The following is a 115,343-nucleotide window of genomic DNA, read 5'->3' on the forward strand; positions in this document are numbered from 1 at the left end:
GCTGCCTGGAGAGCCGCATAATAATACACTATGACCTCCTGCTGCGGCGATGAACATGGCTTGTTTGGCATGTTCCTGTCCCTTGATATCCGACCAGTCCATGGCAGGGCTGATAGCCGTAGGGCGGGGTGGCGGCAGATTTTGAAGCGGGGTATCCAGGCTTAAATAACTGCAGATTTCTCTCAGGCTGTTAGATGCCAATACGCCCTCATAACTAATTAGTGACGCCTCTTCTGCATTATCCGCCGGTATAATAATCAATCGATTATCACGACGGCTGGATAAAATAACAGGAATGATAGCATTAATGCCCCGTAAGCCTCCATCCAGTGCCAGTTCACCGATAAACTCATGATTGGACAGTTTGGCGGGTGGAATTTGCCCTGAAGCCGCCAGAATACCTATGGCAATGGGTAAGTCAAAACCACTGCCTGATTTCGGAAGTTCTGCAGGGGCCAGATTCACTGTGATTTTACGACATGGGAATTCAAATTGACTATTTACGATGGCGCTTCTTACCCGATCTTTACTCTCCTTCACTGCAGTTTCTGGCAGGCCTACTATAGTAAAATTGGGCAGGCCATAGGCCAGATGGACTTCGACAGAAACAGGCTTGGCATAAATACCAATAGCACTGCGTGTTTTGCTAAGTGCGAGATTCATTTTTATTCCTTTAGGTAGACTTGTAGCAAATCAAAAAACAGTTTAGACGTTATCCTGGTCTTTTTTGTCTGTTGATTGAAGTTTAATCATTAAATTAACCTGAGCTTCCAGCGCTTCCAGTTTTTCCCTGGTGCGGCCTAAAACTTTGGCTTGTACATCGAATTCTTCACGGGTGATTAGATCCATACGATTGAATGCAATCTGCAAAATTTCCTTAAATTTGTCTTCAACATCTTTTTCAATGTTCTGGATGCTGGAGGGGAGGCTGGCAAATAATTTTTTGGCCAGGTCATCGAAATATTTGGGGTCAAACATTATGAAACTCCTTATCAGGTAGGTATTAAATCTGAAACTATTTAACGGCCTCAGTATAACTCAATGCGGAAAGTCTGATAACTGATTTATATTATTAGCTATTAAAAACAGGTCTGTGGTAAAAAACTTTTTCCTGATTATAGAAATGATCAGCTAGAATATTATTTTTAATTGAAAGCTTCTCCAGGAATAAAAAATGAAAATGGTCACGGCAATTATTAAACCTTTTAAACTGGATGATGTGCATGAAGCATTAATGGAGATTAATGTTCCTGGCATAACTATCTCTGAAATGCGGGGTTTTGGCCGTCAGAAAGGGCATACCGAATTATATCGCGGTGCGGAATATGTAGTGGATTTCCTGCCGAAAATAAAAATTGAACTGCTGCTTCCTGATAATATGGTTGAACCTGCTATCGATGCAATCTGCAAATCAGCCTACACCGGTAAAATAGGTGACGGTAAAATTTTCGTCTATGATTTGCAGCAGGTAATTCGCATCCGCACCGGGGAAATGGGTGAGGACGCAATTTAAGACCGCTCACTTTAATTCCTGGATAAAATGCCATTCACCGGCGCTTACAGGCATCACTGACAAACGATTTCCTTTTCTTAATAAGGGCATGCTGCCCAGCTCAGGATAGTTTTTTAGTTCCTCAAGCGAAATCAAACGTTTGAATTTCTCTTTAAACCGCACATCGACCATAAACCAGCGTGGGTTTTCAGGTGTGCTTTTAGGATCAGGATGTTCGCTGTCTGGATCAAATGCGGTGAAATCGGGATAGGCTTTACTGGTTATTTCGGCAATGCCAATAATACCAGGCGGAGTGCAATTGGAATGGTAAAACAATATCTGATCACCCGTTGACATTTCTTTTATAAAATTCCTGGCCTGATAATTTCTGACACCGTCCCAATGGGTTGTCTGATTCGGTGCTTTTTGTAAATCATCAATACTGAAACAGGAAGGTTCTGACTTCATTAACCAATAGTTCATTTTTTTATTTAATCCAGTAAGTTTTCTCTTCGGTCACCACAATAGACATTTTCACATCCCAGTCATCGGGTTTGATAAAGCTGGTGTGTTGTAATTCATAGGCGACGCCAATCGTGAGGGGGCGATCAATTGTGTCCAGGCATTTGTCATAATAGCCTCCCCCCATGCCTAAACGAGTACCATAATCGTCAAAGGCAACCAGAGGCAAAAGGATAAGATCCAATTGGTGGATACTAATCTCTTTGCCGGATTCAACTTGCGGCTCGTGAATGTTATGTTTATTTCTTTCAAATAAAGTGGCAGGCGTCGCCGGCATAAAATGCATGTTTCTATCGGGCCGAATAACAGGAAAATAGCAATATTTTCCTTGTAAGGGAACAGAACGCCATATATCGTGTAAATCCACTTCACCGTTTGCTGCATGATAAAGCGCAATATGTCTGGCGTTGCGAAACACGGCCAGCTGTTTAATCCGATTGCAGATTCGTCTGGAGTTTGTCCGGCGATATTCCAGGGGAAGCCGTTCTCTTATGCCCCTGTAAACTTCTTTCATGCTTCGTTTTAGACGATCGGCCATGATAATTCCACAAAAAAAAGAAACATTTATCAGTTATTTTGGAACAAAAATCACTGAAAATCCATGCTAAATCGAATCCAGTGTTTAAAGACAGGAAATCCTGTCGAATATTAAAGTGATTATGTCAGAAAATTTTGTCAAAAGATCCTAGGCATAATTTAAAAAATAAGGTATATAGCAATTTTTTTATTGTCGTATTCAATAAAATTTGCAAGAGGTGAGTATATGACCGATCTGTTTGATGAGGATGAAATACTGGACGAAGATGGATTTGTCAATCCTGAGGATGATGATGTGGATATGGATGCCGGCGAATCTGCCGTTTTAGATGCACGTCGTCGTTTGGAGAATATGCTGGAGGAAAAGCGCTTGCGTGAGGAGCTTGATGATTTTATGGATTATTAGCAGGTGATTCGCATTCATTTCCATCCGCCTGGCGCTAGCTTGTGCCTTTCCTCGGCAGATAGGTTATTTCTTGGTGAAGCAGTATTTGAAACGCTCAAAGTTAGAAGGGGCAAAGCATTATATAGCAGCCTTCACTGGAAGCGTTTAAGTAATACCGCCGCATTATTGGGTATTCCTTTTACTTTGGCTTTAGAAGAATGGCAACGAGTGATCGGGCAATATCTGGCAGAGCAGAATTTCACTGAGGGTGGATTGAAAATCATATTAACACCTGGCACAGCCGCTCGTGGTTTGACGCAAAGCGGCAATAGCCCGCATCTTGTTCTGGAGTGCTTTGATTATCAGCCCCTTGAGTCTCCCCTTAAATTAATCAGCTGCCCCTGGCAAAGGGATCGCATGAATCCTGTTTACCAGTATAAATCTGTCAGCTATTTTGAAGAGATTCTGGCACGCCGTTGGGCCGCTAATCAGAATGCAGACGATGTTTTGTTTTTTAATACAGAAAACAGGGCGATCGAAACCAGCATAGCCAACTTTTATATAATCCATCAAAACAGGATAGAAACCCCTCCGCCTGCTGAGGGCTTAATATCCGGCATATTGCGTGAGCGTATATTCTCTATTTGCCAGGATAATCAGATAGACTGCCGGGAAAGTCCTGTTACCAGAGCAATGATTCAGGACGCCGAGGCATTATTTACCAGCAATGTGCTGCAGGGAATTAAAGCGGTTTCACGGATAGACCATCTTGACAAGGATAGCGCCCATCCCCTGTTTACCCGATTATCCGCATTGCTGGCAAAAGAAATGGATAAATTTGCTTTTTCATTATGAAGACACCTGCAACCTGAGTTTCAGGCAAACATTTTCTGTGCAGGGACAGGAGGCTGGTCCGCCTGTTTACACAGGGTTGCCTCTTTAAGTACTGTCACTTCCAGAACGAGTGGTTTACTTAATTGTTTGCTCAATTTCATCATCCACAACTTATATTGCTCCTCGCAAAGATAAGGTTTTAAGCCAGTCAATACTTCTTTGGCGGCTGCCTTGTCCTGGTATTCGGATTGCTTCATATAGATAGAAAAATGATAAACGGCCATTCGTGATTCAGTATATTGCCTGGCAAAATCTTTGCGAACTTCAGACTGGATACAGCTATTTGCATTATCCAAATGCTCAAGACTGCGATGCAATGGCATACTTACAGACGCTTCTTCAATTAGCTGAAAATCTTTAAGTGATTGTTCATCCCATCGAAGCAGCCTGGCTTGTCTCTCTTTTAATTCGTTTTTCAGGACTGTTGTTAATGTGTGAGTGATGTAAAAATGCAGTTTATCCAGTTGATAATTGTATATTTCCTCCAGTTGCTCTGAGGTGACAGAATCACTTCCCAGTAATTGTAAGAGCAGACTCAGTGCTTTACTCACCGCATTATTCTCGTTTTCATAATGAATGTTCTCTCTTGCGCGTCTGGAAAGCGCGAGTTGTTCTTTGAGCGACTCCATTAGTAATTCCGTAGGCTGCTGTGTTCCTTTCATTTGTTTTTTCATAATCAGCCAATCATCGACATCATAAAATTGCGTATGAACCAGACGGTGTTCGACCGCTTGAGTAAGGGCAGGGGAAATCTGCTGAACACGTGAAATAATCCATTCGCATGAAATTTGCGAGACAGTCTTTCTGCGTTCGCTTCGAGTTTCATTAATGCTGTCCAGCAAGCGGGTTTCTGAATAGCCGCTATTTAAAACAAACCTTATAGCATCGGCCTCTGCTTCCCTGAAGGCATCAGGAATAATCGAGGGATAATTATAAGGACTCAATATAGCCTCTTGCTCAGCAGGCCTATAAAATGTACTGACAGGCTGTACAGTATTGATAAATGCAATTTGCAGCAGTTTTATCATTTCAGAACCTATTTCATGTTCTTTCCATAGTCCGTCTGCGTTATTTTTGCGGTAATCAATAAAAAGCTTTTCGCATAAGGATTTAGCCACTAAATAGAGCAGAGGATTTTGAGGCGGTGTATGCGTTTTATGATGCAAAGTGAAGATATCCTGAAGCATTTGCAGATGATTACAATGATTGAGAGCCTGGCCTGACAACATTGCTCGAGCCTGTCGACTTGCCTTCCCCTGAGCGTCAAGTGCTTCATAAAGTTTGTCTGCCATTTCATCTCTCATTACTCGACGCAGGCTATTTTCAGGAAAAATCTGAGAGTCCGTCTTGCATATATCAGCAATTAACTCTGCCAGTGGATCAGACAATTTAACCCTGTTTTGTTGAGTAATCGCTTCCAGAATTTTGCGCTGATATATGCCGAGATGAATCGGTGCTTCAGTTTCCAGCGATTCAAATAAAGTATTTATTGCTCGAGGGGAAAGTGTGGCGGCTAAAAACTCTCTGCTTAGAGTTCCTGTGAGAAGACCATCTCCAGAGTCATAATGAAGCTGGCCATTGCTGCGCAATTCAAGATAAATGGTGTGAGGATTTAGCTGCGGATTTTCGGTTTTTAAAGCAAGACCATAGCGAGAAATTCCAGTGATGTTAAGCTTTCGGCGATATTTGTCATCTGAAAGACAAAGCAAAATCAGCAGCTCAAATCCTGAGTTGAGATGGCTGGCAGCTTGCCTGAATCCTGTTACAAAATGGGAAAGCAAGGTGTTTGCCAGCAAATTGATTTCAATATATTCATGGGTGCTGGGATATTCAAACGCTTCCTGGCTTAATTTATAAAGTCTGGAGCAGGCTATTCGGGGGGAGGCCTTACAAATTTTTTGCAGCATCAGATGATAGAGATTGCTTTCCAGTTCGTTTTTTATAGCGTCCAGTCGATTTAATATGACTTCAATATCAGTTGGGGATGTATCTGCTGATAATTGTTCAATACGATTTTTCAGATCATCCAGAGCTGACTTGGGATCGATAAAAAGAGCCAGCTCAAATTCATTGTCTTTAAGATCAACTAAACAGAGGGATTGGTGATAATCTTTTAACGCCAGCCTGGTTTCAGAAATTTCGATGTCATCCAGAAGTGCCTTTCTCAGAGAAGAGCCTTGAGGATAGTTGATCGGATAGAAAAAAGAGAGGAATCTCCAAAACCAGGTAAAATGAGGAGTCCAGGTCCAGCCTTGTCCGTGATTGTCGCTTATGAGCTGTTTTCGATATTCTTCAAATCGATTTTTTCTAATCGATAATGCCTCGTCTGAATCGAGTATCTCTAATAATTTACGTTTTACTCCCTGATATTTTTGCGTTTTGTTCTGGTGCAGTTTTTCTTTCCAAAGAAACAATTTTTTTTCATCGAGGCTGTACTGGCGCATGATAATCTTCTTAAGATTAAATATTATTCAATTATCATAACTTGATTTAAAAAATTGTACTGTTAAGTTATTGTAAGGCTTTGCATCATTGTGTTAACTTAAATTTAAGGCTATATAATTAATATGTACTTGATCTGGATACCGCGAACAAGCCGCGTTACAGAGCGAGTTAAAATGAAGATAAGGAGATTACGGAGCTGAAAAAAAATTAAAAAAATTGAATATTAATGTTTCTTAAGAAAACCTTAATCTTCAATTGATATTATTGGTATAGGTTTAGTGCGGGAGTTTTTTATGGCCATTGACGAAAAATCAAATAGTACAGCAGCAATATTGAAAAAGCTGGGAGTAGGCAATAACACTCTTTCAGCATCAATTCAACCTGTTTCGACCAAGGCACAAGGTCTTGCACAATCTGAAGCTGATATACTAAAAGATATTCTGACAAGAAAAGAAGGACCTCAGAATACTCCTGGTTGGAGCTGATATTCGGTTTCTTTTTAAACTCACTGTTAAAACCAGACTGTTTTTGCACATCCACAGTTTCATTCTCAAAATTCTCACTTCAATAGTTGACAATAAATCTCGCGCAATTAAATATGTTATATATAATTGATAATAATTAACGATTCCGGGGTTTGTGATGGCTGGTACATTTTCCGAGAGTACCCACTGGAGGGATTCGGCCAGGAGTGCTCGCTTTTTTATGGTGGATGCGCGAGCTGCGTTTCCCATATTTCTCTTTCTTATGCACATACGAATATGGACAGGCGTACTGGTCCTCGTCTCTGCTTTCTTTTTCGGCATCATTGAACACTATGGGTTCACCGTGCCCGTTTTTTTACGCTGGCTCAGGAGTTTTCTGGCTGGGCGAGTCCGATCCTCTCAACCCTGGTGGCGCTAATGGAAGTAGATATAAAAAAAAGTATGGCCTTAATTGCGGCGAGCATGAATGCCAAGTTTTATTTGAATGATCGTTTTGTAAGTTTTGACGAAGTGTTTTCCGATACCGGTCTTCTTCCAGCTATTGCCAGAAGAGCAGATCAGCTATGTTCTCTCTGTCTGGGTTACGGCTTGGGGGCAACTTTTGATGAAGCAGAAGGGTCTTTGTTAGGAATTCGCGTGGTTTTTGATGAAGTGACTCCCAACGCTCTGCGTTTATTATGTATGACTGATGTCATTAACGAGCTCATTCAGGGAGGACCCAGTCGTGATTATACTCCTTTGGACGAACTGATGTATGATTAATCACATTTATTTAATATAAACTCTTGATTAGTTGGGCACTTCAGGTTTAAATGAATAAGAAAGCATGTTGTTTGGCTAGATTTCAGGATGTGCTATTTGTTTACTTCCTGTTATAAAAATAATAGTAAGCCTTAAGTTTAGCTTAAGGATAAACTGCTAAACTTATAGTTGTAATTGACCGAGTTGGGGTGTAAGGAATGGCAGAAGAATTAAAATCCGATAGTACTCAAATAATGCAAAGCTCATTAAGGCCTGGCTCGTCTCCAAGAAGTGAAAAGCCTGTCTCTGATGTAGCAAATTATTCGTCCCCATTGGCGCAAGCACAAGTTAGTCAGGCCAGTAAAGTATTAACTGCTGAAGAAGCATACAAAGAGTTTCAGAAAAATTTTTCCACCCTGAAGCGATTGAATAGCTTTAAACCTGATCCAGCCAATGCAAGAGGTGTGGAAGTATTGGGCAAGTGTGACAATGATTTCAAGGCTGCACTTTCTACTCATAAACCAGTTAAGTCCATTGAGACAGAGGTTGTTAAGGAAGAAGTTGAAACCCGACGAGATTACGGATTGTTCTAGTTTAAGGGTAGTACTTTAAAAGTTATTGTCCTGAAAAACTTTAAAAACAAGCCCTAATAATTTATCTTGATACTCTGCATAGATTACATAATACTGTTATACTCCACTTATCCCTGAATGATAGAGCTATCAAGCTCTTTCATTTTAATTTTCAAGAATTTTCTCACGCATGAAAGACAGTGTAGACGATCAACAATCTGCAGATATTTTAAAGGCTCTTGATGAGGCTATTGAAACAGGCCCCTGGGAAGAGTCTAATTTTTTGCGTGTTATCGGAAAAAATCTGCGTGAGATTAGAGACAGTTATAATCGCTCACTGGAAAATGGAAAACCTAAAAATAATTCCAATGCTACCTTACTTAATCGGGTAGCCTTGCGCAGTGGACAGCAGGAAGTTTTCATAGCGCTTTATTCTTCAGAGGGAAATAGCATGCAAAGCTGGGAGAGGATTCTCGCCAATTTGCCTCGTCAGGTTATTTCGCGTCCTATTTATGCCGATGAAGAGAATGTAAAATTTATAATTAAATCGAAAGAAAATAAAATGAATGAGTCTTACATTAGCATTTTCATCAATCAAAGTGATATTTTGCCGCTATCTTCCGACAAAATTCCGCAAGATAAGTTTGGCAAGCCTTTATTAACTTTAAAGGACCGTTCAATTAACCTTGAAAATATTAATCGCTTTGTTCATTATTCGGGCACTTATAAATATGTAAAAGGCCGCTTGATAAAAAACCAACCCAATGATAGTCAATAATTTTTCCCGTCCTTTTTGTTTTTCCTGGCTTTATTTAAAAAATAAACGAACTAATCTCGCAAAATCCTTAGGGGCAGGTATATACTTGCTGTTATGTAAATCTCTTTGATTTGATGGGATGGCTCAACAACCACAACAGCAGGGCGGCGGCGATAATTCAATGGCCCCAGTATGGATTATGGTACTGGTGTTTTTGATCGGCTGGATTATCTGGTATGCCGGGCATCAGTATATCGTTGCTTTTGTTTTTAAAATCAATGTGATGCAGGCAAAGCTGGTAAGTCTTTTTATAAGCAGTTCCAAGTTAGAGAACGATGTTTATCTAATGCAGACCATTGATCCTGCTACGATCAGTTGGACCCAGTTTCTTGACCTGACTCGTACAGTAGGTGATTACGTTCGTTATCCTGTCATAGTGATCCTGGTCGGATTAGCCTTTTATCTTTATCAGTCTAATGTCGTCTTAAAATTTAAGCGTGCGCATGATATGAAAAGCTTAAGAGCACAGGAGCAATACAATTGGCCCGCTATCATGCCTGTCGTCAAGGAAGATCTGGTGAGTCAGGATATCAATAAGGGCCCCTGGGCAATGGCGATGACGCCGCTTGAATTTGCTCGCAAATATCATCTGCTGCGAAAAGATGATGCAATTTTGGACAATCCGCTGCCTGGTATGGAAATGACTGCCGGTATTCGGCGGGGAGATGCTAAGCGTGTGTTTACTTTGCAACTGGGACCTTACTGGGATAGCTTCGAGCGATGTCCGCCCCATGCCAGGGCTTTGGCGGCAATATTCATGGCGCGGATGAACAGAGACAGAGGCTCTGCTAATCTGATCATGGAAACAATCGACAAAACGTTCAGTGAAGGCAAGCCGGATTATTCGGTGGCCTTACCGATTATCAAGAAATACCAGAATGCAGAGAATGTTCAGGAAATTCTGGTACAGCATGCCTATTTACTGACAGTAATGGCTTCCCTGTTACAGGCGTCCAGAGATGATGGTGTGGTGGCCAGCTCGGAATTTCTCTGGTTAAAACCCACAGACAGGCGATTATGGTATATGCTTAATTGTGTAGGCAGGCAAACCCCCTTTGCGGAAGTTGCAGGGCCGTTTGCCCACTGGAAAGCAGAAAGAGCTATGAAAAGACGTTCGCTGGTGCCGATGATCGATGAAGCTATTAAAGCCCTGGAAGCGGCTATTAAAGAAGTGAAATTATCTCCACGCGAACTTCAGGAGTTGCAGCCATGATGCGCGGTATTGATTCACGTCATGAAATAGATCCAAGCCAGTTACTTAGAGATACTCGAACGGTTGGTCAGCGTTTAGCGGATTTCTTTTCCGATCCCACCAATGTATCGATTATTCTGGTTTCACTGGCCGGTATTGCTTATTACGTTTCTGAAATAGCGACTTTGCTATTAATTCTGGGATTTTTCTTTTTTATATATACTTATACCCGCAAACAGGTCTTACCCTTTCGTTTACCTAAAATCGCCCGTGTAAAAGATTATAATGATTTGAAACCCGGTATTAAAACACCCTACACCGCTCGCGGTATCGCGTTTTTTGGGAATGACCGCAAAAGCAATGAAGAATTATGGTTCGCCAATGAAGATTTAAGAACCCATGCCTTAATTTTCGGCTCTACCGGTAGTGGTAAAACCGAAGCGCTGGTCTCGCTGGCATTTAATGCCCTGGTACAGGGAAGCGGCTTCATTTATGTTGATGGGAAAGGGGATAACTCCCTCTATGCAAAAGTTTTCTCAATGGTCAGAAGCATGGGGCGAGAAGATGACTTACTGCTCATTAACTTCATGACTGGCGCCCGCGATATTGTGGGTCCCCAGGAAAAACGTCTCTCCAATACACTAAACCCTTTTTGTCAGGGTTCTTCCAGTATGCTAACCCAGTTGGTAGTTAGTCTGATGGGATCCTCAGGGCAATCCTCGGACGGTGATATGTGGAAGGGAAGGGCAATCAGCTTCGTGGAAGCATTGATGAAACTGCTTGTGTATATGCGCGATGATGGTGCTATTTTGCTGGATGCCAACTCCATTCGTAATTATTTCGACTTAACCCGTCTGGAAGCAATTGTTATTGATAAAGTATTTCCGCGGGATGAGCAGGAAAGTATAAATATAGAATCTGTTCCAAAGCTTGTGACTGACCCATTAAGAAACTATGTGTTTAACCTTCCGGGATATAATAAAGAGAAGAAGGGCAAACAGGTTTCCCAGGTCCTGGAACAGCACGGGTTTATTACTATGCAGTTGGTGCGGGTATTTTCATCCCTGGCTGATACCTATGGGCACATTATCAGAACCAACCTGGCCGAGGTGGATTTTAAAGACGTAGTGCTTAACCGCCGCATTCTGGTTGTCTTATTACCTGCTCTTGAGAAATCTCCGGATGAGTTATCCAATCTGGGAAAAGTTATTGTATCTTCACTAAAAGCAATGATGGCAGCGGGCTTAGGTGAAGAGGTTGAGGGTGATTATCGGGATGTGATCGAGCGAAAGCCTACAAATTCACCTACACCCTACATGTGTATTCTGGATGAATATGGTTATTATGCCGTTCAAGGTTTTGCGGTAGTGCCTGCACAGGCCAGGTCTTTAGGATTCTCTGCTATTTTTGCTGGTCAGGATTTACCAGCGTTCCAAAAAGCATCCAAGGAGGAAGCTGCGTCAATCGGTGCGAATACCAACATAAAAATCTGTATGAAGCTGGAAGACCCCATCGAAACCTGGGATTTCTTTACCAAAACTGCAGGTGAAGCCTATGTAACCAAGGTCGATTCTTTCCAGACGAAAGATAGCAGTATGACTAACAGTTACCTTGATACTAAAAGTTCTTCCTTTGAAAAAAGAGCCCGGATTGACCTGCTGGATTTAAAGGAACAAACAGAAGGCGAGGCGCACATTTTCTTCAAGTCAAAAATTGTCCGTGCGCGTATGTTTTACGCCAATCCCAAACCGGTTAAACAATTAAAGCTCAATCAGTTCCTGAAGGTTGAAGCTCCACCGGATGAGTATCTGGCAAAACTGCAAAAACAACTGTCGGGTTTCCAGAAGGTTCTCGAAAGCGGTGATCTGAGTATCGATAAAGTTCCTGAGAGCGAAGAAATAAGCCTCATTACCAAGGTATTGCGTGAATCAACAGTGGTTGAGCCTATCGAACGCGGCGTGGCTGCTTTGCTGGCTTACCACGGCCATAACGAGCCAGAACCGGTTGAAGAAATTATCGAAGAGGAAGAAGAGGGCGTTCTTACCATCTTCAGCAAACTGCGAACGTCTCATAATACCCTTCCCTTACTGGTTAAAGATACTGAGCAGTTTTCCATGCCTATTCTCGCAATTAACGAAACCAGAAATTACCTGGCTTCGATTGAAAGGAATAGTGGGGCAAAGGATAAATATTCAGGTTCTGTTGCTAATGAATTGATAAAAGACTTCCAGATGGCGACCACCTATCCGCCACAGGAGAGGGACGTCATTGAATCTTATGAGTTAACAGAAATTGTAAGAACCCTGACTGGAAGGATTGTCGAAGAGCGGCATAAGGCTAATGAGAAAGCTTCAGAAGAAACCTGATGTTTTTATTCTCTTACCTGCCTCGCCTTGTGTAAACCTATGTCCCTCGGCTCGCCCGAGGAATTAAGAAGACTCATAGAGAAACACTGGACTCTGCTCACAAGCCATAGGGGTGATGTGTGTCGCAGTGTGTAGGCCAACGTCAGTTCAAAATCTTCAAAAAGCAGCTATTTTATGGAAAACACAACGGTCTCGAAGGCTGCTCATTCTCCCATTGTAAAATTTTGGAAAATATTTTCTCAGCTCAACTTGTTTCCAGTGGTGATGATTTAAAATCTATTTTGCTTAATACTTAGTCATTCACTGTCTTTTATGAATTGAATTTTCATGAACTGCTTGTAACGTAATGATTTGTATGTTTTTATTTGATAATGAAATTACCGAAGGTCACGCCAGCGTTTATCATCGCGATAAGCTGTGAATAATTTTGACAAGAGGGTATAAGTGAGACGAACGTTTTTTGACCTGCTTAAATCAATAGTTCTGCCTGTCAGCTTGCTGGCAACCTCTGTTTTGCCTGGATGTAGCAGTAAGGGCGGTTCCTATCCTATTGATGAGGGGATTAAATTACCTGGAAAGGTCCAAAACAGCTCTGATTCAGCAGTGATGTCCATGCAGAGCAAATTCAAAAATATGGGTGTCAAAGTAATCACCATCGGGTCAGATTATCTGATAAGTATTCCATCTGCTGCACTATTTGCTGATCAGTCCCCTCGACTGACCTGGCAATCCTACGCGATATTAAATGATGTAGCGCAATTTATGAAAATGTTTAGAAAAGTGTCGGTAACTGTTACTGCGTATAGCAATAAATATTTGTCTTGCAAGCGCGAGCAGGCCCTTACATTAACTCGTGCACGCTCCGTTGCAGATTATTTATGGTCCCAGTGTATAGATAGCCGTTTTATATTTGTAGAGGGCGCAGGAAGTGATAAGCCTATTGTAGGAATAATGCAGGGTGGTGATCAGTCACCTAATTCCAGAATTGAAATAACATTTAGAGACGCTATTGTATAGCAGAGGTTAAAATGAGTCGGGTGGCTTGGAATTTAATTAAAGAATCCAAATCATTTTATGTTTCAACCTATCGCAGGATTGGGACTTGGATATTAATCATGCTTGGCATCAATGTATTGCTGTTTATTGCAATTGCATATAGCCGGTTTCATCAGCCACAGCCGGATTTTTATGCAACCAATGGAATTACGCCGCCAGTCGTATTAACTCCAATGGATACACCTAACTATTCAAACGAAGCTTTATTGCCACCGGATCCGGTAAATGATGACAATGAGAAACCCATTCCAGAATAAAAGAGGAAAAAATGGTTGATGATGCTTTAGCAGTGGTAACACTCCGTAATGAGTTTTACCGCGATGGACAAAGAAAATTAATGGTTGCATTGATCCTGTCATTCATTGTTAATTTTATGATGGCAGGATTGCTCGTATATGTTCTAACCCATCCACCGGCACCTAAATATTTCGCAACCAGTATTAGCGGGCGAATAACGCCATTGTTTCCTTTAAACGAGCCTAACCAATCCGACTCATCGGTGTTGCAATGGGCGAATCAGGCTGCAATTGCTGCGTTTACCTATAACTTCGTAAACTATCGAGATGAGTTGCAGGCATCATCCGGATTCTTTACTGCCGAAGGCTGGCAGCAGTTTCTCACGGCTTTACAACAATCCAATAACCTGGATGCTGTGAAGGCCAAGAAGTTAATTGTTTCCGCTGTGGCAACACGCGCTCCGATTATTTTGCAGAAAGGATTACTGAACGGTCGATATTCCTGGCGAATCCAAATGCCGATTCTGGTTACTTATCAGAGTGCCAGTGAGTTTTCACAGCAAAATAACATTGTTACAATGTTGATTACTCGGGTGTCTACTTTGAATTCGCCTCGAGGAATAGGAATTTCCCAATTTGTCGTGGGACCAGCTAGTGGTGGAGTAACCTGATGCAAAAAACCGGATCGCATAAATTATTAAAATATGGTTTGACTGCTGTCTTCGCATTTAACTCGGTCATTACTGCTTCCTATGCAGCCGAGCAATCCGACTCGGCGCAGCAGGCTTTACAGCAGTTACGTATGCTGCAGCAAAAATTGTCTGCTCAGCAGGGGGGGAATTCCAGCCCCAGTCCGCAGTTGAATCTTCCGCTGGGAAATACTGCAGGAACTACGGCTCAGAGCACTACACAAACACAGCAAACGACTACGGTAGTGAATGCAACAACCGGGCAGCAAATTTCAGGTCCGCCTAAAACTCCCGGCGCTCCTGATCAACAGGTCTTGACTGCAAATGATAATGATGTCATCGACAAACAGGCATTTGATGGCGTCTTAAAGCAAAAGTTTCCTTTAACTCCTGAACAAATCATACGCCTGAGGCATGCTTACCAGGCTAATGACTTTGCTGAAACCTCCACAGCGGGAACACCACCCAAACCGACAGCGACCTCTCAGTTTGTAAATTTGTCGCCTGGATCTACGCCGCCTGTTATCCGTTTATCACAAGGCTTTGTTTCTTCACTTGTATTCCTGGATTCAACCGGAGCACCCTGGCCTATAAGCGCCTACGATCTGGGTGATCCTGCCTCGTTCAACATACAGTGGGATAAAACCAGTAATACACTAATGATCCAGGCCTTAAGACTTTATAATTACGGCAACCTGGCTGTGAGATTAAGAGGTTTGAATACGCCGGTGATGCTGACGTTGATTCCCGGACAAAAAGCAGTCGACTATCGAGTCGATTTAAGAATTCAGGGTTATGGTCCAAACGCTAAAAGTATGCCAATGGAAGAAGGTATTCCTCCGGCAGTCAGTGATATTTTATTGCATGTTCTGGATGGGGTTCCGCCGGATGGCAGCACGAGATTAGTAGTAAGTGGCGGCGATGCAAGAGCATGGTTACTCAACGATAAAATGTACGTTCGGACCAATCTGACCATTCTGTCGCCTGGATGGATTGGCAGTATGACCAGCGCGGATGGTATGCATGCATATGAAATGCAGAGATCGCCTGTTTTATTGGTTTCCTGGCATGGTAAAGTCATGCAGCTCAAGGTAGAAGGGTTATAAGCAAATGGCAGGCAGAAAAGAAAACCTTAAGGCACTTTTTACAAATACTCGCTCGCGGGTCATTATTGTTTTCACAACGATACTGCTGGGCATTGCCGTAGTGATTGGTGTTATCAAGTTTATGGGTGCGGGTTCTGGTGGTCCAGGAGCTTCTGCAGATGTTCCAGGAACACCGGCGATACAATCCATCCCCGGGGCGTTAAATCCTACTGCCCAATATGCAAAGCTGCAGGAATCTCAGAATGTCACTCAGGCCCAGAATGCTTTAAAGACTGGTGGAAGTGCTATTCCAACCTTGATACGCTCACAGCAAATTGGCAGTGGTGTAGGGGGAGTGGGTCTGGCTGGTAATGGGCAAGGCGGCGTTGGATTTTCAACTCTGGCGATGGAAGATGAAGCCGGAGCTCAGCGCGACTTATGGCTTGATGAGCTAAAGAAAGGAAACTGTAATAAGTCCATAGTACAGAAAGTTGTCAGTGAAGGGGCCAATATTTCTGTACTCAAGCAGGCATGCTCCTGTATTCAGTTAAAGGCGGATGGATACCAGTTAGCTGATTTACAACAATCTTGCTCCTGTAAGGAATTGAAAGCGGCAGGGTTTAATGCCCGCCAGTTAAAAGATAGCGGCTATACCGCAGGCCAGCTGCGCATTTGTGGCTTTGATGCCTGCGAATTGCGCAATGCAGGTTTTACTGCCCAGCAAATGAAAGATGGCGGGTTTACAGATGGTGAGCTAAAAGGCGCTGGTTTTTCTGATGCCGACATTAATAAAGCCAGCGGTTTGCCAGACGGTGTGACGGAGTCGGATATACGCAAAGCGGGTTGTGATGTGAATGCTCTGGAGCGTCTGAGGGCAGCAGGAGTCTCGGCATCGGCTATTCGTCGAACTAATGGTTGTAGTGCCTCACAATTAAAAGCGGCTGGATTCACCGCCCAGGATTTGAGAAATGCAGGTTTTTCTGCCGCTGATTTGAGAAATGCCGGCTTTACCCCCCAGCAGTTAAGACAAGCAGGCTACAGCGCCCGCGATCTCTTAAATGCAGGATATACTCCTGATCAATTGCTTAAAGCAGGATATACCCCGGCTGAAATCGTAGCGGCTGAATCAGAACTTCCTCCAGGAATTACTCCAGAAGATATCAAGACTGCAGGCTGTAATAGTTCTGCCTTGACGAAGGAGCGTTTGGCTGGTGTGAGTGCCAAATTAATCAGGCAATATGCCAACTGCAGTGCGCAGGCTCTGAAAGCTGCAGGCTTTACCAATGATGATTTGGCGAATGCAGGATTTACACCGGATCAGATTCGGGCAGCTGGTGCTTTATCAGATGATGCAATCAAAGCGGCAGGATGTGATCCTGATAAGTTAAAGTCTCTCTATGCTGCGGGAGTTTCAGCTCGTAAAATAAAAGAACTCAACGGCTGTTCCGCCTCCGCTCTAAAAGCGGCTGGTTATGGCGCACAGGCCTTATTGGACGCAGGTTATACTCCACAAGAGCTCACTGCCGCCGGATTTTCACCCGATGAAATCCGGGCTGCACAACAAGCATCTGATGCAGCAATTAAAGCTGCAGGGTGTGATCCTGAAAAATTGAAAGCACTTTATGCAGCAGGCGTTTCAGCCAAACGTATTCATGACTTGAATGGATGCTCTGCGGCAGCGCTCAAAGCGGCAGGTTATGATGCCAAATCACTTCTCGAAGCAGGATTCACTCCACAGGACTTGCTTGCCGCTGGATTCACTCCGGAAGAAATAAGACAAGCCCAATTAGCAACTGATGCTGCAATCAGAGCGGCTGGCTGTGATATTAATAAGTTGAGTGAGCTTCGCCAGGCAGGTGTTACAGCGAAACGTATTCACGATCTGAATGGCTGTAGTGCGGCGGTTTTAAAAGATGCAGGATTTGATGCCCGATCACTTTTAGATGCTGGATTTACACCTCAGGATTTGAAAAATGCCGGATTCACAGCAAAACAATTACTGGATGCAGGTCTGACACCACAGCAGTTATTACAAGCAGGCTTTACACCGGATCAATTAAGACAAGCGGGCGTGAGTGCAGCCGATATTATTGCTGCAGGACGAGTGGCCGATTGCAGTCTTGCATCCCTGCAGGCAGCCCATGCCTCAGGTGTTTCGGCGACTGTAATTAAACAGACGCTTGGATGCAGTGCATCCGCTTTAAAGGCTGCCGGTTACAGCGCGGCTGACCTTCGGGCAGCAGGTTTTACTGCTGCTGAGCTCAAAAATGCAGGGTTTAGTGCTGCAGAGTTGAAAGCCGCCGGTTTTACCGCAAAAGAACTTCGAGATGCGGGTTTCTCAGCTGAGGAATTAAAGGCTGCCGGATTTACTGCGGGTCAACTGAAAGAGGCTGGCTACTCAGCTGCCGAGCTAAAGGCCGCTGGCTTTACAGCGAAACAATTGAAAGACGCTGGGTATAGTGCCAAACAATTGAAAGATGCTGGTTTCAGCGCTTCTGAACTTAAGGCCGCTGGATTTAGTGCCAAAGAGTTAAAAGATGCAGGGTTTAGTGCCAGTGCATTACGAGCAGCAGGCTTCTCTGCCAAAGATCTGAAAGACGCTGGTTTCACTGCCGAAGAACTTAGAAATGCTGGTTATTCCGCTGCTGCACTTAAAGATGCCGGTTTCTCGGCGGATGATTTAAGAAAAGCAGGATTTAGCGACGCTGAACTTCAGGTAGCCGGAATACAACCTGGGTCTGCGGTTGCAGGTCTTGGCGATAATCAAATTCCTGGGGCTACTTCGGGCGTGCCTGGAGTGCCGGGATTGACCGGTAGTACCAATGCTGCCACAGCAGAAGCAGCAAACTCCAAACAGTTACAGGAAATATTGAATCGACAAAACCAGCAAATGGCAGATCAACGTTATCAGCAACGTATACAGCAAAGAACGTCTGATATGATGAGTGCTGCTACAACCTCCATTCAGAGTTGGTCAAGAGTGTCGGTACAGGCTTATACAGCCAGCAGCATTCCTGAAGAAGAACCTAAACCGGGTACGGCTCTTATACCTGGCACTCAGACAATTGCCGTAAGCAGTTCCGAGACAACAACTACAGTAGTCCAGACAGCACAAAGACCTGTAATCAAAACAGGAGATATTATATTTGCTGTATTAGACACTGCGGTTAATAGCGATGAGCCTGGTCCAATTCTGGCAACGGTTGTATCTGGAAAACTGAAAGGATCCAAGCTGATTGGAAGTTTTACCCTGCCCAGCAATTCCGATAAAATGGTAATTAGCTTCAATACCTTATCAATGCCAGGGGTGTCACATACTATTTCAATCAATGCCTTTGCGATTGATCCGAATACTGCACGTACGGCTCTTTCAAGCCGAACTAACCATCATTATCTGCAACGATATGGTTCGCTGTTTGCCTCATCTTTCCTTGAAGGCTTTGGTAATGCGTTCCAGTCAGCAAATACAACTGTAACAGTGGGCGGTACCGGTGGTGGCGATAATATTACTGTACAGAATGGTATTGGACGATCAGCACTGGAGAATGCGGTGATTGGTCTGGCAACAGTAGGAAAATCCTGGGGGCAGGTTGCCCAGCAGCAGTTTAATCGTCCGACAACCGTTGAGGTATGTTCAGGCACTGCAGTGGGTATACTCTTTACTCAAGATGTCACTTTAACAAGCTAAGCAGGGTAGGAAATGGCCGATAATTATCAAGGTAATGATGAGTATGAATTCACTGATCTGGATGCTCTGGAGCCAGAGACTATTGACAGTGATGAATCACAGCAATCGTCAACTGCAACGAAGAAGAAACCTTCTGATATCGGGCAGGCCAATGTGAAGCGAAATGCGCTGATTGCTATTGCCGTGATTGTCGTTGCTATGCTGGGCTATAAATTTTTGGGTTCTTTTTTTACCAGTAAGCCCAAAGCTGTAGACAGTGGCGAACCTCAGGTAAGCACGGCACCAGCCGTAAATACGAATACTACGCCCGTGCAACAGCAGCCAGTGGTGGTTGATCAGGAGCCATCAATTCCAACAACTACGACGACAACACCGGATACGACGACAACCACTACGACCAGCACGACAGAGGTGACCCCCGCCTCCAGTGACACCTCTTCTGCGACTGATCCGCAGGTCAATCAGAAGCTTTCTGCTCTTGAATTAAGCCAGCAGAATCTTCGCAGCGAAGTGAATTCTTTAAGTGAGCAGTTAGGTGGTGTTAATACCAGTATTACTGAATTAACGAATAAAATTAACTCCTTAAATCAGATGATCACCTCAATGGCTCAGAAAGTTGAAGATCAATCGAATCAAATTACAGTATTAACCGTGCGTACTCAACCAAAGAAGGTTGTTAAGCAGGTTGTAAGGCAAGTCGTTCCAAGAAATATTTATTATATACAGGCTGTAATTCCTGGACGAGCTTGGTTAATTGGTACAAATGGGTCTACACTTACCGTTAGAGAAGGGACAAATATCGCAGGATATGGGGTTGTCAGGTTAATCGACCCGCATCAGGGACGCATCGTTACAAGTTCAGGTCAGGTTATAAGGTTTAGTCCCCAAGACAGTTGAGGCAGATATGGGTGATGATGGCAGTGGTGGTTTAGTCTCTTGGATAACAAGTAACGCAAGTATTTTAAATAATCTCGCAGCAAATCTGCTCCCGGTTGAGCGGTTGGTGACTGGGGCGGCCTATCTTATAGGCATCGCCTTTGCGTTTAAAGCAATTTACAGTTTAAAGATTTATGGCGAAGCAAGAACGATGATGTCTAGCAATACGAGTATCAAGGAACCAGCTGTTTATATAATGGTTGCTGCCATTTTGATCTATTTTCCAACTGGTTTGGACATAATGCTCAATACGACATTTGGTTCATCCAATATTTTGCAATATGCCCCTATGGATAGTCAGAACCAGGCGTTGGATTCATTATTTGGTACAGGTAGTGCCGTAGGACAATCACTTTCCCTGCTGATTCAGGTGATTGGGGTTATTGCATTTGTCAGAGGCTGGGTGTTGATTGCCCGATCTGCCTCGCAGGGGCAACCTCCAGGAGGAACGGGAAAGGGATTAATGCATGTTTTTGGTGGAATCTTAGCCATGAACATTGTAGCAACGCTGGAAATGATTAATAATACATTATATGGTACGAGTTAAACTTAATTGAAATTAAAGGAGAATCACTGTGAAAACGCTGGCTGAAAAAAATACTCTAAATAAGCGGCTATTCGTTTGGTTTGCTTGTTTAGGGTTAATGGTTATGGCGGGGGAAGCCTTTGCATCATCCTCTCTTACTTTAGGGGGAATGGCTTCAAGTATCACAGGCTCCTTTGCCAGCCTGACACGTTTAATAACTGCAGGATCGTATCTTGCGGGTTTGGGATTTTCTATTGGCGCTATCATGAAGTTCAAGCAGCACAAAGATAATCCAACCCAAATCCCTATTGGTACACCGATTGCGCTAGTTCTGATTGCGGCTGCTTTGCTATTCCTGCCAACAATATTGGGAATTGCCGGAGCGACTATGTTTGGCGGCAGCGGTGGACAGACTGCAGGCCCAGGTGGATCTGTGTTCACCAGTGGTTCAGGCTCATAAGAAGACGAAGGGTATTATTTTCAGCGGTTAATCACTGAAAGTAATACCCGCTGTTCATAGTAATTGAAGGTAATAAAAACTTTATGGCTGCCAATCAGGAACGCAATAAATTAAGGCTTGTAGCGAGCCCTGGTGCATGGCGTTTATATTCTGCCAGAAAGGCGGATGAACGCTTTAAAGCGTATGAACAAAAAGTGCTTCTTCGCGATCGCTATACCTGCCAGTTCTGCGGATTTCAGGCCAAACTTTTTCAAGAAGTCATCAATATTGATGGCAATTATACGAACAACAAAATTTCCAACATGGTCACTGCCTGCTGTTTTTGTGCTCAGTGCTTTTTCATTGAGTCAGTGGGTGTCGGCGGCTATGGTGGTGGTACGCTTATTTATCTTCCAGAACTTCAGCAATCCGAGTTAAATAGTTTGTGTCATGTCCTTTTTTGCGCGATTACCAACGATACTGGCTATAAAGGCAGCGCACAGAACATATATAGAAGTTTCAAATTCAGATCCCAGGCCGTTGAGGAAAAATTTGGCGAGGGAACCAGTGACCCCTCCATTTTGGGGCAACTGATTATTGATTCTGGTGCCACTTCTCCAGAAATCTCAAACAAGTTATTTAATAACATACGATTACTTCCATCAAGGGCTAAATTTAGAAGGCAAATAGAACAATGGGCAGCCAGCGCCTTGGAGGAAATGGCTGAAAATACTTAGCCAGTCTTGATTTATCACATCAGCATAAGCATTATTTAACAGGCAGGTTACTAGGAAAAGCTATGGCGAATTGGGCAGATTCATTTTTTGAAGGGGTTGATACTTTTTTTGCTTGGCTAAGCACTTCCCTTAAACAGACTACCGAATCGTATCTGGAATTAGAAACCGCAGATAGTCCTACGGTTTTGGTTAATCATGACGGTACGCTGTTATCGATTTTAAAGATCGAGGGCGTTACCGCTTTGGCTGGCGCAGAAGAGTTTGAGCACCTGGTAGAAGGTTTGAGTAATGCGTTTCAGGGTGCTATGGGACGCCCAGGACATGCCCTTCAGGTTTTGTTTAGCCATGATAAGCAAAATATTCGTAAGGTTATCAAAGATATTTATGGTCCTGCAGAGGGAACAGCTCAACGCTTAAAATTAAATCTCGATGATTTATTTAAAGAAAGAATTGATTACCTGTCGCTTTATTGCGCAGAGGAACGCGTCTATTTCGTGTTGCTCACCCGACCATTCAATCTTCCTTCAGATCAATTGAAAACGGCAAATAAAACCAAACTGAAAATGCTTAGGGATTCCAAAGCGCCGCCTTTCAAGAATTCTCAAACAGTTTATGCCGCTATTCCGGAGTTACGTGATACACATGACGCTTACGTGCGTTCGGTCATGAATGATCTGGACAGCTTACACGTTTTTGCCACATTGCTTAAAGCGCATGATGCGGTGCATGCTATCCGCATGACAGGTGATCCTGATTTTACCAGCGATGACTGGCGTGCAACCCTGCCAGGCGATAAGATTTTTCCTAAGGAAATCAATGATTTCGAGGGCGACGCTTCGGATTTGCTATGGCCGCCATTGTCCAAGCAGGTTCTACCCCGAGATGCGGAAATTCTGGATTTACGTACTGTACAAGTTGGCGATAAAATTTATTCTTCTGTGTTTATTGATCTGTTCCCCAAAGAAATTCGGCCATTTATTACTTTATTTGCCCGAATATTACCTGCTCATATTCCCTGGCGAATCTCTTTTTTAATCGAAAGTGAGGGCCTGGATACTATAAAATTAAAGGGTTTGCTGGCATCGATCCTAAGCTTTTCATCTGCACAGAACCGATTGATCAGTGACTCGGTAAACCTGTTGAAATATTTGCAGTTGAACACCGATGATGCCATCGTCAGATTAAGGGTAGTTGCAACGACCTGGGCAAAAGAAAACGAGATGGCTCTTCTTAGACGCCGGAGTTCTGAATTGGTCAAAGCGATTCAGGGTTGGGGTTCTACAGAGGTTTCGGAGGTTTGCGGCGATGCTTTTGCTGGTTTTGTTTCCAGTATGCTGGCAGCGACCACGCGAAGCACCGCCGTTCCTTCAGTGGCGCCATTGACTGATGTCATTAGCATGCTGCCGATAACTCGGCCTGCATCACCCTGGAGCACCGGGGCATTATTGTTTCGTTCACCTGATGGCAAGCCTTGGCCATTTCAACCGGGTTCAACCCAGCAAACGACCTGGATTGACCTCGTCTATGCACGTCCTGGTTCAGGTAAGTCAGTTTTATCGAATGCGCTAAACCTTGCCCTTTGTCTTTCAGGTGGATTAACCCGTCTGCCACGAATTGCGATTATTGATATTGGGCCATCCAGCAGCGGTCTGATTTCTCTTTTGAGAGAGGCACTGCCTGCCTCGCAGAGACATTTGGTAGCTTATCATCGCCTTCGTATGACTCCTGAGTATTCGATTAATCCCTTTGATACTCAATTAGGCTGTCGTTATCCCACAGCTCTGGAGCGCTCGTTCCTGGTTAACTTTTTAACCTTATTGACTACTCCTTTGGGAGCAACTAAACCTTATGATGCCATGCCAGATTTGGCGGGTATGGTTGTTGACGAGCTTTATAAAAGCTTTGCAGATGAGTTCAATCCAACTCCTTATGCGCCTGGAGTTGAAGAATTTATTGATTCCATTTTAGAGGAAATCGGCTTTGTCCGGGATTCCAAATCAACCTGGTGGGAGGTCACGGATGCCCTGTATTCGGCAGGCTTCGTCCATGAAGCGATGCTGGCGCAGCGGTACGCGATGCCCCTCCTTGCTGATGCCGCTTCAATTTGTCGCACTCCCTCAATTGAAGATTTGTATGAGCGGGTTGTCGCACCTACCGGGGAATCATTAATTAGTGCATTTTCCCGTATGATCTCAGCCTCTGTACGTGAATATTCTATTCTGTCGCGAGTTACCAGTTTCGATATCGGTGATGCCCGCGTGGTTTCCCTCGACCTCGATGAAGTGGCGAAAAGCGGGGGAGATGCTGCCGATCGACAAACATCGGTTATGTATATGCTGGCTCGTTATGTGTTGGCCCGGCACTATTATCTGACAGAAGAAAGCATGGGAACAGTGCCTGATCAATACAAGGAATATCATAAAGAGCGTGTATTGGAAATTCGCGAAGATCCCAAGCGTATTGTATATGACGAGTTCCATCGTACCGCGAAATCTTCTGCCGTACGTGATCAGGTGATTGTCGATATGCGGGAAGGAAGAAAATGGAAGGTTCAGATTTCGTTACTTTCTCAATCCGTTGATGACTTTGACCCAGTGATGATTGATTTCGCTACTGCAATTTATATTATGGATGCAGGACCATCGCAAGCTGTTGAAAAAACCAGCCAGATTTTCGGTTTAACTAATACGGCCAAAATTGCCTTGCGTACCCGAGTTCATGGACCCAGACAGGGTGGGGCTACTTTTCTGGTGCAATATGCGACTAAAACCGGGGTGAACGTTCAATTGTTAACACTGACTCTCGGTCCGATAGAGCTTTGGGCATTTAGTACTACTGCCGAAGATGCGGCAGTCCGTAATCAATTGTATCGCCATATAGGCCCTTCGGAAGCCAGGCGTTTTCTTGCTGCCTTGTTCCCTAATGGCTCTGTTGCAAAAGAAGTAGAAAATCGCCTGATCCTGATGAAATCTGAGGTAGGTCTCATTGAAGAAGATGCGAAAGAGAGTGTCATCGAGCAGTTGGTTAATGATTTGCTGAACGCCTATGCTAAAGATCCGAATATGAAGAGTCTTCCAGGGAAAATCGCATAAACGGTAATTTTGTCATTCCCCGAATGCGGGAATCCATTCCGCAGTTGGCATTATAGCCGGCTCAAAGATGAATTCCCGCCTTTAAAGCAGTTCTCGCAATATTTATCCCTTTGCAATATCCTTTTTCAGACTAAATCCAGTTAAAATCCCTGGGCTGAAGGGGTTTATCTGATTTTGAGTTTTTAACAGGTAACGCCCTGAATTGCCATTGACTTCAAAAAGAATCTGCAGGCTGCTGCTGTCATTACTGTCAACGAGCACATTCACCTTTTGCAACATTTTAAAAAAGGCCCAGGTGCCAGATTCTTCCAATTCGTAATGATTCCCTTCAATAGAGTTCAAGCTAAGCTTGGCGCCGCGTTGAGGCCAGGTAAACTCGGTATCTGATTCACTGTTCTGGTTGTCAGATAAAGAGGTTTCACCAATGGTTAGCTGGAAATTGGATACTACGGGATCAAGATTTATTTTTTGCAGGGAAAAATCAATTCGACTGGTTTCTGAATCGTCCGGAAAGAACATGTTGCTAATAACGTTTGCCCTGATTAATTCATTAATCAGATCCGTTGAAACAGGCATCATATAACCATTTAATTCTTTGGGTTGCCATTGGGCATGGCTGGTATCAAGAAATGGCTTCAAATAATGGGTGACGAAACTATTTAAAGTGCCATGCGGTGAAAAGAAGTGGTCAAAATCTTCCAGCCCAATTTCTTCCTTCTCAGCTGGATCCAGGGGATAGCGTTTGGCAATAGAGTTTTTATAGACGTTATAAACTCGCTTGTTCCATTGTTTGTTCAGGAAGTCTCGACTTTCGTTAATAAAAATGAACCAGGTATCGTCTGCAATTTGTTTAGCCCAGCTGGCAATCGGTTCTGGCAGCTGACGTGAACGGTTATACAGCGAACTGAGCGGATCAGTCAGTGTATCTCCCCGAAAACGAGCTTGGGTGAGATCGAAAACGGTTTGTCCCTGATCATTGACTAATGACAGCGTGGTCAGAAATTTTTCCAGTTCGCTGACATTTACGGTTAATTCTTGCGCTGCAGAGCTGGTCATCAGGTTTAAGCCAGTAAATTGGCTTGCGATCTTCTGATTGAAGAGGCTGGAATTTTCCGCAGCTTCCGGACTGGTTTGTTGCTGAATTAATTGAACCAGACGTCGAATGGAATCAGACTGTTGCAGGGTCTGCGTCAATTGTCTGGCTTGCTGATAGCCTTGATAATGCTGTGGACGAGTACGCCTTGTAAAGTTTAGCCACCAATTGCTGTAGTCAAAGCAGTAAGCCTGTTCAAGCTGAGCTTGCAGATTATCCAGATCCTGACGTGCAAGTACCCAGTTTTCTTTTTGCAGGGTCGCAGTAATCTGCGGCAGCAAATTGCTTACTTCGCCAAACCCGGTTTTGGTGAAGTAATCGGGTACTTCTTTGGCCGCCAAATCAAAGCCTTCCACGTTAATTGATGTTTTTCCCTGTGGAAACTGGGCCTTGGCTAAAGAGTAATAAAGATAGGCCGCGGGCAGGGCGTTGAGATAATTGCGCGCATCGCTGACAATCTGCTGATTGATTGCAAGAGCCTGTCTGGGCTGTTTTAATGCATTATGCAGCAAGAGAAGCTGCTTATCATTATAAAAAGCGGCATTGGTAGCTTTCCAATAATTACTAAACCAGTCTGTTACTTCGGCTTCGGAGAAATGCTCCGGCTCACCCAGCATTAAATAAATTTTCAAGGCCTGATAACGTGCCAGTTGCGTTTGAGATGGATTGGATATCACATCTTCCAGAGCGGCTAGCACATCGGGTAAAAAGTTGTTATGCAGCTTGCTAAGTGTACTGCTATGCAATTGAACTTTAAGCTGCTCGAGAACAGGATGAGAAACAAAGCTTGAGGGAATCAGGTTCAGTTTGGTTTCCGCTTGCGATAAATGATATAAGGCTGTAGCCAGATCTTTATTTTGACTGCTTAGTGTTTCATAGGCCAGAAGCTCTTTACTGGCATCATCAAGCAGCTGGGATGTTTGGCTGTATTGATACCATAGACCTGTCAGGAATACGGTTACCAGTGCAGTAGTTCCAAGGGCTGCAATTTTATGACTTCTGGTTAAGCTTGGGTTCAGCTTTTTCGTTTGATCCTGGAATGCCCTGATTGGACCTTCAATAAAGTAAGCTCGATAATTGGTGGATTGCGGATATTTATCAGGAATAGTCAGGGCATATTCATGCTGAATTCGCTGGTTTAAGCGATCGACAGACAGGCCTCCTTGTTCAGCACTGGTAAAATAGACGGCCTGGACTCGAAATTCTTTTGCTATCAATTGCTGAATCAAGGTTTGCACTGGAATACGCAAACTGGCTAACTGCAAGGGAAATTCGCGGATTAAAGTTCGTTTGACACTTGAGCGGGCAGGATGCAGTTTGTTAATGGTTTCCTGACTTAAAACCTCAATCATGCGATCGAACTGAAGGCGGTATTGTTCAATAAGCTTTTTCGACTGCATGCTGTGATCGAGAGAAAAGCCCAGGGGTTTATTTAAATCCTGAACGTGTTCTGATTGGAAGAACTCACAAAAACCGGCTAGTGTATCTAATTTGGTAAAAATGACGGCCAGTTCAGTCTGATAGCCCAATGCTTTGCTAAAGCGTTCAAGAAGATCGGCATGCGATTTACATTGATTGGCAATTTGAACCGGTTCAGCCATCAGCAAATCACGGCTATCTACACACAATAGAATGCCGCTGATACGGAGGCCGCGATGGCAGCGGTTGAGTTGTTTTAAGTTGTGGTGGAGAAGATTGTCTGTCTCATGAAGCCAGGTTTCACCCAACTCTAAAATAATGCCGTTATTATTGTAGAAAAAATTGGCACCGTTTAACTCATCCACAGGGTAATGATTTAGTTGAGCCTGCTTGAGCAAGGTGGTTTTACCCTGATGGCTTTTTCCAATAACCAGTAAAAAGGATAGAGGAGTGGATTGAGGTTTTAAGAGGTTAATAATTTTTTTAAGTGCGTCACATAACGCTTGCAAAGATCTGTCCATTAGTTTTCCAGTTTCGCCGTAGCGGTATGACCAAATTGAACCATTTTGGCTTTATTTTCGACTAGTAGATAACTGAGTCCATAACCAGCTACTAAAATACATAAGGAGATAATGGCAACGACTATAAATGGTTTATTATTATTTACGCTGCGTTCCGGCTTTTTATGTTCTTTAAACAAACGGTAAGGCTTATTGACCCGGTATTGTTTAATGAGTTGGAATAATTCCTCAATCAGATTATCCAGGACTTGCCGACCATCGGTACGGCAGTGTTGTTTTCCTTCAAATCCGGTTATCAGGCAGTAATAGGCCAGTTCAATCAGATCCAGGTATTGATTGGGCCTTTCCTTAATATGATTAACAATGTCGAAAAAGCGCTCCTCTGGCCCAATTCCGTTATGAGAAAGCGGAGTGAACGCCTGAAACTCAGCAGGAACTCCATATAATCTGAGATAACTTTTTCCCAGGATTTCATCGATGGTTGCACAAAGTAAATAATGAGCAATGGCATTTAATTCATCAGAGTAGGCTTTCCCATGCAGACGGCTATCAAAAGCAAGCAGTTCATGCTCAACATTTTCACGAAGATCAGCAATAGGAGGAAGTGATGGGCTTATACATAATCGCTCTAATAAAGACAATACTGGTCCTGCCGCAGCCACTAAAGGGTTAGTAGTGAAGGGGGCAATAAATAATTTGGAGCGATAATAGCCATGAGCAGGTAAAGGTTTGCCCATAATCGATAAATTGCTGACAAGTGAGGCCGAAATTGACTCAGCTGTCATATTCTGACTCCAACTTACTTCTCAAGTTAATGAGGATAAAATTAATCAAGCAGCGTGATATACCTGAGCTATCTGCTTAATACAGAAAGTGTATCGATAATACGTGATCTCGGGTACCTTGTCGATAATACATAAAAGATTAATTTTCTTCTGTAAACAGATGATGAAAATATCTGTCAATCCAGTCTTCACCGAGAAATTCAATAGCATCTTCAAGAAAATCAGCCAGCTCGTCTGCTGTAAGCTGGTGCGCTTCATGAGGAGTCTCCATGTCATGATGAAAATATTCCCCCCAATAGCGTTCACAAAATTCGCAATAATCTCGCGTATTCAGGATAAAAAAATGCCAGAGATCGTCCAATGGTAATAATGGGCCAAAGAGATAAGTCGGTTTACCCTGGCCTTTGCGATACTGGGTAAGCCACATCCAGCCGAGTAAATCCTTCCATAATTGCTGACATTGCTGGAATGATAAGCTGGGATTGTTTGAAGCATAATGCCTGAGAATGCGCTCATTGCAAGCGCCAAGCACTGTGCGTAACGGTAAAAGGGAACTCATCGAAAACGACAGCAGCTTTTTCGCCAATCCTTATTGTTAGTGATCGCGGTGACAATCCGGCAGATTTTTTCTTGTTTTGTCATCATTTATCTCCTATCTCTTAATGAGGTGGCTTTAGATAAAACTCGTGTCAGATAATTTGAACATCAAATTAGCCATAAATCAACCAGTCTAATCGATTGATTTTATCTATCGAAGCAATAAAAACGTTTTATTTTACTAATCGATTGAACTCAACTACATTTAGGATAGACAACAGAAGGAGAGAAAAATGATTACTGTAGGCAACCGATTTCCCCCATTCCAGTTAAAAGCGACTGTCAGTAATGAAATTAAAGAGGCGTTTACCACCATTAATAATGAAAGTTTTGGCGGTAAATGGCTGGTAGTTTTCTTTTGGCCTAAAGATTTTACCTTTGTATGCCCCACGGAAATTTCCGCATTTGGAAAACTGCAAGCTGAATTTGCAGATCGCGATGCGCAAATTCTGGGTGTAAGTATTGACAGTGAATTTGTTCATCTGGCCTGGAGAAAACAGCACCCGGATTTACATGACTTGCCTTTTCCAATGCTTGCAGATATCAAACGCGAATTAAGCGGCAGCCTCGGCATACTTGACGAGCAGGAAGGTGTTGCGCAGCGAGCCACTTTCATTGTGGACCCACAGGGGATAACCCGCTTTGTAATGGTTACTGATTTAAATGTTGGACGTAATCCTCAGGAAGTATTACGTGTTCTTGATGCCTTGCAGACAGATGAACTTTGTCCTTGTAACTGGAAGAAAGGCGAAGAAACTATCCATATTCAGGAGTGATATCATGCTGACAGCTATAACTGAACGTTTACCGGAAGTTGCAAAAGATGTCAGACTCAATTTGGGTAAGGTATTGGATTTGGATCAAACCGATGGCTTGACCGCGCCGCAGGTGGCTGGTTGTGCATTGGCTGTTGCCTATCACTTAGGCGATCAGTTACTGATTGAAGAGTTTGAAACATTAAACAATGAACCCGCATTGGTCAATGCGGCAAAGCTCGCTGCCAGCCTAATGGCGATAAGTAATATTTATTATCGTTTTACTCATTTAAGTGAACAGCCGGAATTAACACAGATTCCTGCCGGTTTACGAATGCAGGGCATGGCCAATCCTGGAGTGGACAAGCTAAGTTTTGAAATGATGTGTCTTGCCGTTTCAATATTAAATGGCTGCGGCGCTTGTATGAGTGCGCATAGCCGTCAGTTAGTACAGCATGGAGTGTCGGCAACGGTTCTGGCAAGAATAGGGCGTATTGCCGCAGTCACTCATGCTGCTCATGTAAGTCTTAGACTATAGCTGTCAGCGGCTATTTAATAACGCCGCATCCCAGGCGTGAACCGCCTCCACCCAGAGGCGGATTATCGCTGTAGTTATCACCGCCGGCATGAATCATCAAAGCGAGATTTTTAAGATCGCTGGTTTTTAAACGGGGAGCTAATAAAGGAGTACTTGCCTTTCCATCTTCCAACACAAATAAGACTGGTAGATCACCCAGATGCCCATTTCCATAAGGCCCTTTATGCTGGTTGGTCTTCTGCGGATCAAAATGGCCGCCCGCTGCCATGCCCGCCTCACTGCAGTCGGCGTTTTGATGTAAATGAAAACCGTGTGCTCCAGCGGGAAGGTTGTTTAACTGGGGAATAATCAGTAAACCATATTCAGTATCTTTAAAGCTAACCTGACCTAATGGTTTATTTTGATCCGTGGTATACACGGTGGTAGTAATTTCCTGAGCCCACAGAGCCGGGTTTATAAAAAAGCAGAGAGAGAGGGAAGCTAATGCTTTCTTCATTCATGTTCTCCAGTGCAGTAATCAATCTAGTTATTGTTTAACCAGTTCAACTGTAAATAATGGTGTATCTACGACCATATAGCAATTGTTATACTCATCACATTTCAAATGGACCGTTTTATCTTCCTGATTTTTAAAATGAAATTCGTTTGCAGCACAAATGAAGGAAAACGACTGGACGGTGATGTTGTTTCCATCATTACTGAAATAAAGCGTTGCGGTATAATCATCCTTGCTTGTTTGTTGAAAGGTGACCAGGTCAAAATGCTCGCAGCCATTGAAGGGATCACAGCTGCTGTGATCTTTGATATGTGTTGCTGCATGCCATTTGCCAGGTAATTTATTGCAATAATCATAGGGAGCCTGACTCGCCTGACCGGCGAAGCTTGTGAAGGCAAGTAGTGAAAAGGTTGCTAGAAGTGTCTTCATATTATCTCCTTATACATGGAAAAATCCGGTTAGCGGCCGATTCTAAACTAATGAAGAAAAAATAGCGAGGCGGGGGGGATGCCCGCTTATTAATTCAAGCGTTGAAAAAGCAATGGTCTTGATAAATGTTGAACAACGGTCCCTCGTATCATACCTGTATTAAACCATAGGCTTTGCTAACCTAAGCAGAGTGACTTTAATTCAATCGAATTGTCTCAACGTCATCCTGAACGGAGTGAAGGATCTCATGAGCCTGGCTCAGCTCTAAGCAGTTGGATCCTTCGCTATGCTCAGGATGACGTACCTGGGAAGTTACAAAATATTGCACTTTTCCTATTTCGTTTCAACGTCATCCTGAACGGAGTGAAGGATCTCCTGAGTCTGGCTCAGCTCTATGTCAGTTGGAGATCCTTTGCTACGCTCAGGATGACATGCCCGGTGAGTTACAAAAATAGTTTTCATTGGAAAGATCATAAGCCAATTTTCACTGGTCTGATAAATATTTTAATCAGTGTCGTATACTTATATAAAACACTAATAATGGATTGTGTAATTGACCCAGCCATCACTTCGCACATTACTGGCGCGTCAGGGAATTTATGATAAAACCAGTTCTGTGTTTGCTTACGAACTGCTATATCGTAATAGTGAGATACAGAATCAGACGTTTGCATTGAGTGCCGCCCCGGGTGAATTGGCGACTTATTCCGTTTTATTGGATTTATTTACCAATCTCAATGTGGAGGCCATTGTCGGCAGTAAACGGGCATTTATTAACTTTACTCATTTACATCTTGTTCAACAAATTCCTGCTCTGCTCCCTAAAAATAAAATAGTCATTGAAGTGCTTGAAACAGTAGCTATTAATCAGGAGTTAATATTAAGTTTAATCAGCTTAAAAAAGCAGGGATATCAAATCGCTCTGGATGATTTTATCTTCAGGGAGGAGCTTATTCCTCTGATTCAAATCGCCGACATTATTAAAATTGACGTTCTTAATCTCAATCGCGAGCAAATAGTAGCCCAGCTTTCCTGTCTTCATTCATTTAATGGCCAATTACTTGCGGAGAAAATTGAAACAAAGAATCAATTTGATATTTGCCTTAGTCTCGGGTTTGAGCTTTTCCAAGGTTTTTTTCTCGATAAACCTCAATCCCTAAAAGGGCAGGCGATCAGCGAAAATAAAATGCAGATTCTGCGATTATTAGCTGAAATAAATGATGAGGATGTAGCAGTTGAAAGGGTTGAAGAAATTATTCTGCAAATTCCAAAATTAAGTTATCGGATTCTTCGTTTAGCGAACTCGGCGTCGATTTATAGCAGCCGGAAAATCGAGTCGCTAATGGATGCTATCACTAAACTGGGTTTAAAACAGATTAGTCACTGGCTTAGTTTGTTATTACTGGCAAGTCATGACGAAATGGCGACAGATTTATTGGAAAGAACCTTAATTCGCGCCAAAATGTGTGAATTATTATCGCGGGCAATGAATTATCAAAATCCCCATCAAGCCTATACAGTGGGACTGCTCTCAACCCTGGATGGAATATTAAATGAACCGATGACTTCGCTTCTTGAAAAAATGGGACTAAGTGAATCCCTAAATGAAGCGTTGTTAAATTATGAAGGAATGTTGGGGAAAATTCTTAAATTTACAATGGATTATGAGCAAGCTCATTTTGAGGAACTGGAAAGCATCCCTGTCGCGAATGACGTCCTTGTCAAGTCCTATATGGATGGGATAGAGTATGCGAATTATATAATGTCCATAATTTATCATCCTGAACGATAGCGCTAGCGAGGATGGATAAAGGGGTTTGGCTGAAATGAAGCGGCTGCAGTTCGCATATACTCCTTTACAGTTTCACCTAAAACACTATCTTTTGCTGCTTCAATCTCTGGTTTGCTCATCCCGGTAAATATATCCCGGCCATTGTCAATATTCTCTAAAATTTTCTCGACACTGGCTTTTTTGACCGATGGGAGAATGCCGAATCTGAAGAAGAAAAGCGTACTGTGTTTTTTGTCGCCGGAAGCGGTGCGATCACTATAAATATCATGCAGTTTTTTTAATTTTTCATAGGCGATTGAATGCTCAAAATCGGCTACCTGCAAGTGATTTCTTAGAGAAGTTTGGTTAATGGGCTGGTTGTTTCTAATGATGTCACCCAGTATGGGGATCGTGCTAACTACATGAAACCCGCAATCAGTGGAGTTAAGGAATGCCTGTTTTTCGGTGTGAATTCGCGAAACTTCTGCATGAGATCTTCCGCTGGGCGAGCTTTTGCTATCGATAATACAGGTCTTGGAAACCTTGTCATGGCAGGTGTATTCAATAACGATATGGTCTTCACGTAAACCGCTCTCAACTCGAGGGGAAATCATATGAACTGGTTTGTTGGGATGCAAGGATTTAATGTGGTTAAGAATTTCGTCCAATTCTTCTTTTTTAAAATTAGTGACGTAAGTTCCTTTTTTAGCTACAGAATGATGAACAGAGACTGCGGTGGTTATAATAATATGGTTGTTATTTTCTTCTACCCAGTATTTTTTTGGATCAAAACCACTGCCGTTAGGTTTGTAAATATAGCCCTTAATATTTTCTCTCGAAAAAAACTCAAAATCGATTTCATCAGAGGCTTTAATAAATTCTGAAGGAGACCTTGAACCGAAAAGATGGTGCAGGCGCTTCTCTACATCCGATGCGCCCAGTTGCAAATTTGTGCTGCTCATAGAACTGTCTTTTTAATCAGTGTATATATAAATTATAACGCTGTTCCATTAACAAAATATTAAACCTGTTTTCAGTGATTTTGCAGGGACTGCTGGATCCTCGAACAAAAATAAGTCATCTATATAAGTTTCAGTCTTGATGCGCTTCGTTTATAGGATACACTGTCAAAATGGAATAAAAGTTTTATAATCATAATTTTACTATCTAGGTGAGTATTCATGGAACTGAAAATTACTAACGCCCCTTTTGCGGCATTGTTTCAGCCGCTCGATTTAGGGTTCACTCAATTAAAAAACCGGCTGCTGATGGGTTCCATGCATACAGGCCTCGAGGAAGATAAAGAGGGATTGCAGCGTCTTGCCGCTTTTTATCGTGAGAGAGCATTGGGAGGGGCAGGGCTTATCGTCACAGGGGGGATTGCACCGAACCGCTCAGGCCGTCTGGCCCCTTTTGCCGCAAAGCTTAGCAATAATAAGGAGGTTCAGCGGCATGAACTGATTACTCAAACTGTGCACGAAGCGGGTGGAAAAATCGCATTGCAGATTTTACATGCCGGACGCTATGGCTACCATCCTTTCAATGTCGCTCCTAGCGGCATCAAATCACCGATTAGCCCGTTTAAACCCTGGGAAATGAGCAAGGGCAGAATTCTTAAAACGATTAAGCACTTTGCCCGCTGTGCAAAATTGGCCCAAGAGGCTGGTTATGATGGCGTTGAAATAATGGGTAGCGAAGGATATCTTATTAACCAGTTTATCGTGACCCATACCAACCAGCGTCAGGATGAATGGGGCGGCTCTTTCAATAACCGTATTCGTTTTCCAGTTGAAATCGTTAAGAGCGTTCGCGAGGCCGTTGGTGAACGGTTCATCATTATTTATCGCTTGTCGATGCTGGATTTAATTGCAGATGGAAGCAGCTGGGAGGAGGTTGTTTTATTGGCGAAAGCCATTGAGGCAGCAGGGGCAAGTCTTATCAATACAGGAATCGGCTGGCATGAAGCACGTATTCCCACAATTGCTACAATGGTTCCCCCCGCAGTGTTTACCCGTGTCACACAGCGCCTGAAGCCTGAAATCAGTATTCCGGTGATTACTTCAAACCGTATTAATACCCCTGAGAAAGCGAATCAGCTCCTGGAAGCCGGGGTTGCTGACATGATCTCAATGGCGCGTCCTTTTCTTGCAGATCCTCTTTTTGCTGAAAAAGCCCGTTTGGGTGAAAGTGAGGCAATTAATGTTTGTATCGCCTGTAATCAGGCTTGCCTGGATCGGGTATTTGTTAATAAAACAGCTTCCTGCCTGGTGAATCCAAGAGCCTGTAATGAAACAGAATTAGTCTATCAGGCTACATCCAATCCTAAAAAAATTGCGGTGGTTGGAGCGGGTCCCGCTGGGTTGGCATTTGCGGCTACAGCGGCTGAACGGGGTCATCATGTGACACTCTTTGAAAAGGGGAATGAACTTGGGGGGCAGTTTAATCTGGCAAAACGAGTTCCTGGTAAAGAGGAGTTTCAACATACGATTGATTATTTCACCCAGCAGCTTGAAAAATACAAGGTAAACATCAAACTGAATACCGCAGGACATCCCGGGCTTTTGGAATCTTTCGAGGAGATTGTTATTGCAACAGGAATTAAGCCCCGTGTTCCCGATATTCCAGGTATCGATCATCCGAAAGTGATGAGTTACATCGATGTGATCAGAGAGAGGAAAATTCCAGGTGAACGAGTGGCGATTATTGGCGCTGGTGGTATTGGTTTTGATGTCGCGGAATTTTTAACCCATGAACATCATGGCCCTGATGCTGATAGTTTCCTCAATGAATGGGGTATCGACCTTGAAGGAGAGCATCGGGGGGGGATCAAACCAGCCTCTGTAAGTAGAAGCCCGCGAAAGGTTTATCTCCTGCAGCGCAAAAAAGAAAAGCTTGGTAAAAATCTTGGCAAAACGACGGGATGGATTCATCGCCTTAGTCTGAAACATAAACAGGTCAAGATGTTATCCGGGGTCCAATATCAGCGAATTGATGATCAGGGACTGCATATTCTTATCGATGATAAACCTGAATGCCTCGAGGTTGATTCAGTGGTGATTTGTGCAGGGCAGACTGAATTAAAGGATTTATACGAGCCATTAAAGGAAGGGGGGCGATCTGTCCATTTAATCGGCGGTGCGTTCAAAGCATTAGAGCTGGATGCTCGTCATGCCATTGATCAGGCCTGTCGTCTCGCTGCTTTATTATAATCAGGATACGGAGAGTTAAATGGATTTTAGTCTGTTGGAGCAACGACTGCTGCTGATTGAAAAAAGACTGGGGCAAATAGAGACTCTTCTCCATCTGCCCGCTTCCGAAGAGGTTTCTGGCGAAACGGTTACCAGTGAGCAGAGAACAAATGAGCCTTCCAAGCCGCCTAAGCAAGGAAATTGGCTTGGATTAGTGGCAACACTCTGTTTTGTCCTCGCTGCAGGCTTTATCATCAAACTCTCCATTGAATCTGGCTGGTTAACGCCAGAGCGCCAAATCGGCCTGGCTTTTTTATTCGGCGCACTTCTGATTGGCTCTGGTTTTGTGTTTATTGCTATTGATAAATACTATGCCAGTCTGCTTCCGGCGGCGGGAATTATTGTTTTATATCTAAGCAATTTTGCCGCGCATCGTCTTTATTTTCTAATTTCATTTGAAACTGCGATTGTATTAACCAGTTTAATCTCCATTCTTTGTATTACGCTTTATTTAAGATTCAGACATGATATCTACTCTATTATTGCTGCAATAGGCTCCTATTTAGCGCCGGTTGTTTTAAACATTAATGCTAACACTCTGTTTTCATTATATTATTTCTTAATTTGTTCACTGACTTATGCGACTATATCCATTTGGGTGGAGTCCCGAATTCTGATAGTAATTGCAGCCTATTTATCCATTTTGGTCACTGGGCTAACTGGTCTTGGCTTGGAAATGGATAGTACTATCGCCATCTTCCTGGCTCTGCATTTTCTGGTTTTCGCGATTGGAACGTATCTTTACTCCAAATACGGCGCCGAACCGTTGACAGAACTAGAGTCCTGGGCATTTTTTCCTGTTCTGCTGATATTTTATTCCATGGAGTATTTTTATATCGACAGAGCTTATCCGGGCCTGGCTCCCTGGGTTTCTATAGGATTTTCTGCGATTCTCTGCAGTCTTTATCTTTCTGCCAGGCAGTGGTTTCCAGATAGGGCTATCAGTTCAAGAGCTTTAGTTTTAGCATTTTCCACCATCGTTTTTTTCCATTCATTTTATCTTGAACTGTTGCCCGATGCGTTCAAACCCTGGCTTTTCGTGGCGATTATAGTAGGAATCGCCTTTCTTCCGGTCAGGCTATTGGGCCAACAGCGGGATGGGGCTTTTTATCTTCCATCACTTGCCATTTTTTTAATTTTGGTTATTGAATATTGCAGTATGCTGATGCATCTGTTAAATAACAGCACTTACTCATGGGTGCTGGTTTCCTTTGCGTCATTTGCAAGTTTATGGTTATTAATCACCCGACATCGCAGCAGTTTGATTCATAAAAAAGAATATGGGCTTAGCTTGTTAGTTGCTGCGCATCTACTTGGAGTCAGCGCCTTATACCAGTTCTTCCACGAGGTCAGCTCATTGGCCGTATCGGCTTCCTGGCTATTATATGCTGTGTGCGTTATTGCTTATGCCTATTTTCGTCAGGATAAAACAATGGCTAAATCGGCTTTGTTAATTTTAAGTGTTGCCGCTGGAAAAGCACTCTTATACGACACGGCATCGACGCCCACAGTAGTTCGCATTTTATGCCTTATTTTAACAGGGGCTGTTTTGTACGGTTGCGGTCTTTTAATGAAACGCATTGCAAGCTGGCAGGATAATTGACAGAAATCCCTCTCCCAAGTTGGGGGAGGGCGAGGGTCATTAAGTTAAGCCCAGTTGTATATAAACTGTCCTCCCCGCGAACTGAGGGTTTCCCCCATTTTTTATATAGTCAGCGGATGACTTAACAATTGCTCAAACAGGTCTATTATCGTGTCGTTCCCGCGAAGGCGGGGATCCATCTCTAAGCTCGCTATAATGCCAATTGAGGAATGGATTCCCGCCTTCGCGGGAAAAACAAAATTTCCTTAACTTAATGGCAGTGAGGGCTAGGGTGAGGGTTGATTTAAACCCCCTCTCTCTAACTCTCTCCCCTGAGGGGCGAGAGGATTCACAGGGGACTACAGATATTGCCTGGCATAGCGCTCATAAATTTTTTTAGACAGGAATACTTCCATCAAATCCGCGTCAATTTTCCCTTCAATTTTCATTTGGTTGAGAATTTCCAAGGCTTTTTCCAAGGGGATTGCTTTTTTATAAGGCCTGTCACTTGCTGTGAGCGCTTCAAAAATATCTGCGAGAGCAATAATACGCGCTTGTATAGGAAGCTGTTCTTTGGTTAATCCGCGAGGATAGCCGGTGCCATCGAGTTTTTCGTGATGTCCGCCTGCATAGAGTGGAACATTCTGCAGATTTTTAGGGTAGGGTAAAGACTCCAGCATTTTAATAGTGACTTTGACATGATTGTTGATAATCTCTCTTTCTTGCGAAGACAGAGTGCCGCGGCGGATTGACAGCATCTGCTTTTCAGTTTCGGAAAGGAGATCCTCTTTCTGTCCGTGTGAGGAAGTCCATTGATGCTGAGCTATTTTCTTCATGGCCTCGATGTCTTCATCCGGGGTGAACTCTTGTCCCTGATTCATTTTTTTAATTAAATTGCGCTCCTGATGTAAGATACTCAGTTGTTCCTGCAATTGATTATCCTGAGATAAATCAAATTCTGTTCCGGTTAATTTCTTAATTTTGGCTTGCAAGGAAGCGATGATGGCATCACGCTGCAATACTTCAAATTTTGTGTTAATCAATTTAATCCCATCGATGATCGTTTCAAGTTTGGTTGCTTTATCAACCACTGCTTCAGGGATTGAAATTTTACCGCAATCATGAAGCCAGGCAGCGACCTCCAGCTCGTACATTTCCTCTTCTGTCATGCTGAAGTGTTTCAATGGACCATAATCCATTTCACAGGCGGCTTCAGCAATCATGCGGGTAATGACAGGCACACGCCGGCAATGACCTCCTGTATAAGGTGACTTTTCGTCAATTGCTTTGGCAATCAGCTGTATTAATGAATCAAAAAGCTCTTTTTGTGCCTGAATCAACCTTTGGTTGGTAATGGTAATAGCGGCTTGTGAGGCCAGAGATTCAACCATTTGCTGATTTAACTTTGAAAAGGCGCTGATTTTTTTTGTTTCAGGATTAATGGCGTTAATTAATTGAAGCACCCCAATGACCTCATTAAGATGATTGGTCATTGGAACTACAAAAAATGATTGGGAATGATAATTCATTTGCTGGTCGAATTGCTTGGTTCCTGATAGCTTAAACTGCGTATTTTTGTATGCGTCTTCAATATGAATAGTTTTTTTACTAATGGCAGCCCAGGGAGCCAGCATATTATTATTGGCTTCGCCTTGCTCATTGTATAAAGGCAGATCGTCAAGTTTATTCTGGTTTTGACTGGTTCCACCCAGATGAAGTTTAAGTGATTTATTAATCAGGATCTCAAATCTGAGTTTTTGATCATCGGTGCATGTGTACAAAGTTCCGCCATCGGCATTGGTGATTTCCTGGGCTTTCATCAGAATCGATTCCAGCAGCAGAATATGATTTTTTTCAGCAGAAAGAGCAGTTCCAATATCAGTCAGCACTTTCAGTAAATGAGAAAAATCAGAAGCAGTGACGTGCATAAATATTACACAGTTGTGATTTGATCAGATTATAGTCTAAACAATGACTGTCATTGTCTGCAGAGCTTATTCTGGTCGAGCTTGGCAATAATTTTCTCAACGGCTTGTTCAGCGGTTTGTGTTGCAGTATCAATGGTTAGCTGTTTGTTTTCCCAGTGTTCATAATCTCTGTCGAGAACTTCCCGCCAGGTGGGTGGTGTTAAGCCCTGAATGTCCGTTTTTCTTGTTTCAACGCGTTCTTTGTGGATGGTTTCATTCGAGCAGATAATTTCAATTTCAAGATAGGGCTTATTCATTTCTCTTGCAATTTGACGGTAGGCCGCCCTTGTAATTTCAATAGGATTCACAGAGTCGCAAACCACCGTTAAGCCAATTTCCAGATTATCTTTCGCTATGGCGTAAGCAGTCATATAGCCTTCAGCGATGACATTTATCCCGCCCTGGCTACCGAACTGAGATGCATTTTTTATTGCCTGCTCAATACTGTCGATGCGTAAATAAACAGCTCTTATTGTTTTGGCCAATTGTCTGGCAATGGTACTTTTACCTGTACCTGGTAAACCACCCAGTATTATTAACATGATGCAGCCTTATATTGTGCCCAGATTACTTCTCAACCCCAAACACACTTCTGCCGCCATATAAAGACGACACCCTTTTTTCATGTGCAATAATCTCTTCGAAATCCGGGCCGCTGATGATGTGATGTTCCAGTTTTCGAGCCTGTTCATCGAGGCGTTTAATCGCATCCAGTTTTTCACTTTCTCCAAGACTTGCCTTTTGTACTGCCGTTTTCAAAACCCGGATTGTTTCATCGTAGACCTTGACAGGAACAGGAAAGGGATGCCGGTCTTTACCCCCATGAGCCAGTGAAAAACGGGCCGGATCGGAAAATCGGCAGGGGGCACCGTGAATCACCTCAGCGACCATTGCAAGCGCTAATACGGTTCTGGCGCCTACGCCAGGAGTTAAGAGCAGCTCTGAAAAATCTTCGGGGCCACGTTCAATAGCTGCGGCTATATTGCCATGCAAACGCTTCATAGAAATATTTTCAGCTCTGACGTCATGATGATGCGGCATATCCAGATGAGGTAATAAAAGTTGATTGCTATGGCTGGGAACTATTTGCGAACTAATTTGTATAGAATTTTCAGCTTCTGTCAGAATACGTTCGGGTGAAAGTGTCTTTAAAAGATCCAGTTGTGTGCTTCTGGAAAATTCAGCGCGTTCATCGGTCAGATTAATAATATTGCCTTGATGACGCCCTTCAATCGCTGCATGAGGCGCATTGATAAAATTTTCCAGACCCTCAGATAACCAATGGTATCGACGCGCCTGTTTTTTATTGGTATTCATGCCCTGCTGAATAACAGCCCATTTCCCATCGTCCGTTACAATAAAACCATGTAAGTAAAGATCAAAGCCATCCTGAATGGCAGCGCTATCCACCTTAGCCACCAGACGGCTGGATTGCGCCAGTTGCTGGCCATTAAAACCAACTTCATGTCCAATGGTTATAAGTTCCTGCGGCGTTTGTCGCGAATATTTCCCACGGCCTCCGCACACATGAATCCCCAGTTCTCGTGACAAGGGATTTAATCCTCTTTTAAGCGCCCCGAGGACACTGGTTGTAATACCTGAGGAATGCCAATCCATTCCCATCACGGCACCAAAGGATTGAAACCAGAATGGATTCGCCAAGCGCCGCAAAAACTCATCGCGCCCATAATGGTGAATAATGGCCTGACTCATGATGGCCCCCAATTTGGCCATACGTTCGGCTAACCATTGAGGTACTCTGCCATAATGCAAAGGTAAATTAGCACTGCCTGTTTTTTGAGCCATGATGTTTTAAGACATTAAATAATGCCATTATAGCGGAATTAGCCTGCTTTGTTCTCAAAAAAAACAGCAGTATAATGATATAATCGGTAAAGTTATCCAGTCATTCATAAAAACAGTAGACACCAGAAGCCTATATGGCTAAATTATATCAATTAGTTAAAATAAAAAACGTTTTGCCATAGTTCAAAGCGATAAATTTGCTGTAGGGTTGTAGAAATGCGCTTTTTGTCAACTGTTATCAAAAATAATACAATCTGGTCGGGGCAGCGGTTTTTTTCAACACTGCCGGAAGGTTTGCGTTCCGATTTTAAAACCTTTGGCGCACGGCCTGATCCATTGAAAGTGATTGAGTTAGTGGAGCATCATAAAAAAACGGCTGATAAAATGCGCGAAAACTTCCCTCGTGTTATGGAGGGCAGTTTTTTACCGGGAAGAATTGTTTATCGCTTATGCACTACTTCCCCCGCCGAGATGATAGAGAACGGCGGTTTTCGCACGAATGATGAACTCTTTGTGGCCGCGAATTCTGAAACCGGTCTGAACAAAGGCTCAATATGCTTCTCATTACTCCCGGAGGTCGCTGCAGTGTTTTATGATCAGCTTCCTTCTAACCAAAAAAAATATCTCTATGGCTGCTTGCTAAAAGGGGGTTATTTTGCTCCTGGCGGTAAATGGCGGCAAGTGATAGTACCCGGCGCATTCCCGCTGCCGTCAGTGTGGATGGCAAGAGAGGTCATGGGACTTACTAAAGCCCGTAGTTTGCATTTGGGACCCCTGTCTGGGCAATACGATTGCCGAGAAAATGTAATATGGGGGGATAAGATCCATGATTTTTCCCGGGATGATTTGCAAATGCCTGAAATTATTGATTATGGCAATGAAGATCAGGCAATGGAATTTCACATTGAGGATAGTGAGGATTCTCGAAAATTCCAGGAACAAGTGGATGCTTTTTACAAAAGGAACTGCTTAGGCTGGCCGATTTCGTTAAATTTAACTTAAGTTGTTGTCAAAAAATATGATCAATAAAGTGGATGTGATAGTCGTGGGCGCTGGCGCTGCAGGAATGATGTGCGCTATTGAAGCAGCAGCCCGCGGTCGCCGCGTGCTGATTCTCGATAAAAGTAATAAGCCCGGTAAAAAAATCCTGATGTCAGGAGGGGGCCGTTGTAATTTTACCAATTTATATGCCAGCCCAGAGCAGTATATCTCCCATAACCCGCATTTTTGTAAATCAGCACTCAAGCGTTACACGCAATGGGATTTTATTGAGCTGGTCAAACGTCATAAAATTGCCTTTTATGAGAAAACGGCGGGTCAGCTTTTCTGTGAAGAAAAGTCTCATTTAATTGTGGATATGCTTTTGGCAGAATGCCGCAAAAATAATGTCGATATCAGATTGAATCATTCGATTACTTCTATTGTGAAAAAAGACCAACATTTTATGGTCGTGTCCGGGCAGGGAACTTATCATTGTGACTCGCTGGTTATCGCCAGCGGGGGGTTGTCGATTCCCACCCTGGGAGCCAGCCCATTTGGCTATCAGATAGCCGCTCAGTTCGACTTGAATGTTTATCCGACCAGAGCTGGGCTTGTACCGTTCACACTGCATGAAAAGGATAAGGAGCGCCTGGCTGAATTGACTGGAATTTCAGTGGAAGGTTCCGTGAGTTGTAACAGGATTTCTTTTCAGGAAAATGTCTTGTTTACTCATCGGGGATTAAGTGGTCCTGCCATATTACAAATTTCTTCCTACTGGCTTCCTGGACAAGAAGTAAATATTCAGTTTTTACCCCAGACTAACTTGTATGAAGAACTATTACAGGCCCGTCATAGTTCGCCGGATATTTTCTTAAAAACCGTATTATCCCGATTCACGGCCAAGCGCGTGCTGGATGTTTTTTATGAGCCTGAAGTATTGGAAAAGCCGCTTAAACAATTCAATCATAAACAATTACAGCAGGTTGCCGAAAGACTGCAGGCATGGTCGATCAAGCCCAATGCCACAGAAGGCTATCGAACGGCGGAGGTGACATTGGGCGGAGTTGATTGCAATGAAATTTCTTCCCAGACCTTCGAGGCTAAAAAAGTACCAGGGCTCTTTTTTATTGGTGAAGTGCTCGATGTCAGCGGTTGGCTGGGCGGGTATAACTTTCAGTGGGCCTGGTCATCGGGTTGGGCTGCAGGTCAGGTAGTTTAGATGTTAAACGTCCTGCAAATGGATTGTAGTCTTGGCAGACTGCCTGTTATCATGCGATGATACTTCCCTTATAAAAATGACATGCCAGGGAGGCATATTCATGCGATTACCATCCGTCTTACTGGGTTCAATCCTATCGTTTTCCAGTTTTGCTCAAAATGATTCTTTGAAGTTAATCATTAAATATAAAGAGCCAGTTTCCTCCAGCTCGCTTTTACAGCATTTGCAGTCTTCCAAAGACTGGACAATTGACTCCTTAAAGCCGATAGCTGGCGGGGCGTATTCCTTAAGCTTGCACAGTGCGCATTCCAAAGCCGGTCTTTCAGAGGAAAAAGAATTGCAAAACGCTATTGAGGCCTTGAAAAAAGATCCCCGCATTCTGTATGTAGTCAAAGATAGAGTAGGGCATTTTAAACCATTGCCTTTGCCTGATGGTCTGGCAGACATCGAACTTAATCATAGCTTGCAGTGGGATGAGTTTACCGCACCTGGCGGTATTATGCTTGAGAGCGGTCCAGACAAACGAGATGGCGCATGGATGTATACGAGTGGAGAAAGCTCTCCCCCGATTGTGGTGGCGGTATTGGATACCGGGGTAGAGGCACATCCAGCTCTTTTAAATAACTTGTTGAAAGATGGAAAGGGTAATATCTGGGGTTGGAATTTTGCGGGTAACAATCGAAATCTGGCTGATGAAACCGGTTCCTATCACGGAACCCATGTCGCCGGCACCATAGCGGCTGTCAGCGACACCATGCTAGGAGTGGGCGAGCAGCTTAAAATTCTGGCTTTAAAAATACCAGATGATTCCGGGATGTTTTATGAAAGCCAGGTCATCAACGCAATCTATTGGGCTGTGGGTGGCGATGTACCCGGTGTTCCTCATAATCCCTGGCCAGCGAAAGTTCTGAATATGAGTTTTGGTGTGGACGAGCGCCCTGGAAAAGAAGTCGATCACTGCGATGAAGCCTTACAGGAGGCAATGTTTTTTGCCAGACATCAGGGTGCTGTGGTGACTGTTGCCGCAGGAAATGACAATGAGTGGGAGCACTATAATGCCCCGGGTGTTTGTAATGGAGCAATCAGAGTCGCTTCCACTGGACCTGAAGGTTTGCGGGCCTATTATTCCAACTATGGCCCGGGGGTGAGTTTTGCAGCACCTGGTGGCGATGCACGTTATGGAAGATCCGGAGCCATTTTATCCACGGTAAAACCCGGCGGCGGCTATCAGCATAGCGGCTATGATTTTTATCAGGGCACCAGTATGGCCGCCCCTCATGCCGCGGGTGTCGCCGGGCTTGTGTATGCAATTAGCGAGGGTCAGATTACACCTGAAAAAGTTGAGCAGATTTTGTATGCCACAACTCATCCATTTGGCAAAACATCAGACAGCAATAAGTCATGCACAGGTTCCAAGCCTTGTGGGCATGGGATTCTGGATGCAGACAATGCGGTGAAGACTGCTGCTGCCAATTTTGATGCTATCATTAGTCCGCCCAGTTTCCAGGAGCTGAATCTCAAGGTTTGCCGAAACCACCAACTTACTTCCCAGCCCTTGAAGAATAGTGACTGGAAGCTGATTAAAAAACAGTGTCAGGCCGAAGAAGCCTACTTTACACCTGAGGTTCATTTGCAAGCTAAACAAATTGTCCTGAATTATCAGGGAGCATCGTATGTGCGGGATATTAGCGCCTACAGCCATTGCCTGTTCATTGGTAAAGACAGTTTCGGTTGTTACTATTAACCCTTAGCAATTATTTTGGGAGTAGCCTGGAAATATCGGGAGCGTTCATTAAACTATGTCATGCCATGTCAGATTTAGGAGATCTCTCACTGCGTTCGAGATGACGGCGTGCCGGTGAGTAATGATACAGTTTAATGAACGCTCCCGAAATTTCCAGGCTAAAACGTGATACATGACAAAACTGTATACTTTGTTAAGTTTGATAAAAGCTAAGCGAGATTTAAGGCTTAAGCCCTTTTCAGACGATATCATCATCGAAAACTACCCCGTATTTAATCAATCACTGGTCATTGCAGCCATCAAGCAGGGCGTATTTAAGTACTGTTTTAATAAAAAAAACTGCTATGAAAGTGAGATGGAGTTGTTGTGCAATTCAGATCAGCTAAGTTGCATAGAGCCCGATGAGCAGGGAGAAATTGAGTTTTTAATGATAGGAGAAATAGCCTGTCTGAATTCTGATAAAGAGATTTTTATGAAAATATACAGCCTCAGACCCTATAGCCAGGAGTTTTGTTCCCTGGATGAGAAGAAATCGCCAATTAAATTCAACGACTTTTTTCTGAAGCAGGTGAGGGCTGGCGAACAGGATTGGGTCATCGTTATCTCTCAGTCTGAAATCAGACGTCTCAATGCAATCCTGGGGGATGATCAAGAGCAGAACGATGCAGTGATGCGCTATTCAGGTCCTGTTCATTTCAAACCAGCATCGACTGATGAGCAGCAATCCTCGTTTATCTCTTCTATTAAATTAATTCTGTAAATGCTGCCTGTAGTTCTTTGATACCGCGTTTAATCTATACTAATTAGAAATAACTCAGGGAAGAAATCCTATGCCAACGGTTAGGGACGCTACATTTGATCTTCTGCGCAAACTGGATCTGCGCAATTTTGTTTCCAATCCAGGCTCTACTGAAGAAACCTTTTTAGCCAATTTTCCAGATGACTTCAATTTTATTCTGGCTTTGCAGGAGTCCAGCGTTGTAGGTATTGCCGACGGTCTGGCGCAAGGTCTTGGCAAGCCCGTGCTCGTGAATGTGCATACAGGTGCAGGCATGGGGAATGCTATGGGCTGTATCCTGACAGCCTATCTGAATAAAACACCGCTGATTATAACGGCTGGCCAACAAACCCGTGAAATGCTGTTAATGGAACCGTTTCTCACCAATGTGGAGTCGACGATTTTGCCTAAACCCTGGGTCAAATGGAGTTATGAGGTGATGCGGCCTGAGGATGTTCCTGCGGCCTTTATGCGGGCTTATGCAACGGCAATACAGGCGCCGCAAGGGCCAGTGTTTCTGTCAATTCCTCTTGATTTGTGGGATGAGGAAATTGATGAAGTGGATGTTTTTCGTTCAACATCTCGAATAGTAGGGCCAGATCCGGAGCGATTGTCTGAATTTGCCCGGAAAATTAATGAAAGCCAAAACCCTGTTTTGATCTATGGCGCCGATGTTGCTCGCAGTAATGCCTGGAAAGAGGCGGTTTTACTTGCTGAAAAATTGGGCTGTCCAGTATGGAAAGGACCTTTTTCCGAATTAGTGTCTTTTCCAGAAGATCATCTTTTGTATCAGGGCGAATTGCCGTCGGCAAAAGGCTTGCTCAGCCAAATGCTTAAAGGCCATGATTTAATTATTGTTATAGGAGCTCCTGTTTTCCGCTACTATCCCTGGATAGCCGGTGACTATTTACCCGAGGAGGCTAGACTGATCCAGGTGACTGATGATCCTTATGAGGCTGCCAAGGCACCAGTGGGAGATTGTCTGGTGAGTGATAGCCTGCTTGCTTTAAAAGGATTATCAGATGAGGTAAAAGAGCGTGGTAACGACCAGAATTTTTCCACTAATCGTAAACAGGAACGAAGTCAGCTCACGGTTCAACCGGCTTACCCGCTGACTGCAAAGCAGGTGTTCGATATCCTGTCAGGTATTGCCCCTGAAGAGTATGTTCTCGTACAGGAATCGCCTTCAAATACTCATGATCTGCAGGAATCAGGTTTGGGCACTGTCGTTAAACCTCATTCTTTTTATACTATGAGCTCGGGAGGATTGGGCTGGGATATGCCTGCAGCAGTGGGGCTGGCTATTGCTGAGCAAAAAAGCGGTCGTAATCGGCCGGTGATTCTGATTATTGGAGACGGCTCATTTCAATATTCACTCCAGGCAATCTGGACGGGCGTGCAGCATCAGACTCATCTCATCATTCTGGCATTAAGAAACGAAGAATATGCCATACTGAAGTCCTTCGCATTACTTGAGAATACACCCAATGTTCCAGGTCTTGATCTTCCTGGTCTTGATCTGGTTTCTCTGGCAAAAGGCTATGGCGCAGAGGCCTCTTTTGCCGCCAATATCGATGAGATTAAAACCGCCTTTCAGCAGGCGCTTGCTTTTAAAGGGGTGACAGTGATTGAAATTCCAATAGAGAAAAAAATACATAAGCTGCTGGGTTATATTTCATCCAGGGATTAAGCGATTGATTACAAAAGAATGCTGCACAATTACTATACTTTATATATCCTGGAAGGCACTGTAAAAGCATGGACAATAATAATTATGATTTTCGTATCATTGTCATTGATGATAATGTTGAAATCCATAAAGACTTTTTAAAAATCCTAACAAAAAACGCCAAAAATGATTTGGATGATCTTGGCGCTCAATTATTTGATATGGAAAATGTCAATGCCAATGAGTTGATTTTGCCGCGTTTTAAAATCGATACTGCCACTCAGGGCCAGGACGGCGCTGCGCTGATTGAAAAAGCCCTGAACGAAGGTAAACCCTTTGCTCTTGCTTTTGTTGACATTCGCATGCCGCCAGGATGGGACGGGATTGAAACTGTAAAAAATATTTGGGCAATTGATCCCGACATTCATGTCGTTATTTGTACTGCATTTTCGGATTATAGCTGGGAAGAGACAATTCAGGAGTTAGGCCATAGTGATAAGTTCCTGATTCTGAAAAAACCTTTCGATCACATCGCCGTCAGACAATTAGCTTATGCGCTGACTCGAAAATGGAAGTTAATTGGCGAATCCAAAGCATACACACAATCGCTGGAACAGGCTGTAGAAGAGCGCACTGAGGAATTAAAATATCAGGCAACGCATGATATGCTGACAGGATTGGCTAACCGGGCACTTTTGCATGACAGAGTTCAACAGGCCATTGCTGCCTACAAACGCCATAAGATAAGTTTTGCCATTCTTTTTTTTGATCTGGATCGTTTCAAGCTCATCAATGATAGCCTGGGACATTCCGCCGGCGATGAGTTATTAATCCATATTGCGAAGCGTTTACTCCCCACAATTCGTGCTTTTGACACAGTATCTCGTCTGGGTGGAGATGAATTCGTCATTGTTGTTACCGAGCTCAAACAGATTGATTACATTCATACCGTGGCACAAAAAATATTACAGATTATCAAGGAACCAATGACTATTGCCAATCGCAGTTTAAGTATCTCCAGCAGTATGGGTATTGCCACTTATCCAGGGGATGGAGAAGAGGCAGATGAACTACTGCGAAATGCGGATGCGGCAATGTATCACGCAAAAAAACTGGGTGGCGGCCAATATCAATTTTATTCAAAAGAGATGAATGATAAAGTATTTGAGCAATTGGAACTGGAATCGGATCTTTATCAGGCCGTTAATAATAAGGAGTTTACAGTCTGGTATCAGCCGCAATTCCATATTGAAAATCATAAACTGGAGGCAGTGGAGGCATTAATTCGCTGGGTTCATCCACAGAAAGGCATGCTGCTGCCTATTGATTTTATTCCTCTGGCTGAGCGAACCGGGTTGATGATTCCTATCGGTGACTGGGTGATAAGAGAGGCATGCCTGCAGAACAAGCGCTGGCAGGCAATGGGTTTGCCGCCGATCCGAATGGCAGTTAACCTTACTTCACAGCAAATAAGCCAGCTCGATTTTGTACAAAAAATAGGAACCATTTTGCAGGAAACTCAACTGGCCCCTAAGTATTTTGAGCTTGAACTCAGTGAAAGCTCGATAATCAATGAAATGATCATTCTCAAAATGAATGAATTAAAAGAGATGGGGATTGAGATTGCATTGGATGATTTCGGAACAGGCTATGCCAATTTGCATCATTTAAGAAATCTCTCACTAAACAGGCTTAAAATAGATCGCTCATTTATTAATAATATCCAGTTAAATCGTAATGATGAAGTCATTATCCACGCAATCATTGCGATGGCGCGCAGTCTGGATCTTGAAGTGCTTGCCGAGGGAGTCGAAACACAAAAGCAGCTCGTGTTTTTAAAAAAGCATCACTGTAACCAGATTCAGGGCTTTTATTTTAGCAAACCCTTACCGGCAGAGGAACTTACCTACTTACTGGAGCATCCAGAAGCTATTGAGAAAATATTGAACCAGGAAAATAACATTAAGGAGTAATATGAAAAAAATTGGACTGATTATTACTCTCTTGCTTGTTACTGTGTTAGCTATTGTTTATTTTTATCGTGCTAACCAGTCGACATTGCTGCCCACTTATTTTGAATATACCGATAAAGAACTCGCTTCTATAAAATCCCTTCAATCTACTCAATCGATGACAGAAGCTTCACTAAATAAATGGGATAAGCTGATGTTTGGCCTGATTAAGTCGAACAAACTGGGGGATGCCCCGGCATCAAAAATTTATGCCTATATGTATACTGCCCAACGCGATGCCGCGTTTCTATCCTATAACGCAAAGCAAGAGTTTATGGGGAGTCTTGATGTGGTTTCAGCCCGGGTTCTTTGCCAGTTTTTCAAAGAAGACTGCTCAACGATTCAATTTCTGATTAAGACAGATCCCTACTCAGAAAGAATTGCAGAACTGGTTGTAAATAAAATAATCAAACGCATGGATCTCGACAGTAAAATGGAGAAATTGTCAGCGGAAAAAAGAGGTCCCCTTTTTTGGAAAGGAACTACCCCTTATTTTGGTCAGGAAACAGGATCCTGGAAAACCTGGGTAATCAGCTCTCCCAGTCAGTATGTTTCCAAATCTCCCCCAAAGCCTGATTCAACGGAATGGCAGAGCCAGTTAAAACAGACCGAAATGGCTTTAAAGAATATAAGCCCTGAGCAAACGAAAGCTGTCGTTTTTTGGGCAGGAAATCCCTCCACTATCACGCCGCCTGGAATTTGGTTAAAGTTTGCCAATGAGTACATGGAAAGCGAGCACGTTTCATTCTCCAAAATGCTGCTGGTTCGCTCAGTATTGGCAATGGGTATTGCTGACCAAGTAATCACTTTATTTTACACCAAATATACTTATTGGATAAGACGGCCATTTATGCTTGATCCATCCATCAATACAGTAATGCCCACTCCAAATCATCCCAGTTATCCGGCGGGACACTCTGGTATTTCAGCCACAGCGGCAGTGATTCTGTCTTATTATTTTCCTGGGAATAAACAGCAGTGGTGGAAAAAAGCGAATGAGGCCAGTTCCAGTCGTGTCTGGGGAGGGATCCATTTTCCAATTGATGCCCAGCAAGGTTTTCTAATGGGTCAGCAGGTGGGGGAGGCTGTTATTAAGTCTCAATCCAAATCACTGAGAATAAAATGAGTATTCGTCACAAAATTCTCTTAAGTATGCTGCTGGTCGCCTTTTTATTTATACCGGTCAATCTGTTTCTATTAGCGCGTTATCTGGATGTTAAAGAAAATTTTCTAGTAATAACCGAACGAACTGTTCCTCGTTTGGAGGCCTTGCTAACTATGAAAAATTTAATTATGAAGATTCATTTTTTTATGAGTTATGACGAAAAATTTTCTCAAAGTTTAAGCAAAAGAGATAGAGAGCATTTGTCGATGACCAAAGATGAATTTCTATCTATTTTGGGGGAGCTTGAAGATCAGCAAAAAATATATCAGAAATATGAACCCGCTTCGGCAGATCAAAATGGTAAAAAACTTAATCAACTGCGGGATACGCTAGTATTGGCAGCACTGGATCTATTTTTAGCAGGTGAAAGAAAGAGACCCGTAACAGAGATTACTGTAAAGAAAGGATTTCTTGAAATAAAAGAAAAGAGCTTGAATGAATTTATTGACATGGTATTGGTTCAGGAAAGCACCCTTCTGGAGGAGGAAAGGGAGAAAACCATTGCTGCTTCCACTGCCTTATTCAATTTGTTATTGATATTGAATGCGGTCATTATCCTGATTACGCTTGGATTGAGTATATTTTTGGCAAATATTATTTCAAAACCCATTATTAAATTAAGTGATTTTGCAGGAAAAATTGATTATGACCATTTAGCTCCAATGCTGCCTATTCTGACTCGGGATGAAATCGGTGAATTGCAGAGCCATTTAAATGAAATGGTTATGAAGCTGGATCGCGCCAAAACACGTTTGATTGAAACCTCGCGCTCGGCAGGAGTCGCGGAAATAGCCACCAGTATTCTGCATAATGTAGGGAATGTGCTGAATAGTGTTAATACTTCTGTAGCTATGTTATCGGAGGCCGCTCAGCAGAGCTATGTAGTCCAGCTGCCCAAGCTTTTGTCCATACTGGAGGAAAATCAGGAGCATCTCGATGTGTATTTGAAGGACGATGAGCGCGGCAAGCTGTTTATACCTTATTTTAAAAAACTGATAGAGCAATTGGAAAATGAAAAGGTGAAGATGAGTGAGGAATTAAATCAGCTTAATAATAATCTCACGCATGTAAATCAGGTGATTGACATGCAGCAATCTTCCGGTCAGGCAAGCTCCCAGATCAGGGAAACGATAGACCTTGAGGAACTGATCGAGGATATTCTCCTCTTATATGCTAATCGATTGCGAAAAGCGAGTATCAATGTAGAACGTCAATATAGCAATATTTCCCCAATTATTTCGGTAAGGACCAAAATTCAGCAAATCATGATTAATCTAATCAAAAACGCAATCGATGCCCTGACACTTGGTGAGAAGCATGAAAAACGTCTGATTATCAAAGTTGAAACAACTTCTCCATCTCTTGTCTGCATTACAATACGTGACAATGGTATAGGCATTCAGAAGGATGATTTAACTCGAATCTTTTCTTTTGGATTTACGACTAAAAAAGAAGGACATGGCTATGGACTGCATAATTGTGCTCTATTAGCACGTGAACTTGGCGGTGAACTGCGAGTACAATCCAAAGGCAGCGGGCAAGGAAGTTCTTTTACACTTGAAATTCCATATTGATCAGTAACATGCAGGCAGGATTCATTCATTGTAGCAAGAGAGTGAATCCCGCTTGAGCAGAGGATTAGCCTGATAAACAAGCATTAAAATGGGGAAGGGGAGTTGTGATTATCGGAATAGGAAGTCCTCCCCTGAATGCATTTATTCTGGATTGACGCGGTTCCTACTCTATAAATTTCAGAGCCCAGACTCTCTCTAAGTTCGAGCAAGCCCTTAACGCCCATTTTTATAATCTCTTTGAATTCTAACCCATTACTATTCAAAGCAAGAACCTGTTTTGCCTGACAGGCAAAACCTATTTGTTCCTGCTCGTCCAGAGACAGAAACTCATCTACTGAAATTCCTTTGGAAAATAAATAGCAGACTTTTTCCAAAAAAGGATTAGAGAAACTCGATTGCTCAGACCCTTGGTGTGTTTGAATGCGCTGCTCTCTGATTAATTTGAAAAAGTTTTTTTGCGGCGCTTCTTCAACTTTCAGAATCTGGGATAGATAAGGTGACAGTTCTTCCTGCTCCTTATCTGTTAGGCTTCTCCTATTGCCGATGTGGGAACCACTGCTTACTCTGGAAGCTTCATTCAAAAAGCTATTCATGCTCTGGGCAAGATAGGCTGCGCTAGATTTTAGTTTGCTGCTAATCTGATTTGTGAAGAGTTTTTGCAAAGCAGAAATGTAGATTTGAGTCGCTTCATTTCCCGATGTAACAGCTAACAATATGCCGCGATAATAGAGAAACGAATCACTATCCTTAGATACTACATAGAGCTGAGTATCAGAGGTTTCAAAATATAGCTTATCTCGCTGAGGATCGCTTTTAATCTGTTTGCAAGTGATTAGCTTCATTTGCAATAAAGCATTTTGCAAGGGCCTTGAATCGCTGCCCGGGTTTATTGTGAATTGCGTTTTATTTGATGTCGTCATATATCCTATCTCCTCCTGAAAAATCTGTTCAATTGTAAATCAAATGGAATTGACTTGTAAATAAAATGATCTAAGTGGATTTAATTTAATCTTAATATTTAAATATAATCATCAGGTTAAATTTGGGTTAAAATGAAATAATTTGCTATTTAAAGAGAATTCGAGTGAGTAAAGACATTCCAATGACGGATCATCAACCCTTGGACTTATTAAAAAAATGGCTGGACGAAGAAGCATCTGCCGGAGCGCAATATGCTCGGCATGCCGTTTTATCCACTCAGGGTTTAAATGGCGCCGGTCATGGCCGTGTGGTTGCTATTCGCGAAATTTGCGGGGAAGAGCTGCTTTTCTTTACGCAGAAAATCACAAGAAAAGTGCAGGAAATACAAAACAATGCTCGTGTTTCCCTCACATTCTGGTTTGAACGCCACGCACGAGAAGTGATCGTCGAAGGCGAGGCGCGTTTTTTATCAGGAGAAGACAATGCCAGTTACTGGAATGCCTATCCAAAATGGGCGCAAATTCGTTTTTGCAGTTATGCCCCAACATCCGGTCTGCCCATAAAGAATAAGGAGATACTGGAAAACAAGCGAAAACAGATTGAAGAGACCGCAGGACAGAACCCGCTCCCTCTTTCTCCTGACTATTATGGAATTGCAATTAAACCGCAACGCTTTCTATTTTACAGCTATCGCCTTGATGAACTGTCGGATGTATGGGAATATCACTCAGAACCTCAGGGATTCACCGTCAAACGGCTATCCCCTTGAATGCAAAGAAGTGTAAATAAAATGGCTTTTACATTTTCTTTTGCTGATAAAATTGAGCTTTGTTGAAAGGATGCATCAGGAGAGAATACATGAATAGACCGGTTGTTATCGTTGACCCTTTATCGTCGGGAATCGATTTGGCTCCGGCTTTTAAATCCAGAGGCATACCCGCCATTGCAATTACCTACGAAACTCTGGAAGAGATAGGATTTGGTCTCGAAGTACAGACCCCAGATTTTATTGAAATTATTCCTGATCAGCCTAATCTTGCAGAGATTCTCAAAAAATTCAATCCGCTTGCTATTATCCCAGGAGATGAACGCGGCGTGCCCCTTGCGGAAAAACTGACTGAAGCATTAACTCCCCATCTCGCAAATGATCCCGGAAAATCACTTCATCGAACGCATAAGGCCTTCATGCAGCAAGCATTGCAAGAGGCAGGGATTCCTTTTCTTAAGACAGTTAACACTGCATCAAAAAAAGAAGTGGCCTTCTGGATTAAGAACAATGGACTGAGTAATTCTCCTTTAATAGTCAAACCGCCTGTATCCGCGGGCAGCGATAATGTTTTTCATATTAATGCAAATCAGGATTGGAAAAAGGCTTTTGATAAAGTGCTGCATGAGCCATCTAAAACAACGGGTAAAAACAGTGAGACGGTGGTTGTACAGGAACAGGCTTTGGGTACAGAGTTTGCCGTAGGAACAGTGAGCGCTAATGGAAAGCATTATCTGGCCCATTTAATTCAATACAATAAAACATCATTTCATGGCCGTAAAACGGTTTTTGATTATGTTGAATTCCTGCCTTATTGTGATATGCGCCATCGAGAGTTATTTTCCTATACTCAAAGGGTTTTGGATGCTTTAGGCGTCCGCTGGGGGGCCGCGCACACTGAAATCATGCTCACCTCAAATGGTCCGCGACTTATAGAGTCTGGCGCCAGAATATGTGGCGGGCCCACTGTTCGATTTGCCCGTGAAGCCACAGGCAGCAGTCAGGCTGACAAACTAGTTGAAATCTATGTTGATGGGGATGTGCTAAACAAGGAATATCGATTTAAAAAATCAGTAGTACCCGTTTTTTTAAAATCACCTGCAGCAGGGATAATTTCCAATGTCGAGGCGATGGCTGGAATTTATCAATTACCCACATTACTGGATGAATACATTTGGTTCAAAAATGGCGACCGAGTTCCTCATACAGTGGATTACTTAAGCAGTATTGGCATTGTTGCTTTAGCCGGAGACCGGCAACTGATTTTTTCAGATTATAAAAAAATCCGGAGCATGGAAGCAGAGTTAGTGGTTTCCCCTCTTGTCCTTCATTGCTAACAATCTATACCTTTCCAAAGTAAAAAGCGAAACATAACTATTTGAACTCGGTACGTGACTTGGAAAGCCGAGCCATGTAGTGGGTGGAATGAATTACCCTATAATGTAATATACCAAGAGATGGTTATGCTCCTGATTTTGCAGCTAATGTGTACACCTCAATAAGCTAATCATCAAAGTTACCCCTCATTTTCAGAACATCATTTTCTACCGTTATACCGTATTTTTACGGATACTCAAGACCGATCTGATGATTTTATAATCAATGTTGTCGAAATCGCTGCTACTAGAAAATAAATGAGCCAAATTCCAAAAGAAACAAAAGGACCATTTAGCAATCATTTTTTTACTCAGCATGAAGCGTAACCACTTTATCAGCAAAAGCAAACCTACGGCTGATAATCTACTTTAAACGGAGCACAACTATGATTAATTCTTATAAATTTAACTTGGATGATGATGCCCTTATTAAGCTCATTGCTTTATATAATCAAAAAATCGAGATTAAACGAATTAAAGAAGATGATGTTCTTTGTGAAGATTATATAGATGGCACGAAAACTGGTGCTGATTTAGTATCCATAGTAGAGGAAGCGAAAAAGAGGGGGGTAAAAACAATTAAAATTAGCTATCGTCATACCGCTTCTGAAACTTTGTATGGGGTTTTTCCTAAATTTTCTCAGATAGGCGCTGGCAACTCCCCGGATCGAGAGGATCTGTTAAGTCACTTTGGGGACATCTACGATCGTACAACAGGTCAGGAAGGCAATCGAATCAGTGAATTACCTGACCTGAAGCCTCTGACAGAGGATGAGGCGATTAACTTTATTTGCTCCCGAGAATCAGCTGAGATATCGGGTATTCTGCACTTGGCGGCTCATAACGCCTTATTATTTGAAATGAATCGTTATTGCTGTAGCTTGATTTATGGGGACGAACCTGAACTAACGATTATAAAAAAACTTTCACTGGATGTTCAAGATGGATTTAGTTTTGCTTTTCATGAATGTTTTTATAATTTTTTGGGGGATTTACAAGACTATTTTGATGCCTGGCAAAAGAGAAATTATCAAGGTCCTCTGTTTCCTGATTCTCTTGGCGTCTCACCGATAAACAGAGATGCAAGCATATGTGAAATGAGCATTGAAACTGACTCACCCCAATCTTCGCCAAATAAAACTGGTTTTTTGATCAGTGATTTTCCCTCAATGCTTGCTTCAATAGTGCAGCCCGATCCATTGGCTTCGAAACCCACACGAACATTTGAACTTAAAAGGCCCCAAATACCACTTTCAGAAGAGCAATTACTATCACTTATAAAAAAAGGTTCAATAACTGAAATTAAAGAAAGCGCTGAGGATGGGATTAGAGCGATGCTGGGATTACCGCTTTTATTTAATAGCGATACTACACCTCGTTTTAAAGTAGATGAGTCTGTCATTAAAGAGTTATTGCTTCAAAGCAAATTGAATCCAGAAGAAAAAACCTGTTTTGATAAATACTGCAGACGATCCAGACATTTTTCAAATCAATTTTCCAAGGAAATCCATGTTTCATTAACTGGATTTTATATAAAGAAATCACGAGACTACCTAATCACTGAAGTTGGTCTTTATTTTGAATCAAATCATCTACAAACTTTAGATAAAAATTTAAAAAATCATGATGTGCTCAGTTTAATTCAAAAAATTAATAACGTGGATCAAGTAGTTACTGCACCTATTTTTACAACCCGCTGGAGTGAGGGAAAAGATAATTATGAATATTTATACAACGACATGAAACCATTAAATCTATGGCTACACAAGTATTTTAATCATCAAAATGTGGACTATGAAATGCAATGCTACAAAATGCTTTTATCGCAGAGACGAGTATAAACAGCTTTGTAAATAAAAATGAATTGAAGAAAGCAATTGATTGTGTTTTTTCAACAACTTTAAAACCAGAGCATCAAAGTACAACTTCGAGCCAGGCTACTTCTTCCAATGTTACCAAAATCAGTCCTGTTTATAGTACGGGTAATTATGAAAAAGACTTGGAAACGGCATTAGCGAATAGTTTGAAAGATAATAATGCCAGTTTAGCGTCTACAATAGGAATATTTGCAGCAGCCACTAAACCCCAGGGAACTCAAAAAACGATCCCCAAATCCTTTGAATGTCCCATTACACAAGACGTCATGGAAGAACCCACCATATTTATTGTGGATTGGCAAACCTATGAATTGTCAGCAATTAAGGATGCTTTAAAACGAGATGGTATCTCACCAATAAGTCGAAAACCGATACCTGAGGGCAAAACCATTGAAGAATTATTGATACCCAATCTTGCGCTTAAACATTCGATTGAAGAATTTAAAAAAGAAAATCCTGAGTTATTTGATGCGCAAGGATTGGCAATTATTTTTTAATAGAGCAGCCTGGCGACTTTGCTAACTATAATGAACCATGTAATCTTGATGCGGCGCTGCATCAAGGTTACGCTAGATAGAATCTGGCCATTTCATTGAGCCATGTAATACTCTTAGTATTTCAATTTGCCCGGAGTTAATTCTGTAAGGAACAATAAATGGAGTTCCATTAATTATTAATTCGCGTGTATCGAAAATCCGACCTGTTCTACCCATAGTGGGGTTCTCGGAAAGCATTCCAACCGTTTTAATGATTTTTATTACGATATCAACTGCTGCTTTGGGGTTATTCTGTGCGATATAGTCTTCGATTTGGTTTAAATTGCTTTGCGCACCTTTAGTCCATTTGATTCTCACTTCTTCTTGTTCTCCCAGAAATCAAGGATGCTTTCATGATCTATAAGTTGGCCTTCATCTGCCTCTGCAATACCTTTTTTTATTTCAACAAGCTGCCATTCATGAGCCTTTAGATATTCATTTATTGCTTCGGAAGCTAAGAAAGATTTGCTGCGATGAGTAAATTCAGCCAACTTATCTAAACGATCCTTCATTTCGGGTTCCAGTCGAATAGTCATTGTTGTTGAGGCCATCAGATTCTCTAATTTGTATTTACATGTACACATTGTAGCACAACTATATTAGTTTCCCGTAACTCTCTCTATACCGTTGACGGAGTAAAAAGCTATTGTGAAGTCCCTTATTCTATAAGCCAAACAAAGGCAGTTGGACGTTTCCCTTGGGTTTTTCCTGCTTGAGTTTAACGCCTATCCCTAATAAGCGCACAGGCTTATATTTTCTGGCAAATCCTTCCTCCATCAATTGATGCAATATGTCAACATCAACTCTTTGACCAAGACGTTCAACAGTAGTTTGCTGAAAATCACTGAATTTTAATTTTACGAACAGCCCGTGAATGTTGGATTGTTCTCCACTGCGTTGTATTCTGGCTTCAAGGCGCACAATGAGTGCAGGTAACTCATTAAGACAGGCGCTGATATCCGCTAAATCCCTGGAATAGGTTTCCTCGACACTGATGGATTTTCTAATGCGCTCGGGATTGACCGGGCGATTATCAATGCCTCTGCACAAGTCATAAAGCCTTTGGCCCATTACGCCAAATTTCATTGCCAGATATTCTGAAGAATATTGCTGTAAATCAGCACAAGTATTGATGTTGAGGGCTTTTAGCCGTTCCTCCATTTTAGGACCTACTCCAAAGAGCCTGCGCACTGGCAGACTAAGTACAAAAGAGGAAACATCCTCTGGCCGAATCACCATTTGGCCATCCGGTTTATTCCAGTCACTGGCTATTTTTGCCAGACTTTTGTTTGGGGCAATGCCGGCACTGGCAGTCAGTTGTCTTGTCTCATAAATTCGTGCCCGGATTTCCCGAGCGATCCAGGTAGCACTTCCCTGGCATTGAGTGGATTCAGTGACATCCAGATAGGCTTCGTCCAGCGATAAAGGTTCAATAAGTTTGGTGTAGTCCGCAAATATGGCGCGAATATACTGGCTTTCCTGGTGATAAATTTCCATACGCACCGGTTGAAGAACCAATTGAGGGCATAGCTTAAGCGCCTGGGCTGTTGGCATCGCCGAACGCACGCCAAACTTGCGGGCAATGTAATTACAAGTTGATATTACTCCCCGATGTCTGGCGTCTCCTCCGACTGCAAGCGGTTTATTGGCCAGTTCCGGGAAGTCACGCATTTCAATGGCCGCATAAAAACAGTCCATATCAATATGAATAATCTTTCTTGTCATTTAATTCTTTAACAGGAATATTGATTCGATAAAATGTCAGCTGGAAAGGTATATGAGTAGCAGATAACTGGCAATACCTAAAGTGCAATATATGAGCTAATTGGGTTGTAAAATGCAGGGCGTTAATTATAAACCCTGCAACTTAGCGTGTTAACCTTCAGAAATAGTAATTTCTCCGGGAGCATCTACATCTATTGTAAAACCATTGCCTTCCAAATGTACGGGTGTAATTACTCCAGTGATAATATCAATATAGAGAGTACCGACTACGATGGGTTTGGATTTATCAATAGCCATTTTAAACACTGCAGGACAAGCTTCTGTTTTATGCTTCCGACAACCTCCCTGGACGATGAACCATGAGACCTTACTTGTAGAATGCGGTAGAGTGGGTCTTGGACCAGGCATTTCATCCACAAATGCATTGGATATCAGATTGGTTGTGTTATGAATAATCATGGAATCGGGGGAAGCTAAAGCTGAAGGACTTGATAATCCAAGGGCCAATAAAGCGGGCATGAACGAACGAAGCATAAAACAAACTCCTTTTTTACTATTAATGCATTTAACAACCGAAACATATTAACCTTAAATAAGTTATCTTTAAAAGCTGATTATCATAACTCACCGGCACGCCGTCATCTCGAACGCAGTGAGAGATCTCCCTAATCCTGGTTTGTGCCAGCAGTCGGAGCTCTCTCACTGCGTTCGAGATGACAAGATATGACACAGTTTGATGAAGACTCTCTGATTCTTAAAGGTTACCCGAAGACTATAATTAAAAATAGATTTGTATTTGGGGGTAACCAATGGAAATAATCGAAACAATTCAACAAAAAATTGCAACACAAATCGTTCAGGCTCAGTTAGTGGAGCGCAGTGGGGCAACACTATTATCACAATTGAAGAATCTTCCTCAAGTGAATAGCGAAAATGTGGAGGAAGTTTTGAGTGAAGCGATTGAAGGACGAAGTTATTATAATTGGCATGGTAATGAGATGCCTACCCGTGTAAATATTGAAGAAAAAATAGGAATTGTAATTATAGAATTTCTGCATACTGTAAACGGTTCAAGATTAAGTGAAGAAGAAAAGATTAAAGTCGTTTCTGAAATATTAAAAGAGGCACAAAGCCACTTAAATATCGCTTCAAAATTAAATCCCGCCAGTTTGAGCCAATGCTTAACCGATTGTGAAAAGCTGGTTAAAAATGATGCTCAATTTACCGAGATTACTCAAGAAGCTAAAGACTATTTTAAAGACCAGTTAAAGCAAAGAATCGATGCGCTTCATCAGAATCAACGAAATGAAGAGTCAAAGCTGAGAGACCAAAAGAAATTTCCTAATAAAAAAGCGGATACCTCAGCACAAATTTCCCCTGTTGAGTTGAAAATAGATAGAGAAAACAGACTCCTTCATAAAGAGCTTTTATTAAAAGTTTTAAATAGTGAATTAACTAAAAATCCGGCAGGGAAAAAATCGGATTTAATTAAAGATATTATTGAAATAGTCAAAGAAATTGATCCTGAAGGAGATCCTGTACAAGTATCAAGAACGTTTGTAGGCATTAAACATCTCATCGAGCATTGGGATATCCTGGAAGGGGTTAAGACACCCAAGCAATTGGTTCTCCAGCAATTGGCATGGTTTCTCAGTGATCTTGCTGTGGCTGATTGGCAGAGAGAACTAGCAGGAACTAGTTCTTTCATCATGGAGGATAGATTCACCAGGGATACTATTCGAGATGCACTGGCGGGAAGGCCCTTACGTGATTTTACTGCTTATTTTAAGAGTCTTACCGAGGAGCAAAAAGCGGAGGGAGAAGAAGCTATTAATCTCATCCAAACAATAAACAGCGCATCGCCGGAGTCTATCGAATCGATTTTAAAGGACGCTTTGAAAAGCAAGGGTATATTCTCTGCTTATTCCTCTACGCCCAGATTAGCCCGGTATTTAAAGAAAGCTCTGGACCTTAACAAACTGGAAAAGCCAGAAAACAGGAATAATCAGGATACATTGAAAATTATAGGAATATTCCGTAATCCACCTTATAATCTGGCTACATCCTTCATTTTCCTAAATTACCTTGATGCACTTTCCAAGGTGCCGGAAGTGAATCAATTTCTTGCTCCTATAACAAATAATGTGCCTAAAAAGCCATCCATGTTAAAGGTTCCAGAAACCCACTCGGCAGCATCAATGAAGGATGAGCTGAAAGTTATTAGAATCGATCCGGAAAAGCGTAAAGAAAACAGGGATATCGCTTTGCGTATTATTGAGGAACTCAGGAAGTATCCTAAAGAGGCGGGCGGCAATGAATGGATGCTTGAAAATATCGAAAAAATCATTAAGGCAATAGACCTGGAAAATCCAACTGATGTCACCCAATCATTCGCAAAAATTAAACTCCTGGTTCTGAACTGGGAAATGCAAAGTGGCAGCAAGAACCCACTCTATTTGGCTGAGAAACCCCTTTCCTGGTTTCTGAGTCGTCTCGGTAGTAAGGACGAAAATCTTTTACAGCGCATGATGAAATACTCAAAAATCGAGGATGAGGATAAGCTTGGTAGCGGAATACTTTATCAGTATGATGTATTATATGATTTTGAAGGAGAAAAAGATTATCAAACAGATAATGCCGATATCATTAAAGCCAGACAATTAATCCACGCTATTGATGATATTGCAAAAGATACGGCATTATCTTTCCATGATAGGCAACAGAAAATTATTAGTCTGCTCAAAGAAAATTTAGATACAAGTCTTTGGGATAAGTTAAATCCTGATCCTGTAAGTCTTAATAAATATATAGAGAAATCCATCGAAATTGCCAGCTTGCCTGAGGATACCGAGTTGTTCTCAAAAAGGCTTCTAAATTTTGTTTTTGCATTTAATCGCGCGACTAATTTTAAGGACTTACTCGAAGCGGTATCGGATGATTTCCACGAAATTATTGTGGCTGAGATGAATCAGAAAGATGGATACCAAATGTAGAAGAATTCAAATTCGGGCGCTCATTATCTGAATGAAACTGGATGATGAAACTTGACTTTAATTTCAGAATCTTTAATAGCATCCAAGTGTTTCATTCGATCGATGATGTCAGTCACCAAGGCTTTTTTAACTTTGACCAGATTTATGTGTATTTCATCATAGCCCGGGATTTGGCCAGGCTGAACAATAAACTGGCTAATGTGGGTATCAATTCCTTCGTCGAGTGTTTTTAACAGTGTTTCGTAATTGATTGAAGACTGTGTGGCATAGAAAGTTAAACTGCAGCTTGTTTTCTTGCTTTTAAATTTCTCTTCCAGAGGCTTAATGACCAATAGAATAACAAGGATAATGAAGGTGGCAACAAGTGCAGCATGGTAAAGCCCGCCTCCTACCGCAAGACCAATTCCCGCAACCGTCCAAATACTGGCGGCGGTAGTCAATCCGCGAACCACATTGCCTTGCAATAAAATTGCGCCAGCACCCAGAAATCCAATACCGGAAACCACCTGCGCTGCAATACGAGAGGGATCAAGAATCACATTAGGAGTGCCCAGGATATCATAAAAGCTGAAAGCGGAAACAATCATAATCAGGCAGGAACTCACACATACCAGCATATGAGTACGCAAACCAGCAGCCCAAAGAACGCGTTCGCGTTCCATACCAATAACGCTACCCAAGACCCCAGCCAGACAAAGACGCAGGGCAATTTCTAAATGAGATAACATCATAGGGTTAGCTTTCTGATTAATAAGAGAAATAGTATACCATCAGCGAAATTCAACAAGCCAATAAAATCAGTGTTGAAAAGCCCGCTCCTGGAAACTCGTATTGATACCGGCCCATTCTGCTGCAATAATCTTATTGGATCTTATCGGGTTTAATTTAATGATTTCAGTATTGGCAATTAACAATTATCGTTCAATTTTAGATTTGAAAGTACCCTTGAGCCAACTCAATGTGATTACTGGTGCCAATGGAAGTGGTAAATCGAATATCTATCGAGCGCTTCGCCTTCTTTCACAAACAGTAACTGGCGGGGTCGTTAAAGCCCTGGCTCAGGAAGGGGGCTTAAATTCCACTTTTTGGGCGGGCCCTGAAACATTGTCTAAAGCAATGCAAAAAGCTGAGGCAGTGATTGAAGGCAGTGTACGTAAAAAAGCGGTGCGCATGCGGCTTGGTTTTTCAACACCGGAATTAGGCTATGCTATTTCACTGGGCTTACCTGCACCATCAAGCTCTGTATTTTCATTAGATCCAGAAATCAAGAGGGAGTGTATCTGGGCAGGCCCTTGCCTAAGACCCGCAAGTCTGCTTGTGGACAGAGTGGGGCCAATCGTAAAAGTTCGCTCATCACGAACCTGGGAAGTCGTTGATCAACATCTCAATGTGTTTGAAAGTCTGTTTTCTCAGATTGGTAATATAAAAGAGACACCAGAAATTATCTATGTGCGTGAGTTTATACGCAACTGGCGGTTTTATGATCATTTTCGTAGTGACAGAGAATCACCCGCTCGAAAAACGCAAATTGCGACCCGTACCCCCATTTTGAGTAATGAGGGGGATGATTTGGCTGCTGCACTACAGACAATTAAAGAAATTGGTGATAGTGAGGCGCTGGATAAAGCGATTAGTAATGCTTTTCCAGGAACAAAACTGGTTATAACCAGACACGAAGGCGGCTATCTTTCTGTAGGACTTTCTCAACAAGGTTTATTGCGACCACTGACCTGTGCAGAATTATCCGATGGAACATTACGTTATTTATTATTGGTTGCGGCATTACTAACCCCCAGGCCCCCAAAGCTACTGATTCTAAACGAACCTGAAACCAGTTTGCATCCTGACCTGTTGCCAGCTTTAGCGAAACTTATATTACATGTATCCGAAAAAACACAGGTTTGGGTTGTTTCTCATGCTGATTTACTGATTAATAGTTTAAAACAATATCCGGAATGTCATCTTATAGCGCTTGAAAAACAAACCGGACAAACCACCATTCCTGGGCAATCACTCCTGGATATTCCTCCCTGGTATTGGCCTGATTAGCTGTCTGGGTTTCGAGAAAAATTCTCTATTCTTGCTGATTTCCCGGTATATCGCATTTAATGCAGAAGAAACGCTGGCCTATATCACACATCCAGCAAATTATATCGTGTCCAAATGCGAAGTGGCTCCTAATGGCAATTTAACCAATTGCACTTTAACCGGCACAAATATGAATGGCGCTACCGGGATAAAACTGGTCACGCTTTAAAGAGAGTAATATGAACCCGGTTGTCGCGATGCGCCAACCAGGCTACATGGAATTAAAATAAACCCGTAGCCTGGTTGGCGCCTTGCGCGACAACCGGGTTTTCTTATTGTTGGATCAGATTAAAAAAGAAAGTTAGGGTTTAAAAGCGTCTTCATTGATGTCATTTGACTCTTGCTGCTCATCCCCTGAATCTTTCATTTCGCGTAGGCTATCTTTCAGTACCCTCATCTGGGTTGCTGTATATTCTTCAACTATCTTGCCTGGCGATTCCTCTCTCAATGTAAGGGTATACTCAGCATCCTGTCCTGCTATAAGAATTTCACCCTCACCCTGGTAATATGAAATACCACTAATATCTTTACCCATGGCATTGGGATAGGTAATAATTATTTCCCTGTCTTCATTTAAATAATGACAACCAACCTGTGTTCCTTTTGTCGTGCTAAGGATTCGTTGTTGCGTTAACAAAAATGGATCGTCTGATTTCTCTCTATTGGCATCTGCCTGTTTTGCAAATTTTGCACTTTTTTCACCTCGTATGGTCCTGTATGTTTTTGCCTCTTCTCCAGGTTCTAATGGTTCTAATGGCTTATTAAGAGCTGACAGCGAAATCATACTGGTAAGAAAAATTTCTTTTAAAAAATTATCCGAACATTTGTCTAATCGTTCAATTGATCCCGATAAAAGATTATTAATATCGCGGTACATTGCGTCTTGAGTATATTGGTTTAGCGCTTTAAGCTCACCATTCTGCAGATTTAACAAATCTTTTCCGATGTGATTGTTTTTTTTCATCTCAGCGAGTTTGTCATCAGTCAATGCTTCGACATTACCATATTCTAAAATTGATGGAGGACAAGAGGGAGTATTTTCATTCAAAAAATCATTAAATTTTTGTATGGTAGCATCATCAATTGTAATATGTTCCAAATTTGCCAATGACAATAATTTTTTTAAAGGATAAGTCTTGGAATTGTTGGCGGCTATAGTCACTTCCAATAGGTGATTATTGTTATCAAATTCTCTTCTGATTTGATAATTCTGTGCATCTGATAATAATAAGGCGGTTGCCTCTTCAAGAAGCCTTGTTGCGTTATTTTTATTGAGAGGACCGTAATAATATGCATTATCCCCCATAACACCAACCAAGAATCTCAGGATATATATATATTGAGTATAGACATGTTCTAAAAAAATTCATATTTGCTTGGTTGCGTAGCCTGGTTGGCGCCTTGGCGACAACCGGGTTCTCATGCTGTGCCTTGGCCAGCATTCTTCAATACATCAGGAAGGGCCTTCCTGGAAAATGGGGATTTGGCAGCCAACGTTGAAAAACCTGGTTGTCGCAACGCGCCAACCAGGCTACGAGGATTTAATTATAGGCAGCCCTGGGGGTTTCTTGAAGGTTATATTTTTCTAAATTATATTACAAACCACCAACCCGCTAATAAAGGAATACAAGTGGTACAATATCGGCGTGATTTTTCTCCCGGAGCAATCTATTTTTTTACTCTTACTTTAAAAAATCGAAATTCCTGTGCCCTGACTCTGCATAGTAATCTCCTAACACGATCTTTCCGATGGGTACGGCACCAATACCCGTTTAAAACGCATGCAATGGTAGTATTACCCGATCATCTTCATGTGGTTTGGGAATTACCTGCCACTGATTTTAATTATTCCTTACGTTGGCGGTTGATAAAGACCTATTTTTCCAAGGCAATGATTAAATCAGGCGTGATTTTGTCAAAAAATGATCGGAATGAATATTCTTTATGGCAAAGACGTTTTTGGGAGCATCGAATCCGAAATGAAGACGATTTGAAAACCCATATTGATTATATTCACTATAATCCGGTTAAGCATCAGCTGGTCAAAAGACCTTGTGATTGGCAATATTCCAGCATTCACCAATACATCCGGAAGAGAAGTCTACCTGGAAATTGGGGGGTAGGCTGAAAACCCGGTTGTCGCAATAAACCGCGTAGCCTGGTTGGCGCCTTGGCGACAACCGGGTTTACATGCTCATAAAAAATGGAAATTTCCTGTGTCTTGTCGAGCATTCATCAATACACAGGAGGGGAAGTCTTCCTGGAAATGGGGGGCAGGCCAGCGTCAGGAAAAGCTAGACGCAACTGAGCCATTAATGGGTCATCCTTGGCTATCCAATACCATGGTTTAAATCGTTTATATTCGTCAAATGGATGAAGCGTGGCTTGTATATCCTGGTAGTTGGGCATAAAGGAGCTCAGATAGTCAAAACTGAGTGGGTATAATACCAATATCGATTTCTAATTGCATTTTCCATGGTGGGCGGAGGCTTATTTATCCCGAAAAATCCAGGGGTGCTAACCCGAGATATCCATTAAATTAATCCGAGAAATCCAATATGCTATTCCGAAATTTCCATACAAATATATTAAAATACAAGCAAGGTAGCCCGGTTGTAGCAATGCGCGACAACCAGGTAAGTTATATTTTTCTCCTGGGGCAATCTATTTTTTACTCTCGATTTTTAAAAATCGAGTTCCTGAGGCTTTTTCCAGCATTGATCAATGCATCAGGAAGGGAAGTCCTCCTGTAAATTGGGAGATTAGGCTGCCAAAGTTGAAAAACCCGGTTGTCGCAATGCGCCAACCAGGCTACTTGAATAATAAGCCGCGTAGCCTGGTTGGCGCCTTGCGCGACAACCGGGTTTCCTCTTAGGCGGCCATAGTATATTTAACAATCAATGCAGTATCTTCTTTACCGCAATCTAGCAAGGCCTGGTAATAGGAAAAAATTATTTGCTCAGACGTTGCCGCAGGGAGAGATTTGGGCAGGGTAAAAGTCATAAATACATTTTGCTCGCCAAATTGTTTCTCAAGATTAGAATAAATGATGGCTAATTTTTTCTTGGCGAGTGTGTCATCAATAGGAGTCTTTGATGTATTTTCTGAGAGAATTACTTCTTCTTCTATTTTCTGTATTTTCTCCGTTAAATGGGGATACAACTCTTCTAAATGGACTACCGAATCATCTATTTGATTCAGTTCAATTTTTACAATGTCTTCGGGATGTTCTTTAAGTAAAATTTGATAAATATCGCGCTGGGCAGTTATTAACCTGAAAATTGCTTCATCGGAAGCTGTATTAAGATGTTTGCTAAAAACACGCCTGATTAAAGAGACAGTGTAAGCATCTATGGTTGTTGACGGTTCATGATTATATTCAGCCTGTTTAGAGATATTGATGAACTCTTTAAATTCCTCTGGATGTTTTTTTGAAATAGTATTTAAAAGTGGATTTTCTTTATACTTTTCCTCAAGCTTTGACACTTTGACTGTATTCGAAATATATGGGCTAAGCAAGTAGAGCGTGACTGGCAGGGCGATTAAAGCAAGTATTGAAATGGTTGTTGATTTTTGTTTGGAAATAAAATATCTAACAGCTGAACATGCGACACCAATAGTTCCGCAAATTAGTACATTGGTCCAATTCATTCGTATTCCTTTATTAATTATCCATTGCTGAGGTTTTGCGTAAGTGCTCTATAAACTTTTCCATTTTCGTTTATAAAGCATTTATTAATGGTGGCCAGAGGCAGAATCGAACTGCCGACACGAGGATTTTCAGTCCTAAATAAAGCACTTTTAACGTCTTCTCTTAATTTTTAAAATCCTTTAATATCCCTTTAAAATCAAGTATATTAAGCCGTATTCAGATTTTTCTATTTTTATTTGGTTTTAAATAATCTGTCTACATGGTGTCTACATGGTGTCTACATGAGATTTTTATTAAGGTGGTCTATGGATAATAGCAAGTCAGTCAAACTCACCAAATCATTCATTGATAAAGTCAAACTATTGGAAGGGAAGGATCAGGTCTTTTATCGCGATGAACAAATAAAAGGGTTTGCACTTCGAGTCACATCGACTGGTGTTAAAAGTTTTGTAGTAGAAACTCGCATTGCAGGAAAAGTAAAAAGGGTAACTCTTGGCAAATATGGACAACTTACTGCTGAGGAGGCGCGCAAGCAGGCTAAACATCTATTAGGCAAAATAGCGAGAGGCGATAACCCTATTGCAGAAAAGAAAGCAAATAAGGTGAGAAACCTGACTTTAAAAGAAGTATTCAATGATTATCTGAAAGCTCGTAAGGATCTGAAAGCGCTCACCATTAAGGATTATCAAGGGGTTCTGAGTCAGGTAATGCCTGATTGGCTTGATAAAGCTTTAATTAATATTACAAGAGAGATGATTGCCAAACGTCATATGCAATATGGCCAAACCAACAGTAAGGCACGCGCTAACTATGCCATGCGCGTATTAAGGGCTGTTTTTAATTTTGCAGTTCACGAATATCAGCTGGAAGATGGCCAACCCATTATTGCTGTTAATCCAGTAGAGTATTTATCTCACACCAGAAGCTGGTATCGGGTTGATCGCAAAAATACTATGATAAAAAATCATCAACTGGCAGCCTGGCATCAGGGTTTAATGCGATTAGGTGAACAGGAAGATTATCCTCAGGCAATGATGTGGAAAGATTACTTTCTGCTAATTTTATTTACAGGTTTAAGACGAATGGAAGCTGCTTCATTACGTTGGTCAGATATTGATTTCAAAGCTGGAACGTTTACTGTGCAAGATACCAAGAATAGAGAAGTCCATACTTTACCAATGACTGATTTTCTTGATGAATTATTCCAAAGGAGAAGACAATTTAAAGTAAGCGAATTTGTTTTCCCGGCACCAAGTAAAACAGGTCATTTGATGGAGCCTAGAAAGGCTATGCTTAAAGTGGCTGAATTATCCGGTGTATCATTTACAGTTCATGATTTAAGACGTACCTTTGCCACAACAGCAGAGAGCTTGGACTTGCCTGCTTATGCTTTAAAAAGATTATTAAATCATAAAATGAATAATGATGTGACGGCGGGGTATATTATCCGAGATGCAGAGCAATTACGAAAGCCAATGCAACGTATTACGAATTTTCTGACTAAGCAAATGGCAGTGAATATAGAAATTGAAGGTCCACTTACTGATTTGGTATTTGACGAAGATAATGATTATTAGTACAATAATATTACTACTTCCCCTAGGACTCTGCTCCTAGGGCACAGAGCCTCTTCGGAGGCTCTTGTTTTTTCTGGTGTAAAAATGAATAACAAACGCACTAGTATCTATATTGATGGGTTCAATCTTTATTACGGCTGTTTAAAAAAATCTCCATATAAATGGCTTGATTTGAAACAGCTATTTGAAAATTTGTTAGATTCATCCCATAAAATAAATAAAATTAAATATTACACCGCCCATATTTCAAGCCGCAATGATAATGAAGCGTCTCGCTCAAGACAGCGGTACTATTTAAATGCTTTAGAAAAATATATTCCTGAAATAGAAATTTATTACGGACATTATTTAACCCATAAAATCAATGCAAAGGTAGTAAATCCTCCACCCGAATTTATTCAAATCTACAAAACTGAAGAAAAAGGTTCTGATGTAAATTTGGCTCTTCATGTTCTTAATGATGCATGGCTAAACCTTTATGACTGTGCTGTAATTGTTTCAAATGATAGTGATTTGGCAGAATCACTCAGACTAGTAAAAAGCCAAACAAGTAAATTAATAGGTGTAGTATTCCCAAATACCGATCACAAGAGAAAACCCTCGAGGGAGTTGGTTAAGTATGCGGATTTTATCAAACCTATTAGGCAAAGCCTTTTAAGTAACTGTCAGTTACCGAATAATATCCCAGGAACAGAAATATATAAGCCAGCCGAATGGTAGTAACACCAGGTGCTAGGTACCAATAGCAGGAGTTAATTACCGGGGAAGTTACCGGGGAAGTTGGCGTGTTATAGAGGTGAGCTCCTATGTTTAAGAAGTTTATTGGGACAGCAGGGACAATTGGGGCATCAGTATGGCAGTGGGTTTCAGATGCCCCAATTCCATACGTTCACTTGGGACAAATGGGACACATCTCTCGAGAAAAAAATTTTAATATCAAAGAATAACAATTAATAACAATCAAATCAGGCGCTTTGAAAGCGCTTGACACTCCTTTAAATTGCCAGCAATACTTCTCCTGAGCTGTACGCTTTTAGGGGATCCACGGTTCCTTAAAAGCATAGGAAAATGAAATATCATGACTTTTCTCTATTAAGGGAACCGGCCGGATAGTCAACTGGTATTCATTGAGCAGGACGCATTACCGTCGGCATTAGGCTGAATGAATAATCATTTGATGAGGTTTCCATATGAATAAACAATTATCTCGCTTACAACTGTTAAATGAATTTGAATCCGCACCCAGTTCTGCATTATTTAATCAACAAACTTTAGCAGCTGTTTTAGACTGCTCCACTCAACTTCTGGAACGCAATCGCTGGGAAGGAAAAGGCGTTCCCTATCTTAAAATTGGCCGTAAGGTTTTATATCGCAAAACGGATGTATTGGCTTTTATTCAACAGCAGAAAGTCTATCGCTCTACCTGTGATCAAGGGCAGCTGCTGTCACTGATCAATGAGTAAATTCGATAGAGGACAATTGGTTCAGGAAGGATAGATTTCTTATCTTTCGTGAACTCTGTTGGAGTAAGAGTCATGCTGCAAAATCAAATTATTAACTTAAAAAGTAAAAGCGAACAATATCCTATTCTTTGTGAATACGCTGGTGGTTGTTTTAGATTAAATAACAAGGATTGTCCTTTCTTGGGAAAGACAAAGATGATAACACAATGCCACCTCGCTGGATTTGCTCTACTTTGCATGTGGTAGCTAAAACGCGAGATGCTAAAAGCGGTGAGTGGGGCGACTACTCGAATGGAAGGATGATGACGGAGTGATTCATCAATGGGCAATGCCTCTGGCTTTGTTACAAGGGGATGCCTCCGAGGTCAGGAGAGAACTGGCGAGACTTGGTTTAAGTATCTCTCCCCACAAAACAGCCAGGGATTTACTGGCTACCTATTTACAGGTTTTTCATGTAGAAAACCGTGCCCGCTGTGTCGATAAACTAGGCTGGCATGAAGACCTCTTTGTTACTGCTTCACAAACGATTGGTAACTCCGCTGAGAAAATTGTTTTTCAAAACAGTCATACGATTGATTCAGCTGTCTCTGTTTCTGGGACAGTGGATAATTGGCGCGAGTCAATAGGGCAGCTTGCTATCGGCAATTCGCGATTAGTTTTTGCTATTTCTGCCGCTTTTGCTCCTGCCCTGGCAAAAATTGCAGGTGAAGATTCAGGCGGTTTTCATTTTAGAGGTGCTTCCTCAAGCGGTAAAAGTACAGCTTTAAAAGTAGCTGCTTCAGTTTGGGGTAATCCACAGGCCTATTGTCGCTTATGGCGCAGTACAAACAATGGGCTTGAAGGATTAGCGGCATTACACAATGATGGCTTATTAATATTGGATGAATTAAGCCAGATGGATCCTAGAGAAGCCGGCGAGGCTGCTTATTTGTTGGCTAATGGCCAAGGCAAGACACGGGCCTCACGTCATGGCACAGTCAAAAGCTCGTCCCGATGGTCGTTATTTTTTCTCTCCGCTGGGGAAGAATCCTTAATGTCTCTGATGGCCAGAGCAGGGCAGAAAACCAATGCAGGACAAGAAATACGTTTAGCAGATGTTGAAGCCGACGCTGGATTAAACATGGGAATATTTGAAACCATTCATAATCAGCTTAGCCCAGCTACAATGGCTCTTTCTTTGAAGGAATATTCGAGTAAATATTATGGCGCAGCGGGCATGGCCTGGCTGCAAAAAGTGGTTTCCAATCAGCAAAGCATTGCAATAAGCATAGCTGATACGATGCAAGAGTTTGTTGATAGCGCTGTTTTGTCAGATTCAACGGGTCAGATTATCCGTGTTGCCAGACGTTTTGCATTGGTAGCTGCTGCTGGAGAGTTAGCAAGCCAGTACGGGTTAACAGGCTGGGAAGAGGGAGAATCTATTAATGCAACCTATAAGTGCTTCAAAGCATGGCTTGAGCATTTCGGCATCGATGGAAATCGCGAAGATAGGGCAATATTCGCTCAAGTCAGAGCATTCTTTGAATCCCACGGGGCTAGCCGGTTTGACAATATAAAAATGCCCAATAACGAACGGATTCACAATCGCGCCGGATTTTATTATACGGATGAAGCCGGCTTTCGCAGGTATATGGTTTTAACCGAAGTATTCAGAAAAGAATTATGTCAGGGATTTGAGCCAAGGACGGTGACTCGGGTGTTAATGAATGAAGGCTGGCTAAAACCAGCAGCAGACGGATCACCCACTCAGAAACCAAGAATAAAGGGGGTCGGAACACCCCGATTATATGTTTTCACTGAAAAAATCTGGGGCGGTGAATAAAATTTAGCAGGTATATGTCCCATTATTTTTAAGCAATGGGACATTAGGGACCACCCTAAGCCAATATCCACCGGTTGTCCCACCTGTCCCAATTGTCCCAATTATTATTCTTCAATCCTTAAGATATAGCCATAAGGTATTCCGTGATTTGATTCCCATTTCATCACGAATTAACAGACTGGTTTTATAATTCCCATATTCAGGCAGGAGGAGGGGATGCATTTGTTTTGCATACCAATAACGCCAGCTTTGAGTACTTGATAAATGGTGCTTTGCTAATGCACTCCGCCAGAGAATACGGATTTCCTCATAGGATTTGAATTGTGCCAAACTCTCATATTGTTTAACCAGCCAATTAAAAAGATTCAGAACCACTTTCTGATTGTCAGTTCTGATCGGTATGGTACGGTCGCAGGAATTAAAAGCAATCTCCCTGGTTATCCAGAGAGAACATTTGCGGAGGTGGATGCCTGGTTTAATACTGATTGCTTCTTTGGATGTCAATCCAAATTCGGTTTGCAGCGCCATAATTACTCTGACTATAGGGTCGCTTAGCGATTTCCAGATGTCCGGGTAAATTGTTTTGGTATTCTTTTTCTTTGTTTTGGGCCGTGAAAGCTCAAGTGATTGATTATCGATATTAGCAACAATGCAATTACTAATTCGTAAAAACCGGCAAATAATCGTCATATAACGCATAATGGTAACCGGATTAATATTCTGTTTTTTCCAGTAGAGCACCAGCTGCCGAATCTGCTCGGATTGCAAGGCTTGCCAGGAAGGTGGAATCTGTCTAATAGCAAATAGATCATCAATCATTTTATGAATGACATAAGCACGGTGTTTGCAGCAAAGATGTTTACCTTGTTTGTCGAATTGAATTTGTCGATTCGCGAACTGTCTTAGAGATTGTGTACGCATCTTCCCATCCGCAAAAAGTGTTTAAAGATTGCCCTGCATACCGTTTAGTGTTGGTCGAGCGGCTCAATGTTTTATTGAAACCCGGCAAAGCCGTAAAGCTCGAATAGGGGCAAAACAATCGTTATAAGGCAAACGAACTCGCCGATACTACTAGGTTTTTTCTGGTTATTTTTCTCCTAAATAGAATGAATAAAAAGTGATAAAGCGAAGGGCTTTATCACCAATCCATGTTCAATTAACAATTGATTTAGAGCTCCGAAGAACCCACTTCACCGAACGGCAAAGATCCTGAGAGGTTTCCCGACTACACGTCCAGCCACAAGGTTAGGGAATAAAAGTGGCTTAGCATAAGAGGCCCAAGCGTTTCATCGGGTTCTCACCGATTCATCAGTCATGCTTCAGTAAAAAATAGCAAAGTGGGGATCTGCGGGCAATACCAATGCAGGGAATATTTTGTCCTATCTTATTTGATGCGTCAGTACAAAGGATTATTTATGGATTGATATAGAAGGGTTGAATAGGGTGCGGATTTCTGCGTCACTGCAAATTAAATGCAGTGACGCATTTACGAAGAAGAAATAGATAGTCCATAGGTTAGATGGACAGTATAATTGAGTACCTTCTCTTCTGCCCCACTCTGGCTATTATGTTACAGCATCATGCTTAGAGGACTTAGTGGATTGTTTATAGCCCCATCAGCCTCTATTGCTCGATTTAAGGCTGTTGTAAATCGGGCCTCCGTACACGGAGGATTCGTTGTCGAATAACCTCTTTCTTTTAAGATATCGGCTAATTGACAAATATCCTCGTAGGTTTTCACAAATTTAAAACCTGCATCAGATTTTAAAAAATTAACTAATATGTCGTTATCAGGCGGCTTCTTGAATATACGATAAGCATTTGGAAAACTGTTATTCCATTTCTCAAATTTATAGGCAGCGTATTGCAGTATATCACCTTCCAGTGGTTTTGGAGCATTGCCGTGAAACGAGCTTGGGTTTGCTTTATCAATGGCCCACATGTAGTCCATGGGATTGCAAGGCGGATTTGTGGTTGCATAATCATAATCGTCTGCGAGAATAGCAGCTAATTCCCCCAACTCGGCATATGTCTTCACATACGCAAAGCCGACGTCATAAGTCAGAAACTCCATTAAAGCTTCATTATCGTCGGCAAAACTGCGCGCATATTTCTGCCGCCAGAGTACATAATCTTTCATCCACATATCGAATTTATCAGCAGCTTCCTTCAAGTTCGGCATCATACCCCCTAAACACAGAGATGTTTATATTGATAAGTCGTGCTCATTATAAATAAGTGGTTAAATATTGTCAATAGTGTGCAATAGACAATCAGTTGGGCCCTCGCATTGCTAGTAATTAGCAGCGTAGCCTGGTTGGCGCCTTGCGACAACCGGGTTTTCTACAAGTGGCGCGATATCGACGTGATTTTTCTCCCCGAAGCAATTTATTTTTTTACTCCTTATTTAGAAAGTCGAAATTTCTGCGCCTTCTGGCGTTCATCAATCCATCAGGAAGGGGAGTCTTCCAGGAAATGGGGATTAGCTATCAGGATTGAAAACCTGGTTGTCGCAATGCGCCAACGAGGCTACGGATCTGATAACATTATGCAGTTATCTATAAATTGACTCGTATACCCCATTCCGGGTAATCGGATAAGAACAATGAATAGATCCTCATTTCATGAGGGTTCTAAAAGTAAGGGCTCTTATCAACAAGGAAATCAATGTCTGTACTATAATTAATCAAATTTATGATTCAGGATGAACATTATGGAAAAGGACGATTGGTATATTCATAGGCTTAAAAAGAGGGAAGAAAAAGAGAATGATCATAGATCCCCATTTGAAACAGATAGGTGCAAAGTAATTCACTCGTATGCATTTAGGCGCCTTCAGGGGAAAATTCAAGTTGTAAGCGGGTTAGAATCTGATTTCCATAGAAATCGATTGACTCATTCTATTGAAGTAGCATCAATCGCCAAAAGCATATACTGCAATATCAGGGAAAGGCGTAGAAACAATTCTAATGATGAGCCTTTGAGACTGTTTTTTGAACAGCAGGATAAAAATGATATAGAAAACCTGCTTTTTACAATTGGGTTACTTCATGATATAGGCCATCCCCCTTTAGGGCATGGCGGGGAATATGCACTTAATTATAAGATGCATAAGTTTGGCGGTTTTGAAGGCAATGCACAGACGCTAAGATTGATAACTACAATATCCCCACTAAATTTAACATTTAGAACCCTGCTAGGAACGCTTAAGTATCCAATAAATTACGCAAAATTGATAGGAGCCAACGCATATCCCATTGAGCATGATAGAAGAATGTCAGATTCGTGCCAAATCTCAAAATATCTAATTAATAGAAACGACTGGGCACCACCGAAATGTTATTACGATATCGATGAGCACATTGTTTCCGAGATACTTCAGTTTTTGAACACGTCGGACAAAGAGCGGTTTCAATCACCTTTGATTAGTGTCAACGGTAAACATAATCAGTCAAAATATAAAAGTTTTGACTGTAGTATCATGGATATTGCAGATGATATTTCCTACAGTATACATGATTTAGAAGATGCAATATTTTTTAATCAAGTGAATGAAGAAGACTTAGAAGAGTTTTTCACAAATCAAAAATTCATCTCAAACGATGATTGGAAAAAATATACTAAACAACTTCTGGCGAAAGACATTGACCAACGGAAAAAAATTATTAGTAAGTTGGTTCATGATGCAATAATAGGCACTGGTGTATTTATAAGAACTGATTTTCGTGAGCCGTTATTAAAGTACTATGTGGATTTTGAAAATGAGCTGCTAAAGGACTTTATTGAGCAGTTACAAAAAATTGTCCGAAAAAAACTGATAGAAACTCAGCATGTAAAATCCATCATTCACGGTGGTATGGTAGTAATCATGCAATTGTTCGATGCTTTCTTAGTTAACTCTGACTTACTTCCCACAATTGAATATGAAAAAATTAAAAAAGCTAGTTCTGAGACTGAAAGCAGAAGAGTGATTTCAGATTACATCAGCGGTATGACTGACCAATATTTATTTAAAATGCATCAGAGGATATTTGGTGCTAATAATCAGAATACATTCGACATTATTTAATTGTCTACATTGCGTCTACATGAAAATTTTGAGGTTTTTGGATTTTAACGTAACTCATTGATTTTAATGGTGGCCAGAGGCAGAATCGAACTGCCGACACGAGGATTTTCAGTCCTCTGCTCTACCGACTGAGCTATCTGGCCATCAAGAGGTTGCTATTAAACTCTGAGTTGGGTTTGAAGTCAATAGAATAATTGAGAAATTTATAAAATTAATTAAGCTGTTGAAAAAAAACTCATTAAATTGATTTAAATTAAGTCTACTTGGATTGATATTGGTTTGCTAGATGTTTAAATGTTTTAACTGTTGATAATAGCAAATGGCTATTTGTGCTCCCAGAGAGGCATTATTTTTGATGAGTTCGATATTCGCACGCAAACTTTCGCCAGCAGTCAATTCATTAATGCGTTTTAAAAGAAAGGGGGTGATTGATTTTCCTTGCAGGCCTTTTGCCTCCGCTCTTGCCTGTTGGATAACCGGATTAATCTGAGCTTCTGGAATTTCATCCCCTCTTGGAATGGGATTAGCAACTACAATTCCATTTCTCATTCCCAGCTGATGCTGGTAATACAGTAACTCGGCGATTTCCTGGGGCTTGTCCAGGCGATGAACCAGGGGCAAGCCGCTGGAATGGCTATAAAAAGCGGGAAATTCGTTGGTGCGATAACCGACAATAGGTACCCCGTAGCTCTCAAGTTTTTCGAGTGTTTTGGGTAAATCGAGTATTGATTTCGCCCCTGAGCACACGACAGTGACGGGTGTCGTAGATAATTCAATAAGATCCGCAGAAATATCAAAATTTTCAATGACCTGCTGATGGACGCCTCCAATACCCCCAGTAACAAATATCGGCAAGCCTGCCAGATGAGCGCAAAACATGGTTGCCGCCACTGTTGTGCTGGCAGTGAGCTTTCTGCTGAGCACATAGGCAATATCACTCCGGGATGCTTTTATTGTGTGGGGGGATTGGGCGAGTTCTTCCATTAGTGCATCACTGGTTCCAATATGGATTCGTCCACCGTGTAATGCAATGGTTGCGGGGATGGCTCCAATCGTTCGGATGGTATCCTCAATGATGCGGGCTGTTTCCAGATTCTCAGGATAAGGCATCCCATGTGAGATTAATGTTGATTCCAGTACAACAACTGGTTCGTTATTAATAATGGCATCTGCCACTTCCGGATCGATCTGTAACAGCTTGTGAAACATATTATTTATTCTCTTGGAGTATAGCCGGCAGGCCGTTCTGATCCTTCGCCGAATAAAAACTTTTCCATTTCCTGGGTTAAGAATTCCCGGGCTTTCGGATCAATAAGGCTTAAACGGTATTCATTAATTAACATCGTTTGATGGGAGAGCCACATGTTCCAGGCCTGTTTTGAAATATTATTCCGTATTTTTTCTCCTAAGGCGCCGGGAAATGGTTGTTTCTCAAGGCCTTCGGCCTCGTTTTTTAGTTTTAAACAAAATACCTGATAAGTCATAAGCAAATTCCAAATTACAAATTCTAATCATTGACAGCTATGATTGCTGGCAAGCAGTATTTGAAAAAACAAAAGAACTACGCGTCCTTTTGCATTATCTTTCTTGCCAACAAACCCTGTCAGTGTATCAAATATCAACCTCAATCAGCACGGCATTTTACTTGCGCCAGCATAATATGCTGTGAGAGAAGTTGTTCCTGCTCCGGTAAAAGCGCATCAAACTGCACTGCAGTGCGATACAAATCCTCACTTAAATACTGGCTGTAAACGCAGATGGCATCCACTACAATAGGAACCATTTTGGGTTTAGTATAGATCACCAGTTTGAGAAGTGTTTTTTCTTTAATACGTTCCTTAGTCTTAAAAGCCATACCGCCAAGACTGATATTCACTTTACGCAAGTGAATTTTATCGCCCATGAGTAAATGGCGGGCGAGATAGTCAATTTTAGCGTTTATGAGATTAAGATAATGGGTTAGCGCAGGCTCTTTTAAGGCCAATGCCTGAGTCAGTTCAGCTAACTCATAATCAATTGTCTGGAAATATTGAGTTGTCTCCAGAAAACGTTGGCCGCTTTGACCCAGTAACTCCTCGGTAAGAGACTTGTCAGAGCAAAGGCTTCCCGGTTGAAGGATTTTATAATCAAAATAGACTTGATCATCAATTCTAAAATGTTGTCTTCGTTCATGTACAGGCATAATCACTCCAAATCCATTTAGGTTAAGCACAGACATAATTAAACAGAAACATCAACTCTGGGATCTTCAGGTTTCTCATTTACTGTACCATCGGTTGGTGTTACGATCGTAGTTGGTGCTCTTGCATCACTCAAAAGCTCTCTTTGTACTTGTTGTTCGCCACTCCTTATTTCCACCAGACTAACCGGCATTACTTGTATTTCTTCCTCGTCGTCACTCACATCATCAATTACTAATGAAGGGGCTGGCTGATTTAGCTGTATCAAAACAGCAGCAGACTGATCACTTAATTCCTGGCTTCTTGCAACGGCTTCAAAGTGATTGGTAGCCGCAGCAGCGCGTTGAACGCAGTCAGTCAGGAAACTGGTAAACGCAGGTGAGGTTACTCGATTCTTGCTAATCGCCTCTTGCACCACTTTGTTAAACTCAGCGACTCTATCCAGTTTAACCGCTGCGTTGAAAGCAGCAGTCAGGTTGGCCGGCATTTCGAGTGGAGAAATCATTGCCTGCAATTTTTGCTGCATATCAAACTGCAGTTTTTTCATTACATGTGAGCCGAACCCTTTGTTTTCTGTGCCGTTGATAGCGTCCTGAATCTCCTTTTGGGTGGTTTGCATGGCCTTGATTTTTTGAGACGCCGGAATATGGCTGGCCATGATCCGATGATAACTCTCAACACTGGCCAATATCGTTTCTTTATTACCCGCTTCGTAGGCAGTGCTCATGGTTCGCAAGTCGCGAAGATCAAGGTAGTGCTTATCATGGGCATAGGCTGCTTGCGCCTCAGGATGAAGCATTTTTTCATTCAGGTTGGCCAGATCAGCTCGACTGATAATGAGTTGACGATTCCCTCGTAAATTCAAAGAGGCGCCTGCGCCCTGACGTTTTAGATAATCGATCATCTCTGGTGACACGTCTTTACCAAAAGTAAGCATAACTCGACCGCCGTCAATAGCATCCACCGATTTAACCGGATTGGCTTGTCGGTTGGTCCACGGATGTTTATAAGGTCTTCCCTGAGAGGTAAACAACACCGGGTTATGAAGCAGTTTTTCAAGCACAAGACTTTGTCTGAGCTCCACACGGCTGATTTCTGCCGCCTTGTGTTTGGGGAATACGCTGTCAATTTTTTTAATCCGCTCAATAATTACGGTTCGTAAATCAGTGGCGTCCTTCTTCAGCGTTTTTACTTCTTTTAATTCCTTCTCTGCAGCATTTCGTTGAGTAGTTGTTAAATCCCTACGCTGTAATAGCCGATTCAACTGCTGTTCCCGCTGCCCATGCTGATAGGATACACGATCCGCATACTGAGCAAGTAAAGTTCCCCGTCTGCGTAATTGCTCAAGGCTGTCAAATTTGGCATTAAAGGATGAATCTTCAATCAGCGTGCGATTTCTTCCCTGTCCATGACGAGTATGCTTGACGATAGTTTCAATTGGCTGCATGCTCAACCTGGAGTCCAGACCCAGCTTGTCTTTTCCCATAATCACCTGATCGAACACGAAGAGACTGCGGGCATCGCGCAATGCCTTATTCTGGTTATATCCACCCATCGCATCCGTATCGCTGCACAAATAAAACAGGCCAAGTGAAGAGCCAAAATCGTCAATATATTCATTCGAGTGAAGGCCCGCCCCCACTGGGTTCAATGTAGAGTAATGCTCGTAGGTTTTGCTTGAGGTAAGCGGTGTGAATGTTTTTCCTCGGGCAAAATCTTTCATTAGCCTTATATTATCGAAGGGAACAAACAGGGCAGGTTGGCCGTTATGAGTCATTGTTGTTGCCCGGGTAGTATCCAGTCCCAGCATTCTGGATACGTTCAAAGCCATTGCTTCGCGCTGCACTTCGACGATTTCACCATGCTTGGGAAGCTTGATAATTGCCTCGGTACCCAGTTTGAAATTTCCTCTGGCGGCGGTATAGGTGGCGCGATTGGTTGGATTTCCATCTCGCAGATTACCTAACTGTTGCCTGACTGTAGCAAGACTGACTAAAGACGCCTTTTCAGTAACTCCTCCGGCGCTTTCAGCGAGTTCGCAATAAGCGGTAGAACCGCCCATCTCGTCTGGTACTGCAATCAGCTTCAGATTATTAATCTTATCCAGATCATTCATCATATCTAAACGCTGTTTATATTTATCATAATCCTCAGTGCCTTTGGTCAGTGTTTTTAAATGCTTCTCCAATAGGCCAATAACTGATTTCACATTTGCGTCACTAGCTGCGCTGAACGGGTAGTCTCTGTGAAGGAACTGCTTAATAATGGGTTCCATTTTGGCGCGGGCAGCAGCTTTTAACTGGGTTAGTTCTACGCTGTCTGGGCTTGTGACCGTTCTGCGATTATAGTAATCATTCTGCGGCAGGGCGCTTAATTGATCGTCTCTGCGCCAGAACGCGATTCGGCTAAGAAGACCCGGGGCATCATAGCCTGTGGGTCTTGGAGGGCTTCCCTCAGCAAATTTGAGGTTTCTCATTAGAATATCTTTCAGTCGATTCCATTCTCCGGGGTTATTTTCAACCGTATGATAATCAATGACCCCAACACCATTGGCTTCAATTGATTCAAGTGCGGCATCGAGATCTCCGTATTGGGCCAAGTGCTCAGGTAGAATAACAACTCCCTTGTTGACACTGATCTCTTTCAAGAAGCGGGTCATTATGCGATTTTTTTGTGTAGCGTCCATATAACACGTATTCCCATAAGATTCTTTCTATAACTATAGTCGGTGAAATAAAAGACGTGTGCTATAAAGATAAAAAAGTTCTACACTGTATACAAATAGTTACAAATGCGAGCAGTCATGCCAATCGACAAAAAAAGGATTTTAAAGCAGTTAAATTTACCGGAAGTTCCTGTCAAAGAAATTATTTCAGAGTTATCTAATTGTACGTTTTATGAGCTTTCCCTTTTCTATGTGAATGACAGAACTCCCAGAGAGGTGCTTGATGGACGGGCCTTTGAAAGCCTTTGGCAGCTGCATCGCGAGAAATTGAGTTTATGGGATATTCCTGAATTCAAGCTACAAAAGCAGACCGATTTTTCAGATCGCGAATTGGTCCTCGGGCTGGGGTTGTACTATTCAGCGGTAAGTTTGAAGGCACAAAATCAGGAAAAAGCCTTTCTTAAATATTTAAATCTGGCTATGAGCTACGGTTCCTGTCAGGCATTTCAAACAGCTGTGAACGCTTTAGAGATTGAGGCTCATCAGGTGAGCAAATCTGAAGTGCAAAACATCTCAGTGAAATTAAGCGAAATATTAAAGACCTGGAGTGCAATGCTGATGAAACATCGAACCCCGGGGCTTTTGTTGCTGGCGAACACTAATCTATTTTTAGCCAGGGAACTGAAGGGAGCATGCAATAGCGACATGATCATAGCGGCTTATCAACTCACCTGGCAGTATCTACGACTGGCCGAATTATGCGAGGATGATTCTCAGGCGGCGATTAACAATGTGTATTTCGGGAAAGGCCTCACTTTATCCAATCCTTTTAATCTTGCCGATATCAGTACTATGAAAAATGAACTTGGAGTCGAGGTGAAAGCGCTTCTTACTCCAAGCCAGGTGACCTATGCCGAAAATGAGGCTTTAAATCTTTACAATAAGCAACTTAAGATTGTGCGATTAAAAGCGCCTCCATTCAGTTTGGGCGGCTCCAGTGACCATGCGAAAGCACTCAAGGAATCACTCCAGAACCAGATTTCCAGTCCAAGAAGAGGCTGAGTCTATCTTAGCAGGCAAATTTTCACTACAATGTTCTTTTAATAAAGAAAAAATGCCTATGTTCAAACCGCTCGCGCTTTTTATTGGTTTACGCTATACACGTGCCAGGAAAAAAAATCATTTCGTCTCATTTATATCTCTGAGTTCCATGTTGGGGATTGGCTTGGGCGTTATGGTTTTAATTACGGTACTTTCGGTGATGAATGGCTTTGATGTCGAAATCCACCGGCGTTTTTTTGGTATGGCCCCTGAAATTACTGTGACTGGCCGTGATGGAAAGATTAGTGACTGGCCTACTCTTGAAAAAAAATTAAGCAATGTTCCGGGTATTAAAGCCATTGTGCCTTTTGTGGGCGGTCAGGGATTGTTGACTAATGAGGGGCAGGTATTACCTATTATATTGACCGGGGTTGATCCAGAGCTTGAAGAAAAAGTGAGCCACATCAAGGAAAAGATGTTAATTGGCGATCTCCGTAATCTGAAAAATTTCGGCATTATTCTTGGACGAGGTCTGGCGGACAATCTGGGAGTGATGATTGGTGACAAAGTCACTATCATGATACCCCAGGCTACCGTTACTCCAGCAGGGATGATCCCGCGTTTTAAGCGATTTACAGTCGAGGGGGTATTTTCAGCTGGAAATGGCTTTAATTTTGATACGAAACTGGCCTTTATCAACCTGAATGATGCGCAAAAACTGATGCAGCTTGGCAATGATGTAACCGGACTTAAACTGAAGATCAGTAATATTTATAATGCGCCCAAACTATCCGAAACTATTGCGGCGAAACTGGGAGAGGAATATCAGGTAGGTAATTGGACGGATCAGTTTGGAGCTTTTTTTGACGCTGTCAAAATGGAAAAAACGATGATGTTCCTTATCCTTTTGCTAATCATTGGTGTGGCTGCATTCAATCTGGTCTCTTCGCTGGTTATGGTGGTCAATGACAAGCAATCAGAAATTGCCATATTGAGAACTATTGGCGCGACTCCTGGCGTTATCCTGTGGACATTTATTGTTCAGGGAATGCTGGTGGGGGTCATTGGAACCTTGATAGGCCTTGTGGGGGGGATTATTTTAGCCAGTAACGCCACAGCGATAGTCAATTGGCTGCAAGCCTTTTTTGATACAAGGATTCTATCTTCAAGCATTTACTTCGTTGATTATCTGCCTTCAAAAATTATGATTAGCGATTTAATTAAAATTTGTGCCGCAGCCCTGACAATGAGTTTTCTGGCTACGATCTATCCAGCCTGGCGGGCATCAAAAACCGTGATTGCGGAGGCGCTTCACTATGAGTAAGATTAATTTATCCTGCAGTAATCTAAGCAAATCCTATCATGATGGAACGGCCACAGTTGACGTATTGAAAGGGGTTAATCTGTCAGTAAATCAGGGTGAAAGTCTGGCGATTATTGGCCCCTCCGGCTCGGGAAAAAGCACCTTGCTGCATTTGCTGGGGGGATTGGACAAGCCCAGTGGTGGAGAGGTGTCAATTGACAACAAAAACTGGCAAAGCCTTTCGGAAAAGCAGCGTTGTCATTTGCGAAACCAGCATCTGGGATTTGTTTATCAGTTCCATCATCTTCTACCCGAATTCACTGCGCTTGAAAACGTCGCCATGACCTTACTGCTCGGTGATAAATCCGTGCAAGAGGCGGAATCTGAAGCTTTCACAATGCTCGAGAAAGTAGGTTTGAAAAATAGAGTCAGCCATAAGCCTTCTCAACTTTCGGGCGGAGAGCGGCAGCGTGTTGCGATAGCCAGGGCATTAGTGCACAAACCTCATTTTGTATTAGCGGATGAGCCTACAGGGAATCTGGATCAGGGAACCGCTCAGCGCGTGTTTGAACTTATGCTGGAACTGAATCAGTCACTAAATACGGCGCTGGTTATTGTCACCCATGATCAGCAGCTAGCTTCCAGAATGAGTAAGGTAAACACAATTCAGGATGGAGTTTTAGCTTAAAGTTTATCAATCGTATATTAATTGTCCTTCCCGCGCAGGTGAGAATCCATTCCTCAGTTGGCATTATAGCGAGCTCAAAGATTGGATCCCCGCCTTCGCGGGGAGGACAGTTTAATATAAATTAGAGAGGGGCTCTCATGCCTCCATTAGTAATTCGCATTACCTGGTGTACGCGGGAAGGGGATTACGTCTCTTACGTTGCCAACACCGGTCACGTAGCTTATTAACCGCTCGAATCCTAACCCATAACCGGCATGAGGTACGGTACCATAGCGGCGCAAGTCGCGATACCAGTTATAATCCTGTTTGCTGAGTTTGCACTCATCCATACGTTGATCCAGGACATCCAGGCGTTCTTCGCGCTGGCTACCGCCAATAATTTCGCCGATACCTGGTGCAAGAACGTCCATTGCGGCAACCGTGCGGCCATCCTCATTAAGGCGCATATAAAATCCTTTAATTTCTTTGGGATAATCAGTGATAATCACCGGTTTTTTACAAAGCTCTTCCGCAATATAACGCTCATGCTCTGATTGTAAATCCAATCCCCAGGAAACTGGGTAGTCAAAGGTTTTGTCAGCTTTCTGTAAGGCGCTGATGGCGTCGGTATAAGACATTACTTCAAATTCAGATTCAACGATATTTTCCAGGCGTTCAATGCAGCCAGGCGCTACAAATTGATTGAAGAATGCCATGTCATCTGAACGTTCATCGAGAACCACCTTACACAAATAGCGCAGCATTTCCTGGCTTAATCTGGCAATGTCGCTTAAATCGGCAAAGGCGAGTTCAGGCTCAACCATCCAGAACTCTGCCAGGTGTCGGCTGGTGTTTGAGTTTTCAGCTCGGAAAGTGGGCCCAAAGGTGTACACTTTGGACAACGCCAGGCAATAAGCTTCCACGTTGAGCTGTCCGGATACGGTCAGAAATGCTTCTCGTCCGAAAAAGTCTTTGGAAAAATCAATCTTGCCGTTTGCACTGTGCGGTAAATTCATCAAATCAAGCGTGCTGACCCTGAACATTTCCCCTGCACCTTCGCAATCACTGGCTGTGATTATTGGAGTATGAACCCAAAAATAGCCGCGCTCATGAAAAAATCGATGAATTGCCTGGGCAAGGCAATGCCGAATACGGGTTACTGCGCTGATAGTATTGGTACGGGGGCGAAGATGTGCAACATCGCGCAGAAATTCAAGGGTATGTCGTTTGGCCTGAATAGGATAACTTTCAGGATTTTCTACCCATCCAACCACTTCAAGGTCCTCAACCTGAATTTCAAACGATTGTCCCTTGCCTTGTGAGGTCACCAGTTTCCCTTTTGCTATAAGGGCGCAACCGGCAGTTAATTTCAGGACTTCACTTTGATAGTTAGGCAATTGCTCGGAAGCGACCAGCTGAATGGGTGCAAAACAGGAACCATCATGGAGGCTGACAAAAGAGACTCCAGCTTTTGAATCCCTTCGCGTTTTAACCCAGCCTCGAACGCAAACGGTTTCGTCCACACTAATTTCACCTTCAAGGCATTGTTTTATCGTATAAACCTCTGTCATGATGTACTCCAAAAACAAATGATAGCCATATATGAATTACAGTATCGTAATTGGTTTGTGGCAAAAACAGAATAATATACCAAATATAACAGATGGGGGAGTCCATGTTGCGCTTCGTAATGATGATTTTTATGCTCATTCATGTAATGAATGCCGCTGCAAAGGATACTGAACTTGAGTTTTATCATCCGTTTGAAGGCGTTGAAGGCTTACCGGTGACCTCCATTGCATCAAGTTACACAGGTGAATGTGTCCAGCAGTCGCAACGTATTAAGCGCGAGGATGCCTGGCGTTGTGTGGCAGGCGGCCAAACCTATGATCCCTGCTTTATTAAACCCTATGGCAAAAAAATGCAGGCATTCTGTCCGGAGAGTCCCTGGAGTACACAATCGGTTGAAATTAAATTAAGGCATGCCACAATGGATTTAGCGCAGGCAAGTCTTGATCTTTCGCGGACCTATCCTTGGGTGGTTGAGCTGTCGACTGGGGAAAAATGCAAAGCGGTCGATGAGGGAGAGATGTTCGATGGTTTGCCCATTCATTACCGCTGTGAGAATCAAAGTATTCTGATGGGGCATTTACAACGCTGTAAAGCGGAATGGAGCATGTTAAAGCGTGAGCCTAACGGACAGGTAGATACCGTTTTGATTAGTAAAGCCTGGTTTTAATTGCAGCCCTGACGGGCTAGGCTCAGCGAGGGGTTTCCTTCAATTTAACTTATTTTTCAACGGCTCGCTAATCTATACTACACTTAGTAATAATAGGCTAAGGGAGCTAACCATGATTACTGTACCATTTCACACTTTGCTAATTGAACAGATTTTAGGGCTTTATCTGGTAATTGTCTCACTAATTATGATTGCAAGGGGAGCGTATTATCAGGATTTGATCAAACGGGTTGGAACGAATAGCGGATGGATACTGGTTGGGGCATCATTTTCGCTGATTTTCGGATTAATAATGTTAGTAATTCATAATATCTGGGAGTGGGATTATGAAATCCTGGTTACCCTGATTGCATGGCTAATCGTTATTAAATCTATCCTTTGGTTGGCGTTTCCAGAGAATATGCTGGGCATTGCACAAAGAGTCTATTCCGGTAGTTCCTACTATTTGATTATGGTTCTGGTGGGCCTTTTAGGTGTCTTCATGCTTGCTCACGGGTTTCAGGCATTCAATGGTAATTTCCATGTGATGAACTGGTAACCCAGGAAAAAGTTCACAGAACCATCTTAATAGACCCTCTGCGAAAGCAGAGGGTTTTTTCATTAGCAGTCTGTCAGGGGGCTGCATTTTTAAATGCAGGCAAGCTAAGACAATAGGCTTCTATTTCGTTGATTAGCGGATACTCATCCATCGCAAAACCAAAGCGTCTGGCATTGAAAACCTGCGGTATGAGACAAATATCGGCAAGACTGACTTCATTGCCATAACAAAGCTGATGTTTATGAGGTATAGTCGATAAACGCCTTTCAAAGGCATCAAAACCTTCTCTCAGCCAATGATGGTACCACTGGCTAATCTCCTCATCAGAGGCTTTAAACTGGCTGCGAAGCTGATTTAATACACGCAGATTATTCAATGGGTGCATATCGCAGGCTACTAGCAAAGCCAGGCTTCTCACTTGAGCCCGGCCGAAAGGTGTGGCCGGCAGAAGGGGAGGACTGGGAGATATTTCATCCAGATATTCAATAATCGCTAATGACTGGGTTACAATATGACCGTGTTCATCCAAGGTAGGAACCAGACCCTGCGGATTAAGGTTCAAATAGTCCGGATGATGTTGTTCGCCTCCATTATTAACCAGGTGAACAGCTATTTTTTCATAGCTTATGTTCTTTATATTTAAAGCGATCCGCACTCGATAACTCGCTGTGGAGCGATAGTAATCATAAAGTTTCACTATTCACCTTTTCCAGTATACGGTTTGACAATCTGGTCAATCGCGCCAAAAATTGACTGTTTATTCTCATCAAGCATGTCAATATGAATACGATCTCCAAACTGCATAAATGGGGTCCTGGGTTTTCCCTGTTCCAGAATCTCAAGCATGCGCCGTTCTGCGATACAGGAAGAACCCTTTGTTCTATCGGTATTCGAGACAGTGCCCGACCCAATTATGGTTCCTGCAGTGAGATTTCTTGTTTTAGCGGCATGAGCAATGAGTTGTGGAAAAGAGAAGGTCATATCCTCGCCTGCATTGGGCTGCCCAAAAAGGGTTCCATTTAAGTGACTTATCAGCGGGAGATGCAGACGATTACCATCCCAGTGCTTGCCTAATTCATCAGGGGTTACTGCAAAAGGTGAAAAACTGCTGGCAGGTTTGGATTGAAAAAAGCCGAAACTTTTGGCGAGCTCATCAGGTATTAAATTTCTTAAAGAAACATCATTAACCAGCATAAGTAATTTAATGTGCCTTGCAGCCTCCTCCGGCGTAACACCCATCGGAACATCATCAGTAATTACGGCAACCTCAGCCTCAAAATCAATGCCATAGGCTTCGTCACGGACAAGAATAGGATCTCGAGGTCCAAGAAATGCATCCGATCCTCCCTGATACATTAATGGATCGGTCCAGAAATTAGCAGGAAGTTCAGCGCCGCGCGCTTTTCTAACCAGCTCTACGTGGTTGACATAAGCGCTGCCGTCAGCCCATTGAAAAGCACGGGGCAGGGGGGAGTTCATTTCCTGAGTATCGACAGGGAAGGCCTCGCTCAGCTTGTCTTCATTGAGAAGCTGATAAATTGTTCCAAGCGGTTTTTCTACTTCAGACCATCGCTCCAGGGCATTTTGCAATGTTTGTGCAATATTACTTACGCGGACAGCTTTGGTTCCTGATTGATTAACCATGCAGAGAACACCGTCTCTGGATTCTGATTTGAGGCTGGCTAACTTCATAAAGCGTTCCTTTTATCGAGTATTAAATGGGATTTGAGTGAAAGTCCTGTATTCTTGCTGGGTTTTTGGATCCCGCGACAAGTCGGCGTTGTTGCGTAAATAGAACCAAGCAATTAACCTCTCGTCATTGCGAACAAAGTGAAGCAATCCAGATCGAAACTTGAACAAAGCAAGGAACTGGATTGCTTCGCTAACGCTCGCAAAGACAGTTTTTGTGCACCTGTCTTCATCTACGCAACAACGCCGAACGAGTCGCGGGATGTAAAGACACGCGGGATTCCGGAAAATGAGCCATATGATTAAGAGGCTGACAAAGTTCCTCGGCGTATCTGATCGCGTTCAATCGCTTCAAATAAGGCCTGAAAGTTTCCTTCTCCGAAACCTTGATTGCCTTTACGCTGAATGATTTCGAAAAAGACAGGACCAAAAACATTCTCGGTAAATATCTGCAGCAACAGGCCGCCGCACTCTTCCCTTTCACCATCGATCAGAATTTTCTGTTCTTTTAATTTGGCAATTGGTTCCCGATGCCAGGGAATTCTTGAGTCAATCATTTCATAATAGGTGTCAGGAACATCTAAAAACTTGACTGTATTTTGTCGTAATGCCTGTACTGTGTGGCAAATGTCATTGGAGTTTAAAGCAATGTGCTGAATGCCTTCACCGCGATATTCATGCAAAAACTCTTCAATCTGTGATTGGTCATCTTTTGATTCATTCAGAGGAATTTTGATTTTTCCGCAAGGACTACCAAGCGCCCGGCTGATTAAACCAGTCATTTTACCTTTGATATTGAAAAAACGAATCTGCGAAAAATTGAAAATTTCCGCATAGAATTGCGCCCATTTATCCATATTACCGCGATACACATTATGAGTCAGGTGATCGATAAATGTCAGACCGGTGCCATCCACATTATCGACTTTATTGATATTCCAGTGATCAGTAAACGGCTTGTGGTTGTCGTCTACAAAATAAATGACGCTGCCACCAATAGCCTGAATGCCTAATAAGCCATGATCTGCATGTTTGCAGTCCTGGAAGGCAGTGGCTCCATGCTGCAGCGCATAAGCATAGGCTTGTTTGGCATCCTTGACCCGAAATCCCATAGCACATGCACCTGCGCCATGTGTTTTGGCATGCTCCTCTGCCTGGGTGTTTTTCGCGGCATTCACGATAAATTGAATCTGGCCCTGCTGATAAAGGACAATATCCTCGGTTTTATGAGTTGCAATTGCAGTGAATCCCATTTCTTCAAATTGCTTGTATAATAACTCGGGATTTTCTGCGGAAAACTCCAGGAACGCGAAACCATCCAAACCGCAGGGATTGTGATCTAAATGCTTGTGATGCATAGTAACTCCTTGTTAAATTGGCTGCGCAATACGATAAATCTACATTTTATGACTATTCCGGTTTGAGTTTAATCAGGAACAAGCCATCGGCAATGGCCAGCAAGCTGGTATCCACTCGCTCATCATTTTTTAGTAATTCATTAAGACGTCTTATTTCCCGGGTCTGACCACCGGTTTCAGACTGGTCAATGACTTTGCCATCCCAAAAGATATTGTCTATAGCAATAACACCATTTGGTTGTATAAGTTCTAAAGCAAGTTCGTAATAGTTGATATAATTCGTTTTATCAGCATCAATGAAAATAAAGTCAAATTGACGCTGGCCTTCACTGAGCAGCTCCTGCAATGTATCTACTGCAGGGCCCAGGCGTAATTCAATTTTATGAGCCTGACCAGATGCTTCCCAGAAGGGGTGTGCTTTTGAAGTCCACTCTTTGCTGATATCACAGGTGATTAACCGGCCATCGTCAGGAAGAGCCAAAGCCATCGCTAAAGCACTATAACCTGTGAAGGTACCGACTTCTAGTACCCTCCTTGCTCCGAGCATTTTCAGTAAAAACTGCATAAACTGCGCTTGCTCCGGTGCCACCTGCATGGCGGCCAGCATCATTGTCGACGTATCTTCCCGTAATGCTTTAAGCGCCGGATGTTCGCGCAGCGAAACTGACAACATGTAATCATACAATTCCGGCGTTAGTTGTAATTGTTTCATTAATTATCCCTGGCACAAACTCTGCAAAAAGGACATTATGCCAATTTTTCCTGAGCGATGGTATCGGCAATCACGCTGGTTGGCTGGTTTTCTCTTTGTGAGCGAGAGAAAATTTCCAGCAAGTGAGTGCGGATGCTGTCGATTTGCTGATTCACTAAATCTTCCGGTGTATGTAAGTATTTGCTCGCTGCAAAGATAAGCCCGCCGGCATTAATCACATAATCGGCTGCGTAAAGGATGCCTTTTTCATGCAGTAATTGACCATGATAACTATGCGCAAGCTGATTGTTGGCGGCACCGGCAATGATTGTCGTCTGGAGTTGCCCAATACTCATATCATTAATAATCGCACCAAGAGCACAGGGAGCAAAGACATCACAAGGAAGTTTATGAATGACATCAGTAGAAACGGCAGTGGCGCCAAATTCTTTTACCGCACGTTCGACCACTTCCGGATTGACATCAGAGACACTAAGTATTGCGCCTTGCTCATGTAAATGACGTGCAAGTATAAATCCAACATGCCCCAGGCCCTGGATAGCAACATGTAAGCCAGAAAGACTACTTTTGCCTAATTTGAATTCAACAGCGGCTTGGATCCCTCTTAGCACTCCTTTCGCAGTAGATGGAGAGGGATCGCCATTGTGGCTTGATAAACTCGCGACATAGGGTGTATGTTGAGCGATGATATCCATATCCCGTAATTCGGTTCCGCTATCGAGTGCAGTAATGTATCTGCCGCCCAAATCATTTACAAATTCGCCAAAGGCGTGAAGATAGGCCTCGCGATCATAATTTCCAGAGGGTTTAATAATAACCGCTTTACCGCCTCCGAGTGGTAAATTAACCGAGGCGGCTTTATAGCTCATGCCTCGAGCGAGACGCATGGCGTCATAGATAGCGCTTTGTGTGTTCGGATATTCGATAAACCGGCAGCCGCCTAAAGCAGGGCCTAATTTTGTATTGTGAATGGCAACCATTGCTTTCATGCCGGTTGCAGAGTCTACTTTGAAATGAACTTCTCCAAAGCCGTGTCCTAGAGCATATTCCAGAAAATCGTCATGAATAGGGGAGACAGCATCATTTTTTCTTATTGTTTCTACAGACATCATCAAAGGGCTCCAAGAAAATTCATGTGCACATGTTATAGACCCATTCGGGAACTAAATCAATGAAAACTATGAATCAGTTACTATGTTGCCCCTTAGTTGAACACATTTGGGGGACGGCTTAAGACCCGGAAACAAATTTCATTCACTTAATTAAGAGACTTGTTATACACTAGGACAATTTGCGCTGAACTGTTTAAATTGATTTTTCCATACACTGGAGAGAAATATGAAGAAAATTGTTGGGATGCTGGCTTTTTCATTATTGAGTCAGGGAGTTCTGGCCTGCGATTGCTCCAACCAGGCCCCGCTTGACAAAATCGTTTTCCAGGTTTCTGCCAGGCAATGGGTGACTACTCAGTCCGCATTATTGACTGCCAATGTGAATGCTACATTAAACAACGCCGATTTGGTCAAAGCTCGTGCCGATATTATGACTAATCTGGGCAAAATTGCATCTGGAGATTGGCATCTGACTCAGTTTGATCGCTCACAGGATAGCTCTGGACTTGAAAAGTTATTTGTATCAGCTCAGGTCAGAGTGCCTCAAGCCAGTCTGACAGATATCTACCAATTGGCCAAGGATGTCAGCAAGCCTGGCGCCACTTACACTATTAACGGGGTTGATTTCACACCCAGCCTTGACGAAGTTCAGACCGTAAAATCTCAATTAAGAGAAAAGCTTTATCAACTGGTTAATGAAGAGCTTGCGAGGATGAATAAAGTGTATACCTCGCAACAGTATAGCGTGAACAATCTTTATGTGATTGAAGGCGACAATCCCATGCCTGTACAACCCAGAGCGTATCAGGCCAAGGAATTGAATACGATGGTTATGGGAGCCACAGCGGCGCCAGCCTTAACCGTGAGTAATGAGCTGGTTATGAGTGCAATGGTTGAAGCTGGATCAAACAGAGCAGTAAAGGTGTGCAATGCCCCTGCAAATCCCTAATCGTGTCATAGGGCATCGGGGGGCGGCTGGATATGCCCCCGAAAATACTCTGGCCTCTTTTGACAGAGCATTAAGCTTAGGCTGTACTGCCGTTGAATTTGACATCATGCTTACAGCTGATGGTGAGCCTTTTGTTTTTCATGATGAAAATCTCAAAAGAACCACCAATGGGCGAGGGGAGTTAGGGCTGGTCAATGCTGATTATGTAAAAACACTGGATGCCGGAAGCTGGTTTTCAAAGCAGTTTAAATCAGAAAAAGTTCTGCATTTTCGCGATTTGATTAAATGGCTGGTATTCTCGAATGTCACCGCAAATATAGAAATTAAACCTTATCCTGGTACTGCAGAGCAGACGGCAATCACTGTACTGTCCTATATCAATCGTCATTGGCCTCAATCAAAAGAAATGCCCCTGGTATCCAGTTTTGATTTGAATGTGCTTTCCTTATGTCATAGCTTGTCTCCTGAGCTCCCATTAGGTTTGTTACTTCATCATTGGGATGATGAATGGTTGAAAAAGGCCAGGGAATTGCATTGTTATTCTATTCATGTGAATAAGAAAATATTAACTGCAGAACGGGTCAAAGAAATTAAGGACAATGGTTATCGATTGTTCGTTTATACCGTCAACTGGAAGCGGCAGGCAAAAAAACTTCTGGATTGGGGGGTCGATGCCGTTTTTAGTGATTACCCTGATTTGCTCTCATGAAAACGCTGCTGCTCCTGGCAATATTCTGTTTCACCGGCGGCAGTGCCTGGGCTGAACCGGTTGAAATTATTTTCTGGCATTCGATGGCCGGTCACTTGGGCGAAGAAGTTGAAAGTCTGGTGCAGGCTTTTAATCAGAGTCAGTCTCATTATCGAATCAAACCGGTTTATAAAGGAGAGTATACGGATTCTTTAACCAGTTTCGCTGCTGCCTTTCGTGCTCATAAGCCACCCGCGATTGTTCAGGTATTTGAAGTAGGTACTGCCACCATGCTATCGCCTGCGGGCATTCATAAACCGGTAGAGGAGCTCATGCGGGAACAGCAAATCGATTTTCCCCTGCAGGATTTTCTACCCTCCGTTCGGACCTTTTATAGTGAAAAGGGGGAGTTGCAGGCTATGCCGTTTAATACCTCAATTCCAGTTCTTTATTATAACAGTGATTTGCTGGCAACTATTGGGATTTCACAAGCGAATTTTCCAAAAACCTGGGAAGAACTTGAGAACATGTTAGAGCAGCTCAAACAGAAAGGACAAATTTGCGGTTATACCAGCGCATATCCTGCCTGGGTAAGTATTGAATCCTTTTCTGCACTGCATGGTCTGGCGTTAACTGATGGGACAAAAGGAAATGCAATCTATAATAACTCGGCAGTGCTTAACCATTTGAAACGCCTGCAACGCTGGCAAAGACTGAATTATTTTGAGTATGGAGGAAGAGCCAGCGACGCCACCGCCTTGTTTACCAGTGGTCGATGTGCTCTATTCAGCCAGTCATCCGGTGCTTATAATAGCTTAGCGAATATGCTTACATTCTCCCTGGGCGTAGCAAGGCTTCCGATTGATTCAAAAGTTTCCACGGAAAGGCACACGAATGTCGCCGGCGGAGCTGCCTTATGGGCGGTGGCTGGTCAATCTCCTGACGTATATCGGGGAACCGCTCTTTTTTTTGCATTTATTGCCAAACCGGAAAGACAGAAGCAATGGCATCTGAATACTGGGTATATTCCATTGGGGCTTAGTGGTGTTTACGCGGGTATTGCTCGAGAAAGCCATCACCCGATTCTTGCCCTTGCAGAAGAAGAACTTGCTAAACCTCATAGTGAGTATATGAAGCACTATCAGGGGCCGCAAAACCAGATCCGTACGGCCAATGATGAAGCCCTGGAGAGTATCTTCGCTGGTTTAAAAACTCCGGAAAAAGCACTGGGTGATGCGGTCAACAGAGCCAATTATTTATTGCTAAGGCATCAACGCAATGCAGGCTAAAGCAGTCTGGTCTTTAGGTGGGGGTGGCGGTATCTTTCATGTACAGGAACTTCTCAGGGTTGGACACAGGGAGTTAATCAAATGGCAAGCTCATCAAAAAGTATGTTATCGATGGTTGCAAAAATTCCTAACTATCTCTCTGCATTGATTAAAAAGAATCATCCGGTCAGTTGGACTGGGATATTATTCCACACCATGCGCTGGTTGCAGGCCAACTCATCCCAGTTGATAATCCCTAATCCCAAATTCAAACCTGATGCAGATGTTGAGCCTATTGCAATTTATTGCATCCACGGTACTGCTGATCGCGAGTTATCTTTTTTAACTCTGGCTAATCAATTAATTGAATTGGGTTTGCCGGAATTGATTAAGCATATAGTTCTGGTCAATTTTGAGGATCGCGCAACAGGCGCGGGCATGGAGGACTTTGAGGAGCAGCTTTTAAAGCAGATTATTGCTAATAATGATAAGCGGGTTATTTTGATGGGGCATTCCCGCGGCGGAATTATCGCCAGCGCCTTCGCGGAATATCTTGCAGAAAAAAATGGGATTAAAGTTGAAATGATTATTCCTATATGCGCTCCTTTTGGCGGCTCCTATCTGGCTCTCAAAGCCTTGGGATATTTCTCCAGGTCGGTCGCGCAAATGCAGGTAAACAGCGAGTTTCTGATCCAATTGGAAAAAGTAGTCAAAAAATCCACTAATCGTTATTACTTTATTGAGGCTGGTCAGGACTGGATCGTTCTGGCCGGCTGCGCAATAGTTCCTGGTTACCAGCAGCCTAATTCTGTTAAGAAATTTAAACATCATGGCCATTTATCAATTATGACTTCGGGAACACTGGTGAAGTTTATTCAAGAGTTATTTTTAGGGCACTATAAAAACGACTCCATTAAGAGCCCTGTGGACAAAGAAGCAATTGCTGATATGCTGGATGATATTATCAAACGAACAGAGCAGGAAATAAATTCTGAACTAGCCAACCCGGGGCTGTTTGATGTAAATGATTGTGAGATTATTAGCATGCAGGCTCTTTATGAGCTGGTTAAGAGCCCATCGGAGTTAATAACTATCGCAGGGTATGAGCTGAGGTTTTATCCTGATTATCGAAAAATGAAGATCGAACAGGATGAACAACCAGTTGAAGCTTTGGGTTTGTTTGATGTGTAAATGGAAGAAATATTCATTGGTATGCTGTTTTTCTGCTATTTTTAGATAGACGCTGATGACTGGTAATTCTATCTAAACAGGTTTTATAAATCATGATTTAGCTTTAATCTTGTGTAAACTAAGGAAGGTACAAAATGAAACCGATTAACACTGACTCCAGTAATTTTATCAAACGCCTGGGCGAGAGAGCCTCAAGCGCACTGGATGGACAAAATCTTCTCGAGATGGAGCCTGGAAAAGCTCGCGAAGCATTTAATAAACTCATCGCTCCGGTTGCGGGAAAGCTAAAAACAATTGATGTTTATACTGAGGACCGCGAACTTGATATTGCTGGTCACAAAATTAAAGTTCGCTTATATAAGCCCAGTAAAAACTCAACTAAACTGCCAGCCTTGATTTACTGTCATGGGGGTGGTTTTGTATTTGGGGATCTCGATTTTCTTGATTATACCTGTCGTTTTTTATCGGAAGCGGCTAATTGCCTGGTGGTCGCTGTAGATTACCGACGTGCTCCTGAGCATAAGTATCCTGCTGCTCATAATGATTGCTATGATGTAATTCGTTATGTTCAAAAGCATGCTGCTGAGTTTGGTGGTAACGGAAAAGTTGCGATCGCTGGTGACAGTGCCGGCGGTAATATTGCTGCAAGTATTTGTCATCAGGCAAAAAAGAATAAGGATGTAGCCATCGCCTTCCAGCTTCTTTATTATCCCTGGGTGGATTTAAATAATACCATGCCCTCAGATAAAACTTTTGAAACGGGGTATTTTTTAGAAACTGCCACCTTGCACTGGATGAGAAAACAGTACCTTGGTAAAACGGAAGATGAGAAGAACCCTGAAGCGAATCCGCAGTTTCAAACTGATTTTAAAAACCTGCCGCCCGCTTTAGTGATTGCTGCCGAATGCGATCCTATTCATGATGATGCCAAGCGCTATTATGAAAAGCTCGTCGAAGGAGGAAATGAGGCGCAATTTATTGAGTTTGGAGGGATTTTGCATGATTTCTGTGCTCTGCCATCTCATTATGAAGCCGCTTTGCTCGCATATTCTGCTTCAGCGCATGCGTTGAAAAAGGCCTTGCATAATTGAGTATTGGGAAGGCTCAGCCTAAAGGAGTTTTGTCATTCCCGCGAATGCGGGAATCTATTCCTCAGTTGGCATTATAGCTAGCTCAGAGATGGATCCCCGCCTTCGCGGGGAGGACAGTATAATTAAATTGAGTCTAACTTAATAGCACAGCGAGCTTGTAATCAACCTCCCAGCTTAGTTAATCGGCTGCATGAAATCACTCAAATCCGGTTTATGCTGCATTCTGAATTGATAAACAGCATAAAAGGCTATGACATTTTTCAGATAATTTCTTGTCTCATGCCAGGGAAGTGTTTCTATCCAGATGTCAATTTGCTTGGGAGGATGTGTTTTGATCCAGTAATTGACCTGCCGCGGGCCGGCATTATAGGCGGCAGCCATCAGCACAGGATGAGCATGATAGCGTTTGGCTAATTGTTTAAGATAGGCGACGCCTATATTAATATTTTTTTGACTTGAGAATAGCTGGTTTTTATCTCCATAAGAAATTTTTTCCTGCTTGGCCACCATTTTGGCTGTTTCCGGCATCAGTTGCATTAAGCCGCGTGCGCCCGCCATTGACACGACATCCTCCCGAAAACTGCTTTCCTGGCGGATAATGGCATAGATAAATTCCTTGGAAATATTATAGTTTTTGGAATAGATTGTTACAGCTGGTTCATGGGCTAATGGAAAGCGCAGGGAAAGCTGATTGCTCAGTTCATCGGTATTGCTGAGATAGACGGACTTTCCATGCCATTGTAATTCCGTGGCGACCCAGTGAATCAATGCGATCTTGTCCTCCCTGGGCAGCTCCAGTACAAAATCATTGAGCATTCTGGATGCCTGCAAAACCTGTTTGTTGGCATACAGGTTTTTAATTGCCATTATCACTGTTCGATAGGGTTTTAAAACATTCGGATCATTCACTATCTTTTCATTTACAAAACTTGGCTTTTTATTCAGGCGAAGACTCGCTAAAAACCCATAATAGTTTCTGGTTTCAGCCAGGGCTTGAAAAATGCTTTGTGCTTCGGTCTTTTTGCCTTGACCTTCTTTCGCACGGCCTAGCCAATATTGCCAGCAAGGGCTGTCTTTATTAGTAGAGAAGAGGATGTATTTTTCCACTTTAGGCCAATTTTGCTGTTTCAAAGCGGCTCTAATTTCCCAGTCAAGCAAGGCGTCGTTATAATAAGGAGGCTTAATTCTTGCAAACCATTGCTCAGTGTCTTCATGATTTCGCATTGCCTTGTAAATAACCAGCTGTACAAGAAAGGATTGCTGCTGAGCGTCTGATAACATCTTTCGCGTTTTAGGTTGCTGCCAGAGCTTAATGGCTTGTTCCATGTTGGTGGATACAAGACGCTTCAAGCCGAAAAGATAGAAGGCGTCATGCAATTCCTTTGGTTGCAGCTGTGAAATACGTAATGGATTTTGTGAAATACCAAGAAGTAATTGCTCGTCTTCGAGGCGGGGTTTTTGATAAAGCTTTAATAAGTAACGTGCCAGACCAAGATTTCGTTTATCCAATGCCAGGCGAATACGCTCCGTAATCAATTGCTCATCAAACTGACCACTTTTTAAAAGAAAATCAAAGAGCTGGTTGCAGGCGCCCGGTTGAGAATCTCCTTTTAACCATAAAGGTTTTGCGCCCTCCAGAGCCAGTTCGGTTCTTCCCTGGAAATAGTCAGCAAGCCTGGCAAAACATTGCAGACTGACATCAGAAGAGGGGCGGTAATAGCTGGTATAATCAGTCCAGTTCCTTTGTCTGGCCAACTGGTATAACCACTTCTCTCTCAAACGATTGGCCAAGGGAGTATTATCTCCAATAAATACCAGGAATTCAGGACTTGCTTCCTGCGGCAAATTCTGGCTCCATTCCATGTAATTCATAAAGCGTTGAACATAGATTTCGCCAGCACTGGCTGCTTGCAGCGCAAAAGGCAGGCACAGGCTAATGATCAGAAAAAGAAACTTTTTCATAGTCTTCCACAGGTTAAGGGTGTGATAAGCTAATGCAATAAACTGGAGGTCACTGGACGGTAGCCAATTGTTGTCGCATAGCGGCAATAGTGCTTTTGTAATCGTTACTACAGAATATAGCAGAACCTGCTACAAACTGGGTAGCACCGGCCTCGGCTAATAGAGCAATATTTTCTGCCTGCACGCCGCCATCGACACAGACGGGCAGTAGTGGATAGTTGGATTTAATCCATCTGATTTTTTCAATAACCGGATGAATTAATTTTTGACCCGCAAACCCGGGATTGACAGTCATAACCAATACGAAATCGAGGTAATGTAAGCACCATTGAATGATTTCGGGCGAGCAGGCGGGATTTAATACCAGGCCTGCCTCGCATCCTGATGCCTTGATCAGTTGCAGACTTCTATCCAGATGAATAGTGCCATCAGGGTGGATACTGATGCGTTTTGCTCCAGCCTCTGCAAACTGTTTAATCAATTCATCGACTGGATTGGTCATCAGGTGCACATCAATAATGGCTTGCGGAAAACGCTTGCTCAGACTTTTGCAAATGAAAGGACCAATCGTCAAATTGGGAACATAGTGGTTGTCCATCACATCAAAGTGTATGAGATCAGCTCCCGCATCAAGCACAGCCGATACTTCATCGCCGAGGCGTGTCATATCAGCGGAGAGAATGGAGGGAGCAATCAGATAGCGCATAATGAATCCTGTCCCAATATCAGCTAGATGGTTGGTCAAAAGTAAAATTGAAGTTAACATTCCAGGCGACCATGGTCATACGCTCTTCGACGGCATTCGCAACGCCAAAACGGCCTTTGGGAATCAGTGTGACATTTCCGGTTCGCATAAAACGAAGATCAGTACCTATAGACGTAAAGTCATCCAGCAGATAACTCACCCCAAGAATGGCCTGTGCAATAGAGGATGAGCCATTCTCTTTGCCTAATTCCGAGCCAGTGACAGGAAACACCTGCTGATTGTTATAATAAAACTTGATGTTATTTTCAATATAGGAATAGCCAATACCTAATCCAACATAAGGCATCCAGGTGACATCGCCATCAGGTGTAAAAAAGTCATAGTAAACATTCACCAGGCCGGAAACCATCGACGTTTCACCATTCAGATGAAAGACATAGCTGTTGCTGAAGCTGGGAACTGTATAGGTTCCAAAAGTAGCATTTTGTACCTGCAATTTTTTATAGCCGCTATAGTTATATACCACCTCACCTTCAAATCGAAATTTGCTGCAGCGGTATCCTATCTGACCACCTGCGTTCCCCATTCCTTTATAGCTAAGATCGAGATTAGTCGGACTGATATAATAGGGATAAGTTCCAGTTAGCAATACATTGGGTGCCACAGTGAATTTAATTGGCTGAGTATACCCGCCGCCGCCAAACAAACCTACATACCAACCCGGTAAAGGGTTGACGGCCGCAAATCCTGCACTGCCAGACAATAATAATCCAGCCAGACTTAATCGACAAAAATGATTCATGAGAAATCCTTACTATTTATATCTGGAGCCGTCAAAGCGGTAAGTCACACCGACTGTACCAAGATGGGCCTGATAGACTTTGCCAAGTTCATCCGGTCTTTGGGTGCCAATGTAGCGGTAAGCGATGTCAACAGAGTAGATCTCACTGAAATTATAGGTAAAACCGCCAGTTCCCTGATAGGCAAATACACTATTTGAGCCGCTATAACGAGTAACGCCCAAGGGACCTGTGCTGTTTAAATCGACATTAACATAGGCATAGCCAATGCCCACTCCAAGGAAAGGTTGTATGCCGGGAACCATGTCTGGGAAGTCATAATACACATTGGCCATAGCGAGAATCGCATTGGTATCACCGGTAATTCCGGTCTGGCGGATGTCATCAATATAAAAATGATCGAGGTCGGCGGTCAGATAGGTGAGCTCACCTTCGTATCGTAAAGGCGTACATTTATAGCCAAGGCGGCCTCCGACATTATAATTATTGTCATAGCCGGCTTTGGAGCGGTGCCAGCCTTGACTGCTGACGCTGATGTTGTCCTGAACACTGGTAAAACCGCCAAATACACTTGCATACCAGCCATCAATAGGAACAGCTGCGCAGGCTGCGCCGGAGGCCATTAATGCGGCCGAAAAAAATACAGTTCTCATGGCTTCCCTTGTTATTATTGTTTTGAAGCAACCACATGTTAGCGCTTTACTTTTATTTTGCAAGTAGTAAGCAATTAACTTTATCAGTTGAATCTTGAGTGGGTTAAATTCGATAGCAGATTGTTCAAAATAGAGGCCAAACTGAACGAAAGTTCTCCTTGTAATCATTATATATTGCGTTAAGATGCTAGATGGATGATCGAAAATTTTAGGGAAAGAAATGAAAACAAAAATGGAAAAAAAAGACATACAAAGGAACCCTGACAGACTTGCAAAAAAATTAATACCCTTCATTTCGCATAACTTAGACAGCATTTTGCTTGAAGCTAAAAAGGAATATCTGGCAAAGGGAAAATTAAAGGATAGAGAAAAGGATTTTGATAATGCGGTAGCTGAGGCAGCAGTTTTCAATGATATGAGTTCTTATCTTGAAAATTTTTATAAATTCATTGGCACAGGATCCTGGGAGAAAAACTCTGCAAATACCCGTTTGCTTATTGCTGCCATTCGCTGTTACATGGCAAAAAATGATGAGTATCAGGATGTAAGTAATGATGATTTGCGAGACCATGTTCTTGTCCCTTTAAGGAAGGGCTTAAATGAGTATATTGAAAGTGCAACGGAGATAAAAAAAGCGGCCGAGCAAAAAGCGTCTGCAGCACGAAAAGAACTCGAGAAAAAGAAAGAGATCACTTCTTCGCAAGTACCCGATGTGATGGTATTTTGGGATACAGCTAAGAAGACTGATGAGGTTCTGATTAAAGCACGGGAATATCAATTAAAAAATCCTCTACATCATATCTTTTTAATTAAACCGGACCCTACCTGGCAACTATTCTGGATGGACCTGCAGGGCTCTCTGAATTTCTTACCAATCACCAAAGATTTTTCCGATATTTTAAATAGTTTAAAAGGAAAAGTGCCTGAGCGCGGAGATGCTTACAATAAAATAAACATGTGTTGCAAACAAAGCCTGGATGACAGTATTAACATTTACCTGTTTAAAGAGCAGGGTGAGGCAAAGGAGTTTGCCAGTAAGCATCCTGATAAACATAGTTTCTGTTTAAAACGTCTGGCACAGGCCACACCTGCTAAAAACTATACCCTGGGTATTCAATCCGCTGATTTGAAGCCTGAGTATCGTTGTCTCTATCTGAAGAAAGCTGAAAATGACACGATCCACTATACGGTCAGTAGAAAAAACAGTGAATGCTGTCTGATTCTGCAATCCTCAAGACCGACTCCTGAAGACTCAGCGTATGAAAACTTAAATTTCGCCTACATTTTGACAGCGGATAACCGGTTGTTTTATTTGCAGCGCCAGCCGGATGGCAGGCTTGAAATAAAACGATTGGAATTTATAAAAAATGGACTGGAAAGATTAAAGAGCGAACTTGTAATAAAAGGGAACGCTCTCGAGCGCATTAACCTGGAGCCTAAAGAAAAAAGCCGGGTACTTCTTGATGAGCTGCGTCGATCTGAGAAAGATATCCTAGAGTCAGTGACCAATTTTATTCCTGAAGTGCCTATGATGAAAGCGGTTATTACCAGGAAAGATTTTAATTCAGACAGCAACTGGGAACTATTATGCACGGCACTGGAACAAGACAATTTACCTGAAGATCCACAGAAGGAAATTTTAAATAATTTGCTGGAATTTACGGCTGTTAAGAAAAGACATACGGTGCTGATTCCTGCCAAGTGGCAGCTCAGCTCTTATGATAACCAGGGACACGCCAGCTATCGGGCATTGACTAATGAAATGCTGAGAGAGATTACAGGACCCAGAGTGGCCGAAATTCCTCCAATGAATACTTCCAAATTTTATCATTTGAAAATGGCAGTGAACCGGTTGGTTCAGGAACAACTGGAGAAAATTAATTTACAGACTAATCCAGATCTTACCGATACAAAAAATTTATCGACCACCTATGTTTTTCATAATGGTATCCCATTGTACTTTTTTCCGGATGAGGCCTCGGTAACGGAGCAATTTTTACAAAGACTTCATACCGCCTGCATCATTACGGGCTCAGGAAAACTGCTGTATCATCGTCGGGGTGAGTCTTTACAAGAGTATCCTGCGGCTTCAACCCTGATTGAAGCATTAAATCCCGGTGATTCAAGCACATTTAAAAAAGGCTTGCTAATCGCCAAGTTATCCAGCAATCAACTGCAAACCATTGGGAATATTATTGGTAAAAAACTGACTTCTGAGGCTGCAATTGACTGGTACGATACATTGGCATTAGAACCGCATAGTGTTCCTTTGGCACAACATCCTCTCCTGGAAGATTGTTTAAAAAAAGAGAGTAATTCAAGTGTCTCCGATCCTCAGAAAATTAAAGTGTTTTTGCAAGCAGTCAAGATTCGTCGTTTAGTTGAAGCAAGTAAAAGCAAAACTGTGCAATCGATACTGGAAAATCAAATTCGCAATCTAAGGCATTCCCCTGAGGCATTGAAGGGTGTAGTAAGTTCAACGATTGAATCCGCGGTTGTCGATAGCAAGGCAGACAAGTCACGCAAAGTTGCCAATGGCGCTAAAACCAGTTCTTGTAAATTAATGGATCAATTTATTGGAGAAGAAAATAGTATTTACATGGAGTTTCCAATTTGTTCTTTCGTTTTATCGAAAGCAGATTGGAAGTTATTTTACTTCGATACTTTCAACCGTTGTTTTCCTGTGGACTGGTCGACTTATCCCGATATCAAAGAGATTATTGAATCCTGGCAAACAAGTGATCATGTGGTTACAAAGGAAGAGCAGGATAATTTTGAACTGCTTTTAGCGAAAGTATCTGTCAAAAAGGCTTTAAAGCGAGAAGACTATTTGGAGGTTGAAAAATGGTTTTTAAACAAGTCAAAACAAGCTGGAACTTCCGCTGAAATCAAGCAGGAAGCCGCAGCTCCAGATGAGGTTTCTCAGTACGATGAGGCAGCAACATTGGCTCGACCGCCATCCATTCCAAAAAAGCTGGATCCGGCAAGAGTTTCCAAGATTAACTTCGGCTTGTTTAAAAAAGAACAGGCTTTAAGTTCAGAAATATCTGAGCAATCTCTTGAGTCCAATGAGGTTATAACCGTTTCTATAGACTCTTCTAAACCAGATGAAGCAATACAATTAGCCCCACCGCCACCTCCGCCGCCACCTCCAGAAAAGCTGAAGCCGGCAAGAGTATCCCAGTTTAATTTTCTATTATCTAAAGGCGAGAAAGCTCCTGGTTCAGAGGAAGAAAATGCTGACAATAACTCAAAAATAGAGAGATCCTGTTAGGCTTATTCCTCCCTCTGTATATCTGATCCCCTCTCCACCGCGCGCAGCGGGGAAGAGGGTTAAGGTCACTTCCATTAAGTTAAGCTTAGTTGTATATAAACTGTCGTCCCCGCGAAGGCGGGGATCCATCTCTGTGCGAGCTATAATGCCAATTGAGGAATGGATTCCCACCTTCGTGGGAATGACAACATTCCCTTAACTTAATGGCAGTGAGGGTTAGGGTGAGGGGAATATAAACAAGGTCGCGTAGCGATTTATTAATCATATTTCCGAGGTTATGGTTTATGCCACAACAAAATGGAATCACTCACGTGATAAATTTTTTAACCCCCTCACCCTACCCTCTCCCCCACGCTGCACGCGGTGGAGAGGTGGATAACATTACTTCTTAGCCTGACGGCTATGGGCTTATGTCCGAGGCATTAGATTGCTTGCAAAGCCAGGTATTTAATATCCTGAGGTAATCGGATAACGCCAGTCTCGGCCAAACGAGCGAATGCTCACTTTGACTCCAGGTGCTGCCTGTCGTCTTTTGTACTCATTTCTTTTGATAAGTCGAATCACTCTGCGTACATCCGCTTCTGGATAACCTTGTTGTATCAGATCTGCAGCCGACAAATTATTCTCCATATAGCCCTGAATGATTCCATCCAGGGTGGGATAATCAGGCAAGCTGTCCTGATCAGTCTGATTGGGCGCTAGCTCCGCTGATGGCGCTCTTTCCAGAACACGCTGAGGTATTACCGGAGAAATACTGTTACGGTAACGTGCCAAATCATAGACCTGAGTTTTCAAGACATCTTTCAAAACTGAAAATCCACCTGCCATGTCGCCATAAAGTGTGGCGTAACCCACGGCGCTTTCACTTTTATTGCTGGTGGTTAATACCATATTGCCGGTTTTGTTAGACAAAGCCATTAACAGAACGCCCCGAATTCTTGCCTGAATGTTTTCTTCTGTCGTGTCTTTCGGCTTATTAGCAAACAAGGGGTCTAGCGTTTGCAGGAAGCTGTTAAATACAGGTTCAATGGAAAGTGTTTCACCTTTGACCTTCATAGCCTGCAATTGAATTAAGGCATCCTGATTACTCATGTCTGCCGTGTAACGAGAAGGCATCAGAAGTGCAGTGACCCGGTCAGCGCCTAATGCGTCTACAGCAATAGCCAGCGTCAGTGCGGAATCGATTCCGCCAGAAAGACCAAGCAAAACACCGGGGAAACCATTTTTTTCAATATAGTCCTTTGTGCCCAGTTTTAAGGCATTATAAATTTGCTCTTCTTTCGTTTGCAGGGGGTTAAGCTCACCCTCAATTTGCTGTTTTGAAAACTCAACGGTACTGACTGTTTCGAGAAAAGCGGGAAGACGCACGCAAGTGGAGCCATCCGTATCCATCACAAGGGATTGACCATCAAAAACAAGTTCATCCTGGCCGCCGACCAGATTCACATAGAAAATGGGGAAGCCATGCTGAACATGGCTGCTCAGTAACATTTCACGCTTTTCCTGCTTTGTATAATCAAAAGGGGAGGCATTAATGCACAGAAGCGCATCAATTTCGCTATTAACTAATTGTTCAACCGGGCCTGGCTGCCATAAATCTTCACAAATACATAAACCGAACCGGTAATCTCTGATTTCAAAAATACAGCGTTGAGATGGGCCTGCTTTGAAATAGCGCTTTTCATCGAATACGCCGTAATTAGGTAATATTTGTTTATGATAAAGCGCTTTTTGTTTGCCCTGATAAAAAACCCCTGCGGAATTGTAGCAATAGTTATCGATTAGACTGGGAAAACCGAAAATCACATGGCAGTCAGTTATCTGCTTTGAAATTTCACTGACCGCCTGATTAATTTCCTCGAGAAAGGCGGGTCTCAAGAGTAAATCTTCCGGGGGATAGCCTGTCAGGCACAATTCAGGAAAAAGAATCAGATCATGACTGTCCTGATGCTTCTCAATAATAGCTATTATTTTTTTGGCATTAGCGGCGATAGAACCCACTGTTGGATTAATTTGCGCCATCAGTATTGTTATGGAATTGTTCATTGATGTACATATTAAATAAGTTAATGGGATAGATATTCAGCTGTGAATCTATTTGCTATAATTTAACGTTTACTCCTAAGTATACCCAATTATGCTGAAAGATGCTTTATCACGGATGGCTGAAATTTTTTCTCCTGCCGTGCTAATGCAAGGCGAAGAATATCAGCAAAAAAATTATGTTCTGAATATTCGGCTCAGCGATGGTTTGCTAAAAGCCCGGGTTAAAGGAAAAAGCGGTCAGATATATGATGTGTATGCTGATTTAAAGGCCTGGCCCAATAAGCCTGCTCGTTGCAATTGTGCACAAGCCAGCAATTGCAAACATGCTGCTGCCAGCTTTTTTGCCTTGCAAATTAAAGAAAATCTGAAAATTTCGGCGCCCCAGGTCAATGGACAGAAAGAACAATCACTTTCCAGTTGGCTTCAAACTATCAGAGCACAGGAGGTTGATAGTAAGCCTCGCTCATACACCCATGACATTTTGTATCTTCTTGAGATACAAAAAAAGCAATGGGATCATCGTGTCTTAATCCATCTGGCTTTAGCCAAACGCCTGAAACGACATGGAACCTATGGTAAATTCACTGTATTTAACAGTTTTACCCAAAGCAAAAAACAATATTGCAGGGCAGAGGATGAAAATATCATCAATACTTTGCTGTCGAAATCCACCATTGCAGGCTCATTTGACAAACTTTCGCTGCGAAATAGCGAACTCCTTGAGCAGATCCTGCGAACTAACCGCGCCTATCTCTTTCAGGAGTCTCTCGCCCAGTCCTTGAGTCTTGGTGAGCCGCGGGAACTGGTTTTGCGTTGGCATTTAAATCAACAGGGACAGCAGCATCTGGTAATGGAGGACAAAAACGCTCATTTGTTATCCCCATTGCTGCTCGACAAGCCCTGGTATTTTTTGAATGCAGAAGCCGAGCTGGGTGTCTTACATACTCCTTATCAACCAAGCCAGCTAAAAACTATTCTCGAGATTGGGCCGCTTGCCATGGATGCAGTCGACAGGATAGATGAAATCAGACACCAGTTTACTCCCATGCTACCAGCCCCTCTTGCTTTTGCTGAACGCATTCAGAGAAAAGGCACACCCAAACCTGTCATTCAGTTTGATGCGCTTCCATTAGATATGCCGCGAATCACGGACTCAACGAGTTTATCAGAGGAGGGTTCCCATTTTCTGTTTATCAGGGAAATCTTCTTTGAATACGACAATGCGCTTAGGGTTCATGGCAGCGCGACCAATACCAGTTTAATCTATGAGGATTCCGGCAAGCTGATAGACCTTTCAAGAAATCTGTTGCAGGAAAAACAATATACTCAGGAAATCAGTCAGATATTGCCCACTCGTCATGCGAGCGTTTGGGAAAAATTAAATTGCGAGCAGGCGCTGGAAATCAGCAATATTTTAGTTCATTTCCAGTCAGAGCAAGATTTAGGACGTTTGTTCACCCAGGTGATTCCCCTGTTAAAGTCAAAAGGCTGGACTGTAGAGTTCAGGCATTTTGTTTATGAGGAACTGGTTTCAGCTGATGATGTTGAGTGGTATTCTGAATTACAGGAATCAGGAGAAGATTTTTTTTCCTACCAGTTGGGTATTCTGGTTGAAGGCAAGTCCGTTAATATTGTGCCCCTGGTTGTCGAATTAATTTCCGGCTTAAATCTCAGTGAACTTGAGAACATCCCGGATGAGCGTCTGATAAGACTCCCTCTGGCCCAAGGAAAGAAACTTCAGTTGCCAATGGGAAGAATTAAGCCGCTTATTCGCTTTATTATGCAATATGGTTCCCGATTTATAGATAACCAGAATCAGTTGCAGATAAAACGCTACCAGCTAATCCTGATGCAGGAAACAGAGCTGGCGCTGGCTGCCACAGCTTTGCGCTGGAAGGGGGGAGAGCAGCTTCGTTCCCAGCTGACTCAGTTACTGGGGCCGCAGTCGATTCCTGAAATATCACCTCCTGAAGGCTTGAATGCGCAGCTTCGGGATTATCAGGCAGAAGGCTTAAGCTGGCTGCAGTTTTTGCGGGAATCCCGATTTGGCGGGATTTTGGCTGATGATATGGGGCTTGGTAAAACAGTGCAGACTCTGGCTCATTTGCAGCTGGAGAAAGAGCAGGGGCGGTTGCAGCACGCCAGTCTGATCGTGGCGCCAACCAGTCTGATGGGCAACTGGGAAGCAGAAGCCAAACGGTTTACCCCGGAACTTAAAGTTCTGGTGTTTCATGGATCCAACCGACATCAGGACGAGTTTGATCAATACGATGTCATCGTTTCCACTTACGGTTTAATTCAACGGGATAAAGCACGTTTCGTCAATTATCCTTTTTATTATCTGATTCTTGATGAAGCTCAATTTATCAAGAACGCTAAAACCAAGACGACTCAGATTATTCAGCAAATTCAAGCCCGGCATAGACTGTGTTTATCCGGTACTCCACTGGAGAATCATTTGGGTGAATTATGGTCGCTGTTTCATTTTCTGATGCCAGGATTATTGGGGGATGCTCGTCAGTTTCGTCGATTTTTTAAAATTCCTATTGAAAAGAATGCGGACCAGGAGCGCAGAATCTTGCTGGCTAATCGTGTACAGCCCTTCATGCTGCGCCGCAGTAAAAATCAGGTTGCTCGTGAATTACCTGACAAAACTGAAGTAGTGCAGTTAATTGAACTGGCAGATGCCCAGCGGGATTTATATGAGGCCATTCGTATTACTATGGAGCAGAAAGTCAGAGAAGCCATTGCTCGTCAGGGAATGGGAAAAAGCCATATCGTATTGCTGGATGCTTTATTGAAACTGCGTCAGGTTTGCTGTGATCCGCGCTTGTTATCGATTCCTGAGGCAAAAATTGCGCATGGAACTTCCGCCAAACTGGATGTTCTGATGGATTTGGTGGTTAATCTTATCGAGGAAGGGAGACGTATTTTAATTTTTTCCCAATTCACATCAATGCTTGAGTTAATTGAGGAAAGGCTCAAAGCCAATCAACTTCAGTATCTGAAATTAACCGGACAAACGGTCAATCGTCATCAATTGGTTAATACATTTCAGGAAGGTAACATTCCCTTGTTTCTCATTAGTTTGAAGGCGGGAGGAACCGGTTTAAATCTGACGCGCGCGGATACGGTTATCCACTATGATCCCTGGTGGAATCCGGCAGCTGAGGAGCAGGCTACCGATCGAAGTCATCGTATAGGTCAGAAAAATCCGGTTTTTGTTTACAAGCTGATTTCCGCCGGCACAGTTGAGGAAGTGATTTTGGCCATGCAAGAAAAGAAAAAACAGCTGATTGAAGGGGTTTTGGGAGAGCAGACAGGTTCTCTACAGCATCTTACCGTAAACGATATTGAGCAATTTTTTGCCCCTTTGGCAGAAGAGTGAATCGTTTGAAAATTGATTTTTCAAACAATAATTGAAAACTGACAAATCATGGCCTATGCTTTTTATGTCAGAACCTAAGGAGAAATCCCAAATGAAACAATGGAAAGTGTTGCTTACATCTGCCTTATTAACCCTGCTCGCTCCTCTTGCCTTTGCCGGTGCATCACCCGCAGGAACCTGGACCACTATTGATGATGCGACAGGCCAAAAGAGAGCAGTTGTGCGGATTAATGTATCTGGTGGAACATTAAGCGGCACCATCATTAAAGTGTATCCACAAGCAGGTGATACGGGTATTTGCTCAAAATGCCCAGGTGGATTTAAAGGAAAACCCATTAAAGGTTTGACCTTTGTATGGGGCTTAAAAGATCAGGGTAATGGTGAGTGGAGTGGTGGTTCGATTCTTGATCCCAAATCTGGAAAAGTATATCGTGCCAAAATGACATTACAAGGCAATAAACTCTATGTTCGTGGTTATGTAGGGGTTTCTGCTTTGGGACGCACTCAGGTTTGGGTCAGATAAACCTGAACTTTTTTGCATAAAAGGCACACAATTGTGTGCCTTTTTTTATTTTGGGGATTACAATAGGGATTTTTATTATCAGGTTTTGATATGCTTGAGGCAAAATCTCGCAAAAATACTCCTCCTGTCGATACCTTGAAGAGGCCGCCGCACTCAGCAGAGGCTGAGCAGTCTATTATTGGTGGGCTGATGCTTGATAATCAGGCTTGGGATAAGGTCAGTACCAAATTATGTGAAGAAGATTTCTACCGTTCCGAACATCGAATTTTATTTCGCAGCATTGTTGATCTCTCCAAACGCGAACAGCCTTTTGATGTAGTTACCTTGCTCGATAATTTAAAATCCCGAAATGAACTGGATAATGCAGGCGGTGAAACCTATCTTTTTGAATTAGCCAATAATACGCCCAGCGTGGCCAATATCTCTGCCTATGCTGATATTGTCAGAGAGAAGTCAGTTCAAAGACAATTGATCAATATCGCGGGTGAAATAGCGGACTCTGCTTACAATCCCGTTGGTCGTGAAGTCAGTGAACTTCTGGATCTGGCTGAGACCAGGGTGTTCGCTATTGCTGAGCAGACAGGGGGCAATGGCGGACCAGAGAGCATTAAAACGATCATTACCAAAGCGATTGAAAAAATTGATGCGCTTTATCACAACGGCGATGCAATCACCGGGATGGCAACTGGTTTGAGCGATCTGGATGAAATGACATCCGGTCTTCAGCCTTCTGATCTGATCATTGTTGCGGGACGACCTTCCATGGGTAAAACCACTCTGGTTATGAATATGGCTGAAAATATCGCAATCCAGGGAAAGAAAAATGTTCTGGTGTTTTCAATGGAAATGCCCTCGGATTCACTGGCTATGAGGATGATGTCCTCGCTTGGCCGAATTGATCAGCATCGAATCCGGACCGGAAAACTGGAAGAGGATGATTGGCCGCGAGTGACCTCCGCAGTTCACTTACTGTCTGAAGCCCCCTTATTTATCGATGATACGGCGGCGCTTAGCCCTTCCGAAATGAGAGCGAGAGCAAGACGCCTGGCGAAAGAGCATGGCCAGCTTGGATTAATTGTTGTGGATTATCTTCAGTTGATGAAAGTGCCTGGATTCAAGGCGGAAAACAGAACTGCAGAAATTTCAGAAATTTCGCGAAGTTTGAAAGCCCTGGCAAAAGAATTGAATGTGCCGGTTATTGCTTTATCCCAGTTAAACCGAAGCCTTGAGCAGCGTCAGGATAAACGTCCGGTTATGTCTGACTTGCGGGAGTCGGGTGCTATTGAGCAGGACGCAGACTTAATCTGTTTCATTTATCGGGATGAAGTTTACAACGAAGACAGTCCGGATAAAGGAACGGCCGAAATTATCATTGCCAAGCAGAGAAATGGTCCAATTGGTAAGGTGAGAGTGGCCTTTCTTGGTAAATACACTCGCTTTGAAGATCTGGCGTATACCGGCTATCAGGGGATGGACTAGTGACAAGGCCGACAAAAGTTCAAATTGATGCGACAGCCCTGCTGCATAATGTACAGCAAGTCAAACGTCATGCTCCGGGCAGACAAATTATCGCAATGGTGAAAGCGAATGCCTATGGTTGCGGGCTGCCATCGGTCATTCCTGTGCTTGAGGGCCATGTGGATGGTTTTGGAGTGGCTTGCATTGAAGAAGCTTTAGCGATTAAGGCGCTAGGTGCCTATACCGATTGTATTTTATTTCAGGGTTTTTTTAATCAGGATGAGCTGGCGCTGGTGGTTGAGCATAATTTGCAGGTGGTTATACACCAGCCTTATCAGTTGGAATGGCTGCTGGCTCAGGCGCTGCCCAAACCAGTGCGTGTATGGGTAAAAGTCAATACCGGAATGCATCGTCTGGGTTTTGCAATGGGCGATGTGTATGGCGTATTAAATGCTTTGCACGCCTGCCCCTGGGTTGATCGACAAATTGGTCTTATAACCCATCTTGCCTGTGCCGATGAGTTAAATAATCCAGCGAACCAAGAGCAATTAGGGCGATTTTTTGATTTGCGTTTGCCTGAATTTCCACTGGTAAAAAGCATTGGCAATTCAGCAGCGATTCTCTCTTTACCTGATAGTCACGCAGAGGTCGTGCGGCCAGGCATCATGCTTTACGGTATTTCTCCGTTCAAACATTCCTCGGGGCAGGAGTTGGGACTGATACCGGTGATGCGTTTCCTGTCTTCCCTCACCGCCGTCCAGCATTACCCGGCAGGTGTGCGGGTAGGCTATGGCGGGGAGTGGGAAACTGCAAAGCCTTCTGTGATCGGTGTAGTGGCCGTCGGTTACGGGGATGGATATCCTCGCCACATTGCCGCTAATACGCCGGTTTGGATCAATGGTTATCAGGCACCGATCGTTGGACGGGTATCGATGGATATGTTGACGGTTGATTTAACTCATGTACCAGAGGCCGCCGTTGGAGACGCTGTGGAATTATGGGGGATCCATATTCCGGTTGAAACCATTGCCGATGCAGCCGGAACTATCCCCTATGAGTTAATTTGCCAGCTTTCGCCGCGGGTGCGAAGAGATAAGCTGTAACACATCGGAAACAAATAGACCTATGGACGAATCTAGGGTAAAATGGCCATCGTTTTTACAACCTATCAAAGGTGAATACATGAAAAAAATTATGTTAGCCTCATTATCTTTATCTGTCCTGCTTTCAGGCTGTGCTCAAGTCACAAATGAAGGTGTAGGCACAGTAACCGGCGGCGTGGTGGGCGGACTAATCGGCAGCCAGTTTGGCGGTGGTTCAGGAAAGGTCGCAGCAGCTGCAGGCGGTGCTTTGTTAGGTGCTTATTTGGGCGGGAATATTGGCCGTACTATGGATAGGCTTGATCGTCTGGAAATGCAACGTGCTCTTGAAAGTTCTCCGAGCGGAAAAGCAGTGGTATGGCGTAATCCTGACAGCGGTAACACTTACACCGTTACCCCGCAGAAAACCTATTACACAAACTCCCAACCTTGTCGTGAATATACAACCCGCGCTTTAATTGGCGGCAAAACACAGGAAATTTACGGCAGAGCATGCCGTCAAGCCGATGGTTCATGGCGAGTGGTTAGCTAATCCAAAATTGCTCCTGTTTAAGGGTAGCTTTATTGCAAGCCAATCAGGCTGCCCTAATCTAAAGTTTCACTAATTTAAAAAAAACCATAATTTCCTGTGCTATATTTGAACATATGCCCCCTTAATAAGGTTCTGCAGGGAGTTTGCTATGGCTCATCTTATATACTCGGCTTTGCCGCATCCGAGACGAGAAATTATATTTATTAAACCGGATTTAACGGTGACACAGTGTGTGGACATGATGACCACAGGGGATATTGGTGC

The 115,343-nt window shown here is 42.8% G+C and carries 100 protein-coding genes, 1 tRNA gene and 1 pseudogene (2 of these 102 running past the window's edge); 62 read left to right on the plus strand and 40 right to left on the minus strand.

Annotated features, from left to right (window positions below):
• Positions 1-663, minus strand: the beginning of a protein-coding gene (locus E1O89_RS00760; protein ID WP_133138503.1) for a YifB family Mg chelatase-like AAA ATPase. Its footprint begins 846 nt before the window's first position; the window shows 663 of its 1,509 coding nt (coding positions 1-663); its start codon is at positions 661-663; its stop codon lies off the left edge, out of view.
• Positions 664-705: 42 nt separating this feature from the next.
• Positions 706-978, minus strand: a complete 273-nt coding sequence (locus E1O89_RS00765) for an accessory factor UbiK family protein (RefSeq protein WP_133138504.1) — start codon at positions 976-978, stop codon at positions 706-708.
• Between the two features lie 196 nt (positions 979-1,174).
• Here E1O89_RS00765 and E1O89_RS00770 point away from each other — a divergent pair, with 196 nt between their 5' ends.
• The gene (locus E1O89_RS00770; RefSeq protein ID WP_058508948.1) at positions 1,175-1,513 is read left to right on the plus strand and encodes a P-II family nitrogen regulator; all 339 of its coding nucleotides are present in this window, start codon (positions 1,175-1,177) and stop codon (positions 1,511-1,513) included.
• A gap of 6 nt (positions 1,514-1,519) precedes the next feature.
• Here E1O89_RS00770 and E1O89_RS00775 read toward each other — a convergent pair whose 3' ends face one another.
• Together E1O89_RS00775 and E1O89_RS00780 are read right to left on the minus strand one after the other, a co-directional pair.
• Positions 1,520-1,960 carry an EVE domain-containing protein gene (locus tag E1O89_RS00775; RefSeq protein ID WP_262337356.1) on the minus strand — a complete coding sequence of 147 codons (441 nt, stop codon included), beginning with the start codon at positions 1,958-1,960 and terminating at the stop codon, positions 1,520-1,522.
• Between the two features lie 19 nt (positions 1,961-1,979).
• Positions 1,980-2,552, minus strand: coding sequence for a 5-formyltetrahydrofolate cyclo-ligase (locus E1O89_RS00780; RefSeq protein WP_133138505.1), 573 nt, complete (start codon positions 2,550-2,552; stop codon positions 1,980-1,982).
• A gap of 225 nt (positions 2,553-2,777) precedes the next feature.
• Here E1O89_RS00780 and E1O89_RS00785 point away from each other — a divergent pair, with 225 nt between their 5' ends.
• Together E1O89_RS00785 and E1O89_RS00790 are read left to right on the plus strand one after the other, a co-directional pair.
• The gene (locus E1O89_RS00785; protein WP_112219862.1) at positions 2,778-2,957 is read left to right on the plus strand and encodes a PA3496 family putative envelope integrity protein; all 180 of its coding nucleotides are present in this window, start codon (positions 2,778-2,780) and stop codon (positions 2,955-2,957) included.
• Between the two features lie 3 nt (positions 2,958-2,960).
• Positions 2,961-3,791, plus strand: coding sequence for an aminotransferase class IV (locus E1O89_RS00790; RefSeq protein WP_133138506.1), 831 nt, complete (start codon positions 2,961-2,963; stop codon positions 3,789-3,791).
• 20 nt (positions 3,792-3,811) lie between these two features.
• On the opposite strand, the gene E1O89_RS00795 is transcribed toward E1O89_RS00790, so the two are convergent.
• Positions 3,812-6,274: a hypothetical protein gene (locus tag E1O89_RS00795; RefSeq protein WP_133138507.1), complete on the minus strand. Its 2,463-nt coding sequence runs from the start codon at positions 6,272-6,274 to the stop codon at positions 3,812-3,814.
• A 294-nt stretch (positions 6,275-6,568) separates the two neighbouring features.
• Between E1O89_RS00795 and E1O89_RS00800 the strand changes: the two genes are divergently transcribed.
• From E1O89_RS00800 to E1O89_RS00880, 17 genes are all read left to right on the plus strand, one after another.
• On the plus strand, positions 6,569-6,760 hold the full coding sequence (locus E1O89_RS00800) for a hypothetical protein (RefSeq protein ID WP_112219865.1): 192 nt from the start codon (positions 6,569-6,571) through the stop codon (positions 6,758-6,760).
• Positions 6,761-6,917: 157 nt separating this feature from the next.
• On the plus strand, positions 6,918-7,178 hold the full coding sequence (icmT, locus tag E1O89_RS15545; RefSeq protein WP_112219866.1) for an IcmT/TraK family protein: 261 nt from the start codon (positions 6,918-6,920) through the stop codon (positions 7,176-7,178).
• Positions 7,178-7,522, plus strand: a complete 345-nt coding sequence (locus tag E1O89_RS00810; protein ID WP_058508956.1) for a type IV secretion IcmS family protein — start codon at positions 7,178-7,180, stop codon at positions 7,520-7,522. Before icmT ends, E1O89_RS00810 begins: the two co-directional genes overlap by 1 nt.
• Before the next feature lie 197 nt (positions 7,523-7,719).
• Positions 7,720-8,094, plus strand: coding sequence for a hypothetical protein (locus tag E1O89_RS00815; RefSeq protein ID WP_133138508.1), 375 nt, complete (start codon positions 7,720-7,722; stop codon positions 8,092-8,094).
• 169 nt (positions 8,095-8,263) lie between these two features.
• A complete protein-coding gene (icmQ, locus tag E1O89_RS00820; protein ID WP_112219868.1) occupies positions 8,264-8,851 on the plus strand; it encodes a Dot/Icm secretion system protein IcmQ in 588 nt (195 codons plus the stop codon).
• Positions 8,852-8,969: 118 nt separating this feature from the next.
• Positions 8,970-10,103 carry a type IVB secretion system coupling complex protein DotM/IcmP gene (gene icmP / locus E1O89_RS00825; RefSeq protein ID WP_133138509.1) on the plus strand — a complete coding sequence of 378 codons (1,134 nt, stop codon included), beginning with the start codon at positions 8,970-8,972 and terminating at the stop codon, positions 10,101-10,103.
• Complete coding sequence (locus E1O89_RS00830) at positions 10,100-12,448, plus strand: TraM recognition domain-containing protein (RefSeq protein WP_133138510.1); 2,349 nt, start codon at positions 10,100-10,102, stop codon at positions 12,446-12,448. The genes icmP and E1O89_RS00830 overlap by 4 nt, the downstream gene beginning before the upstream one ends.
• 444 nt (positions 12,449-12,892) lie before the next feature.
• Positions 12,893-13,465 carry a type IVB secretion system protein IcmN/DotK gene (gene icmN, locus E1O89_RS00835; RefSeq protein ID WP_262337357.1) on the plus strand — a complete coding sequence of 191 codons (573 nt, stop codon included), beginning with the start codon at positions 12,893-12,895 and terminating at the stop codon, positions 13,463-13,465.
• An 11-nt stretch (positions 13,466-13,476) separates the two neighbouring features.
• The gene (icmM, locus tag E1O89_RS00840; protein WP_112219872.1) at positions 13,477-13,761 is read left to right on the plus strand and encodes a type IVB secretion system protein IcmM/DotJ; all 285 of its coding nucleotides are present in this window, start codon (positions 13,477-13,479) and stop codon (positions 13,759-13,761) included.
• Positions 13,762-13,772: 11 nt separating this feature from the next.
• On the plus strand, positions 13,773-14,411 hold the full coding sequence (locus tag E1O89_RS00845; protein ID WP_058508962.1) for a type IVB secretion system apparatus protein IcmL/DotI: 639 nt from the start codon (positions 13,773-13,775) through the stop codon (positions 14,409-14,411).
• Between the two features lie 38 nt (positions 14,412-14,449).
• Positions 14,450-15,535, plus strand: a complete 1,086-nt coding sequence (locus E1O89_RS00850; RefSeq protein WP_410054749.1) for a DotH/IcmK family type IV secretion protein — start codon at positions 14,450-14,452, stop codon at positions 15,533-15,535.
• Between the two features lie 4 nt (positions 15,536-15,539).
• On the plus strand, positions 15,540-19,202 hold the full coding sequence (dotG, locus tag E1O89_RS00855) for a type IVB secretion system protein DotG/IcmE (protein WP_133138511.1): 3,663 nt from the start codon (positions 15,540-15,542) through the stop codon (positions 19,200-19,202).
• A gap of 12 nt (positions 19,203-19,214) precedes the next feature.
• A complete protein-coding gene (gene icmG, locus E1O89_RS00860; protein ID WP_133138512.1) occupies positions 19,215-20,099 on the plus strand; it encodes a type IVB secretion system protein IcmG/DotF in 885 nt (294 codons plus the stop codon).
• Positions 20,100-20,106: 7 nt separating this feature from the next.
• Positions 20,107-20,685 carry a type IV secretion protein IcmC gene (locus E1O89_RS00865; RefSeq protein ID WP_133138513.1) on the plus strand — a complete coding sequence of 193 codons (579 nt, stop codon included), beginning with the start codon at positions 20,107-20,109 and terminating at the stop codon, positions 20,683-20,685.
• 97 nt (positions 20,686-20,782) lie between these two features.
• Entirely contained in the window at positions 20,783-21,124 is a 342-nt protein-coding gene (locus E1O89_RS00870; protein WP_233013017.1) for a type IV secretion protein IcmD, read from the plus strand.
• A gap of 83 nt (positions 21,125-21,207) precedes the next feature.
• A complete protein-coding gene (icmJ, locus tag E1O89_RS00875) occupies positions 21,208-21,840 on the plus strand; it encodes a type IVB secretion system protein IcmJDotN (RefSeq protein WP_133138514.1) in 633 nt (210 codons plus the stop codon).
• A gap of 62 nt (positions 21,841-21,902) precedes the next feature.
• Entirely contained in the window at positions 21,903-24,932 is a 3,030-nt protein-coding gene (locus E1O89_RS00880) for a type IV secretion protein IcmB (protein WP_133138515.1), read from the plus strand.
• A 102-nt stretch (positions 24,933-25,034) separates the two neighbouring features.
• Here the strand turns inward: E1O89_RS00880 and icmF are convergent, their stop codons facing one another.
• The 3 genes from icmF to E1O89_RS00895 form a co-directional block, all read right to left on the minus strand.
• Positions 25,035-27,965: a type IVB secretion system protein IcmF gene (gene icmF / locus E1O89_RS00885; protein ID WP_133138516.1), complete on the minus strand. Its 2,931-nt coding sequence runs from the start codon at positions 27,963-27,965 to the stop codon at positions 25,035-25,037.
• Positions 27,965-28,750 carry a type IVB secretion system protein IcmH/DotU gene (gene icmH / locus E1O89_RS00890; RefSeq protein ID WP_058508971.1) on the minus strand — a complete coding sequence of 262 codons (786 nt, stop codon included), beginning with the start codon at positions 28,748-28,750 and terminating at the stop codon, positions 27,965-27,967. Before icmH ends, icmF begins: the two co-directional genes overlap by 1 nt.
• 139 nt (positions 28,751-28,889) lie before the next feature.
• Entirely contained in the window at positions 28,890-29,309 is a 420-nt protein-coding gene (locus E1O89_RS00895) for a hypothetical protein (protein WP_262337358.1), read from the minus strand.
• A gap of 271 nt (positions 29,310-29,580) precedes the next feature.
• Between E1O89_RS00895 and E1O89_RS00900 the strand changes: the two genes are divergently transcribed.
• Both E1O89_RS00900 and E1O89_RS00905 read left to right on the plus strand, forming a co-directional pair.
• Positions 29,581-30,123: a peroxiredoxin gene (locus E1O89_RS00900; protein WP_058508972.1), complete on the plus strand. Its 543-nt coding sequence runs from the start codon at positions 29,581-29,583 to the stop codon at positions 30,121-30,123.
• A 4-nt stretch (positions 30,124-30,127) separates the two neighbouring features.
• The gene (locus E1O89_RS00905; RefSeq protein WP_133138517.1) at positions 30,128-30,640 is read left to right on the plus strand and encodes a carboxymuconolactone decarboxylase family protein; all 513 of its coding nucleotides are present in this window, start codon (positions 30,128-30,130) and stop codon (positions 30,638-30,640) included.
• Between the two features lie 10 nt (positions 30,641-30,650).
• Here the strand turns inward: E1O89_RS00905 and E1O89_RS00910 are convergent, their stop codons facing one another.
• Positions 30,651-31,136, minus strand: a complete 486-nt coding sequence (locus E1O89_RS00910) for a superoxide dismutase family protein (RefSeq protein WP_133138518.1) — start codon at positions 31,134-31,136, stop codon at positions 30,651-30,653.
• A 30-nt stretch (positions 31,137-31,166) separates the two neighbouring features.
• The gene (locus E1O89_RS00915; protein WP_133138519.1) at positions 31,167-31,565 is read right to left on the minus strand and encodes a hypothetical protein; all 399 of its coding nucleotides are present in this window, start codon (positions 31,563-31,565) and stop codon (positions 31,167-31,169) included.
• 553 nt (positions 31,566-32,118) lie between these two features.
• Here E1O89_RS00915 and E1O89_RS00920 point away from each other — a divergent pair.
• Positions 32,119-33,357, plus strand: coding sequence for an EAL and HDOD domain-containing protein (locus E1O89_RS00920; protein ID WP_133138520.1), 1,239 nt, complete (start codon positions 32,119-32,121; stop codon positions 33,355-33,357).
• A gap of 2 nt (positions 33,358-33,359) precedes the next feature.
• On the opposite strand, the gene E1O89_RS00925 is transcribed toward E1O89_RS00920, so the two are convergent.
• Positions 33,360-34,298 (minus strand): hypothetical protein, encoded by a 939-nt coding sequence (locus tag E1O89_RS00925; protein WP_133138521.1) that lies wholly within the window; start codon positions 34,296-34,298, stop codon positions 33,360-33,362.
• Between the two features lie 219 nt (positions 34,299-34,517).
• Here E1O89_RS00925 and E1O89_RS00930 point away from each other — a divergent pair, with 219 nt between their 5' ends.
• Both E1O89_RS00930 and E1O89_RS00935 read left to right on the plus strand, forming a co-directional pair.
• On the plus strand, positions 34,518-36,545 hold the full coding sequence (locus E1O89_RS00930; RefSeq protein ID WP_133138522.1) for an NADPH-dependent 2,4-dienoyl-CoA reductase: 2,028 nt from the start codon (positions 34,518-34,520) through the stop codon (positions 36,543-36,545).
• Positions 36,546-36,564: 19 nt separating this feature from the next.
• Entirely contained in the window at positions 36,565-38,187 is a 1,623-nt protein-coding gene (locus tag E1O89_RS00935) for a DUF2339 domain-containing protein (protein ID WP_133138523.1), read from the plus strand.
• 338 nt (positions 38,188-38,525) lie between these two features.
• On the opposite strand, the gene E1O89_RS00940 is transcribed toward E1O89_RS00935, so the two are convergent.
• The 3 genes from E1O89_RS00940 to E1O89_RS00950 are packed head-to-tail and all read right to left on the minus strand — an operon-like array spanning position 38,526 to position 41,939.
• Entirely contained in the window at positions 38,526-40,094 is a 1,569-nt protein-coding gene (locus tag E1O89_RS00940; protein ID WP_133138524.1) for an HD family phosphohydrolase, read from the minus strand.
• A gap of 50 nt (positions 40,095-40,144) precedes the next feature.
• Positions 40,145-40,675: an AAA family ATPase gene (locus tag E1O89_RS00945; protein ID WP_133138525.1), complete on the minus strand. Its 531-nt coding sequence runs from the start codon at positions 40,673-40,675 to the stop codon at positions 40,145-40,147.
• Between the two features lie 25 nt (positions 40,676-40,700).
• Positions 40,701-41,939, minus strand: coding sequence for a DUF763 domain-containing protein (locus E1O89_RS00950; RefSeq protein WP_133138526.1), 1,239 nt, complete (start codon positions 41,937-41,939; stop codon positions 40,701-40,703).
• A 216-nt stretch (positions 41,940-42,155) separates the two neighbouring features.
• Here E1O89_RS00950 and E1O89_RS00955 point away from each other — a divergent pair, with 216 nt between their 5' ends.
• The 8 genes from E1O89_RS00955 (at position 42,156) to E1O89_RS00990 (ending at position 53,081) form a co-directional block, all read left to right on the plus strand.
• Complete coding sequence (locus tag E1O89_RS00955) at positions 42,156-42,941, plus strand: hypothetical protein (protein ID WP_133138527.1); 786 nt, start codon at positions 42,156-42,158, stop codon at positions 42,939-42,941.
• 19 nt (positions 42,942-42,960) lie between these two features.
• Positions 42,961-44,139 (plus strand): NAD(P)/FAD-dependent oxidoreductase, encoded by a 1,179-nt coding sequence (locus E1O89_RS00960; RefSeq protein WP_133138743.1) that lies wholly within the window; start codon positions 42,961-42,963, stop codon positions 44,137-44,139.
• A gap of 100 nt (positions 44,140-44,239) precedes the next feature.
• On the plus strand, positions 44,240-45,883 hold the full coding sequence (locus E1O89_RS00965; protein WP_133138528.1) for a S8 family peptidase: 1,644 nt from the start codon (positions 44,240-44,242) through the stop codon (positions 45,881-45,883).
• Between the two features lie 172 nt (positions 45,884-46,055).
• Complete coding sequence (locus E1O89_RS00970) at positions 46,056-46,643, plus strand: hypothetical protein (protein ID WP_133138529.1); 588 nt, start codon at positions 46,056-46,058, stop codon at positions 46,641-46,643.
• A gap of 70 nt (positions 46,644-46,713) precedes the next feature.
• Positions 46,714-48,351, plus strand: coding sequence for a benzoylformate decarboxylase (gene mdlC, locus E1O89_RS00975; RefSeq protein WP_133138530.1), 1,638 nt, complete (start codon positions 46,714-46,716; stop codon positions 48,349-48,351).
• A 68-nt stretch (positions 48,352-48,419) separates the two neighbouring features.
• Positions 48,420-50,303: an EAL domain-containing protein gene (locus E1O89_RS00980; protein WP_133138531.1), complete on the plus strand. Its 1,884-nt coding sequence runs from the start codon at positions 48,420-48,422 to the stop codon at positions 50,301-50,303.
• Between the two features lies 1 nt (position 50,304).
• On the plus strand, positions 50,305-51,468 hold the full coding sequence (locus tag E1O89_RS00985; protein ID WP_133138532.1) for a vanadium-dependent haloperoxidase: 1,164 nt from the start codon (positions 50,305-50,307) through the stop codon (positions 51,466-51,468).
• Positions 51,465-53,081, plus strand: coding sequence for a sensor histidine kinase (locus E1O89_RS00990; protein ID WP_133138533.1), 1,617 nt, complete (start codon positions 51,465-51,467; stop codon positions 53,079-53,081). The genes E1O89_RS00985 and E1O89_RS00990 overlap by 4 nt, the downstream gene beginning before the upstream one ends.
• Before the next feature lie 83 nt (positions 53,082-53,164).
• Here the strand turns inward: E1O89_RS00990 and E1O89_RS00995 are convergent, their stop codons facing one another.
• Entirely contained in the window at positions 53,165-54,001 is an 837-nt protein-coding gene (locus E1O89_RS00995; protein WP_133138534.1) for a hypothetical protein, read from the minus strand.
• Between the two features lie 164 nt (positions 54,002-54,165).
• Here E1O89_RS00995 and E1O89_RS01000 point away from each other — a divergent pair, with 164 nt between their 5' ends.
• The 4 genes from E1O89_RS01000 (at position 54,166) to E1O89_RS01015 (ending at position 58,518) form a co-directional block, all read left to right on the plus strand.
• On the plus strand, positions 54,166-54,771 hold the full coding sequence (locus E1O89_RS01000; RefSeq protein ID WP_316043233.1) for a pyridoxamine 5'-phosphate oxidase family protein: 606 nt from the start codon (positions 54,166-54,168) through the stop codon (positions 54,769-54,771).
• 89 nt (positions 54,772-54,860) lie between these two features.
• Positions 54,861-56,105, plus strand: coding sequence for an ATP-grasp domain-containing protein (locus tag E1O89_RS01005; protein WP_133138535.1), 1,245 nt, complete (start codon positions 54,861-54,863; stop codon positions 56,103-56,105).
• A gap of 425 nt (positions 56,106-56,530) precedes the next feature.
• On the plus strand, positions 56,531-57,985 hold the full coding sequence (locus E1O89_RS01010; RefSeq protein ID WP_133138536.1) for a hypothetical protein: 1,455 nt from the start codon (positions 56,531-56,533) through the stop codon (positions 57,983-57,985).
• A complete protein-coding gene (locus E1O89_RS01015; RefSeq protein ID WP_133138537.1) occupies positions 57,949-58,518 on the plus strand; it encodes a U-box domain-containing protein in 570 nt (189 codons plus the stop codon). The genes E1O89_RS01010 and E1O89_RS01015 overlap by 37 nt, the downstream gene beginning before the upstream one ends.
• A 72-nt stretch (positions 58,519-58,590) precedes the next feature.
• On the opposite strand, the gene E1O89_RS01020 is transcribed toward E1O89_RS01015, so the two are convergent.
• The 4 genes from E1O89_RS01020 to E1O89_RS01035 all read right to left on the minus strand — a co-directional run bounded on the left by E1O89_RS01020 (position 58,591) and on the right by E1O89_RS01035 (position 60,816).
• Positions 58,591-58,875: a type II toxin-antitoxin system RelE/ParE family toxin gene (locus tag E1O89_RS01020; protein ID WP_133138538.1), complete on the minus strand. Its 285-nt coding sequence runs from the start codon at positions 58,873-58,875 to the stop codon at positions 58,591-58,593.
• On the minus strand, positions 58,872-59,141 hold the full coding sequence (locus E1O89_RS01025) for a CopG family ribbon-helix-helix protein (RefSeq protein WP_316043234.1): 270 nt from the start codon (positions 59,139-59,141) through the stop codon (positions 58,872-58,874). The genes E1O89_RS01020 and E1O89_RS01025 overlap by 4 nt, the downstream gene beginning before the upstream one ends.
• A 79-nt stretch (positions 59,142-59,220) precedes the next feature.
• The gene (dinB, locus tag E1O89_RS01030; RefSeq protein WP_133138540.1) at positions 59,221-60,282 is read right to left on the minus strand and encodes a DNA polymerase IV; all 1,062 of its coding nucleotides are present in this window, start codon (positions 60,280-60,282) and stop codon (positions 59,221-59,223) included.
• Positions 60,283-60,432: 150 nt separating this feature from the next.
• Entirely contained in the window at positions 60,433-60,816 is a 384-nt protein-coding gene (locus tag E1O89_RS01035) for a hypothetical protein (protein WP_133138541.1), read from the minus strand.
• Positions 60,817-61,091: 275 nt separating this feature from the next.
• Here E1O89_RS01035 and E1O89_RS01040 point away from each other — a divergent pair, with 275 nt between their 5' ends.
• Positions 61,092-63,275, plus strand: a complete 2,184-nt coding sequence (locus tag E1O89_RS01040) for a hypothetical protein (protein WP_133138542.1) — start codon at positions 61,092-61,094, stop codon at positions 63,273-63,275.
• 23 nt (positions 63,276-63,298) lie between these two features.
• Here E1O89_RS01040 and E1O89_RS01045 read toward each other — a convergent pair whose 3' ends face one another.
• Positions 63,299-64,006 (minus strand): MgtC/SapB family protein, encoded by a 708-nt coding sequence (locus tag E1O89_RS01045; RefSeq protein ID WP_222845412.1) that lies wholly within the window; start codon positions 64,004-64,006, stop codon positions 63,299-63,301.
• 157 nt (positions 64,007-64,163) lie between these two features.
• Here E1O89_RS01045 and E1O89_RS01050 point away from each other — a divergent pair, with 157 nt between their 5' ends.
• A complete protein-coding gene (locus E1O89_RS01050) occupies positions 64,164-65,324 on the plus strand; it encodes an AAA family ATPase (protein WP_133138543.1) in 1,161 nt (386 codons plus the stop codon).
• A gap of 340 nt (positions 65,325-65,664) precedes the next feature.
• On the opposite strand, the gene E1O89_RS01055 is transcribed toward E1O89_RS01050, so the two are convergent.
• Positions 65,665-66,681 (minus strand): hypothetical protein, encoded by a 1,017-nt coding sequence (locus E1O89_RS01055; protein ID WP_133138544.1) that lies wholly within the window; start codon positions 66,679-66,681, stop codon positions 65,665-65,667.
• Positions 66,682-66,789: 108 nt separating this feature from the next.
• On the opposite strand from E1O89_RS01055, the gene E1O89_RS01060 reads away from it, so the two are divergent.
• Positions 66,790-67,491 carry an REP-associated tyrosine transposase gene (locus E1O89_RS01060; RefSeq protein ID WP_262337359.1) on the plus strand — a complete coding sequence of 234 codons (702 nt, stop codon included), beginning with the start codon at positions 66,790-66,792 and terminating at the stop codon, positions 67,489-67,491.
• Between the two features lie 743 nt (positions 67,492-68,234).
• Here the strand turns inward: E1O89_RS01060 and E1O89_RS01065 are convergent.
• Positions 68,235-69,014: a hypothetical protein gene (locus tag E1O89_RS01065; RefSeq protein ID WP_133138545.1), complete on the minus strand. Its 780-nt coding sequence runs from the start codon at positions 69,012-69,014 to the stop codon at positions 68,235-68,237.
• A 306-nt stretch (positions 69,015-69,320) separates the two neighbouring features.
• On the opposite strand from E1O89_RS01065, the gene E1O89_RS01070 reads away from it, so the two are divergent.
• The 4 genes and pseudogenes from E1O89_RS01070 to E1O89_RS01085 all read left to right on the plus strand — a co-directional run bounded on the left by E1O89_RS01070 (position 69,321) and on the right by E1O89_RS01085 (position 73,877).
• Positions 69,321-70,592 carry a tyrosine-type recombinase/integrase gene (locus E1O89_RS01070; protein ID WP_133138546.1) on the plus strand — a complete coding sequence of 424 codons (1,272 nt, stop codon included), beginning with the start codon at positions 69,321-69,323 and terminating at the stop codon, positions 70,590-70,592.
• Positions 70,593-70,676: 84 nt separating this feature from the next.
• A complete protein-coding gene (locus E1O89_RS01075; protein ID WP_133138547.1) occupies positions 70,677-71,312 on the plus strand; it encodes an NYN domain-containing protein in 636 nt (211 codons plus the stop codon).
• Between the two features lie 470 nt (positions 71,313-71,782).
• The gene (locus E1O89_RS01080) at positions 71,783-72,055 is read left to right on the plus strand and encodes a helix-turn-helix domain-containing protein (RefSeq protein ID WP_133138548.1); all 273 of its coding nucleotides are present in this window, start codon (positions 71,783-71,785) and stop codon (positions 72,053-72,055) included.
• 72 nt (positions 72,056-72,127) lie between these two features.
• Positions 72,128-73,877 (plus strand): annotated as a pseudogene (locus E1O89_RS01085) (DUF927 domain-containing protein).
• A gap of 111 nt (positions 73,878-73,988) precedes the next feature.
• Here E1O89_RS01085 and E1O89_RS01090 read toward each other — a convergent pair.
• Positions 73,989-74,798: an integrase gene (locus E1O89_RS01090; RefSeq protein WP_133138549.1), complete on the minus strand. Its 810-nt coding sequence runs from the start codon at positions 74,796-74,798 to the stop codon at positions 73,989-73,991.
• Between the two features lie 649 nt (positions 74,799-75,447).
• Positions 75,448-76,050 (minus strand): hypothetical protein, encoded by a 603-nt coding sequence (locus tag E1O89_RS01095; protein ID WP_133138550.1) that lies wholly within the window; start codon positions 76,048-76,050, stop codon positions 75,448-75,450.
• 540 nt (positions 76,051-76,590) lie between these two features.
• Between E1O89_RS01095 and E1O89_RS01100 the strand changes: the two genes are divergently transcribed.
• Positions 76,591-77,946 (plus strand): anti-phage deoxyguanosine triphosphatase, encoded by a 1,356-nt coding sequence (locus E1O89_RS01100; RefSeq protein WP_133138551.1) that lies wholly within the window; start codon positions 76,591-76,593, stop codon positions 77,944-77,946.
• Positions 77,947-78,013: 67 nt separating this feature from the next.
• Here the strand turns inward: E1O89_RS01100 and E1O89_RS01105 are convergent.
• The 5 genes from E1O89_RS01105 to E1O89_RS01125 all read right to left on the minus strand — a co-directional run bounded on the left by E1O89_RS01105 (position 78,014) and on the right by E1O89_RS01125 (position 82,812).
• Positions 78,014-78,089, minus strand: a tRNA-Phe gene (locus E1O89_RS01105).
• A 139-nt stretch (positions 78,090-78,228) separates the two neighbouring features.
• Positions 78,229-79,155, minus strand: a complete 927-nt coding sequence (locus E1O89_RS01110) for a pseudouridine-5'-phosphate glycosidase (protein ID WP_133138552.1) — start codon at positions 79,153-79,155, stop codon at positions 78,229-78,231.
• Positions 79,156-79,160: 5 nt separating this feature from the next.
• Positions 79,161-79,430: an oxidative damage protection protein gene (locus E1O89_RS01115; RefSeq protein WP_112219918.1), complete on the minus strand. Its 270-nt coding sequence runs from the start codon at positions 79,428-79,430 to the stop codon at positions 79,161-79,163.
• 140 nt (positions 79,431-79,570) lie between these two features.
• The gene (locus E1O89_RS01120; protein WP_112219919.1) at positions 79,571-80,128 is read right to left on the minus strand and encodes a PilZ domain-containing protein; all 558 of its coding nucleotides are present in this window, start codon (positions 80,126-80,128) and stop codon (positions 79,571-79,573) included.
• 38 nt (positions 80,129-80,166) lie between these two features.
• Positions 80,167-82,812 carry a hypothetical protein gene (locus tag E1O89_RS01125; RefSeq protein WP_133138553.1) on the minus strand — a complete coding sequence of 882 codons (2,646 nt, stop codon included), beginning with the start codon at positions 82,810-82,812 and terminating at the stop codon, positions 80,167-80,169.
• A 117-nt stretch (positions 82,813-82,929) separates the two neighbouring features.
• Between E1O89_RS01125 and E1O89_RS01130 the strand changes: the two genes are divergently transcribed.
• Genes E1O89_RS01130 through lolD form a run of 3 tightly spaced genes read left to right on the plus strand, consistent with a single transcriptional unit; the run spans position 82,930 to position 85,823 of the window.
• Positions 82,930-83,853, plus strand: a complete 924-nt coding sequence (locus E1O89_RS01130; protein WP_133138554.1) for a DUF5630 domain-containing protein — start codon at positions 82,930-82,932, stop codon at positions 83,851-83,853.
• Positions 83,854-83,911: 58 nt separating this feature from the next.
• Positions 83,912-85,156, plus strand: coding sequence for a lipoprotein-releasing ABC transporter permease subunit (locus E1O89_RS01135; protein ID WP_133138555.1), 1,245 nt, complete (start codon positions 83,912-83,914; stop codon positions 85,154-85,156).
• The gene (gene lolD / locus E1O89_RS01140; RefSeq protein ID WP_133138556.1) at positions 85,149-85,823 is read left to right on the plus strand and encodes a lipoprotein-releasing ABC transporter ATP-binding protein LolD; all 675 of its coding nucleotides are present in this window, start codon (positions 85,149-85,151) and stop codon (positions 85,821-85,823) included. Before E1O89_RS01135 ends, lolD begins: the two co-directional genes overlap by 8 nt.
• Before the next feature lie 146 nt (positions 85,824-85,969).
• Here the strand turns inward: lolD and asnS are convergent, their stop codons facing one another.
• Positions 85,970-87,373 (minus strand): asparagine--tRNA ligase, encoded by a 1,404-nt coding sequence (asnS, locus tag E1O89_RS01145; RefSeq protein WP_133138557.1) that lies wholly within the window; start codon positions 87,371-87,373, stop codon positions 85,970-85,972.
• 104 nt (positions 87,374-87,477) lie between these two features.
• Here asnS and E1O89_RS01150 point away from each other — a divergent pair, with 104 nt between their 5' ends.
• Both E1O89_RS01150 and E1O89_RS01155 read left to right on the plus strand, forming a co-directional pair.
• On the plus strand, positions 87,478-88,041 hold the full coding sequence (locus tag E1O89_RS01150) for a hypothetical protein (protein WP_262337360.1): 564 nt from the start codon (positions 87,478-87,480) through the stop codon (positions 88,039-88,041).
• 112 nt (positions 88,042-88,153) lie between these two features.
• On the plus strand, positions 88,154-88,579 hold the full coding sequence (locus tag E1O89_RS01155) for a hypothetical protein (RefSeq protein WP_058508651.1): 426 nt from the start codon (positions 88,154-88,156) through the stop codon (positions 88,577-88,579).
• Positions 88,580-88,652: 73 nt separating this feature from the next.
• On the opposite strand, the gene maiA is transcribed toward E1O89_RS01155, so the two are convergent.
• The 5 genes from maiA to E1O89_RS01180 all read right to left on the minus strand — a co-directional run bounded on the left by maiA (position 88,653) and on the right by E1O89_RS01180 (position 93,450).
• Positions 88,653-89,276, minus strand: a complete 624-nt coding sequence (maiA, locus tag E1O89_RS01160; RefSeq protein ID WP_133138558.1) for a maleylacetoacetate isomerase — start codon at positions 89,274-89,276, stop codon at positions 88,653-88,655.
• On the minus strand, positions 89,276-90,271 hold the full coding sequence (locus E1O89_RS01165; protein WP_133138559.1) for a fumarylacetoacetate hydrolase family protein: 996 nt from the start codon (positions 90,269-90,271) through the stop codon (positions 89,276-89,278). Before E1O89_RS01165 ends, maiA begins: the two co-directional genes overlap by 1 nt.
• A 299-nt stretch (positions 90,272-90,570) precedes the next feature.
• Complete coding sequence (gene hppD / locus E1O89_RS01170; protein WP_133138560.1) at positions 90,571-91,626, minus strand: 4-hydroxyphenylpyruvate dioxygenase; 1,056 nt, start codon at positions 91,624-91,626, stop codon at positions 90,571-90,573.
• Positions 91,627-91,678: 52 nt separating this feature from the next.
• Positions 91,679-92,338 carry an O-methyltransferase gene (locus E1O89_RS01175; RefSeq protein WP_133138561.1) on the minus strand — a complete coding sequence of 220 codons (660 nt, stop codon included), beginning with the start codon at positions 92,336-92,338 and terminating at the stop codon, positions 91,679-91,681.
• Positions 92,339-92,373: 35 nt separating this feature from the next.
• Positions 92,374-93,450: a Leu/Phe/Val dehydrogenase gene (locus E1O89_RS01180; protein ID WP_133138562.1), complete on the minus strand. Its 1,077-nt coding sequence runs from the start codon at positions 93,448-93,450 to the stop codon at positions 92,374-92,376.
• 226 nt (positions 93,451-93,676) lie between these two features.
• Here E1O89_RS01180 and E1O89_RS01185 point away from each other — a divergent pair, with 226 nt between their 5' ends.
• The 5 genes from E1O89_RS01185 to E1O89_RS01205 all read left to right on the plus strand — a co-directional run bounded on the left by E1O89_RS01185 (position 93,677) and on the right by E1O89_RS01205 (position 98,637).
• Positions 93,677-94,399, plus strand: a complete 723-nt coding sequence (locus tag E1O89_RS01185) for a hypothetical protein (protein WP_133138563.1) — start codon at positions 93,677-93,679, stop codon at positions 94,397-94,399.
• Positions 94,380-95,108, plus strand: coding sequence for a glycerophosphoryl diester phosphodiesterase (locus E1O89_RS01190; protein ID WP_133138564.1), 729 nt, complete (start codon positions 94,380-94,382; stop codon positions 95,106-95,108). The genes E1O89_RS01185 and E1O89_RS01190 overlap by 20 nt, the downstream gene beginning before the upstream one ends.
• On the plus strand, positions 95,105-96,376 hold the full coding sequence (locus E1O89_RS01195) for an extracellular solute-binding protein (protein ID WP_133138565.1): 1,272 nt from the start codon (positions 95,105-95,107) through the stop codon (positions 96,374-96,376). The genes E1O89_RS01190 and E1O89_RS01195 overlap by 4 nt, the downstream gene beginning before the upstream one ends.
• Before the next feature lie 81 nt (positions 96,377-96,457).
• Entirely contained in the window at positions 96,458-97,546 is a 1,089-nt protein-coding gene (locus E1O89_RS01200; protein WP_133138566.1) for an esterase/lipase family protein, read from the plus strand.
• A 134-nt stretch (positions 97,547-97,680) separates the two neighbouring features.
• Positions 97,681-98,637, plus strand: coding sequence for an alpha/beta hydrolase (locus E1O89_RS01205; protein ID WP_133138567.1), 957 nt, complete (start codon positions 97,681-97,683; stop codon positions 98,635-98,637).
• Between the two features lie 174 nt (positions 98,638-98,811).
• On the opposite strand, the gene E1O89_RS01210 is transcribed toward E1O89_RS01205, so the two are convergent.
• Genes E1O89_RS01210 through E1O89_RS01225 form a run of 4 tightly spaced genes read right to left on the minus strand, consistent with a single transcriptional unit; the run spans position 98,812 to position 102,758 of the window.
• Positions 98,812-100,599 (minus strand): transglycosylase SLT domain-containing protein, encoded by a 1,788-nt coding sequence (locus E1O89_RS01210; RefSeq protein ID WP_133138568.1) that lies wholly within the window; start codon positions 100,597-100,599, stop codon positions 98,812-98,814.
• Positions 100,600-100,648: 49 nt separating this feature from the next.
• Entirely contained in the window at positions 100,649-101,305 is a 657-nt protein-coding gene (rpe, locus tag E1O89_RS01215) for a ribulose-phosphate 3-epimerase (RefSeq protein WP_133138569.1), read from the minus strand.
• Positions 101,306-101,324: 19 nt separating this feature from the next.
• Positions 101,325-102,107, minus strand: a complete 783-nt coding sequence (locus E1O89_RS01220) for an outer membrane protein (RefSeq protein ID WP_133138570.1) — start codon at positions 102,105-102,107, stop codon at positions 101,325-101,327.
• 12 nt (positions 102,108-102,119) lie between these two features.
• Complete coding sequence (locus E1O89_RS01225; RefSeq protein ID WP_112220011.1) at positions 102,120-102,758, minus strand: outer membrane protein; 639 nt, start codon at positions 102,756-102,758, stop codon at positions 102,120-102,122.
• Positions 102,759-102,978: 220 nt separating this feature from the next.
• On the opposite strand from E1O89_RS01225, the gene E1O89_RS01230 reads away from it, so the two are divergent.
• The gene (locus E1O89_RS01230; protein WP_133138571.1) at positions 102,979-106,032 is read left to right on the plus strand and encodes a hypothetical protein; all 3,054 of its coding nucleotides are present in this window, start codon (positions 102,979-102,981) and stop codon (positions 106,030-106,032) included.
• A 447-nt stretch (positions 106,033-106,479) separates the two neighbouring features.
• Here the strand turns inward: E1O89_RS01230 and E1O89_RS01235 are convergent, their stop codons facing one another.
• Complete coding sequence (locus E1O89_RS01235; protein ID WP_133138572.1) at positions 106,480-108,078, minus strand: NAD+ synthase; 1,599 nt, start codon at positions 108,076-108,078, stop codon at positions 106,480-106,482.
• A 91-nt stretch (positions 108,079-108,169) separates the two neighbouring features.
• On the opposite strand from E1O89_RS01235, the gene E1O89_RS01240 reads away from it, so the two are divergent.
• The 6 genes from E1O89_RS01240 to E1O89_RS01265 all read left to right on the plus strand — a co-directional run.
• Entirely contained in the window at positions 108,170-111,466 is a 3,297-nt protein-coding gene (locus E1O89_RS01240; RefSeq protein WP_133138573.1) for a DEAD/DEAH box helicase, read from the plus strand.
• 91 nt (positions 111,467-111,557) lie between these two features.
• Positions 111,558-111,989: a DUF2147 domain-containing protein gene (locus E1O89_RS01245; RefSeq protein WP_133138574.1), complete on the plus strand. Its 432-nt coding sequence runs from the start codon at positions 111,558-111,560 to the stop codon at positions 111,987-111,989.
• A gap of 90 nt (positions 111,990-112,079) precedes the next feature.
• The gene (gene dnaB, locus E1O89_RS01250; RefSeq protein WP_058508720.1) at positions 112,080-113,468 is read left to right on the plus strand and encodes a replicative DNA helicase; all 1,389 of its coding nucleotides are present in this window, start codon (positions 112,080-112,082) and stop codon (positions 113,466-113,468) included.
• Positions 113,468-114,550, plus strand: coding sequence for an alanine racemase (gene alr, locus E1O89_RS01255; RefSeq protein ID WP_133138575.1), 1,083 nt, complete (start codon positions 113,468-113,470; stop codon positions 114,548-114,550). Before dnaB ends, alr begins: the two co-directional genes overlap by 1 nt.
• A gap of 79 nt (positions 114,551-114,629) precedes the next feature.
• Positions 114,630-115,079 (plus strand): RT0821/Lpp0805 family surface protein, encoded by a 450-nt coding sequence (locus E1O89_RS01260; protein WP_112219943.1) that lies wholly within the window; start codon positions 114,630-114,632, stop codon positions 115,077-115,079.
• A gap of 148 nt (positions 115,080-115,227) precedes the next feature.
• Positions 115,228-115,343, plus strand: partial view of a cyclic nucleotide-binding/CBS domain-containing protein gene (locus tag E1O89_RS01265; RefSeq protein WP_112219944.1) — the 5' portion only. It continues 319 nt past the right edge of the window; 116 of the gene's 435 nt are visible here — the first part of the coding sequence; the start codon lies at positions 115,228-115,230; its stop codon lies off the right edge, out of view.

Source organism: Legionella genomosp. 1, assembly GCF_900640215.1.
Taxonomy (GTDB): Bacteria; Pseudomonadota; Gammaproteobacteria; order Legionellales; family Legionellaceae; genus Legionella_C; species Legionella_C quinlivanii_A.

What these genes read in the sequence shown, in the direction of transcription:
- E1O89_RS01035 (WP_133138541.1), bottom strand. Translation starts at nt 60,816, where the DNA reads ATGCTTCGTTCGTTCATGCCCGCTTTATTGGCCCTTGGATTATCAAGT.
- E1O89_RS00970 (WP_133138529.1), top strand. Translation starts at nt 46,056, where the DNA reads ATGACAAAACTGTATACTTTGTTAAGTTTGATAAAAGCTAAGCGAGAT.
- rpe (WP_133138569.1), bottom strand. Translation starts at nt 101,305, where the DNA reads ATGCGCTATCTGATTGCTCCCTCCATTCTCTCCGCTGATATGACACGC.
- E1O89_RS01200 (WP_133138566.1), top strand. Translation starts at nt 96,458, where the DNA reads ATGGCAAGCTCATCAAAAAGTATGTTATCGATGGTTGCAAAAATTCCT.
- E1O89_RS00895 (WP_262337358.1), bottom strand. Translation starts at nt 29,309, where the DNA reads ATGAGTTCCCTTTTACCGTTACGCACAGTGCTTGGCGCTTGCAATGAG.
- E1O89_RS01205 (WP_133138567.1), top strand. Translation starts at nt 97,681, where the DNA reads ATGAAACCGATTAACACTGACTCCAGTAATTTTATCAAACGCCTGGGC.
- E1O89_RS01070 (WP_133138546.1), top strand. Translation starts at nt 69,321, where the DNA reads ATGGATAATAGCAAGTCAGTCAAACTCACCAAATCATTCATTGATAAA.
- E1O89_RS00865 (WP_133138513.1), top strand. Translation starts at nt 20,107, where the DNA reads ATGGGTGATGATGGCAGTGGTGGTTTAGTCTCTTGGATAACAAGTAAC.
- E1O89_RS00870 (WP_233013017.1), top strand. Translation starts at nt 20,783, where the DNA reads ATGGTTATGGCGGGGGAAGCCTTTGCATCATCCTCTCTTACTTTAGGG.
- E1O89_RS01010 (WP_133138536.1), top strand. Translation starts at nt 56,531, where the DNA reads ATGATTAATTCTTATAAATTTAACTTGGATGATGATGCCCTTATTAAG.
- E1O89_RS01175 (WP_133138561.1), bottom strand. Translation starts at nt 92,338, where the DNA reads ATGAAACAATTACAACTAACGCCGGAATTGTATGATTACATGTTGTCA.
- E1O89_RS00940 (WP_133138524.1), bottom strand. Translation starts at nt 40,094, where the DNA reads ATGCACGTCACTGCTTCTGATTTTTCTCATTTACTGAAAGTGCTGACT.
- E1O89_RS00800 (WP_112219865.1), top strand. Translation starts at nt 6,569, where the DNA reads ATGGCCATTGACGAAAAATCAAATAGTACAGCAGCAATATTGAAAAAG.
- icmM (WP_112219872.1), top strand. Translation starts at nt 13,477, where the DNA reads ATGAGTCGGGTGGCTTGGAATTTAATTAAAGAATCCAAATCATTTTAT.
- E1O89_RS01040 (WP_133138542.1), top strand. Translation starts at nt 61,092, where the DNA reads ATGGAAATAATCGAAACAATTCAACAAAAAATTGCAACACAAATCGTT.
- E1O89_RS00775 (WP_262337356.1), bottom strand. Translation starts at nt 1,960, where the DNA reads ATGAAGTCAGAACCTTCCTGTTTCAGTATTGATGATTTACAAAAAGCA.
- E1O89_RS00950 (WP_133138526.1), bottom strand. Translation starts at nt 41,939, where the DNA reads ATGGCTCAAAAAACAGGCAGTGCTAATTTACCTTTGCATTATGGCAGA.
- E1O89_RS01075 (WP_133138547.1), top strand. Translation starts at nt 70,677, where the DNA reads ATGAATAACAAACGCACTAGTATCTATATTGATGGGTTCAATCTTTAT.
- dnaB (WP_058508720.1), top strand. Translation starts at nt 112,080, where the DNA reads ATGCTTGAGGCAAAATCTCGCAAAAATACTCCTCCTGTCGATACCTTG.
- E1O89_RS00915 (WP_133138519.1), bottom strand. Translation starts at nt 31,565, where the DNA reads ATGAAGACACTTCTAGCAACCTTTTCACTACTTGCCTTCACAAGCTTC.
- E1O89_RS01260 (WP_112219943.1), top strand. Translation starts at nt 114,630, where the DNA reads ATGAAAAAAATTATGTTAGCCTCATTATCTTTATCTGTCCTGCTTTCA.
- E1O89_RS00765 (WP_133138504.1), bottom strand. Translation starts at nt 978, where the DNA reads ATGTTTGACCCCAAATATTTCGATGACCTGGCCAAAAAATTATTTGCC.
- lolD (WP_133138556.1), top strand. Translation starts at nt 85,149, where the DNA reads ATGAGTAAGATTAATTTATCCTGCAGTAATCTAAGCAAATCCTATCAT.
- E1O89_RS01190 (WP_133138564.1), top strand. Translation starts at nt 94,380, where the DNA reads ATGCCCCTGCAAATCCCTAATCGTGTCATAGGGCATCGGGGGGCGGCT.
- E1O89_RS00770 (WP_058508948.1), top strand. Translation starts at nt 1,175, where the DNA reads ATGAAAATGGTCACGGCAATTATTAAACCTTTTAAACTGGATGATGTG.
- dotG (WP_133138511.1), top strand. Translation starts at nt 15,540, where the DNA reads ATGGCAGGCAGAAAAGAAAACCTTAAGGCACTTTTTACAAATACTCGC.
- icmH (WP_058508971.1), bottom strand. Translation starts at nt 28,750, where the DNA reads ATGACAGCTGAGTCAATTTCGGCCTCACTTGTCAGCAATTTATCGATT.
- E1O89_RS01245 (WP_133138574.1), top strand. Translation starts at nt 111,558, where the DNA reads ATGAAACAATGGAAAGTGTTGCTTACATCTGCCTTATTAACCCTGCTC.
- E1O89_RS01115 (WP_112219918.1), bottom strand. Translation starts at nt 79,430, where the DNA reads ATGACTTATCAGGTATTTTGTTTAAAACTAAAAAACGAGGCCGAAGGC.
- E1O89_RS01120 (WP_112219919.1), bottom strand. Translation starts at nt 80,128, where the DNA reads ATGCCTGTACATGAACGAAGACAACATTTTAGAATTGATGATCAAGTC.
- E1O89_RS01110 (WP_133138552.1), bottom strand. Translation starts at nt 79,155, where the DNA reads ATGTTTCACAAGCTGTTACAGATCGATCCGGAAGTGGCAGATGCCATT.
- E1O89_RS01220 (WP_133138570.1), bottom strand. Translation starts at nt 102,107, where the DNA reads ATGAATCATTTTTGTCGATTAAGTCTGGCTGGATTATTATTGTCTGGC.
- E1O89_RS01180 (WP_133138562.1), bottom strand. Translation starts at nt 93,450, where the DNA reads ATGATGTCTGTAGAAACAATAAGAAAAAATGATGCTGTCTCCCCTATT.
- E1O89_RS01130 (WP_133138554.1), top strand. Translation starts at nt 82,930, where the DNA reads ATGCCAATCGACAAAAAAAGGATTTTAAAGCAGTTAAATTTACCGGAA.
- E1O89_RS01100 (WP_133138551.1), top strand. Translation starts at nt 76,591, where the DNA reads ATGGAAAAGGACGATTGGTATATTCATAGGCTTAAAAAGAGGGAAGAA.
- icmQ (WP_112219868.1), top strand. Translation starts at nt 8,264, where the DNA reads ATGAAAGACAGTGTAGACGATCAACAATCTGCAGATATTTTAAAGGCT.
- E1O89_RS00955 (WP_133138527.1), top strand. Translation starts at nt 42,156, where the DNA reads ATGCGCTTTTTGTCAACTGTTATCAAAAATAATACAATCTGGTCGGGG.
- E1O89_RS01155 (WP_058508651.1), top strand. Translation starts at nt 88,154, where the DNA reads ATGATTACTGTACCATTTCACACTTTGCTAATTGAACAGATTTTAGGG.
- E1O89_RS00905 (WP_133138517.1), top strand. Translation starts at nt 30,128, where the DNA reads ATGCTGACAGCTATAACTGAACGTTTACCGGAAGTTGCAAAAGATGTC.
- E1O89_RS00945 (WP_133138525.1), bottom strand. Translation starts at nt 40,675, where the DNA reads ATGTTAATAATACTGGGTGGTTTACCAGGTACAGGTAAAAGTACCATT.
- E1O89_RS00965 (WP_133138528.1), top strand. Translation starts at nt 44,240, where the DNA reads ATGCGATTACCATCCGTCTTACTGGGTTCAATCCTATCGTTTTCCAGT.
- E1O89_RS01230 (WP_133138571.1), top strand. Translation starts at nt 102,979, where the DNA reads ATGAAAACAAAAATGGAAAAAAAAGACATACAAAGGAACCCTGACAGA.
- mdlC (WP_133138530.1), top strand. Translation starts at nt 46,714, where the DNA reads ATGCCAACGGTTAGGGACGCTACATTTGATCTTCTGCGCAAACTGGAT.
- icmP (WP_133138509.1), top strand. Translation starts at nt 8,970, where the DNA reads ATGGCTCAACAACCACAACAGCAGGGCGGCGGCGATAATTCAATGGCC.
- E1O89_RS01125 (WP_133138553.1), bottom strand. Translation starts at nt 82,812, where the DNA reads ATGGACGCTACACAAAAAAATCGCATAATGACCCGCTTCTTGAAAGAG.
- icmF (WP_133138516.1), bottom strand. Translation starts at nt 27,965, where the DNA reads ATGGACAGATCTTTGCAAGCGTTATGTGACGCACTTAAAAAAATTATT.
- E1O89_RS01005 (WP_133138535.1), top strand. Translation starts at nt 54,861, where the DNA reads ATGAATAGACCGGTTGTTATCGTTGACCCTTTATCGTCGGGAATCGAT.
- E1O89_RS01090 (WP_133138549.1), bottom strand. Translation starts at nt 74,798, where the DNA reads ATGCGTACACAATCTCTAAGACAGTTCGCGAATCGACAAATTCAATTC.
- E1O89_RS00935 (WP_133138523.1), top strand. Translation starts at nt 36,565, where the DNA reads ATGGATTTTAGTCTGTTGGAGCAACGACTGCTGCTGATTGAAAAAAGA.
- E1O89_RS00925 (WP_133138521.1), bottom strand. Translation starts at nt 34,298, where the DNA reads ATGAGCAGCACAAATTTGCAACTGGGCGCATCGGATGTAGAGAAGCGC.
- E1O89_RS00930 (WP_133138522.1), top strand. Translation starts at nt 34,518, where the DNA reads ATGGAACTGAAAATTACTAACGCCCCTTTTGCGGCATTGTTTCAGCCG.
- E1O89_RS00980 (WP_133138531.1), top strand. Translation starts at nt 48,420, where the DNA reads ATGGACAATAATAATTATGATTTTCGTATCATTGTCATTGATGATAAT.
- E1O89_RS00815 (WP_133138508.1), top strand. Translation starts at nt 7,720, where the DNA reads ATGGCAGAAGAATTAAAATCCGATAGTACTCAAATAATGCAAAGCTCA.
- E1O89_RS01080 (WP_133138548.1), top strand. Translation starts at nt 71,783, where the DNA reads ATGAATAAACAATTATCTCGCTTACAACTGTTAAATGAATTTGAATCC.
- E1O89_RS00880 (WP_133138515.1), top strand. Translation starts at nt 21,903, where the DNA reads ATGGCGAATTGGGCAGATTCATTTTTTGAAGGGGTTGATACTTTTTTT.
- E1O89_RS00830 (WP_133138510.1), top strand. Translation starts at nt 10,100, where the DNA reads ATGATGCGCGGTATTGATTCACGTCATGAAATAGATCCAAGCCAGTTA.
- E1O89_RS00910 (WP_133138518.1), bottom strand. Translation starts at nt 31,136, where the DNA reads ATGAAGAAAGCATTAGCTTCCCTCTCTCTCTGCTTTTTTATAAACCCG.
- E1O89_RS01235 (WP_133138572.1), bottom strand. Translation starts at nt 108,078, where the DNA reads ATGAACAATTCCATAACAATACTGATGGCGCAAATTAATCCAACAGTG.
- E1O89_RS01135 (WP_133138555.1), top strand. Translation starts at nt 83,912, where the DNA reads ATGTTCAAACCGCTCGCGCTTTTTATTGGTTTACGCTATACACGTGCC.
- E1O89_RS01045 (WP_222845412.1), bottom strand. Translation starts at nt 64,006, where the DNA reads ATGATGTTATCTCATTTAGAAATTGCCCTGCGTCTTTGTCTGGCTGGG.
- E1O89_RS01225 (WP_112220011.1), bottom strand. Translation starts at nt 102,758, where the DNA reads ATGAGAACTGTATTTTTTTCGGCCGCATTAATGGCCTCCGGCGCAGCC.
- asnS (WP_133138557.1), bottom strand. Translation starts at nt 87,373, where the DNA reads ATGACAGAGGTTTATACGATAAAACAATGCCTTGAAGGTGAAATTAGT.
- E1O89_RS01185 (WP_133138563.1), top strand. Translation starts at nt 93,677, where the DNA reads ATGAAGAAAATTGTTGGGATGCTGGCTTTTTCATTATTGAGTCAGGGA.
- E1O89_RS01210 (WP_133138568.1), bottom strand. Translation starts at nt 100,599, where the DNA reads ATGAAAAAGTTTCTTTTTCTGATCATTAGCCTGTGCCTGCCTTTTGCG.
- E1O89_RS00795 (WP_133138507.1), bottom strand. Translation starts at nt 6,274, where the DNA reads ATGCGCCAGTACAGCCTCGATGAAAAAAAATTGTTTCTTTGGAAAGAA.
- E1O89_RS00785 (WP_112219862.1), top strand. Translation starts at nt 2,778, where the DNA reads ATGACCGATCTGTTTGATGAGGATGAAATACTGGACGAAGATGGATTT.
- E1O89_RS00985 (WP_133138532.1), top strand. Translation starts at nt 50,305, where the DNA reads ATGAAAAAAATTGGACTGATTATTACTCTCTTGCTTGTTACTGTGTTA.
- E1O89_RS00845 (WP_058508962.1), top strand. Translation starts at nt 13,773, where the DNA reads ATGGTTGATGATGCTTTAGCAGTGGTAACACTCCGTAATGAGTTTTAC.
- E1O89_RS00810 (WP_058508956.1), top strand. Translation starts at nt 7,178, where the DNA reads ATGGAAGTAGATATAAAAAAAAGTATGGCCTTAATTGCGGCGAGCATG.
- icmT (WP_112219866.1), top strand. Translation starts at nt 6,918, where the DNA reads ATGGCTGGTACATTTTCCGAGAGTACCCACTGGAGGGATTCGGCCAGG.
- hppD (WP_133138560.1), bottom strand. Translation starts at nt 91,626, where the DNA reads ATGCATCACAAGCATTTAGATCACAATCCCTGCGGTTTGGATGGTTTC.
- E1O89_RS01065 (WP_133138545.1), bottom strand. Translation starts at nt 69,014, where the DNA reads ATGAATTGGACCAATGTACTAATTTGCGGAACTATTGGTGTCGCATGT.
- E1O89_RS01195 (WP_133138565.1), top strand. Translation starts at nt 95,105, where the DNA reads ATGAAAACGCTGCTGCTCCTGGCAATATTCTGTTTCACCGGCGGCAGT.
- dinB (WP_133138540.1), bottom strand. Translation starts at nt 60,282, where the DNA reads ATGACAAGAAAGATTATTCATATTGATATGGACTGTTTTTATGCGGCC.
- E1O89_RS01165 (WP_133138559.1), bottom strand. Translation starts at nt 90,271, where the DNA reads ATGAAGTTAGCCAGCCTCAAATCAGAATCCAGAGACGGTGTTCTCTGC.
- E1O89_RS00990 (WP_133138533.1), top strand. Translation starts at nt 51,465, where the DNA reads ATGAGTATTCGTCACAAAATTCTCTTAAGTATGCTGCTGGTCGCCTTT.
- E1O89_RS00780 (WP_133138505.1), bottom strand. Translation starts at nt 2,552, where the DNA reads ATGGCCGATCGTCTAAAACGAAGCATGAAAGAAGTTTACAGGGGCATA.
- E1O89_RS01025 (WP_316043234.1), bottom strand. Translation starts at nt 59,141, where the DNA reads ATGTGTACATGTAAATACAAATTAGAGAATCTGATGGCCTCAACAACA.
- icmG (WP_133138512.1), top strand. Translation starts at nt 19,215, where the DNA reads ATGGCCGATAATTATCAAGGTAATGATGAGTATGAATTCACTGATCTG.
- E1O89_RS00900 (WP_058508972.1), top strand. Translation starts at nt 29,581, where the DNA reads ATGATTACTGTAGGCAACCGATTTCCCCCATTCCAGTTAAAAGCGACT.
- E1O89_RS01150 (WP_262337360.1), top strand. Translation starts at nt 87,478, where the DNA reads ATGTTGCGCTTCGTAATGATGATTTTTATGCTCATTCATGTAATGAAT.
- E1O89_RS01050 (WP_133138543.1), top strand. Translation starts at nt 64,164, where the DNA reads ATGATTTCAGTATTGGCAATTAACAATTATCGTTCAATTTTAGATTTG.
- icmJ (WP_133138514.1), top strand. Translation starts at nt 21,208, where the DNA reads ATGGCTGCCAATCAGGAACGCAATAAATTAAGGCTTGTAGCGAGCCCT.
- E1O89_RS00995 (WP_133138534.1), bottom strand. Translation starts at nt 54,001, where the DNA reads ATGACGACATCAAATAAAACGCAATTCACAATAAACCCGGGCAGCGAT.
- E1O89_RS01240 (WP_133138573.1), top strand. Translation starts at nt 108,170, where the DNA reads ATGCTGAAAGATGCTTTATCACGGATGGCTGAAATTTTTTCTCCTGCC.
- E1O89_RS01015 (WP_133138537.1), top strand. Translation starts at nt 57,949, where the DNA reads ATGCTACAAAATGCTTTTATCGCAGAGACGAGTATAAACAGCTTTGTA.